Annotated in this window: 81 protein-coding genes and 2 tRNA genes (1 of these 83 cut by a window edge); 49 read left to right on the top strand and 34 right to left on the bottom strand. The window is 54.2% G+C overall.

From position 1 onward, the window contains the following. Positions 1-79 precede the first annotated feature (79 nt). Entirely contained in the window at positions 80-763 is a 684-nt protein-coding gene (locus W822_RS45105; RefSeq protein WP_216593326.1) for an SDR family NAD(P)-dependent oxidoreductase, read from the bottom strand. A gap of 589 nt (positions 764-1,352) precedes the next feature. Here W822_RS45105 and W822_RS45100 point away from each other — a divergent pair. The 8 genes from W822_RS45100 to W822_RS45065 all read left to right on the top strand — a co-directional run bounded on the left by W822_RS45100 (position 1,353) and on the right by W822_RS45065 (position 8,689). After that, positions 1,353-2,408: a cytidylyltransferase family protein gene (locus W822_RS45100; protein ID WP_024007424.1), complete on the top strand. Its 1,056-nt coding sequence runs from the start codon at positions 1,353-1,355 to the stop codon at positions 2,406-2,408. 143 nt (positions 2,409-2,551) lie between these two features. Then, a complete protein-coding gene (locus W822_RS0124225; protein WP_024007423.1) occupies positions 2,552-2,773 on the top strand; it encodes a hypothetical protein in 222 nt (73 codons plus the stop codon). 368 nt (positions 2,774-3,141) lie between these two features. Then, on the top strand, positions 3,142-3,720 hold the full coding sequence (locus W822_RS45095) for a DUF4142 domain-containing protein (protein WP_034281074.1): 579 nt from the start codon (positions 3,142-3,144) through the stop codon (positions 3,718-3,720). Positions 3,721-3,982: 262 nt separating this feature from the next. Further along, entirely contained in the window at positions 3,983-4,771 is a 789-nt protein-coding gene (locus W822_RS46035; protein ID WP_024007421.1) for a c-type cytochrome, read from the top strand. Positions 4,772-4,848: 77 nt separating this feature from the next. Further along, positions 4,849-6,639: a pyrroloquinoline quinone-dependent dehydrogenase gene (locus tag W822_RS45080; RefSeq protein ID WP_024007420.1), complete on the top strand. Its 1,791-nt coding sequence runs from the start codon at positions 4,849-4,851 to the stop codon at positions 6,637-6,639. Between the two features lie 69 nt (positions 6,640-6,708). Then, positions 6,709-7,071, top strand: a complete 363-nt coding sequence (locus W822_RS45075) for a hypothetical protein (protein WP_024007419.1) — start codon at positions 6,709-6,711, stop codon at positions 7,069-7,071. Positions 7,072-7,076: 5 nt separating this feature from the next. Continuing rightward, positions 7,077-7,778 (top strand): glutathione S-transferase, encoded by a 702-nt coding sequence (locus W822_RS45070; protein ID WP_024007418.1) that lies wholly within the window; start codon positions 7,077-7,079, stop codon positions 7,776-7,778. A 485-nt stretch (positions 7,779-8,263) separates the two neighbouring features. Continuing rightward, positions 8,264-8,689, top strand: coding sequence for a hypothetical protein (locus W822_RS45065; RefSeq protein WP_024007417.1), 426 nt, complete (start codon positions 8,264-8,266; stop codon positions 8,687-8,689). A gap of 96 nt (positions 8,690-8,785) precedes the next feature. Here W822_RS45065 and W822_RS45060 read toward each other — a convergent pair whose 3' ends face one another. Then, positions 8,786-9,772 carry a restriction endonuclease gene (locus tag W822_RS45060; protein ID WP_024007416.1) on the bottom strand — a complete coding sequence of 329 codons (987 nt, stop codon included), beginning with the start codon at positions 9,770-9,772 and terminating at the stop codon, positions 8,786-8,788. Positions 9,773-9,916: 144 nt separating this feature from the next. On the opposite strand from W822_RS45060, the gene tnpA reads away from it, so the two are divergent. The 3 genes from tnpA to tnpC all read left to right on the top strand — a co-directional run bounded on the left by tnpA (position 9,917) and on the right by tnpC (position 12,373). Beyond that, positions 9,917-10,318: an IS66-like element accessory protein TnpA gene (tnpA, locus tag W822_RS45055; RefSeq protein ID WP_024007415.1), complete on the top strand. Its 402-nt coding sequence runs from the start codon at positions 9,917-9,919 to the stop codon at positions 10,316-10,318. After that, positions 10,315-10,647: an IS66 family insertion sequence element accessory protein TnpB gene (gene tnpB / locus W822_RS45050; RefSeq protein WP_024007414.1), complete on the top strand. Its 333-nt coding sequence runs from the start codon at positions 10,315-10,317 to the stop codon at positions 10,645-10,647. Before tnpA ends, tnpB begins: the two co-directional genes overlap by 4 nt. A 223-nt stretch (positions 10,648-10,870) precedes the next feature. After that, positions 10,871-12,373 carry an IS66 family transposase gene (gene tnpC / locus W822_RS45045; protein ID WP_437177163.1) on the top strand — a complete coding sequence of 501 codons (1,503 nt, stop codon included), beginning with the start codon at positions 10,871-10,873 and terminating at the stop codon, positions 12,371-12,373. Positions 12,374-12,639: 266 nt separating this feature from the next. Here tnpC and W822_RS45040 read toward each other — a convergent pair whose 3' ends face one another. Both W822_RS45040 and rhuM read right to left on the bottom strand, forming a co-directional pair. Then, positions 12,640-13,647, bottom strand: a complete 1,008-nt coding sequence (locus tag W822_RS45040) for a PIN domain-containing protein (protein WP_024007412.1) — start codon at positions 13,645-13,647, stop codon at positions 12,640-12,642. A gap of 70 nt (positions 13,648-13,717) precedes the next feature. Next, positions 13,718-14,731 (bottom strand): virulence RhuM family protein/type II toxin-antitoxin system death-on-curing family toxin, encoded by a 1,014-nt coding sequence (gene rhuM / locus W822_RS45035; RefSeq protein WP_024007411.1) that lies wholly within the window; start codon positions 14,729-14,731, stop codon positions 13,718-13,720. A gap of 694 nt (positions 14,732-15,425) precedes the next feature. Between rhuM and W822_RS46030 the strand changes: the two genes are divergently transcribed. The 3 genes from W822_RS46030 (at position 15,426) to W822_RS45025 (ending at position 17,666) form a co-directional block, all read left to right on the top strand. Further along, the gene (locus W822_RS46030) at positions 15,426-15,761 is read left to right on the top strand and encodes a hypothetical protein (protein ID WP_051401875.1); all 336 of its coding nucleotides are present in this window, start codon (positions 15,426-15,428) and stop codon (positions 15,759-15,761) included. Positions 15,762-16,314: 553 nt separating this feature from the next. Continuing rightward, positions 16,315-16,542 carry a DUF4224 domain-containing protein gene (locus tag W822_RS45030; protein WP_024007409.1) on the top strand — a complete coding sequence of 76 codons (228 nt, stop codon included), beginning with the start codon at positions 16,315-16,317 and terminating at the stop codon, positions 16,540-16,542. Positions 16,543-16,658: 116 nt separating this feature from the next. Continuing rightward, on the top strand, positions 16,659-17,666 hold the full coding sequence (locus tag W822_RS45025) for a site-specific integrase (protein ID WP_253272356.1): 1,008 nt from the start codon (positions 16,659-16,661) through the stop codon (positions 17,664-17,666). Positions 17,667-17,771: 105 nt separating this feature from the next. Here the strand turns inward: W822_RS45025 and W822_RS45020 are convergent. After that, positions 17,772-17,849: transfer RNA gene (locus W822_RS45020), tRNA-Arg, on the bottom strand. A gap of 284 nt (positions 17,850-18,133) precedes the next feature. Between W822_RS45020 and W822_RS45015 the strand changes: the two genes are divergently transcribed. Both W822_RS45015 and W822_RS45010 read left to right on the top strand, forming a co-directional pair. Beyond that, positions 18,134-18,595 (top strand): hemerythrin domain-containing protein, encoded by a 462-nt coding sequence (locus W822_RS45015; protein WP_024007407.1) that lies wholly within the window; start codon positions 18,134-18,136, stop codon positions 18,593-18,595. Positions 18,596-18,763: 168 nt separating this feature from the next. Further along, positions 18,764-19,903 (top strand): C45 family autoproteolytic acyltransferase/hydrolase, encoded by a 1,140-nt coding sequence (locus W822_RS45010; protein WP_024007406.1) that lies wholly within the window; start codon positions 18,764-18,766, stop codon positions 19,901-19,903. A 57-nt stretch (positions 19,904-19,960) separates the two neighbouring features. On the opposite strand, the gene W822_RS45005 is transcribed toward W822_RS45010, so the two are convergent. The 9 genes from W822_RS45005 to W822_RS44965 all read right to left on the bottom strand — a co-directional run bounded on the left by W822_RS45005 (position 19,961) and on the right by W822_RS44965 (position 28,677). After that, complete coding sequence (locus tag W822_RS45005) at positions 19,961-21,505, bottom strand: ABC transporter substrate-binding protein (RefSeq protein ID WP_051401874.1); 1,545 nt, start codon at positions 21,503-21,505, stop codon at positions 19,961-19,963. 124 nt (positions 21,506-21,629) lie between these two features. Beyond that, positions 21,630-22,253, bottom strand: a complete 624-nt coding sequence (locus tag W822_RS45000) for a GntR family transcriptional regulator (protein ID WP_024007404.1) — start codon at positions 22,251-22,253, stop codon at positions 21,630-21,632. Positions 22,254-22,320: 67 nt separating this feature from the next. Further along, complete coding sequence (locus W822_RS44995; protein ID WP_024007403.1) at positions 22,321-23,964, bottom strand: ABC transporter ATP-binding protein; 1,644 nt, start codon at positions 23,962-23,964, stop codon at positions 22,321-22,323. Next, positions 23,961-24,782, bottom strand: a complete 822-nt coding sequence (locus W822_RS44990) for an ABC transporter permease (RefSeq protein WP_024007402.1) — start codon at positions 24,780-24,782, stop codon at positions 23,961-23,963. The genes W822_RS44995 and W822_RS44990 overlap by 4 nt, the downstream gene beginning before the upstream one ends. Continuing rightward, complete coding sequence (locus W822_RS44985; protein ID WP_024007401.1) at positions 24,779-25,723, bottom strand: ABC transporter permease; 945 nt, start codon at positions 25,721-25,723, stop codon at positions 24,779-24,781. The genes W822_RS44990 and W822_RS44985 overlap by 4 nt, the downstream gene beginning before the upstream one ends. Positions 25,724-25,743: 20 nt before the next feature. Beyond that, complete coding sequence (locus W822_RS44980) at positions 25,744-26,634, bottom strand: alpha/beta hydrolase family protein (protein WP_024007400.1); 891 nt, start codon at positions 26,632-26,634, stop codon at positions 25,744-25,746. Between the two features lie 299 nt (positions 26,635-26,933). After that, positions 26,934-27,068, bottom strand: a complete 135-nt coding sequence (locus tag W822_RS46250) for an entericidin A/B family lipoprotein (protein ID WP_081724486.1) — start codon at positions 27,066-27,068, stop codon at positions 26,934-26,936. A 126-nt stretch (positions 27,069-27,194) separates the two neighbouring features. Then, on the bottom strand, positions 27,195-27,767 hold the full coding sequence (locus W822_RS44970; protein WP_024007397.1) for a ferritin-like domain-containing protein: 573 nt from the start codon (positions 27,765-27,767) through the stop codon (positions 27,195-27,197). Between the two features lie 253 nt (positions 27,768-28,020). Further along, complete coding sequence (locus W822_RS44965; RefSeq protein ID WP_024007396.1) at positions 28,021-28,677, bottom strand: FMN-binding negative transcriptional regulator; 657 nt, start codon at positions 28,675-28,677, stop codon at positions 28,021-28,023. A gap of 333 nt (positions 28,678-29,010) precedes the next feature. Between W822_RS44965 and W822_RS44960 the strand changes: the two genes are divergently transcribed. Genes W822_RS44960 through bioA form a run of 3 tightly spaced genes read left to right on the top strand, consistent with a single transcriptional unit; the run spans position 29,011 to position 32,158 of the window. After that, complete coding sequence (locus W822_RS44960) at positions 29,011-30,174, top strand: aminotransferase class I/II-fold pyridoxal phosphate-dependent enzyme (protein WP_024007395.1); 1,164 nt, start codon at positions 29,011-29,013, stop codon at positions 30,172-30,174. Continuing rightward, a complete protein-coding gene (gene bioD / locus W822_RS44955; RefSeq protein ID WP_081724485.1) occupies positions 30,171-30,803 on the top strand; it encodes a dethiobiotin synthase in 633 nt (210 codons plus the stop codon). The genes W822_RS44960 and bioD overlap by 4 nt, the downstream gene beginning before the upstream one ends. Next, the gene (gene bioA, locus W822_RS44950; protein WP_024007393.1) at positions 30,800-32,158 is read left to right on the top strand and encodes an adenosylmethionine--8-amino-7-oxononanoate transaminase; all 1,359 of its coding nucleotides are present in this window, start codon (positions 30,800-30,802) and stop codon (positions 32,156-32,158) included. The genes bioD and bioA overlap by 4 nt, the downstream gene beginning before the upstream one ends. Positions 32,159-32,180: 22 nt before the next feature. Here the strand turns inward: bioA and fauA are convergent, their stop codons facing one another. Beyond that, the gene (gene fauA, locus W822_RS44945; RefSeq protein WP_024007392.1) at positions 32,181-34,379 is read right to left on the bottom strand and encodes a TonB-dependent alcaligin siderophore receptor FauA; all 2,199 of its coding nucleotides are present in this window, start codon (positions 34,377-34,379) and stop codon (positions 32,181-32,183) included. 335 nt (positions 34,380-34,714) lie between these two features. On the opposite strand from fauA, the gene W822_RS44940 reads away from it, so the two are divergent. Next, positions 34,715-35,104 carry a type II toxin-antitoxin system RelE/ParE family toxin gene (locus tag W822_RS44940; RefSeq protein WP_024007391.1) on the top strand — a complete coding sequence of 130 codons (390 nt, stop codon included), beginning with the start codon at positions 34,715-34,717 and terminating at the stop codon, positions 35,102-35,104. Beyond that, entirely contained in the window at positions 35,082-35,399 is a 318-nt protein-coding gene (locus W822_RS44935; RefSeq protein WP_024007390.1) for a helix-turn-helix domain-containing protein, read from the top strand. Before W822_RS44940 ends, W822_RS44935 begins: the two co-directional genes overlap by 23 nt. Positions 35,400-35,497: 98 nt before the next feature. Here W822_RS44935 and W822_RS44930 read toward each other — a convergent pair. Together W822_RS44930 and W822_RS44925 are read right to left on the bottom strand one after the other, a co-directional pair. Next, a tRNA-Ser gene (locus W822_RS44930) sits at positions 35,498-35,591 on the bottom strand. A 144-nt stretch (positions 35,592-35,735) separates the two neighbouring features. Next, positions 35,736-36,998: an aspartate kinase gene (locus W822_RS44925; protein WP_024007389.1), complete on the bottom strand. Its 1,263-nt coding sequence runs from the start codon at positions 36,996-36,998 to the stop codon at positions 35,736-35,738. Between the two features lie 242 nt (positions 36,999-37,240). Here W822_RS44925 and W822_RS44920 point away from each other — a divergent pair, with 242 nt between their 5' ends. The 5 genes from W822_RS44920 (at position 37,241) to W822_RS44905 (ending at position 42,926) form a co-directional block, all read left to right on the top strand. Further along, entirely contained in the window at positions 37,241-38,185 is a 945-nt protein-coding gene (locus W822_RS44920; protein ID WP_024007388.1) for a 2-hydroxyacid dehydrogenase, read from the top strand. Between the two features lie 130 nt (positions 38,186-38,315). After that, positions 38,316-39,209, top strand: a complete 894-nt coding sequence (gene mmsB / locus W822_RS44915; RefSeq protein WP_024007387.1) for a 3-hydroxyisobutyrate dehydrogenase — start codon at positions 38,316-38,318, stop codon at positions 39,207-39,209. Further along, positions 39,206-40,372: an acyl-CoA dehydrogenase family protein gene (locus W822_RS44910; RefSeq protein ID WP_024007386.1), complete on the top strand. Its 1,167-nt coding sequence runs from the start codon at positions 39,206-39,208 to the stop codon at positions 40,370-40,372. The genes mmsB and W822_RS44910 overlap by 4 nt, the downstream gene beginning before the upstream one ends. A gap of 74 nt (positions 40,373-40,446) precedes the next feature. Continuing rightward, positions 40,447-41,613 (top strand): magnesium and cobalt transport protein CorA, encoded by a 1,167-nt coding sequence (locus W822_RS0124215; RefSeq protein WP_031243787.1) that lies wholly within the window; start codon positions 40,447-40,449, stop codon positions 41,611-41,613. 164 nt (positions 41,614-41,777) lie between these two features. After that, the gene (locus W822_RS44905) at positions 41,778-42,926 is read left to right on the top strand and encodes an NAD(P)/FAD-dependent oxidoreductase (protein ID WP_024007384.1); all 1,149 of its coding nucleotides are present in this window, start codon (positions 41,778-41,780) and stop codon (positions 42,924-42,926) included. Positions 42,927-43,040: 114 nt separating this feature from the next. Here W822_RS44905 and W822_RS44900 read toward each other — a convergent pair whose 3' ends face one another. Continuing rightward, the gene (locus tag W822_RS44900; protein ID WP_024007383.1) at positions 43,041-43,739 is read right to left on the bottom strand and encodes a tellurite resistance TerB family protein; all 699 of its coding nucleotides are present in this window, start codon (positions 43,737-43,739) and stop codon (positions 43,041-43,043) included. 213 nt (positions 43,740-43,952) lie between these two features. Here W822_RS44900 and W822_RS44895 point away from each other — a divergent pair, with 213 nt between their 5' ends. Continuing rightward, the gene (locus tag W822_RS44895; protein ID WP_024007382.1) at positions 43,953-44,438 is read left to right on the top strand and encodes a YajQ family cyclic di-GMP-binding protein; all 486 of its coding nucleotides are present in this window, start codon (positions 43,953-43,955) and stop codon (positions 44,436-44,438) included. Positions 44,439-44,595: 157 nt separating this feature from the next. On the opposite strand, the gene efp is transcribed toward W822_RS44895, so the two are convergent. The 7 genes from efp to acnB form a co-directional block, all read right to left on the bottom strand. Continuing rightward, on the bottom strand, positions 44,596-45,153 hold the full coding sequence (efp, locus tag W822_RS44890; protein ID WP_024007381.1) for an elongation factor P: 558 nt from the start codon (positions 45,151-45,153) through the stop codon (positions 44,596-44,598). 96 nt (positions 45,154-45,249) lie between these two features. Then, on the bottom strand, positions 45,250-46,440 hold the full coding sequence (gene earP / locus W822_RS44885) for an elongation factor P maturation arginine rhamnosyltransferase EarP (protein WP_024007380.1): 1,191 nt from the start codon (positions 46,438-46,440) through the stop codon (positions 45,250-45,252). After that, positions 46,424-47,623, bottom strand: a complete 1,200-nt coding sequence (locus tag W822_RS44880; RefSeq protein ID WP_024007379.1) for a DUF2863 family protein — start codon at positions 47,621-47,623, stop codon at positions 46,424-46,426. The genes earP and W822_RS44880 overlap by 17 nt, the downstream gene beginning before the upstream one ends. 177 nt (positions 47,624-47,800) lie before the next feature. Beyond that, entirely contained in the window at positions 47,801-50,488 is a 2,688-nt protein-coding gene (acnA, locus tag W822_RS44875) for an aconitate hydratase AcnA (RefSeq protein ID WP_024007378.1), read from the bottom strand. A 149-nt stretch (positions 50,489-50,637) separates the two neighbouring features. Continuing rightward, a complete protein-coding gene (locus tag W822_RS44870; RefSeq protein WP_024007377.1) occupies positions 50,638-51,828 on the bottom strand; it encodes an aminotransferase-like domain-containing protein in 1,191 nt (396 codons plus the stop codon). Positions 51,829-52,231: 403 nt separating this feature from the next. Continuing rightward, positions 52,232-52,603, bottom strand: coding sequence for a glyoxalase superfamily protein (locus W822_RS44865; protein ID WP_024007376.1), 372 nt, complete (start codon positions 52,601-52,603; stop codon positions 52,232-52,234). A 234-nt stretch (positions 52,604-52,837) separates the two neighbouring features. Continuing rightward, positions 52,838-55,417 carry a bifunctional aconitate hydratase 2/2-methylisocitrate dehydratase gene (acnB, locus tag W822_RS0124210; protein ID WP_031243782.1) on the bottom strand — a complete coding sequence of 860 codons (2,580 nt, stop codon included), beginning with the start codon at positions 55,415-55,417 and terminating at the stop codon, positions 52,838-52,840. Between the two features lie 230 nt (positions 55,418-55,647). On the opposite strand from acnB, the gene W822_RS44860 reads away from it, so the two are divergent. After that, positions 55,648-56,613 (top strand): hypothetical protein, encoded by a 966-nt coding sequence (locus tag W822_RS44860; RefSeq protein WP_024007375.1) that lies wholly within the window; start codon positions 55,648-55,650, stop codon positions 56,611-56,613. 19 nt (positions 56,614-56,632) lie between these two features. On the opposite strand, the gene W822_RS44855 is transcribed toward W822_RS44860, so the two are convergent. The 5 genes from W822_RS44855 to W822_RS44835 all read right to left on the bottom strand — a co-directional run bounded on the left by W822_RS44855 (position 56,633) and on the right by W822_RS44835 (position 61,375). Continuing rightward, complete coding sequence (locus W822_RS44855; protein WP_024007374.1) at positions 56,633-56,911, bottom strand: GNAT family N-acetyltransferase; 279 nt, start codon at positions 56,909-56,911, stop codon at positions 56,633-56,635. Between the two features lie 54 nt (positions 56,912-56,965). Further along, positions 56,966-57,361, bottom strand: coding sequence for a hypothetical protein (locus W822_RS44850; protein WP_024007373.1), 396 nt, complete (start codon positions 57,359-57,361; stop codon positions 56,966-56,968). A gap of 115 nt (positions 57,362-57,476) precedes the next feature. Further along, complete coding sequence (locus W822_RS44845) at positions 57,477-58,928, bottom strand: bifunctional 2-methylcitrate dehydratase/aconitate hydratase (protein ID WP_024007372.1); 1,452 nt, start codon at positions 58,926-58,928, stop codon at positions 57,477-57,479. 38 nt (positions 58,929-58,966) lie between these two features. After that, on the bottom strand, positions 58,967-60,193 hold the full coding sequence (gene prpC / locus W822_RS44840; RefSeq protein ID WP_024007371.1) for a bifunctional 2-methylcitrate synthase/citrate synthase: 1,227 nt from the start codon (positions 60,191-60,193) through the stop codon (positions 58,967-58,969). A 192-nt stretch (positions 60,194-60,385) separates the two neighbouring features. After that, complete coding sequence (locus W822_RS44835; protein ID WP_024007370.1) at positions 60,386-61,375, bottom strand: malate dehydrogenase; 990 nt, start codon at positions 61,373-61,375, stop codon at positions 60,386-60,388. Positions 61,376-61,553: 178 nt separating this feature from the next. Between W822_RS44835 and W822_RS44830 the strand changes: the two genes are divergently transcribed. From W822_RS44830 to W822_RS44800, 7 genes are all read left to right on the top strand, one after another. After that, complete coding sequence (locus tag W822_RS44830; protein ID WP_024007369.1) at positions 61,554-62,309, top strand: GntR family transcriptional regulator; 756 nt, start codon at positions 61,554-61,556, stop codon at positions 62,307-62,309. Between the two features lie 96 nt (positions 62,310-62,405). Next, positions 62,406-62,819 (top strand): succinate dehydrogenase, cytochrome b556 subunit, encoded by a 414-nt coding sequence (gene sdhC / locus W822_RS44825; protein ID WP_024007368.1) that lies wholly within the window; start codon positions 62,406-62,408, stop codon positions 62,817-62,819. Next, on the top strand, positions 62,819-63,196 hold the full coding sequence (sdhD, locus tag W822_RS44820; RefSeq protein ID WP_031243780.1) for a succinate dehydrogenase, hydrophobic membrane anchor protein: 378 nt from the start codon (positions 62,819-62,821) through the stop codon (positions 63,194-63,196). The genes sdhC and sdhD overlap by 1 nt, the downstream gene beginning before the upstream one ends. A 3-nt stretch (positions 63,197-63,199) precedes the next feature. Then, a complete protein-coding gene (sdhA, locus tag W822_RS44815) occupies positions 63,200-64,978 on the top strand; it encodes a succinate dehydrogenase flavoprotein subunit (RefSeq protein WP_024007366.1) in 1,779 nt (592 codons plus the stop codon). 10 nt (positions 64,979-64,988) lie between these two features. Continuing rightward, the gene (locus tag W822_RS44810) at positions 64,989-65,705 is read left to right on the top strand and encodes a succinate dehydrogenase iron-sulfur subunit (protein ID WP_024007365.1); all 717 of its coding nucleotides are present in this window, start codon (positions 64,989-64,991) and stop codon (positions 65,703-65,705) included. A 6-nt stretch (positions 65,706-65,711) separates the two neighbouring features. After that, the gene (locus W822_RS44805) at positions 65,712-65,972 is read left to right on the top strand and encodes an FAD assembly factor SdhE (protein WP_024007364.1); all 261 of its coding nucleotides are present in this window, start codon (positions 65,712-65,714) and stop codon (positions 65,970-65,972) included. Positions 65,973-66,011: 39 nt separating this feature from the next. Next, positions 66,012-67,325 carry a citrate synthase gene (locus tag W822_RS44800; RefSeq protein ID WP_024007363.1) on the top strand — a complete coding sequence of 438 codons (1,314 nt, stop codon included), beginning with the start codon at positions 66,012-66,014 and terminating at the stop codon, positions 67,323-67,325. A gap of 117 nt (positions 67,326-67,442) precedes the next feature. Here the strand turns inward: W822_RS44800 and W822_RS44795 are convergent, their stop codons facing one another. Beyond that, the gene (locus W822_RS44795) at positions 67,443-67,841 is read right to left on the bottom strand and encodes a DoxX family protein (protein ID WP_024007362.1); all 399 of its coding nucleotides are present in this window, start codon (positions 67,839-67,841) and stop codon (positions 67,443-67,445) included. Then, positions 67,838-70,117, bottom strand: coding sequence for an NADP-dependent malic enzyme (locus tag W822_RS44790; protein ID WP_024007361.1), 2,280 nt, complete (start codon positions 70,115-70,117; stop codon positions 67,838-67,840). Before W822_RS44790 ends, W822_RS44795 begins: the two co-directional genes overlap by 4 nt. A gap of 591 nt (positions 70,118-70,708) precedes the next feature. Between W822_RS44790 and W822_RS44785 the strand changes: the two genes are divergently transcribed. The 12 genes from W822_RS44785 to W822_RS44730 all read left to right on the top strand — a co-directional run bounded on the left by W822_RS44785 (position 70,709) and on the right by W822_RS44730 (position 87,396). After that, on the top strand, positions 70,709-73,585 hold the full coding sequence (locus tag W822_RS44785; protein WP_024007359.1) for a 2-oxoglutarate dehydrogenase E1 component: 2,877 nt from the start codon (positions 70,709-70,711) through the stop codon (positions 73,583-73,585). A gap of 34 nt (positions 73,586-73,619) precedes the next feature. Further along, positions 73,620-74,867: a 2-oxoglutarate dehydrogenase complex dihydrolipoyllysine-residue succinyltransferase gene (gene odhB / locus W822_RS44780; protein WP_024007358.1), complete on the top strand. Its 1,248-nt coding sequence runs from the start codon at positions 73,620-73,622 to the stop codon at positions 74,865-74,867. Positions 74,868-74,959: 92 nt separating this feature from the next. Next, a complete protein-coding gene (gene lpdA, locus W822_RS44775; protein WP_024007357.1) occupies positions 74,960-76,390 on the top strand; it encodes a dihydrolipoyl dehydrogenase in 1,431 nt (476 codons plus the stop codon). Between the two features lie 201 nt (positions 76,391-76,591). Continuing rightward, positions 76,592-77,683 carry a cell division protein ZapE gene (gene zapE / locus W822_RS44770; RefSeq protein ID WP_024007356.1) on the top strand — a complete coding sequence of 364 codons (1,092 nt, stop codon included), beginning with the start codon at positions 76,592-76,594 and terminating at the stop codon, positions 77,681-77,683. A gap of 23 nt (positions 77,684-77,706) precedes the next feature. Continuing rightward, positions 77,707-79,119, top strand: coding sequence for a tryptophan--tRNA ligase (locus W822_RS44765; RefSeq protein WP_024007355.1), 1,413 nt, complete (start codon positions 77,707-77,709; stop codon positions 79,117-79,119). A 150-nt stretch (positions 79,120-79,269) separates the two neighbouring features. Next, complete coding sequence (gene ddpX / locus W822_RS44760) at positions 79,270-79,833, top strand: D-alanyl-D-alanine dipeptidase (protein WP_031243779.1); 564 nt, start codon at positions 79,270-79,272, stop codon at positions 79,831-79,833. 138 nt (positions 79,834-79,971) lie between these two features. After that, positions 79,972-81,522 carry an ABC transporter substrate-binding protein gene (locus tag W822_RS44755; RefSeq protein ID WP_031243778.1) on the top strand — a complete coding sequence of 517 codons (1,551 nt, stop codon included), beginning with the start codon at positions 79,972-79,974 and terminating at the stop codon, positions 81,520-81,522. 189 nt (positions 81,523-81,711) lie between these two features. Beyond that, a complete protein-coding gene (locus W822_RS44750) occupies positions 81,712-82,725 on the top strand; it encodes an ABC transporter permease (RefSeq protein WP_253272355.1) in 1,014 nt (337 codons plus the stop codon). Further along, entirely contained in the window at positions 82,725-83,597 is an 873-nt protein-coding gene (gene ddpC / locus W822_RS44745) for a D,D-dipeptide ABC transporter permease (RefSeq protein WP_031243776.1), read from the top strand. Before W822_RS44750 ends, ddpC begins: the two co-directional genes overlap by 1 nt. Then, entirely contained in the window at positions 83,597-84,649 is a 1,053-nt protein-coding gene (locus tag W822_RS44740; protein WP_081724482.1) for an ABC transporter ATP-binding protein, read from the top strand. Before ddpC ends, W822_RS44740 begins: the two co-directional genes overlap by 1 nt. Further along, complete coding sequence (locus W822_RS44735) at positions 84,642-85,604, top strand: oligopeptide/dipeptide ABC transporter ATP-binding protein (protein ID WP_024007349.1); 963 nt, start codon at positions 84,642-84,644, stop codon at positions 85,602-85,604. Before W822_RS44740 ends, W822_RS44735 begins: the two co-directional genes overlap by 8 nt. Then, positions 85,594-87,396 (top strand): ABCB family ABC transporter ATP-binding protein/permease, encoded by a 1,803-nt coding sequence (locus W822_RS44730; RefSeq protein WP_024007348.1) that lies wholly within the window; start codon positions 85,594-85,596, stop codon positions 87,394-87,396. The genes W822_RS44735 and W822_RS44730 overlap by 11 nt, the downstream gene beginning before the upstream one ends. An 80-nt stretch (positions 87,397-87,476) precedes the next feature. Here W822_RS44730 and W822_RS44725 read toward each other — a convergent pair whose 3' ends face one another. Further along, complete coding sequence (locus W822_RS44725; protein ID WP_031243769.1) at positions 87,477-88,439, bottom strand: Bug family tripartite tricarboxylate transporter substrate binding protein; 963 nt, start codon at positions 88,437-88,439, stop codon at positions 87,477-87,479. Between the two features lie 439 nt (positions 88,440-88,878). Between W822_RS44725 and W822_RS44720 the strand changes: the two genes are divergently transcribed. Continuing rightward, positions 88,879-89,847, top strand: a complete 969-nt coding sequence (locus tag W822_RS44720) for a Bug family tripartite tricarboxylate transporter substrate binding protein (RefSeq protein ID WP_024007346.1) — start codon at positions 88,879-88,881, stop codon at positions 89,845-89,847. A gap of 78 nt (positions 89,848-89,925) precedes the next feature. On the opposite strand, the gene W822_RS44715 is transcribed toward W822_RS44720, so the two are convergent. Further along, positions 89,926-92,304: a Tex family protein gene (locus W822_RS44715; protein ID WP_024007345.1), complete on the bottom strand. Its 2,379-nt coding sequence runs from the start codon at positions 92,302-92,304 to the stop codon at positions 89,926-89,928. 73 nt (positions 92,305-92,377) lie between these two features. On the opposite strand from W822_RS44715, the gene W822_RS44710 reads away from it, so the two are divergent. Next, positions 92,378-92,757, top strand: partial view of a DNA repair helicase YoaA gene (locus W822_RS44710; RefSeq protein ID WP_024007344.1) — the start only. The gene runs 1,768 nt beyond the window's last position; 380 of the gene's 2,148 nt are visible here — the first part of the coding sequence; it begins with the start codon at positions 92,378-92,380; the stop codon falls past the right edge of the window.

Here is a 92,757-nt window from a genome sequence, read left to right as displayed (position 1 = left end):
GTAAGGCGGTTTGGGAATCGAAGAATGTGAACCAAATCTAATCTGACAGACACTGCATTACAAGCGGGTAACTGTCAGATCATGTCTGAGCTAGTACATTTCCCGAAAGCTTAAGCTCGACGTTCAAGGATCGACTTAAGCTGAGCACCGCCGCCTTCGACGCAGCATAGGAAGCTTGATAGGCAAGAGGGACTTCGCTATCTATAGAACCCATATTAATAAGAGTCCCAAATCCTTGGATTCGAAATTGACGTAGCGCTTCGTGCGCCCCATATATGAGACCTTTCAAATTAACATCAACCACGCGCGCGTGGTCTTCAATGGGTATATCCCAGAATAATCCCAGTGCACCGATTCCGACATTGTTGATCCACACGTCGATATGATCGAAACGTTCTATTGAAGCCCTCGCCAGAGTCGCCACATCTTCAGGTCTACTGACATCAGTAGTGACCACCATCGCTTTCCCGCCGCCAGCAATGATCTCATTTTTCAGTCCTTCAAGCGCCGCCGTGCGACGGGCAGCCAGAACAACATTGGCCCCCAGCCGAGCAAGTTCAAGAGCCACTCCTCTTCCAAATCCGCTTGTAGCGCCAGTGATGACTATCGTTGCTTCCGTAACACTGATTTTAGGTTTTCGCATAGACGAGTCCTTGCATTGACTGCCGAATAGAGAGAACATTGTCATTAATGAACTAAGCACAATGCCGCGATTTTTTTCCTGGGTATAGAAACATGAATAGACACGATCGTTCCAGTCCATAGTGGGCGAGCCGTGTTATTTCCTCGTAGGCCTAGTACGCAGTGAGCCATAGAAATGAGCGCCTCTGGTACGGGAAAGCTTCTAATTTTCAATTTCCATATATATATAAAGCCCCCATCGATTGCTCCCTTCGGGCAACCCATGGGGGCTGTACACTTCCCGGAGGTGGAGCTTTGGCTGTGTACAGAATTATCTTAAAGGATATATGTGGAAATATGAAATGAATTCTTTAAAATTCGTAACGGAAATGAAACAGAAAAATTGAGTGAAGTCCCGAAAAGCATTCGTTATCGTTCGTGCATTAGTCATTGAGCTCAAGCCAGCAATCTATAAACTGCACACCATCCTTTCTTAAGCGTTGACAGAAATAAATGGGTGGGCGTCTAAATAAATGAGATGCTTATAGGAGGTAATTTGTAACATCTAGGTGAAATTTTATCGAGAGATTAGCGTAGTATGAATTAACTGATTCAAGGGGAGAGTCGATACATTTTAAATCAGTCTATAACGCTTCTGAAAATCTGTGGACGCTCGTCACGGGAGCGCGGTGTAAATTTGCTTTTTCACTTATTACGGTTAAGGAGATACCATGATAGAAACTGAAATTGACAGAACATACCATAGGGCCTCTTGGGGAAGTATATTTGGTGGCATGGTCGCTACTCTCGCTATTTCCGCTTTGCTATCCATACTTGGAGCTGGTCTAGGGCTAAGCTCCATAGACATAGCTCATACTGATATTGCTGATGGTATGGGGACGGGCGCTCTGATATTCGCAGCATTGTCCGTAATAATTAGCTTTGCCGCGGGAGGATATATATCCGGACGGTTGACCACAACTGAAGGGTGCATCCACGGTTTCCTCTCCTGGGCAATGTCTGTGCTTGTAGCCTTAGTTTTAAGTGGGATGTTAATTAGTTCGACTGTTAGCACCGTAACAAGCGCCGTAGGATCCGTAGCTTCTGCTACAGGAAGCGTTATTTCGGGAACAGTATCAACAGTAGGCAAAGGAGCGTCGGGCGCTGGATCATTAGTAAAGGACTCATTCGAAGGGCTGAATATCGACTTGGGTGCAGAAGCACAAGACACTCCCAATGACGTAAAAAATGTACTCGTCGAAAGCGGAATCCCTGAGTTACAACCTCGATACTTAGAGAACCAGATGAAGGCGGTAAGAGCTGATGTTGCCGAGGCTGGCAAAAAGGCAGTTGCTAATCCAGACGACATTGATTCGATTACGAAAGTGTTGATGGATAAGGTGAAAAGCCGTGGTGAAAAACTCAGCCAGAAAATTGACAAAGAAAAGCTTTCAATGGCATTTATGAATGTGAATGGGATGAGTAAACCGGAGGCGGACCAAGCAGCTGACGAAGCCCTTCGAACTCGCGATGAAGCAGTTAAATCGTTTCAGGAAGGGCTTAATAATCTCGATAAAAAGATCGAGGAAGCAAAATCCAAATTTGAAGAGGCCAAAAAATTGGCTCTAGAGAAGGCTGAAAAAGCGAAAGATGCGGCAGCGAAGACAACCATCTGGTCGTTCGTTTCTTTACTAATCGCTGCGATTATCTCTTCTGTATTAGGACATTTCGGTGCGATTAGTACTCGCCGTCGGTACGTGGCTGTAGTCGAACGAGATATCAATTAACAGAAACGCGAGACTAGAATGCTGTGTTAATGCAACTATATTCAACAACAGATGCATTGACGCAGTATTTTTACACGCAATTTTTTATCCATATAAATGGACAAAAGCTGGCAAACGTTACATCAAATTTGGAGGATCGGAATATGAATATCATGTATTCGAGGTTTGGCGAGTCACCAGAATTACTCAATGCTGATGGAGATCTGGAAGACGCTGAACCTCTTTCGCTGAAAAAAGAACTTATTTCAGGATTGCGGTTACCTATGATGGACAGGAAAACCGACTCTAGGACACAGGAGGAGAGATTTAATTGCATTTTAATAGAAGCTGGCATTGACCCCGCTTCTATTAAATTAGCCAATTAGCAGCTAGCGCCCTCATTGGCTCATATCGAATAGTCACAGTATTTCACTAAGGGAGGAGGTTTCGGAGGAGAAATCCGTCTGTAACAATGCGTAATGATGCGCTTTCCATTTTCCTAACGGAATGATGTACTCCCCATATTTTCAGTCAACGTGGTCGCAAAATGCGAAAATCTGCGTTTATTGGACTATTTTAGAAGACATTTCAATCGCGCAAGCTTATTAAGCAGACGTAACAACCGCTATTCATACATCTCTCCCAATTGATAGTATGGTTTGGTGATTTTGGATTTGTTGGCTAAAAAATCCCGTCTAACACCACATGGTGCTATGCCGTTGGTGGCAATCATCACTTTTTGTTGGAGATTGATATGCTGAAATTTTCGTTGAAATATCTGGTTTTACTTTCCGCTCTTTCAGTTTTTCCCGTGAGCGCATCGGCCCAGACCTCAAATACCGCGAAAGATAGCACGGCCGACACAGCGGCGCGACCTCATGAGAACGAATTGGCTAGTGCGGACGAAGCATTTTTGAAAAAAGCGGCAGAGGCCGGCCACGCCGAAGTTGAAGCAGGCAAGCTTGCCAAGCAAAAAGCTAGCTCAGCCGATGTGAAGACTTTCGCAGAGCACATGGTGACTGACCATACAAAAGTCAATGATGAATTGAATGCACTTGCCACCAATAAAGGCGTTGAATTGCCCGCCGGCCCCTCCTCAGCTCAGCAGGCTGAACTGAAGGCGCTGGGCGAGGAGTCAGAGGAGTTTGACAAGCAATACGTGGACCGGATGGCCGTCACGGCTCATGAGGAGGCGGTCAATATGTTCAAGGACGCTTCTGAAACGAGTGAAGACGTTGACGTCAAGACGTTTGCCAAAAAAACCCTGCCATCGCTGGAGTCTCATCTCGACATGGCCAAATCGTTGAAGACGAAAGTGGGCAGTGATAAGTGATTTCACAATAGTCATATGGATTCGCTCTTATAACTCAGGGGCGAGTCAATAGGAGCAAATTAGGGTATTTTTGCGTCCCAATATTCAAATGAAGGCTCTGTATACCGTAAATCCGAGCCGATATCATCTAAGAATAAACAGAAATCGCTATATATGATTTTACTAAGAACTGTAAACCAGTTTACATTTCGCTCAGTACGTTAAGGCAATACCATGATGGAAAATTTAATTAACGGAACTCACCATAGGGGTTAGAAAAGCAATGAAATTTAAACTGACACACACTGCCCGTTCAGTTGCGTGCGCGGCTACATTCGGGATCGCCGGACTTGCGCATGCCAATACCGCTACAACTGATTCGGACGCTGCGCAAAAGAGTTCGCAACCCAATTCCGCGACGTTGATTGCAAAAGGCACCAGTGGCGCCATGACTCCCTTTCTTGTTGACGCTGAAGGACGTACGCTGTACACCCTGGCCACGGATGAGAAAAAAGCGGCGTGTGACGACGCCTGTATGAAACATTGGGACCCGGTCGTCTCCGAGAGCCGTCCGCTGGGTAAAGATATTTTGCCGGGCCTGCTGAAAGCGGAAAAAAATGACAAAGGTGTTTCGCAGGTCAGTTACGGCGGGCTGCCCCTTTATCGCTTCGATGGTGACAAAAAACCGGGCGATATGAATGGGCAGGGTTTTGCCGATGTAGGCGTGATGGTTTCTGTACTGGGTACGGCCGAGCATCCGCAGGAAGCGGGAGAGAAAGTCGAAGCCACTCCTGAGTTGATGGCGGCAGGGGCAAAAGTGTTCGCCAGCACATGTGCCGCGTGTCATGGTGCAGAAGGCCAGGGCGCTTTCGGTACCAAGCTGGAAGGATTTGATCGCCTGGCCAACGGACCTGCGTTGCTGAGCACGATTATTCACGGATTGAACAGTATGCCTGCATTGGGCGGTCAGTTTAATGATGAGCAGGTTGCAGCAGTGGCCACCTATGTACGCAACAGTTGGGGCAATAAATTCGGTGGCGTTTCTGTCGAGCAGGCCAAGGCTGCGCGCTGATCCGCACAACTGACCCGATGGGGTGATCCGTCGCAGTGATCGCCCACCGCAATGAATATTGAAGAATAGGACACAAAATGAAAATCCATAGCCTTCTGGCTGTATCTGCCGCTGTGATGTTTGCCTGCGCGGCCCAGGCGCAAGTAAAGATTGAAAACTACAAACCGATATCGAATGAACAGATTCTGAAACCGGCCGATGGTGACTGGCCAAGCTGGCGCCGCACGATCGACAATCAGGGCTATAGCCCGCTGGATCAGGTCAACAAGAAAAACGTGAAGCAGCTGGATCTGGCCTGGGCATGGTCCATGCCTGTTGGCGGCTTGCAGGAAACGGCGCCGCTGGTTCACGACGGGATCATGTTTCTGGGCATGAACCGCAGTCATGTACAGGCGCTGGACGCCACGACTGGCGACCTGATCTGGGAATACACACAGCCGCTGCCAAAATTCACCGGTGGCTATCATGATGCGCAGGCCAATCGCCAGCGTAATTCACTGGCGCTGTATGAGGACAAGGTCTATCTGACGACGCCTGATTCCAAGCTGGTTGCGCTTGAAGCCAAAACAGGCAAGAAATTGTGGGAAGTGCAGGTCAATGACTGGGAGAAAGGCTACAGCTTTACCGCAGGCCCGCTGGTTGTGGACGGCAAAGTCTTCACGGGTACATCCGGTTGCAGTATTACCGGCACGGCAGGTGGTTGCTACATCACTGCTCATGATGCTGAAACCGGCAAAGAGCTGTGGCGTTTGAATACCATTGGCGATCCGGCCGTGGACGACAGCTGGGGCGGCCTGGCCAAGGAAAACCGCTGGGGCGGCTCTCCCTGGATTACCGGTTCATACGATCCAAAACGCAAAATGCTGTACTGGGGCGTCGGGATGCCGATTCCGTATCCATCCATTCTGCGCGGCAGCGGCGATGGCGATGCGCTGTACACCAGTTCCACACTGGCCATTGATGCTGAAACCGGCAAGGTCAAATGGCATTATCAGCATATGCCCAATGACGACTGGGATCTGGATAGCCCGTTCGAGCGTGTTCTGGTAGAAAGCCAGATCGCACCATCCAAAGGCGAAGTGGCTTACATGAGCAAGGATGTCGAACCCGGCAAGAAGTACGATGTGATTGCATCCGTTCCAGGTAAATACGGCACAGCCTTTGTGCTGGATCGTGATACCGGCAAGCTGTTGTGGGCTCGCGATACCGTTTACCAGAACGTGATCAAAGGCTTCACGGAAGACGGCAAAGTCATCACCAATACTGATCTGAAAGCCAAATCCATTGACGAAACCGTCAAGGTATGTGGTGGTCGTGATTTGGGTAAACTGTGGATGACTGCTGCCTATAGCCCGCTGACGAATGCGCTGTACGTGCCTGTCAGCTCGTCTTGTAAAGAGCTCACGCCCAAGCCGATCGAGCTGCGTACCGGTGAATCCGTGGGCGCCCAGGCATCAGGTGCTGTCTCATTTGCACCGGGTGAAGACAGCGTTGGCCGCGTGTATGCCGTTGACGTTAAAACCGGCAAATTCCTGTGGGTTAAAAAGCAGAAACCGATTTTCAGTTCAGGTGTGCTGACGACAGGTGGTGGCATTGTGTTCACCGGCGACAGCATGCGTGAATTCGCGGCCTATGACCAGAACAACGGCGACAAGCTGTGGTCTATTCGTCTGAATACATCGATTGGCGGTTTCCCGATGACGTATAGCGTTGACGGCAAGCAGTACATTGCCGTGGTAACCGGCCCCAATGCTCAAACGCCGCCTGCTGCGATCCTGAGTCCTGAATTGAAGAATGTGGTTGATTCCGGTCATTCAGTCTTCGTGTTTGCGCTGGATGATATCAAGGCCAATAACGGCAAGAAATAAGGCTGTGAGCGAAGTTGCGTGGCGGAGTTCTACTGTCACTCTATTTCGATAAATCAGAGGCGAAATTATATGAATGCAGCGACCTATAATCAGCCAGGTGATCTGCCGGTTTTGAATCTTTTAAAAGCAGCAGACCTGATCGGGGCTAACAACAAACTACTGATTAATATGGAAGCCCTCAACGTGGAAGAAGGAGATCTGCTCGACCGAAAAAGAACCGCTTGCAGCGCTCTGCAAGACGTTATTGGTTGCGCTGCGGCGGGTGAGATATTGAAGGTCGGGAACGGCGTCGGAGGCAACGTTATTGGCGAAAAAGCCACGACCTTCGTGTTTACAGGTTTCTACGTTTCGTTGTGTGCCGCTCCGTTATGCTGTAGGCATCGTCATCTGGCGCCCGCGGGTGAACCGCGAAGCGTATCTTGTGGAGGCTAATTTCAATGTCTGACTATTCTTTCTATTACTGGTCGGCGCCGTTTCGCGGTCAATTTGTGCGCGCCATACTGGCATATACTGGAAAGACTTGGATCGAGGCCGATGATGCGACGATAGTTAATCTCATGAGTGGCCCCGTCAAGGACATGCCAGTTCCGTTCATGGGGCCACCATTTTTGATAGACAACAAAAATGACTTTGCCATCGCGGAGATGCCAGCCATCGTGCTGTATCTTGGGGAGACGCTCGACATAATGCCAACGACGCTAGCCCTGCGCGCCATGACTATGAAAACCGTCAACGATGCCAACGACGTCATCGACGAACTTACTCTTGATGGTGGCCGAGAAATGTGGACGGAAAAGCGCTGGAAAGACTTTACCCCCCGCCTAATGAAGTGGATGGCGCTGTGGGAGGAAACTGGCCGACGCCATGGATTGAAGTGCGAGACGGGTTACCTGCTCGGCGGCGAAGTGCCGGGGATCGCCGACATTGTGACAGCGACGCTTTGGTCGACCCTGGGGGATCACTTTCCACACATCGAGAAGCTACTGGAGAAATCCGCTCCGATGACCTTCGCGCTCTCAAGACGGATATCCGATCTCCCTGCGCTCGTGGAACTGGCGGCTAGCGCGCGTAAAGAATTTGGCGATACTTATTGTGGTGGTGAAATCGGGGAGTCGATGAGAAAGATTTTGAATGCTTAGCTTTAGCTAGGGTGTACTAGTTTTAGTGATTGTCGTTGCAACATGCATTAATCTAAGTGTGGTCCCCCTCGGTTGAATGCCAAGGTTTTGGTATTGCGCCGATACTCATCTTCCTCCATTTTGTCCAGAGTTTCGCATCCATTGAGTGTACCCATCATCAGTATTTTCATGAACTGCACGTCTTAAAAGGGGAGATCATGTCAAATGTAGCTCTGAGCTAACCACGCTGTGGGAGAAGTCTTGCGTACGCAAAAACTGCGAAGCAAGTTGCATTTTACGCAAGTTCCCTATCCTGCATATAGTTATTGTATGGTGCTTACTTCGGTTGGTGGTCGAGTGTTGTTGTAAAACAAACTTAGTAGATATATAGTACAAACATATGGAGATCTATATTTTAAGTATTTCTTTATTGATTTTATAGTAGTGAGTAAATGGATATTAATAGAACTAGACTATTTTGAAACTAGAATTTTGATGGTGCTTTTATGGTGAAAACATCGGCAGCGGAATTTATGCAAAATCATCCTCCTCGAAAAAATGTGTCCATTTTGGAGCCGCTCCGGGCAGAGATTATCAAACTAAAAAATGCTGGCTATAGTGTTCCTCAGATCTTAGAGTTTTTAGCCATCAATGATATTAGCGTAAGTAAAACGGCATTGATTTCGTTTCTTAAAATACGTATGCGATCGACTTCTCTGACACCCGATGATAATGACAAACCTGGAGGGAACTTGGATGGTGAAATAATGACCGCTTTAGATCGTAAAAAAAATTTTTGCGGAAAAGTAAAAGAGAGAATGCCGTCTAAAAGCCACGAGCAAAAGTTGGTAAAAAGAAATGGTCGTGTTATTGATGTTAACTATAAGCCGAGTTGGGTGGATGACGATATTAATCTAGCAGATTTAATCTAATGGGATCAGTTGTACTGACTCATTCTGAATCTTACGTGCAATTGAGTTAAGTTAGTGCTTAGAAAACTACCCGACGCGGTCCTGTATCTGTATTCTCTAGCTTTTCTGTCGGGCTTCCAATTTATTCATGAGCAGAGAGAAGGACTGGTTTTCTGTAAGCAGCTTATCTAAATCGGCGTGTCGTGCGTACCGTCTTGCCATCTTTCCACCCCTATTGGACAGCGACACGGTCGCGTTGTAATAGTCGAAGGAAACATAGTTACCAAGCCAATCCTCCAATGGTTCACGCAAGATGATCAACTCTACGCCACTTTGATCAAGTTCTTGGAGCTGCTTTTGTTGGAGCGTAGAGTCTGATATTGGGGTGACAATGGCAGCAACATTTTTGTTACCAATTCTTTGTAAATACTGCGCGAGAGGTGCTACGGAGAGCTGACCACCAGCAGGAGAGATGCTGGTCTTGGCTGCTATCTCAAAGCGCATCAGCAGTTCTTCTATAGTACGAACGTCGTCCTCACCTTCAACCAAGATGATCCATTCCTGCTGCGGTTTTAAAATGGTGGTTATTTGGTCTTGCTTTGCTTGCTCCGCTAGGTGAGTTTCCAAATCAAAGAAGGGTTGCCCATAATTAGCCGCGTATCGCAGTTTCACGCGCATCGCCTCGCGCAAGGTGATCTTTTCGTCCTCGATGAGTAGTAGGTCATTTCGGCCGAAAAGTATTAGGTTTAATTCTTTGCCAGCGAGTAGGGCGTCAATTGCTTCAGTGCTGTAGTCTGACATGGAAAAGAAGGTGCCGATGGTGCCCACAAGCTTGCCGTCCACCTTGCCTTTGAATGCATATAACGCAGAGGCTGGAATCGGTTTGGCGTGCCACTTGGCCTCTAATAAAAATGAGCTGTCCCCGATCATAAATGATCCGTCTATTTCCTCTCCATCGGGACGCATACTGGTTCGAGGCTCCATTTTCTCTCGTGAAAGCATGTGCCGGAGCACATTCTCAAAATTTCTCCCGCGCTGTTGAAACCAGGAGCGATCAGCATTGTCAGGCGGGTCTAACAAGACCCTAAGGCGTAAATCGGTCATGAAAAATTCTACTTTTAGAGATGGTTATTTGCCAAAAAATAGGTATGCGTCCGGCAAAATCATCTTGAATTCGCTCGACCGATCATAGAGGATGATGGCTCTACCAAATACTTGGTGGAGTAATTTATCCCAGTAGGTGGAGTAATGCAAACTAATGAGCTTGTCCCGCAAGAAGGTAGACGCCATCGACGCCAGTTCAGTTCTCAGGCCAAGGCCGATATCGTTGCTGAGTGTCAGCAGCGTGGCGTTTCCGTCGCGGCGGTGGCCCGCGCCCACGATCTACATCCAAACCTGCTGCGCAAATGGGTCCAGACGCATGAGCGCTTCGGCAGCGATGAGGCTGTGCTCGAGCCTGCTGTGCACCGTGATGTCGCAGCGCAATTCATACCGCTGCAACTTACGCGACCGAAGACCCCCGAAGTGCCAGCCCAGATGACTGATGACATCCGGATCGAGTTGCAACATAATGGCATCAAGGCCTCGGTACGCTGGCCGATATCGCAAACCCAGCAGTGTGCCGCCTGGCTACGCGAAGTGATGAGATGATCCGGATCGATCAGATCTGGCTGGCGGTCGAACCGATGGACATGCGCGCCGGTACCGAAACGGCCCTGGCGCGGGTGGTTCAGGTGTTTGGGACGGTGCAACCGCACCATGCTTATGTGTTCGCCAATCGCCGCAGCACCCGTCTGAAGGTACTGGTGCATGACGGCATGGGTGTATGGCTGGCGGCCAGGCGACTGCATCAGGGCAGTTTTACCTGGCCACAATCAGGTGCCGCCGATCAGCAACTGAGCACACAGCAACTGCAGGCACTGGTCATCGGCCTGCCATGGAACCGGATAGGGCTCACTGGGGTGATTGATCTGTTGTAATTCATTGAGGTGGCTCACTTTTACTTTGCGCGCCCTCAATAACGATTCGCAATCGGTGCAAGTGCGCATGGCGCACAGCGTGCCGCTATGGCACACTATCCGAATGCCGTCACCCGTACCCGATCTCGACCAAATGGATGCTGCCGCCTTGAAACAATTGTTTCGAGAGCGTGAGGCTGAACTAAACAAGCTGCGCGCTGAACACCAACAGCTTGCGCAGGAGATGGCGGCCACCCAAGAGATTCTGGTGCGCCGCGAACAGATGCTCGCCGGCCAACAAGATGAAATTCGCTTCAAAGACACCAGGATTGCACAGCTCACCCACGAGATTGCTGCCCTGAAGCGTTACCGCTTCGGCAAGAAGGGTGAACAACTGTCTGGAGTACAAGGCACTCTGCTTGAGGAAGCCGTTGACGAGGACATCGGGGCGATCGAGACTGAGCTTGAGTTGCTGGCCGGTGTACCGCTTGCTACTCGGACCACGCGCCAGGCCAAGCGCAGACCCATGCCTGATCATCTGCCCCGCATTGAATACCGCCATGAACCAGAGTACACAACATGCCATTGCGGTTGCCAGTTGCAGCGCATTGGTGAGGAGGTCAGCGAGAAGCTGGACTTCATTCCTGGTGTCCTGCAGGTTGAGCGTCATGTTCGTGGAAAATGGGTCTGCAAACAGTGCCAGACCTTGACCCAGGCTCCTGTGGCCGCGCATGTGATTGACAAGGGCCTGCCCTCGACGGGACTGCTCGCCCATGTGCTGGTCGCCAAGTATGCCGATCACCTGCCGCTGTATCGGCAAGAGAGCATCTTCGAACGCGCCGGTATGAAACTGGCCCGCTCGACGCTGGCCGACTGGGTGGGTACTTGCGGCGTGCACTTGCAACCGCTGGCCGATGCCTTGCGCCAAGTCATCCTCGCGCACCGCGTGGTCCATGCCGATGAAACACCGGTGCAGATGCTCAAACCGGGCACTAAAAAAACGCATCGGGCCTATCTGTGGGCCTATGCACCTGGGGTCTTCGAACCGCTCAAGGCGGTGGTTTATGATTTTACCGAAGGGCGTGCTGGAGAGCATGCGCGCAGCTTCCTGGGCGACTGGCAAGGCAGTCTGATCTGTGACGATTACTCAGGATACAAGGCCTGCTTCACGCGAGGCATGACCGAGATCGGTTGCATGGCGCATGCGCGTCGCAAATTCTTCGAATTGCACGCCTCTAATAAAAGCCAGCTGGCCGAGCAGGCGCTGCACTACATCGGTCAGCTCTACGAGGTTGAGCGCCAGGTTAAAGAGCTGACAAGCGACGATCGACGGCGTCTACGCCAGGAGAAGGCCAAACCTCTGGCCCACGCATTGCACGGCTGGATGCTCGCGCAACGGCAGCGGGTGCCCGATGGTTCTGCCACAGCCAAAGCACTGGACTACAGTCTGAAACGCTGGACGGCCCTGACGCGTTACCTGGACGATGGGCAATTGCCGATTGATAACAACCATATCGAACAACAGATTCGACCGATTGCGATTGGACGCAACAATTGGTTGTTCACAGGATCCTTACGTGCCGGCAAACGCGCGGCTGCCATCATGACGCTCGTGCAATCGGCGCGTCTTAACGGCCATGATCCCTATGCGTACCTGAAAGACGTGCTGACACGCTTGCCGACGCAACCGGCCAGCCGGATCGGCGAATTGCTGCCTCATAACTGGACGCCTCAATCTATCCACTAAAAGACAACGGCCGCTAACGCGGCCGTGTCAATGTGTGTTCCCCGGACTCTTACAAAAATAGAGCGAAAGATATACGATAAATCTCGGCAATTGGTCGAAAGCGGCAGTTTTAAGGTCAACTCAATCCTAGCTTAAGGTCAGACGTGGCTTACAGAGTACCGGCCTTGCTCACTTTGGAGGCTATCTGGCTCGAGTTGCCGGGAGTTATAACAGTTGTTATGCAATCCCGATTGCGCTGTTCACTCGATTTAGCGAAGAGCTCTTCCTTAAGTGTCAAGCATATCCCACTCATCACCTAAGATCCATCTCAAGGCCGATAGTTTTCCGTTGATCATACCCCATTCAAAGTCGCTCCATGGGCCAGTGTCCTTGTACTTACTTCTGACTCGTTGCGCAGAGGCCAGTGCACCCTCGAATATGTCTCGATGGATGATGTTATTTGCATAATTCTGAGTTCCCTTTGGCACGATTTCAATATCACCTTTTTCAATGTGGTACATCATATTCATGTGGCGGTTGTACCAGACTTTGTCCACCAGCTCGTCCATTTCCGATAATATCTCTTGGAGGCCTCTGGTTTGATCTTCCCAAGCAAACCCGTGCTCATCTTGAAACTCTTCTAAGTCGAGGAGATCTGCTATAGCTTGGGCTGTTGAATTGAAGAAGATAGAGTTTTTCCCATCAAAGATATTTGAGAAATCTGGATGTGGTTCTCTATGATCTGTTCCTGAAAAGTCATTGACGTTGTGTGTCACGAACCTAAAACTTTCGTAATCTTCAAGGTTTCTTTTTCGGAACTCTTGGAAGGTTTCCACTAGAATGGCATCAGCCAAGCTGTTCTTATTCTTGTGAAATGGTGCCAACTTGGCTATCGCTCGCTCGGCAGCTTTGATTTTCACAGCATCTGAAATAGGAATTTCACTCGCCGATCTGAATAGTTCTATGACTCGGTTGGCAGAGGCAAAATTCGCTTCAGACAGTATAGGCAGTTTATGGTTTACATCATCAATGGCGTCCAGCGCGGCCTGCTTTCCCCTTCCACCAAAGGCTTCGATTACTCCTCTGACGAGTTTGCACTCACTAGTCAGTCGCTTACGGGAGGCCTCTGCAACTTTGTCTTTGTTCCGCTCATACTCTGTGCGCACTAGATCTGGTAGTAAGATTTTAATGACACCATCTGTGATGAGGTGCTCCAATGCCGTCAGCATCGGCAGCTCTGCTTTTTTTGAAGAAATGTCAAGCCACACGCAGGTGTCAAGCATTACAAGATGCATTAGCGCTCCTTTCTTTTGGTGAAATTTTTCAATGTTATATTGAGGACGAAAAAAGAGAGTGCGTGCATTGCTATTGAGCCTTGCCGTTATTTTCACTAGTTTTTTTTAATAGTATAAAGTGCTCAATCAGACGGATCATTAAGGTCTTCTGGCTCGACTGGCTCTCGGCCACCAACAGCGCCAATGCTACTAGAGTATTGTCATTGATTAATTGATCTACGGGTCGAGCTAGAAAATTTTGATTACGACGTAGATACCAAAGAAACAAAAACGAGCCGCAACGCTTGTTGCCATCAGCTAGTGCATGGTTCTTGATCAAAAAGTACAGCAGATGCGAAGCGCGGCTAGCCACGTTAGGATAAAACAACTCTTCGCCAAATCCTTGTTCAATCGTTGCCAGGGCTGATGCTAGTCCATCGCCACGTACCAGTCCGAATAGTTCAGTTGCTTCGCCTTTGTCGATCAAGGTCTGCTTTAATTCGGCAATCGCCGCCAAAGCGTCGTTTAAAGACAGCGGGCGCATGTCAGTCTGGTTCTGAGCTATTTCCTCAAGTGCTTGCTCGTCGTAGCCCTGTAGTAAACTCCAGGAACGAGCATAGTCACTGATAACTCTGGCCACAGCTTCACCTTGGGCAGAAATCATTCCCTGGCTCGCGAGCGTGCGACTGAGCAATTCTACTGCCTGCTCAAACTCAATTCCGCGCTCGATTAGCCGGTGCTGATTCAAGCTATAGCCCTGAACCAGGTGCTCCTTGAGTACGCGGGTGGCCCACTGTCGAAATTGCACGCCACGCAACGACTTTACTCGATAGCCTACAGAAATAATGACATCAAGATTGAAGTGTTCGACTTGGTAAGTTTTGCCATCGGACGCAGTTGTTGCATTTTTTGCAACAACTGACTTCCGTTCCAATTCTTCCTCTTTGAACACATTGCGGATATGACGTGAGATCACTGATTTATCGCGATCAAATAATGCGGCCATCTGATCAAGGCTAAGCCAAGCCGTCTCATGATCCACAGCCACTTCCAGTTGTGCGACGCCGTCCTGGCTGACAAAAATTTGGATTTGTTGTTCAGTCATTTGTAGTTACTAAGGGTATATTCCCTATTAAGTGGTTAGCATGCATTTGAAATGCTCACAGGAGGCAGATGGCAGCATTCCCAAAAACACCTATCCGTTGAGTTTGTGAACGTAACTAGAATATCGAAAACTAGGGTGGGTATGAACCGCCCGGCATTTTGTATTACAGAAATAAAAAAAGTACGGCATTTGCTGTTTAGAAATCCACAATTTAATGAACATTAAAATAGAAATGATATTATAAGCACGACAGAACTTATTGCAATTTACATCAAATGTATCTAAAAGCTATTTAAATGACTGCAGAATTGAGATATTCGAGGCTCGTGTATCCTCTGATATTTCTTGTTAAATTGACTTTACATAGCGGCGTGCTCGACCTGCGGTCAGGGTGTTTAAAGAGTACGAGTAGGGGATTCCCGTTCGAAGCAGGAAATGTGTTTGTTGTTCTAAGTGGGCAATGACCAGACAGAGTTTTGATAATGATGGAATTTGAACGATTTGAAAGATTTATAGCCTGATTATGTAGTTAATTAGCAAAGTATTGATGCTGGCTAGCTTGAAAGACTGATACGTAGATGACCTGAGGCTTGGTAAAACTCCAGATTTACTATATTTATGCTATCAAATGCTATTCAATTATTCAATAGCAAAAGTTAATTATTAAAACCGATTTACGACCGAGAACAACAGCATGATTGAAGACCAGAAAATACGTGTCGCAAAACTTAAAAACCTTATAGGCAAACAAAGTATCGCTGCTTTCTGTCGAAAATTCGAAAAGATAGATCCAAACTATATTTCGCAGATTTTAAATGGACACAGAAATTTTGGAGAAAAAGCCGCACGTACGATGGAGGTGAAATTGGGATTAACTCCTGGATGGTTCGACGAGCGCTCAGGCGATGTTTGGCCATTTGCTTCAATAACTTATCAGGAATATCTGCGTTTGGATGCTGCTGATCAACACGAAATTGAGACATTGCTAGGCTTAAAGGCGCTCAAAATTAGAGAATCAAAAAATAATTAATGCCATATAGCGTGCAGGCGCTATTGCCTTGGAGCGTGACGCTGTAAGCCCTACGCCATTCCAATTTACTATCACGATTAGCATTGCCAGCAACTACCATCAAGAACGGCACTGGGTCGAGCTTACGATTCAAAGCAAACCTGGATTTACTCCTGTAAGTATCTAAACTATTTTGAAAATCTATCCAAAATATATAGCAAATGCTATTGAATTATTGGTTAGCAATTGCTATTATTAAGTATCGAACGGCACACGATTGTCGGAACCCAGGCGATGCCCTAAGGGGAGCAATTGGGATGAATCAAAGGGAAACTGGAGGTTCAAGATGCCCGATGCCGAAGAGGGAACAGTCGGGTGTAGTATCTTTGAGGGCCTTTTTTGTCAAAGGGTTTTCAAAAATGCTTTCAAACAAAATACGTCTGATCAATTTGCATGACGATAAATTTTCATCAGTTTTTGAGAGTACCTCTGTTGTGAGTTGATAGACGCTCTAATTGTACTCACTGACGCCAGTCGTATAATTGAGACAACCTGAGAGAACTGGGGAACTGAAATGTCAGAAACTACATTTTTAAGGACATCAGAGCTGATCAGCTTGACTGACCGTACTCGGCATGACGCCCAAGTGCGAGCATTAAGATTCATGGGAATTGAACACAGGGTTCGTCCAGATGGGTCGGTAGCGGTGTTGCGCGCCCATATTCACTTTGCTTTTGGTGCCGGCGATAGGGTTATGAATTCTGATGAAAAGGAAATCGAACCTGATTGGGACGCCGTCTAATGGGACGCAAGCGAAATGCAGAAAATAGAGGGTTGCCGAGTAGATGGCGCTTGAATCATGGGGCGTACTATTATCAGGTTCCGCCGGGACTCGAAACGCTTTGGGACGGAAAGAAAATGTTTCGTCTCGGCACTGCCTTGTCGGAAGCCTACAAAGTCTGGGCGGCCAGATTAGAACATAATATCGAAGTGCGATCCATCGACAATCTATTAGACCGATATTTATTGGAGGTGGTCCCGACAAAAGCAGTCAGTACGCACGAACAACAACGTATCTGGGTACGACAGTTGCGTGGTGTCTTCGGTAAATTACCAATAACCGGAATGAAGCCTCGGCTTGTTTATCGCTACGTTGATGCTCGGAGCAAAAAGAAAACGACTGTTGTCAAAGATGAGATCACTGGTATGGAAAAACGCAAAGTCACCGGCGGACGGGTTGCGGCACATCGGGAAATTGAGGTGCTATCCCACGCATTTACCAAAGCGGTAGAGTGGGGGTACTTGGATCGCCATCCTTTTAAGGGTGAAGTGAGGCTACGAGGAGAGCTGTCGCGTGATCGTTATATCGAGGACTGGGAAATCATTGAAGCACTCTCGCTGCCATCGCAACGCAAAAAGGGTAGCGTGTTGGCAATACAGGCATATATGCGAATCAAATTAATGACCGGTATGGCCAGATCTGATTTGCTGCGCCTGCGGCTGAATGAGCATATTAAGGACGACGGCATACACATCCAACGGCACAAGACTGAAAACTCATCTGGCAAGCGAACCATTTATGAATGGACGCCGGAATTAAAAGCCGCTGTTGAGCAGGCCAAGTTCGTGCGGCCGGTATTGTCTCCAATGTTGTTCTGCAATAAGTACGGAAGAGGCTACATTGACGAGGAAACAGGCAACACCGACGGCTGGGACAGTATGTGGCAGCGCTTTATGGAAAGAGTACTAACGGAAACCAAGGTGATCCAACGATTCACTGAGCACGATATGCGTGCAAAATGTGCTTCCGATGCCATCACACTTGAGCATGCCAGAGCACTGTTATCGCATGCTGATGCTCGGACTACGAATAAGATTTACCGGCGCAAACCAGAGCGCGTTGGCCCTCTGAAAGGAGTGGCGTAGAGTTTGATAAGGGCTATAGTCGAGTATTTTTTCACATTTCAATAGTGCAAACCCGATTCAATAGTGCAAAAACAAAAGGCCTCCGCTTGGAGACCTTAAGTAAAATGGCGCGCCCGGCAGGATTTGAACCCACGACCCCTTGGTTCGTAGCCAAGTACTCTAATCCAACTGAGCTACGGGCGCGCTGCTAACTGCAAGAAAAGAATTATGCTCTAAATGGCTCCGTAATGCAAGCGCTTCGCATAGAAAAATATAAAAAATGTCCAAAAAGTACAACATAATCGATTTGAACGTCTTATCGGGTTGTCTCGTTGCAACGCAGCGCTGTCGCTATTTCGTCTATAGTGACAGCAGTACCCGGCCCATAGCCGGTTACTAAAACCCCTTACTCAGTTCCCTGGAAGCCACTTTGGGCAACAGCTAATGCTAATGTGGCGGACAAGCCCAAAACATAAAAGGAAAATTGAATGGAAACGATTTATGATGCTTTGCGGGAGAGCCATGACGTGCAGCGCAGCCTCTGTAAGAGGCTGCTTCGTACCAAACCGGGTACGGGCAGCAGGGACGATATTTTCAAGGACCTGTTCGTAGAACTGGAAGCCCATGCGGCGGCCGAAGAGCGCTTTCTGTATGCGCCCATTCTGATGGACGACAACGGCCTTTCTCCGTCACGACACGCGCTGGCAGAACATCACGAAATCGAGGAAATGCTGGAAGACCTGCAATCGGAACCGTCCAATTCTCCGGGCTGGCTGGCGCAGGCCAAGGCGTTGTCCAAAAAAGTGCATCATCATCTTCGCGAGGAAGAAAAGAAATTCTTCCAGGCCTCGGGCAAGATTTTGACAGATACACAAAAGACACAACTGGCCAGGAAGTACCGTCGCGATTTCAATCGAATGAAGAAAGTACTCAGTGAAAAAGTAACCTGATGCCACGCTGAAATAATGCCAGCGCCGGGGCGGGCTAGGGTAAACCCATGCTTAAATTGGCGCCAAAATATTCTACAATAATAGCGCCCATATTCTAAATTGATATATTGCTGCTTTGCGTCTGTGAATGGGTGCCGCCACGCAGCACTTTTCTCACGGATAGATACGATGCCTACCATTGAGCAGTTTCCTTTTATTTCGGTCGCTGGTCGACCATTCGAGCGCGGTGTTCAGTACGGGCAGCAGGCCAGGGAGCGCGTGCGGCTCAGTATGAAACTGTATGGTCAGACCTTGGTTGACCTGGGATTCAGCGAAAGCCAGAGGCTGGCGTTGATCAACAGCTTTGTGCCGGCCATTGAGGAATTTGCGGCGCACTATCTGGATGAAATGCGCGGGATCGCTGAAGGGGCGGACGTACCGTTCGAAGATGTTGTCATGATCAATGCCCGCACCGAAGTATTGGCACGAGCCCGCGCTGAAAAGAACCGGGCAGTAGAGCTGGAGCCCGATGATGGATGCACCGGCGCGCTGATCCTGCCGGAGCGGTCAAAAAGTGGCAATCTGTTGCATGCCCAGAATTGGGATTGGCGTGCCGAGTGCGTGGATACCGCTATCGTGCTGCGTATTCGCAGCGATGAGGGGCCTGATATTCTGACTTTTGTGGAAGCGGGTGGGCTTGCACGCAGTGGCCTCAATAGCGCCGGTGTTTCCATTACAGCCAATTATCTGGAGTCTGATCGGGATTTTGGGCAAATGGGTACGCCCTTATCGCTGATTCGGCGCAAGGTACTTGAGCAGCAACACTTCGCGCTCGCACTCAAAGCAGTGGCGACAACGCCCAAATCTTGTTCAAACAATATCATGCTTGGCATGGCACAGGGATTCGGTATTGATTTTGAATGTACAACCAATGAATCGTTTCCTATTTATCCAGGAGAGGATCATTTGATCGTGCATGCCAATCACTGGGTCAATCCGGTGGCACTCTGCAAATTGCTGGACACGGGGCGCGCCAGTACTCCGGAGAGTTCCTATCGTGATTGGCGCGTGCGCCGGCTGCTGAATGAACAGGAAAAACTGAATCTGAATGATTTAAAACGTGCACTGTTCGACGATTTTGGTACCCCGTATTCAGTGTGCCGTCCGCCGAGACCGGGCAGCCATGACAATTTGTCGGCAACGGTCGCCATGATCGCGATGGAGCCGGCGCTTGGGGTGATGGATGCAGCCCCGTTGCCGGCCTTAAACAGCGTATTTACACGCTATAGCCTCACAGAGGAACCTGTGGTTCTGGAGGCGGGGCAATAATTGCAAGTGAAAAGAACCTTGGGGGAAATGAGTCGGGCAGGGTACCTGCCCATGCCTTTACCACATAAGCGGCTTGCCTTCCCATACGCTGAAGCCTTTCAGATTCTTGCGATATCCCCAGGCGGTAGCGCCGTTAAATAGAATAATGAGTGGGGTGTCATCAAGCATTTTTTCATGAAGCTGATCAAAAATCTGCTGGCGTTTTTTATCGTCGAATTCGTCAAAGCTGGCGCTGATCAGTTTTTCTGCTTCCGGATTATCCCAAACCTTGCGCGATTGTTTATCTTTATCGCCAGAAAACTGTTCGTAGCTCAAAGACGGATCCATGCGTGCAGAATAGGTGAATGAGCTCATCTGATAGTTACCGCGATTATATCGATCCAGCTGAGTGGCCCACTCCAGTACTTCGATTTGAGCGTTGATGCCCGCCGCCTGCATCATGGCCTGGGCCATCACTGCAACCTGGTAGCTTGGCACATGGGCTCGCTTGTTGGCGTAGATTACAATTTTCTCGCCTTTGTAGCCCGATTCTGCCAGTAATTTGCGGGCTTTCTCGGGATCGTAATGATATCCTTTTTTCTGGACTTCATCGTAGAATGCCGATGTCGCAGGGATAGCAGAATTGTTTGCATCCTTGACAAGGTTTTCGCTCGCGGCCATGACAATTTGTGGGATATCCAGCGAAGCAGCAATGGCCTGGCGCAATTTTTTGTTTTTCAATACCGGATCACGTGTTTGCATCAACAGGGAGTGTTTGCTTGCTTCCTGAGGCAGAATGATGGCGACATCGGTATTGTTCTTGAGTTCCTGGTAGTCTGAGAAAGTGATCTGGGAGGCATCGATGGCGCCCGATTGCAGGCCTGCCCTGGCTGTGGATGGATCGGGTACAACAAGAAATTTCACTTCGTCATTGACAGGCACTTTTTTACCCAGATAGCCATCGGCTTTCTCGCCCGGAGGGGAGACATAGCCGGCGAATTTTTTGAGCGTGACATACTGGCTTCTTTTCCACGAGTCAAACATGTAAGGCCCCGTGCCTATCGGTTTGTCCCAAGATCCGTCCGCTTTGACAGAATCGCGGTGTATGACTGCGGCGCCGGCACAGTCGGTACGGGCCAGGGTATCCAGGAATACAGCCGAAGCCTTGTCCGTTTTCATCACAAATGTTTTCGCGTCCGGCGCGCTGACTTCGGTCACTTTCAGGCCATTGCGGCCATCGAATTCACCAAGACAGCGCCAGCCGGTTTTGGGGTCCATGTAACGGTTCCAGCTCCATAGCACGTCGGCAGATGTCATGGGTTTCCCGTTATGAAATTTGACGTTATCCCGCAATGTGAATGTGTAAGTCAGGCCGTCCTGTGAAATGTCGATTTTTTTTGCCAGAAGAGGACCTACGCTACCGTTGGCCTTGTAGCCCACCAATCCTTCCACGACATTCAAAATGACACCATCTGTTGTGTTATCGCGGTTGACTCCCGGATTGGTCGAGCGGATATCCGCCGGTTGTGCGACGACAATGGGTTTTGCCAGGGCGGTTGCAGGTAGTGCGAGAAGTAGTGCGGCCACCACAGGAGTCAAGCGCAGGGACGGGGATATGTTCACGGGATATTCCTTGAATAGTTAATTATTTTAACAATAATATTGGCGCCAATATTTGCTAGATTTTGCCGCAGTCTGTTGAGTCCGTCACCCCGTAGTTACCCTTACGGAAAGGCCGTCAGGGTGGTCAGGTTCCTTCTGATTGCTGAATGTGCTGTCTTACGACTGCTTGAGCCTGCTTCAGGTCACGTTCGCGCAATGCCGCGACCAGATCGAAGTGCTCTTTTGCCGATTGCTGGACACGGGCGTGATTCACCCATTGCGTCGTGGGCGCAGCCGGTGTGCCAGCCTTGATGTCGTGGATCAGACGCACCAGTTCTCGATTTTTGCACAGCGCATATACGGCCTGATGAAATGCCTGGTTGGCGGCATATTGTTCAAGCAACGTACCGGTTGACGTAAGCATGTCAAATTTTCGGGCGAGGTCTTCGATATGCTTGAGCTGTTTGGCAGTGATATGTTTGATAACATCTTCAAGTGCACCACACTCCAGTAATATCCGTACGTCCCGAATTTCGTCCAGCCTGACAGGGTCGGGCACATGAACGTGGTATCCCCGATTGGGAATGTGTTCTATCAGCCGCTTGATGACCAATTGGTCGAGTGCCTTGCGTACATCCAGTCGCGTCGCCCCGTACCGTTCCTGAATGTCGACTTGCTTGAGCCAGCTTCCTGGTCCAAGCTTGCCGCTATGAATGTCGGATGCAAGATCATCTGCAAGGCGGGTGGAAGACGAAGGGCGTTGCGACATGAAAGACTCCATAAAGATCTGATGCGGCATTTTATTGGTCTCGCTGGCGATTTGCCAAGACCTGTATTTACATAGTCTGCCGTGCAAAACGCCATTTTAGTTTAACGCCGCCTTGTTCTGTCACTTCCAGAGCAGGAATGGCCGATAATAGCTTTCGGGTGTATTCGTGTGCCGGAGTGTCAAAAATAGCGTCTCGTGTTCCCTGTTCAAGAATATCACCCTGGTGCATGACGATTACGCGATCGGCCACCTGTTCGACTACGCCCAGATCATGACTGATGAAGAGACATGAAAAACCATACTTGCTCTGCAATTGCGCGAATAAAGCGAGTACCTGGGCCCGTACGGTAACATCAAGAGCAGAGACGGGTTCGTCGGCAATAATGAAAGAGGGGCGCCGAACAACCGCTCTGGCAATCGCCACTCTTTGTCGCTGGCCGCCAGACAGTTCGTGAGGATAACGCTCGGCAAAGAGTCTGTCGAGGCCGACTTCATCCAGAACGGTGCTTACACGTTCCCGTGTCTCCTGCGTACTCATCTCAGGAACATGCCTCAGCCCCTCTCCGACCAGTTGCCCGACAGTCATGCGAGGATTTAGGGAAGAGTATGGATCCTGGAAGACCATTTGGCAGTTCAGGCGGTAATGGTTCCAGGCAGCATCGGATTTGTCTATGGGCTTTCCATCAAACTGAATCTGGCCCGAGGTGGGACGCAGCAGGCCTGCAATTGCCCGACCAAGCGTTGTTTTCCCAGAACCGGAACCGCCTACTACCGCGACGACTTCACCAGGATGGATTGCAAGGCTGATGCCCTTGAGCGCACGCTTTGCCTGGCCACGAGAAAAGAGGCTGCCTTTACCTGGATAATCAATGATCAGATCGTTGACCTGAACCAGCGGGCTGGCGGCAGACTGTGTGCGTGCGGGTGTGCGATGAGGAATGGCTGCCAGCAGTTTTTGCGTGTACGGATGTTCGGGTCTTGCCAGCAGGGTTTCTGTGGAGCCCGTCTCAACCACATTGCCGTGCTGCATGACGATGATTCGTTCCGTGTATCGTGCAACCATTGGCAGGTCGTGGCTGATCATCAGAACTGCCGTGTTATGTTCGCGTGTCATGGATGTCATCAATTCGAGCACATCCCGTTGTATGACGGCGTCCAGCGCGGTGGTCGGTTCGTCGGCAATCAGAAGCGCCGGTTCGAGCAGCATCACTGAGGCCAGCATGATGCGCTGGCGCATCCCGCCTGAGAATTCGTGAGGCCATGCCCGCATGGCAGCATCAGGATTTTGAATGCCTACACGTTCCAGCATAGTGAGTATCCGGCTGCGACGTTCCGCACTGCCAAGCTTGCGCCGGTGCAGTGCGAGCCCTTCATTGAGCTGCTTCCCCACCGTCATGGACGGGTTCAGGGAGGTCATCGGTTCCTGGAATACCATGCCGATTCGTGCGCCGCGCAGGGTTCGCAGCCGTGCCGCGGGTAGTGTGGTCAGATCCTGGCCTTCAAAGTAGATTGTGCCTGCCGCACGCACCAGAGGCGGCGGCGTCAATCCCAGAATGGCACGGGCTGCCTGGGTCTTGCCGCTACCGGACTCACCGACAATGCCGACCATTTCCCCTGGGGCAATATCAAATGAAATATTGTTAACGATTGATCTGCCACCGTGGCCTACGCTCAGGGACAGGTTCGATACGGAAACCAATTGAGCTGTCATCGTACACCTCGCATGCGTGGATCCAGACGATCCCTTATGGCATCGCCCAACAGGTTGATACCGAGTAAAGTCAGGGCAATGCACAGGCCGGGAAACAGAGTCAGCCACGTCGCTGAATCAATATAAGGGCGAGCCGAGGCGAGCATATTGCCCCATGTCGGCGCAGGTGGGGGCACGCCCAGTCCAAGAAATGACAGTGCGCTTTCGGCAAGAATGACCCAGCCGAACATTGCAGTTGCCATGATGGTGATGGGTGCCAGGCAATTGGGCAGGACATGACGCAGCATGGTGTAGCATTCCGAATTTCCCAAGACCCGTGACGACTCGATGAACTCGCGTTCCCTGAGGGAAAGCACGGTGCCCCGCACAATCCGGGTGACCGACGGGATATAAGCCAACCCCAATGCGAGAATAATGCCGTATTTGTTCGCACCGAATATCGCCAGCAGGCCCAGTGCCAGCAAGAGTCCCGGAAATGCGAGCAAGGCGTTGTTTAACGCCATGATGATACGATCCGTCCAGCCTCGCAAATAGCCTGTAAGCAGTCCGAGACAGGTGCCACCCGTCAGCGCAAAAGAAACTGTCAGCAGGCTGATCCACACGCTGGTTCCTGCTGCGGTGATCAATCTGGACAGCTCGTCTCGCCCGAATTCGTCAGTGCCAAGCCAGAACTGAGCGTCTGGTGCATGCAGTCTGCTGGCGAAATTGATTTTCAGAGGATCAAACGGTGTCCAGAAAAGCCCGATTATGGCTACGATGAGCAGGGTGCTGATGATAAGGCCGCCCAGTAACGCATTCAATGGAATTTTTGTCTTCATTCGGCGGTGACTCTTGGATCGAAAATCGGATAACAGAGATCTACAAACAGGTTGACCAGAACGTAGATGACGGCGACAAAGAGAAGGCATCCCTGGATAACGGGATAGTCTCGTGCGAAGATCGAGTCGACCAGCAAACGTCCGAGTCCGGGAATAGTAAATACGGTTTCGACGACTGCAATCCCGCCAAGCAGATTGCCCAGGACCAGTCCAATCAGCGTCCAGGTAGGGCCAAACGCGTTCCTGAAAACGTGATGCGTCAGAACGGCGCTTTCCGAAAGGCCCTTGGCCCGTGCATGGGTGACATAGTCGAGCCTGAGCACTTCAAGTGCACTGGCGCGGGACATGCGGATGATGACGCCGATTTCATGTATAAACAATGTCATGATCGGCATCATCAGATATAACAATCCCGCCTTCCAGTCGGTCGCGATCGATACATATCCGACCACAGGCAGCCACCCCAGTTGAAGTCCGAAGAAAAGCAGAAGAATGAGTCCGAGCCAAAACGTCGGGATCGAAACCAGCAGCGTCGACAGGCCAATTAAGAGCAGGTCTATCGGCTGGTTCTGTTTCCAGGCGGCAATAATGCCTGCCGGTACCGCGATGAGGGTTGCGATCAACACGGCGATCATTACGATTTGAGCGCTGACTGTGAATCGCTCCCAAACCAGTCCAAGAACGGGAACATTCTGATTGATTGAGATTCCCAGGTCGCCCTGCAGCACGTGGCCGAACCAGATAATGAACTGCTCCCAGACGCTGCGATCCAGACCGAGCCTGATACGCAAGTCGGCCAGGCTGGTGGGGTCAGCCATATCGCCCAGCAGCAACTGTGCAGGATCACCCGGAATCAGTCGGATCAGCACGAATACGGCAATTGCCACAATAATCAGCGTGGGTACGGCCATGGCAATACGGGACAACACAAATTTGAACATGACAGTTCCTGGTGTGCAGATCAGCGATCGACCATTTCACAATTGTGATCAAAACGAAGCTTGAACAATACGTCTGCAAAGAAATCCTGGACCTGTCGAACGCATGCCAGGCCATTGTGTGCCACATTATCCACTAGATCCAAATGCACTTTCACGCCGGCATCCTGAAAACTTTTGCGCAAGGTAGCAATTCGCTCAGGGCGTGTGGCACCGGCCTTATTGGCCCCGGGCATATAGAATTTACCACCTTCCCTGTGGGTGATTTCCCAAGTTTCGAGATCGGCTTTGCCAACAATCATATGTACAGGCAGTTTTTTCAAAGTCTCAAAATCAGGGCTGATGCCGAATTTTTCCTGCATGCCTTTCACGCCGATCCACCAGTCACTATTGGTATCCAGCAGTGTGACTGAGCCTGGCGCGCCTATGGAGACTGCCCATAACCGTTGCGGGTGAAGCAGGCAGAACCGGTTGGCAAACTGTCCGCCCCCGGAATAGCCAAAGAGCGCGAACCGACGAAAATCACAATCGAATTTATTGCCCACTTCTTCAACCATATCGAGCAGGATATGGTCGTAGCGTATGTTGTCTTCGACAAGTTGCTTGAAGCCGTCACGGTTCCCGTCCCCCAGGATGCCCGCGGGAAAGAGGGGACACAGAATGATGCAATTGTTCCAATGCGCGAAATCGGCGAACGCGTCACGGTATTCGGTAAAGGCCCGACCTGTTCCATGCATGACGACCACAAGTGCGGGTTGTTGTCCTTCAGCATGTTTTCGAGCGGGTGCATAGGTACAGTAGGAAAATCGTGGGTCTTTGCGTGACGCAAATATTGTGCTGTTTTCCATATCGTAAATTGCTCGAGCGCGTTCGGCGCCGAAATGATCGGCTGAAAGATTTTGTCCCTCGGACATGTCCTTCCTTTATTTTGTTAATAATATTGGCGCCAATATTATCTACATTTTTACGCTGCGACAACTCGGGTATCCCCTAATGCAAAGGTTCAACGCCAAGTCGGTCTATTTTGTTTTCGATTGAAATGTTAATGCACGTATAGAGGGCGAATGATTGTATTCCGCCAGAGACGGCGCTAATTTTTGGAGGGCACGCAGCAGGCAGTAAAAAAGCCTTGCGCACATTGCATGCAAGGCTTTTTCGCGAATCAATCAGATTCCTGCATACCCGCAAGGGATGCAAAAACCTGACGCTGTCATTATTTATGGCGCTCGGCAGCACCAGTGATGGCTGCTCCACCACGCTGCAGATCCTGTCCTGCTCCGGATACGGTGTTGCAAGCAGCCAGGCCGAGTAGAGATACCAACACGGCGACCAGTCCTAGTTTTTTCATGATTTATTCTCCATAAATATGTAGGTCGAATGACAAATGGGATAATCCGCGATTACGAATAAACTGTCAATGAGCAATTATCATTGAAAGTGGACTTTTTGCAAAAAATCCACTTCAACTCATGACTTATTTGGTCACGACAGATCGCATCCAGTCGCTCAGTTCGTCGGCGTGCTCTTCTTCGTCGTTCAAAATGCTTTCCAACAAACGACGTGTGGTGGGGTCCTTGTCGCCAATGAGGTCGATCATTTGCGTATAGGATTCAATCGCTACACGCTCGGCGATCAGATTCGACTTGATCATCTCGTGCAGATCGGCGTCATCGTTGTAGTCTGCATGGCTGCGCGCCAGCAGGGTATCAGGAGAAAAATCCGGCTCTCCGCCCAGTTGCACGATGCGCTTGGCAATAGAATCGGCATGCGCAGATTCTTCATTGGCGTGAACCAGGAATTCGTCTGCGATAGCGGGCGATTCCAATCCTGTTGCGGTAAAGTGATGGCGCTTGTAGCGCAATATACAGACGATTTCCGTGGCAAGAGCGTCGTTCAGAAGTCGAACAATATCTTCGCGCCATGGATTGTCTTCTGCCACGACTGCGCCATCATCCAGACTTTTCTTTGCACGTTCAATTGCGGCTTCATTCAGTTGGAGACGAGTCTTTGCGCTGTTTTTTGCGACTGTTTTGCTCTTTTCTTTCATAGTAACTCCTGTCTGTAATAAACATTTAAGAAAAAATATCGTATTCAGATTAGTGTCAGATGGAATGGCAGCCAACCCATGAACTATAGAAAGATCATAACATTTTCTATGCGGGATGAAACAATTGCCGTTTGCACGAGCAAGCTTCGTATTTCAATTGTTTTATTTACAAACGTGATTGCAGTCCTTTGATAATTGTGATTATGATCCTGGCCAATGGAGGTTGTAATTCGTCCAGTCTGAAGGTCGGCCCTTATTGTGCAAGATCCGTTTTTTTTAATATCCGGCTCATCGTGTCTGCCAGTGCCTGGCTGCCCTCCGTCGCCTGGGTATTGCGCAAGCCGTCAATCACGCCAGCCTGGTCGGCGGCGTTGCGATTCTGGCTCATTTTCCATTTGCCTTCGATGTGCGTGATGGTGATCTCCAGCCCGACGATGGCACGTTTTTGCTGTTCGATAAATTCCGGTGGCGCGTCGGACACCTGCCATGGAGACGGCATGCCGCTTTCCTGCTGACGGGTCAGGGCGCTGATCTGGCTGTGCAGCCAGGCAGGGTCGTCGGTTGTGCGAACCGTGCCGCGTATTTGTACCATGGCGTAATTCCAGGTGGGTACCACCCGATGCGTTGTCGCTTTGCCCGGATACCAGGAAGGCGAAATATAGCCTTGTTCACCCTGAAATACGAGCAGACAGGATGGGTCCTGGGCGAACAATGACCAATGCGGATTTGCTCGCGCGAGGTGGGCTCGCAGCACGCCGTGTTCGCCTTCGTCGGGGAAAAACAAAAAGGGTAGTGGACTGGCCTGTACGCCATCGGGCCCGAGTGAAATCAACAGTCCGAGTGGATAGCTGCGGATCAGATCGGCAATCAGCCGAGGGTCGGCGATGCGAAAAAAGGACGGGTTATACATGGTGGTCTGTTTTACATAGTGGTCTGTTTTTCTGACGGGCACGGCGATCTTGCAGCCGACTCTATAGCGGCAAAAAGGACAGTATATGATGCTGCACTCAAAGAGCAATGGCGAATCGTGATGAAATTTTCAAAATAAAACAGATTAAGTCGTATAGGCTGCCAGACTGTTCATTGCTTTAACATCCGTCTTCGTCGCCTATCAGGCATCTAAATTCATTTTTTATTAAATTTCAATCATGTATAGGTTTTTCTAGAATAGTACTCGGACGTCGCCTATGCCCCGGCTCCCGCCGGTGATTTCCTCTTTGCGACCTTGACTCAGGTGCCATTCATGTATCAGTTTTATGAAGAATATTGCCTTGCCCAGGCAGAGAAAAACCGGCTGCGCGCGTTGCCGCAAATTGACGCGACTGTTGTACACGATTTCTCCAGTAATGATTATCTGGGACTCAGCATGCATGCGGATGTTATCGATGCTGCGGCCGAGGCGGCCAGGCATTGGGGCGTGGGTTCGACCGGCTCACGCCTGCTCTCCGGCAACAACCGTTTGACGGAGGCGTTTGAAGCGCAGATTGCGCAGGATAAGGAAACCGAGGCGGCACTTATTTTCTGTTCCGGTTATCAGGCCAATATGACTGTTCTGGCCAGTCTGCTTCACAAGCGGGTGTTAAATGCACCACCCCTGGTTTTTTTTGACCGCCTGAATCACTCCAGTTTATATAACGCGCTGTTTTTGTCCGGTGCCGAATATGTGCTGTTCGAGCACAATGATATGGATGACTTGCAATGCCAGTTGGAGAAACACGGCGCGGCATCCCGGCCCGCATTCATTGTGGCGGAAACCGTTCATGGAATGGAGGGCGATCTTCTGCCCCTGGCTGACATGGCCGCCATCGCTGCGGACTATAACTGCTTCCTGTATCTCGATGAAGCGCATGCGACAGGTTTGTATGGTCCCCGCGGATATGGTTTGTCCACGACTGTCGATTTGTCACCGATTCCGCATTTGGTCATGGGCACCTTCAGCAAGGCGATCGGTGGGGCGGGAGCGTACATTGCCTGCACTGAAGGATTGAAAAAATTTGTCCTGAACCGCACGGCCGGTTTTATCTACTCGACTGCGCCATCGCCTATGTCGGTGGCCGCTGCGGCCCGGGCCTGGGAGATGGTCGGGACGCTGGGTGAGCAACGACAGCGCCTGTTTGCCACATCGTCGCTGTTGCGTCAGCGCTTGCGTGAGGCCGGCCTGACGGTGCTGGGCGATGGCACGAACCTCGTGCCGGTGTGCCTGGGCCCGGAAGCAGAAACGCTCGCGCTCAAGAGCGCGTTACTGGACGAGGGCATACTGGTCTCGGCGATTCGGCCGCCGACCGTGCCTACCGGTACCTCACGCCTGCGTATCGCCGTGAACGCAGGGCATGATGACGAAACGATAGTTTCGCTGTCAGACGCGATCGGTCGTCATATGTTTGGCGCATCAGGCAGGAGCGCATGATGCGTGTGTTTGTCACGGGAACCGATACCGATATAGGTAAAACATTGGTGTCTGCCTGGCTATGCCGGCATTTCGGGTGTGATTATTTCAAGCCGGTACAGGCCGGGTTGTTGCCCCGGACTGACAGCGAATGGGTCAAGACGCATGTCAATTGTCATACGCATCCCGAAAGCTATCGTTTTCGCGAACCGGCGTCACCGCATTATGCCGCTCGGCTTGAAGGACAATCCCTGTCGTTGGCGCAGATTCGACTGCCTGCAGTACCGCGCCTGGTTGTGGAAGGGGCGGGTGGTGTTCTGGTGCCGCTGGGAGAAGGGCGCACGATGCTCGATCTGATCAGGGCGCTGGCGTTGCCGGTGCTGGTGGTGGCCTCAACCCGTCTGGGTACGCTCAATCACACGTTGCTGACTTTGCAGGCACTGCGCTCGCAAGGCATCCCTGTTCCAGGTGTTATTTTGAATGGAGGTCTATCTGATATGACAGCTCAAACCATTGAAGACTATGGCGGCACATCTGTGCTGCAACAATTGCCCCTGCTGCCCGAGGTGACAGCCTCGACGCTTGAGCGACTTGAACCGAGTGCTGCGTTACGGGCTGCATTGTCGAATTTGTCCGGAGGCGGCGTATGAGTGCGAACACACAACATACGCTTGTCGACCGGGACAAGGCGCTGGTCTGGCATCCGTTTACGCAGGAACAGACGGCGCTTGCGCGCCTGCCGGTCGTGCGTGGAAGCGGACCCTGGCTTTATGATGAGGGTAATAACGCCTATCTTGATTTGGTCTCGAGCTGGTGGGTGAACCTGTTCGGCCATGCTCGTCCTGAAATCGCCGCGAGCATCGCGGCGCAGGCCAATACACTGGAGCATGTGCTGTTTGCCGGTTGTACCCATGAGCCGGCGGTACAGTTGTGTGAGGCGCTGAACCAAATGCTGCCGCTCGAGCTTGGAAAATTCTTTTTCTCTGACAACGGGTCGACGGCCGTTGAGGTGGCGCTGAAAATGGCGCACCAGTACTGGAGAAATGTTTGCTCGCAGGAGCGCAGGCTATTCATAGGTTTCCATGGTGGCTACCACGGCGACACAGTCGGCGCCATGTCCGTTGGCGCGCATTGCGGTTATCATGATCAGTTCCGTTCTTTCTTCTTTGATTCAGTGGCTGTGCCGTTTCCAGAAACCTGGCTGGCTGATCAGGATGTGGATGCTCGCGAAGCGGCAGCGCTTGATGCACTGGAAGCGTCGTTAAAGCAGCACGCAGGCCAGGTTGCCGCCATGATTGTGGAGCCGCTGGTGCAGGGCGCGGCGGGGATGCGTATGTGCCGGCCACAATTTATTGCGCAGGCCGTGGCGCTGGCGCGCGTGCATGACACGCTGGTCATCTTTGACGAAGTGATGACCGGTTTCGGGCGTACTGGCACTCGCTTTGCCTTTGAGCAGACAGGTGTTGTACCGGATTTTTTATGTGTTTCCAAGGGGATCACCGGAGGCTTTCTGCCGCTGGCCTTGACAATCACGAGTGACCCTATTTATCAGGCGTTTCTGTCCGACACCGCTGACAAAGCATTTTCCCATGGGCATTCCTACACGGCCAATCCGTTGGCTTGCGCTGCAGCACTGGCCTCTTTGACGCTGCTCAATACCGCTGAAACTACGAAGGCCTGGCAGCGTCTGACGCAGGATCACAAGAGCGGACTGCACATGTTGCTGCAGACAGTGCCTTGCATTGAACGCGTTCGCCAGTGCGGCACGATTGCGGCGTTTGATCTGCCAGAAGACTATCCACTGGCAGCTTCCCAGTTGCATCAATGCTTTTTGCAGGAAGGTCTGCTGCTGCGCCCGATCGGGCGGACGGTTTACCTGATGCCGTCTTATGTGGTCAACGCCGAACAACTGCACAATGCTTACGAACGTATTGCGCATGTGCTTGGCGCGCAGGCGGATGGTGCCCGCGCCGTCGCGCCTGCGATGCCCGAGATCAGCATATGAGACGGGCAACGAGCGAACTATTTCAGTATTTCGCCTGGAGCGAAAGCATCACGTTCCTTGGTTCGCCGTACCAGCCATGATTATGGAAAACGATCTGTGAATAATATTTTTTATCGAACAGATTGTTTACGTTCAGCGTCGCCGATAGGCGGTCGTTGAACGCATACTGGGCCATCACATTGACAAGCGCGTAGCTTCCCTGCTGGACCTGTACCGTGCGCTTGCCGGGTGCTTTGGCATTGTTATAAATGCGACTTTGCCAATCGACGCCTCCGCCCAGCGTGAGGCGATTGAGTTTGCCTGGCAGCCGATACGTCGTGTATAGCTTGAATGTACTACGTGGTTTATCGGTATTGACCGGTTGGCCCTGGGCGTCTTTGGCAATATAGCGGGTGAAACTGCCGGCCAGGTTCCAGCCCGGGAGCAGCTCGCCGCTTGCCTCCAGTTCAATACCTTGTACTTTGGCGCCCGGTACGGCGCGGTAGGCCTGGGTGTTGGGCGGGGCGCCAATGATGTTTTTGCCGGAGGCCTGTGCCAGATTGTCCTGACGGGTTTGAAATAGCGCTACGGCGCCGTTGAGACGGCCGCCGAGCCATGCGGCTTTCAGACCCAGTTCATAGCTTTTGCCGGTGATGGGCGGCAGGATTTTGCCGTTCTCGTCCCGGTTATTCTGGGGTTTGAATATCTCGGTATAGCTGGCGTATGCCGTGTAGACATCATTCAGGTCAAATAGTAATCCTGCATAGGGAACGAATTCGTTGCGATGGCGATAGTGCCGCTCCCGTCCAAAATAGTTCTGGTCGGTTTCCCAATTGCTGATCCGCCCGCCGACGATAAGCCGCAGTTTGTCTGTCAGCGAAAACCGGCCAACGGCGTAGGCGCCCGATTGTCTGTTGTAAAGCTTGTCTCCCGGAGCGGGCTTTGACGACCAATCGGGTTCCGGAGTCGCACCTGGCTCGTAGAAATTGCCAATGGCCAGATCCGGAATCAAGGGGGCATATTCGGGCATTGTCAGGCGATCCCTGGACCACATCCAGCCCAGCGAAAATTCATGTTCCCGTCCAAAGAGTTCAAATGGACCGGAGAGCGACACATTCACTATCTGACGACGCACATTTCCCTTGTACCTGGTGAAATAGTGGTCCATGCCCAGGCCGGTATGGCGATCGGGGAAGCCATAACGGTACACATATTTCAATAAGGCATCAGTATAGGATTGACTATATGCCAGGCGGAACTTCCAGGCGTTGGCAAACTGATGGCTCAGATCCAGAAAGCCGGTCGTTGTATTGTTAGTGGCGCGTCCCCATTTGGAATTATTGGAAACGGAGCGACTGAAATCGGTAGGGGTGCCGTCACTGAAGAATAGAGGGGAGGCGCTGCCAAACCCTTTGAAGTCGCTGGATTGGTAAGATACGCCGCCGGTCAGTTCCGTGCCGGGCGCCAGGTCGGCGGATATCACTCCATACAGGGTGCGGGTGGTTGTGTTTTGCAGATTGGTATAGCTGTTCGATTTTGAATATGCGCCGATAATCCGGCCACGAATGCGACCATCCTTTGTGATGGGCGTCGAAATGTCTGCAAAACCTCGTCGGAGGTCCCACCGTCCGACACCCAGTCCAGCCGATGCGGAAAATTCACGAAGCGGGCGCTTGCGCACGTAGTTGATCGCCGCCGACGGATTGCCGGCCCCGGTCATCAGGCCCGTTGCGCCCCGGACCACTTCCAGCCGGTCAAACACGGCCAGATCCAGATTGGTCTCACCGAATGTCCACGGTATCAACAGCGGATAGGTCATGCCATCCAACTGATAGTTATCGACATCGAAACCGCGGGCTGAGACGGAATGGCGGTTACTGTCCCTGCGTTCAATCGTAATGCCGGGCGCGCCTTGCAATGCGTCGACCGTCGTTTGCATGCCTCGATCATCCATCATCTGGCGCGTGACCACGCTGACCGATTGCGGTGTGTCGCGAATGGAAAGCGAAAGCCCGGTTGCTGTGCTCATGGCGCCGGTTGTATAGGAGCGTGTCGTTTCAGTCACGCCCGAATCGGCCTCTCTGGTCGCGACAATAGAGGGTAACTCAACGGGGCGCTGCGCCGCGCCTTCCTGGGCGCGGGCAGGCCCGTCTGCAAACGCAAGCAGGATGGCAGAAAGGATCAATGTTTTGGGCAGGCGCTCTGGCGGCGAAACAGCAGGGGAGGCAACAGACAGCATCATAAAATTCACACATCAAAAACAAAAAAAGCAAATGATTATCACTTTTATTTGTTTGGACGGTGTATCCGAAAACGCAAAAATGTTATGCCAAATGTCGATTTTTAAATTGTTGTGCGAATTTTATGTGCGTTCGTCGATCTGAGCAGTGCTGGATCCGTGTTGTAGGGTTCAATTCGGTTTGCCGGGGGCAATGCTGTATCGCTTGCGGAACGCTGGGAAGAGATTAGTTGCTTGACGGCATCCGACAGAATGCGCGGCCCGCTATCTGAAATCTTGCTAGCGTCTTTATTTTATGTAATACTAGGTGTTATAGGAAATATTGTTGAGACAGCTGTATGAGGGTTTTCAAGAACGCTTGGTTTGCGCGTTTTTGCCGAAAACAGGGCATTTCAGATAAGGCACTCTTGGAAGCCACCGACCGTGTAAATCGGGGGCTCATTGATGCTGATCTGGGCGGTGGCGTGATCAAGCAGCGTTTGGCCCGCGCTGGTCGGGGTAAGTCTGGCGGTTTTCGGACTATTATTCTGTACCTTGCGGCAGAACGTGCTTTTTTTGTATATGGGTTCGCTAAGAGTTGCCGCGACAATATTGATAAAGACGAAGAGGCCGCTTTCAAGGAAGCGGCGAGATACGTGCTAGGACTTTCAGACTCTCGACTGGCCGAGCTGATCGACCTGAAGCACTTTACCGAGGTGCATGATCATGACAAAGAAATACCGAAGTGAAGCCTTCGCAGCTATTCACGAAACAATGGAGGCGCTGCACGATGTGGGTGTTATCAACAAGCAGACGATGCGTGAGTTTGACGAAACCTGCCTGACACCAGCGCTACCCATGGCGCCTGAAAGTATCCGTGCCCTGCGTGAACGTGAACACTTGTCCCAGCCCATCTTTGCTCTTTATCTGAATGTGAGCAAGAATCTTATCTCTGATTGGGAGCGCGGCATTAAGAAGCCAGGAGGACCCGCTCTGCGTTTGTTGACCATAGTAGAAAAGCACGGTATTCAGGCCATCGCTTAGTGCCCGTAATGGTCGACCGTCAAGGGGCGTGATTTCTTTTTCTGAGTCAAAAAAAGAAAAAGCCTTGATGAATCATCAAGGCTTAATCAATATAGCTCTGGCGGAGACGGAGGGATTCGAACCCTCGATACAGGTTTAAGCCCGTATGCTTCCTTAGCAGGGAAGTGCCTTCAGCCTCTCGGCCACGTCTCCGAACAATCCGAGATTCTAACACGAAATTTTCAAAATTCGCTACACATTTCGTGCAAATCATCGACAACAGCTGGAAAAACCGGTATGACGGGGGGCGTCGTGCCGAGCACGGTTGCCGCAACGCGACAGGCCACCCGCAGTCAATCAGGCCTGATCGGCTTCCTGATCCAGACCGAACGCCTTGTGCAGGGCGCGTACGGCCAGTTCCATGTATTTATCTTCGATCAGGACCGAGGTTTTGATTTCGCTGGTGCTGATCATCTGAATATTGACGCCTTCCTTGGCCAGTGTGCTGAACATCTGGCTGGCGACACCTGCGTGCGAACGCATGCCGATACCCACAATAGACACTTTGCAGACTTTGTCATCCGTCAGTACTTCACGGGCGCCGACGGCTGGCAGAATGGTGTCTGTCAGCAGATCGGTCGCACGTTTGAATTCGTTGCGGTTAACTGTAAAGGAGAAATCGGTCGTGCCGTCGACTGACTGGTTCTGGATAATCATATCGACATCAATATTGGCCTTGGCCACCGGTCCCAGAATGGCATAGGCAACGCCGGGTTTGTCTGGCACACCCAGCAACGTCAGCTTGGCTTCATCGCGACTGAAGGCGATACCGGAAATGACAGCGGATTCCATTTTTGAATCTTCCTCAAAGGTGATTAATGTGCCCGATTTCTGCTCTTGCTGCAGAGGAATGGACGGGTCGGTAAGGGAGGACAGGACACGCAGGGGTACTTTGTATTTGCCCGCGAATTCGACAGAACGGATCTGCAGCACTTTGGAGCCGAGCGAGGCCATTTCCAGCATTTCCTCGAAAGAAATGACGGCCAGACGACGCGCTTCGGGCACCACGCGTGGATCGGTAGTGTACACGCCGTCAACATCGGTATAGATCAGGCATTCGTCGGCGCCGATCGCAGCAGCGATCGCAACGGCCGAGGTGTCTGAACCCCCGCGTCCCAGCGTTGTAATATGACCTTCGGGATCGATGCCCTGAAAGCCGGTTACCACGACAACGCGTCCGTCGTTCAGGTCATTCTTGATGCGTTTGTCATCGATGGATTTGATGCGCGCCTTGGTAAAAGACGAGTCTGTCTGGACAGGGACCTGCCAGCCGGTGTAGCTGCGGGCCTTGATGCCCTCGGCCTGCAGCGCAAGCGCGAGCAAGGCACTGCTGGCCTGTTCGCCGGTTGCGGCAAGCATATCCAGTTCACGACCGTCGGGCAGCTCTGAAATGTCCTTGGCCAGGCCAAGCAGGCGGTTGGTTTCACCGGACATGGCGGACGGCACTACCACGACCTGATGGCCGGCGTTGTGCCATTTGGCGACGCGTTTCGCAACATTCTTGATTCGTTCAACGGAGCCCATTGAGGTTCCGCCGTATTTGTGGACTATGAGAGACATCGAATTTGCAATAAAAGTTGCCCGAAATCGGGAGTAACCTAATATTCTACAACGAGTGATATATTTATTCTGGAAAAAGCCCGCCTGTCATGGGATTCCGTGGGCGAGCGGCCGCCAGGGCAAGATGCCTGAACGGCCAGCGCATATCGATTGCGGGTCCGGCGCGGTTCGCGTGATCACAGTCGTGGTATTCTCTTTTTCAATGACGAAATGTTCAGGCATTCAAATTGAGGAGGATGTAAATGGAAAGAACCAGAATTGTTCAGGTCGCCAGCGGCACGCAGCTGGTTAACGCTCATCTGCAGGCGCACTATGAGGTGCTCAGGCTGTGGGAGCAGCCGGATCCCCAGGGTTATCTGGCAGAAAACGGTAAACAGGTACGCGGCCTGGTCACGACTGCGGGTCATGGCCTGCGCAATGAATGGCTGGACAGCCTGCCGGACCTGGGTGTGGTGAGCAGCTTCGGCGTGGGATACGACACCATTGACGCCGGCGAACTCAAGAAACGGGGGGTCCAGTTGGGCAATACGCCCGACGTTCTGAACGATTGCGTAGCGGATCTTGCCGTGTGCCTGCTGTTGGGCAGTGCCCGGCAACTGGTGCGGGGTGACCGCTACGTGCGCGACGGACGCTGGCCGACCGAAGGCGCGTTCCCGCTGGCGCAAAGTGTGTCGGGCAAGAACGTCGGGATCGTGGGCCTCGGAGGCATTGGTTCCGCCGTGGCGCGCCGTATGGCAGGATTTGACTGCGAAATCCGTTATCACAATCGCAAGCCGCGCGACGACACGCCCTATACCTTTGAACCCTCTCTTGCGGCATTGGCGCAGTGGGCCGACTATCTGGTGCTGACCTGCGTGGGCGGCCCGTCCACTCATCACCTGATCAATCGTGAAATATTGCTTGCGCTTGGCCCCAAAGGAACGGTTGTCAATGTATCCCGGGGGACGGTCATTGATGAAGAGGCCTTGACGCAATTGTTGCTGGAAGACAAGCTGGGGTTTGCCGCACTGGATGTGTTCGAAAACGAGCCGGAGGTACCGGCCGCGCTGCGTGAGCACGAACGCGTGACCCTGATGCCGCACGCGGCCAGTGCCACCGTTGAGACGCGTTTGAAAATGAGTCAGCGAGTCATCGACAATCTGGACCGGTTTTTCGAGACGGGCGAGGTGATTTCACGGGTCGTGTGAACACCTGTGAACAGAGGCGGACCGCTGAACGACAAATCGTCTTGTAAATGACATTCAAGAGGTCCGTTTGGCGGTATCTTGCCGTATTGAAATTTGTATAATCAACCAGATAAAAACAGTGGAGACAGCAATGAAAATTGGTTTTATAGGGCTTGGCAACATGGGCGCTCCGATGGCGCAGAATCTGCTCAAGGCGGGCCATCAGTTGCAGGTGTTTGATTTGGTGGAATCGGCCGTCGCCGAACTGGTCAAGGCGGGCGCAAGTTCGGCCGCTTCTCCGAAAGAAGTGGCGGCAGCCCGGCCCGATGTGCTCATTACCATGCTGCCTGCATCGATCCATGTTCGCAAGGTGTATCTGGGTGAAGAGGGTGTGCTGGCAGCGGTGGACCCCAGTGTGCTGCTGATTGATTCATCGACAATCGACCCACAGACGTCACGCGACGTTGCAGCCATTGCCGCCAAACAGGGCAATACCATGCTGGATGCGCCTGTATCCGGCGGCACCGGCGGCGCCAAGGCAGGCACGTTGACGTTCATGGTGGGCGGAGAGCAGGCCGCATTCGATCAGGCACGCCCCGTGCTGGAACAAATGGGAAAAAACATTGTTTACTGCGGCGGCGCCGGCAATGGCCAGGTGGCCAAGGTGGCCAATAATATGCTGCTGGGTATTTCAATGATCGGCGCTGCCGAGGCCATGAGCCTGGGTGTGTCGCTGGGCATGGATCCCAAGGTGCTGGCAGGCATTATTAATACCTCTTCCGGCCGTTGCTGGAGCACTGAAGTGTACAACCCCTGGCCCGATGTGGTCGAGACGGCGCCGGCCTCCAATGGCTATACAGGCGGGTTCGGGTCGGATCTGATGCTCAAGGATCTGGGGCTGGCCACCGAAGCGGCGCGCGCAGCGAAGGTGCCGGTTGTGATGGGGGCGACGGCCCAGCAGTTGTATCAGACTTTCAGTACCCAGGGACATGGGCATCTTGATTTTTCGGCGATTATCCAGTCTATGGGCAAGGTGGAAAAATGAGTACATTCGATACTTCCCTAAGCGAAGAGCAGCGCATGATTCGCGATATGACGCGGGATTTTGCCACGCAGGAAATCGCGCCCCGGGCCGAAGCCTGGGAGGCTGCCGGCTGGATTGATGATGATGTGTTGCAGCGGATGGGCGAGCTGGGTCTGCTGGGTATGGTGGTACCCGAGGAGTGGGGCGGCTCGAAAACAGACTATGTATCCTACGCGCTGGCGCTGGAAGAGATTTCGGCGGCAGACGCGGCTACCGGAGCACTGGTTTCGGTGCATTGTTCAGTGGGCTGCGGCACCCTGCTCAATAGCGGCAACGATGCCCAGAAAAAACAATGGCTACCCGATCTGGCCAGCGGACGCGCCATCGCGTGTTTTTGCCTGACAGAGCCGCAGGCGGGTTCCGAAGCGCATAATCTGAAGACCCGGGCGCAGTTGCGCGATGGTCAGTGGGTGCTGAACGGCGCCAAGCAGTTTGTCACCAATGGCAAGCGTGCCAAGCTGGCTATTGTGTTTGCGGTGACTGATCCTGAACAGGGCAAGCGCGGCATTTCTGCTTTTCTGGTGCCGACCGACACGCCCGGATTTGTGGTCAGTCGGGTCGAAAAAAAACTGGGCATCCGTGGTTCGGATACTTGCGCCATCACGCTAGAAGACTGCACGATTCCCCAGGAAAATCTGCTGAGCGAAGCGGGGCGCGGCTTGTCCATTGCCTTGTCGAATCTGGAAAACGGTCGGATCGGCATCGGCGCCCAGGCAGTGGGCATCGGTCGGGCCGCGCTGGAAGCGGCCATTGCCTATGCCAAGGATCGCGTGCAGTTCAACGAACCGCTGATCAAACACCAAAGCATTGCCAATATGCTGGCCGACATGCACACGCAGGTCAACGCGGCGCGGTTGATGGTGCTACATGCCGCATCTCTGAAAGACCGGGGCATTCCGTGTCTGTCCGAAGCCTCCCAGGCCAAGCTGTTTGCCTCGGAAATGGCTGAAAAAGTCTGCTCGCAGGCAATCCAGGTGCATGGGGGTTATGGGTTTCTGGAGGACTATCCGGTACAGCGTTTTTATCGCGATGCCCGCATTACCCAGATTTACGAAGGGACAAGCGAAGTGCAGCGGATGATCATTACCCGTGGGCTGGCAGACTATACCGGGTTTTGTCCGTGAATCGACTTGCGGTCATTGGAAATGCGGGTGTAAGGTAAGGGATGGTATCATCGCCACGCTGTAGGGAGCCTGACATGGAAGATGACAAAAAAGAGATCGCCAAAGCGCAAATGAACGAACGCCTCGGGCCAGTCGGCACCGATGACAATGCCCCGGATCCGGATGCGTCAATGGCCGCTCACGACCAAGAGGCGGGTGGCGAAAAGGCGAACCCCACCGGGGCCGGCTCAAAAAGCGTTGCGAGCAAAACAGCGGCAGAAAACGACCCGGGCTCGGGCGTGGTGGCGTCTGTAGAATATGTGAACGGTCAGCGCAGGGCAGTGATTGCGCCGGAAAAAATTTCCGGTTATAAGCGTGATCCCGATCACCTGCTGTGGACGGGGCTCAAGGACCCGCCCGACGACGAATTGCGCATGACCTGTAAGAACCTGGCGTTCAGCAAAATGGCGACCAAGGAAATTCTGAAGCGCCACTATCGTCCCAAGATTATTGATTACGGCGACTATATCCTGATCGTGGCCGTGACCATCTCGCGTGAGAATAAGAAAATCGTCTATGGCGAAATGCAGATGATTTTCGGACAAAGCTTTATCCTCACTGTGCGGCGTGGCGAGGCCATGACCAACACGCCGGTTCGCAAGCGGCTTGAGGGCTCGCCCGATCTGATCGCGCGCGGCAGTGACTTTGTGGTGGCCGAAATACTCGATGGCCTGGCCGACAGTTATCTGGCGCTGGCAGGCAAGTTTGAAGCCGATGTCGAACAACTGGAGCAGAAAATGATTCTGCACGGCTTTCGGGAGTCTGACGTGCGCAAGCTGTATAAGATGCGCCGTGACCTGCTGCGAGTGCACACGTCGATTGCCCCGGTTATTGAGATCTGTACGCGAATGTCGGTGGTGAATCTGGCTTTTGTCGAATCGGATTCGCAAGCCTATTACCGTGTCGTTTCCGACCGGGTGGCGCGGATAGATGACCAGATGAACGCCCTGCGCGAATCACTGGCCTTTGCTTTTGAGGCCAGCCAGATGATTGCGCAGGCGCACCAGACCGACATTACCAAAAAACTGGCCTCCTGGGCCGCCATTCTGGCGGTGCCCACGGCCATCGCCGGTATCTATGGCATGAATTTCAAGGATATGCCGGAACTGGATTGGCAATACGGATACCCCCTTGTCATGCTGCTGATGTTTTTGATCTGCGGCCTGTTGTTTCGCCAGTTTCGCAAGACCGGCTGGTTGTAAAGCTGCTGCAGAGTTGGCCGGTGCGCGTGCTTTTCTCCGTGTTCTGATCCATAATGACTGTGTCGGGATCGGGTCGTCAGTCGGCTCGTTCACGATGGCACAGGCGGGCCGTTGACGCGGCGTCAGTGACTTCGCCAGGATGGATTTGGAACGGGAGGAATGCAGTGCGTGATGAATCGGTGTTTGATTATATTGTGATCGGATCCGGCATTGCCGGGGCCTCTTTTGCTTATCAGTTATCGCAGCGTCCGGGCAAAATCCTGGTGCTGGAACGCGAAGCCCATGCCGGGTACCATTCGACGGGTCGTTCGGCTGCCATGTTCATTGAAACGTATGGTCCACCTCAACTTCAGGCATTGACGCGCGCCAGTCGCACGTTTTTCGAGAATGCCTGCGCTACCGGTTTTGCCGACAGTCCGGTCTTGCATCCGCGAGGGTGCATCTATGTGGCGACGCATGGCCAGAAAGCAGTGGCAGATGCCACCTATCGCGAATTGCTGACGCGCGCACCCAATGTGGAGTGGCTGACGGCGCAGCAGGTGCTGGCCCTGGCCCCCTGCATGAAAGAAGATAATTTGTATGGAGGCATTTTTGAGCGGGATGCCGAAGACATTGATGTCAATGCGCTGCATCAGGCTTATTTGAAGGGCATGAAACGTAACGGGGTGGAACTGGCGTTTTCTGTTGACGTTCGCAAGGGCGCACGACAAGACGGGTTGTGGACATTGGAGAGTGCCGATGGGCGGCGCTTTCAGGCCCGTCATATCGTCAATGCGGCAGGCGCCTGGGCCGATGTGCTGGCGCAGGCCTGCGGTGTCAGGCCGATAGACATCCAGCCACGCCGGCGCAGCGCTTTCACTTTTCCGCCGCCGCCGGGCTTGAACCTGGAGACGCTGCCCATGGTCTGCGATATTGAAGAAACCTATTATTTCAAGCCCGATGCCGGTCAATTGATGGGGTCGCCTGCGAATGCCGACGATGTGGACCCACAGGACGTGGTGCCCGAAGAACTGGATATCGCGACGGGTATTTATTATATCGAACAGGCAACGACCCTGCAGATTCGCCGTCCGAGCCATACTTGGGCCGGCTTGCGCAGCTTTGCGCCTGATGGCAATCTGGTGACGGGCTGGGACCCTGAGGCAGAGGGTTTTTTCTGGCTGGCCGGGCAGGGTGGGTATGGCATCCAGTCTGCCGACGGTGCTTCCAGACTGGCGGCCGCGCTGGCGCGCAATGAAGCGCTGCCCGATGACCTGCTTTCGCAGGGCGTTGACCCGGGGGCACTGAGTCCCTTGCGGTTTCGGGCCAGTTGATCACGCGGCGGCGGCGTGCCAAATAAGAACGGCTTGTACGATCGTGTACAAGCCGTTTTCAATGGATGGCGCCGGGAAAGATGACAGCCGGCGCATTTACGATCAAGCGAGTGCTTAAGCTTTGGCGACCTGCGTTTCCAGTTCTGCTTTCAGTTCGGGCGTCAGGTCCAGCTGTTTGGCCAGCTCGTCCAGATAAGCCTTTTCCATGAAATTGGAGGTATCGATAATAGACACGCTGATAGCATACATTTGTGATGCCAGATGCGGATCGGTTGCCAGGCTGGCGATGGCTACGGGATCTACCGGCTTGGCCAGCTCCGCGCGCAGCCAGGCCTGCTCTTCCGGTGTACTCATTTTGCTGAAATACTGATCCAGAATGGTCTGTTCGTTTTCTTCTATATGCCCGTCCGCCTTGGCCGCGGCAATCATGGCGGTCAGAATGGCCTTGCTTTGCACTTCGGCCTGATCGGCAGGCAACTGGTTGATGGGGGTGGGGGCCTGGGTTTGTGTGGCGGCCGGTGCGGCGGCAGATGCCTGCATTTCCGGTTGACGATCCGACTGGTTTGCCTGCCAGCGCTGGTAGGCACGGTAAGCGACGGTCCCCAGCGCCGCCAGGCCTCCGTAGGTTGCCAGATTGCTGTTGGCCTTGTGACCGACGAGCATGCCCAGCACGCCTGCGCTCAGGGTGGTTTTGTCGCCGTCTGTCAGTAGCGGCTTGTCGCCGGAGGTGGCCGATTTGGCCGAGGTGCTCGCCTGGTTCATGGCGGATTTGCCGGCGTTCAACAGGGATTCAAGTATATTCAGTGCACTCATGATGGGTATCCTTGTTCAATAGTGGGGACTGATAAAATCATCCTGACCGGAAAAACGGTCATTGTCAGGCAAGTCTACCAAGTTTGCGTGTCATATTGCAGTCAACACATCTGCGGATTTACAAAAAAACCGGATTTGCGATTGTGGGGGCAACGTTGAAACAGTCCGGCAGGACGCGTAGAATACCTTTGATATCAATAGATGGAGAGAGCAATGCCCAGTTTTGACGTGGTCAGTGAAGCCGATATGACCGAAGTACGCAACGCGGTAGATCAGGCAAACAAAGAAGTGTCTACCCGATTCGATTTCAAGGGGTCCGATGCCCGAATCGAACAGAAAGAGCTTGAGTTGACCATTTATGCTGATGATGATTTCAAGGTGGCGCAGGTGCGCGAGGTCCTGCTCGGCAAATTGGCTAAACGCAATGTCGACTTGCGCTTTCTGGAAAAAGGCAAGGAAGAGCGCATTTCCGGCGACAAGCTCAAGCAGATCAATACTATCCGCAAGGGCGTCACTGGCGATCTTGCCAAGAAAATCGTGCGCTTGATCAAGGACAGTAAACTGAAGGTTCAGGCCAGTATCCAGGGCGACACCGTGCGAGTGACCGGCGCCAAGCGCGACACGCTGCAGGATGTGATTGCCTTGCTCAAAAAAGAGGTGGCTGACGCGCCATTGAGTTTCAACAACTTCAGGGACTAGCAGGCACGTTGAGTCAGGCCATTTGCTGCGGACGAACTGTCTCATCCTGGTCTGCTGTTCAAAAAAAGCCCGTTGGCGAAACTGATTGAATCAGTATTGTCAACGGGCTCTTTCATAATGGGGCTGCGCGTATTATGCAAAGCCCGATTATGTTTGATTACATGACGCGGCTGCGGTATTCGTTGGTGCGCGTGTCGATTTCGATTTTGTCGCCGATATTGCAGAACAGGGGCACCGACAGATCGTAACCGGTGCTGATTTTTGCAGGCTTGAGCACTTTGCCTGAAGTGTCGCCCTTGACGGCAGGCTCGGTGTATGTGATTTCACGAACGATGATGGTGGGCAGCTCGACAGAGATGGCGCGTCCTTCGTAGAAGACCACTTCAACAGTCATGCCTTCTTCCAGGTAGTTCAATGCGTCGCCCATACTTTCGGCTTCGACTTCATACTGGTTGTATTCTTCGTCCATGAACACATACATGGGGTCGGCGAAATACGAATAGGTGCACTCTTTTTTGTCCAGCATGACGACTTCAAATTTTTCGTCTGCCTTGGAAACCTGCTCGCTGCCGGAACCGGTCAGCAGGTTTTTGAATTTGAGTTTGACGACAGCGGCGTTGCGGCCGGACTTGTTGTATTCGGCTCTCTGAACGACCAGGGGCTCGGTGCCGACCATGACGACGTTACCTACGCGCAGTTCTTGTGCGGTTTTCATTAAATATGCTCCGGATGGAATGGGTGTGGCTGATTCCGCTGCAAACCGGACTGGCGTGTTGTCTAAGTGCGGACGCCGGCGGAAAAAAGTATGATTTTAGCCTGAGTTGACGGCGTTTTCATAAAAAAGCCGGATTGATGTCGATAATGTCTTGTTTTTAGACAAATTTTCGGCAAAGGTACGACAGCTTCGGCGCCAGCTGTCCAATTGTCCCGGCGTATTGAGCACGCTGATCAGCTGATTGGTGAAATAGGCGTGGCGCGAGGGTGAATTCCAGCTGCGCATCATGGCCTTGGTTTCCTCGTGCCCCGGGAACAGGGCCAGCCAGGCCTGCAGTTTTTTTAGATGGGTATTTTCACTTTGTTCGTAGATGTGCCACAAAAAGGGCTTGCGGGCCCAAATCGCCCGCACGAAGCTGTCTTCGCCGCGAACGAAATTCAGATCACACATCCACAGAAGCTGGTCGTATTCTTCCTGGGCCAGGAACGGGATACGCAGCAGCGTCAATCCGGGCAGGTCGGCGCCGGTCGGCTGCGTGGCGACATCGCGCAATAGCGTGGTGGCGGCGTCTCGCTCCAGCTGCGGCAGGACCGATTGCGGCACCAGCAACACGACGGGCCTGTGTGATTTACGCAGCGCGTGCAGCAGGCTTCGATAGGGGGCGGAAGGATAACAGAACAGACTGATGAACAGAGTATCCCCATCCAGATAAGCCTGTGCCTGGGTCAGGCCGATTTTTTCCAGAAAATGCTTTTGCTTGCTGGGGGAATGTGTCCAATTGCGGCGCTGCAGGCTGAGCCCTTCTTCGCAGATCAGGCCGCCGGTGTCAGCGGAGAAGCCCGGGAAAAAGAAATACTTTGACACGCCATTGCGTTGTGGAGAGGGCTGGGCATGAAACCCGGCTGTCCAGGACTCTGCCGACAGATATTCCAGATTCAGCCACAAGCGAGTGCGACCGGGCATGGCATCGACATAGGCTGCCGGCGGATCGCAGGCAAAGGCTTCAATCACCAGTTCTGCCGGTACATGGCCGGTGGTTTCATCGGTCCAGTGCACGATGTCGATATCATCGACCTTTTGTGCCGCCAGCTTCGGTTCAACAGCCGGAGCAAGGCGTGCAAAACTGTCCAGATCATCGACCCAGAGCCTGACCTGCGCCGGCCATTCCCGGCACAGGGAACGGGCCAGTCGCCAGCACACGCCGATATCTCCGAAATTGTCGACGACCCGGCAGAAAATATCGATCCGCGGTCCGGCGGGTGTCGGGGTTTTAGTGGAATCGCCCAATCGGATCCTCCGAAGTGTCAGGCATCATGACCGGCAACAGCTCGCCGGCAGGATTGGGAAAGAGCGGTTCGTCTGACACATCGCTGCTGCCATCCAGCACTTCCTTGAGCACAGTGATATGGCGGATGCCGTTGTTCTGCAGATGTTCCAGCAGTGTGTCGAGTTGGGCGAAATCGTTGATCGATTCCAGTTGCTGGTTTTCGAGTTCATCCGGGAAGACCGGCCACAGGCAGCCATAGACGATTTCATGCGATTGCAGCAGAGTGAATCCGATGCGAATTTCCCGCAGGGCGTTGTCCTGGTACAGGGCGACGGTGGCACGGAAGGCATCGGGCGCGACCGCAAATACCGTTTGCAGCCACTGCGTTGCAGCGGTGATGGCGGCAAAACGAATGCGTTTGTCGGCCTGGCGGTTGGCAATATAGAAAGCGTCGGGCAGCATGAGCTCCAGGCCACAGGCGGGCAGCAGCTTCTGGAACAGGGGCGTTGCCGCTTCCCGCCAGTTGTCCAGGCAGATCTGGCGCTGCTGACTGTGTTCGGCTTCTGCCTGCTGCCAGCGGAAGACGGCCTGGTCTTTCGGGGTGCAGAAGGCGGCCAGCACGAAGCGGCTATCGGACATCAATTGCATTTCTTCGGGCTGGTCGTCAAGCGCAACGGTGGAACGGGCCTGTTCGCCAAAGGCCCTGCCGGTGATGGCCTTCATCCACTGGAACACGCCTGTGAACGAGCGCGGCATCTGGTCGACACTGAGCACCTGGGGGTGGATCGCGATGCGTACGTCGCGGGCGGCAATATGCTGCTTTACGAGGCTGCTGAGCGTCTCCTGGGTGGTGTCATCCAGCATTGGCAGGGGAATTTCAAACCGGGTCCAGGCAATGACCGGGATGGCAACGAATACACAATCGTAGTGCATACCCTCGCTGCTCCATTCGCAAGACTCCGACAGCGTTTCGGCGTGCTCAAGCAGAATGTCGTGGGTTTCCGAGTCGCTCTCGGACAGATAATCGAGCAGGCGCTCGATGGTTTTCTTGCGGCTTTGATTGAAAATATCCAGCAACGCAGTCTGAATCTGGTTTTCCCAATAACGATCTTCAACAATGCAGCCTGATTGCTTCAGGGCAAGGCATAAATCAAGTAAGGGCTGATCGCTGGCGTGCAGGCTGGCTGGTTTTTTCCGGTTCATTACACATGCAGTTACGCTGTTGGCCTGCGTTTGAACGACAGACCGGGCAGCTTGTTGGGATCGCGCGTTCCAGCGCAGATCGGGCAAAGCGTCAATTGCTTGCCGGGGCCGGCGGTACCAGAGCACGGACGTTTGCCTGCGTTCTGGATAACCGCCACAGCGAGCCCCAGGACTTGCTTAAAGCAGCTGGCGCAGGACGAACGGTAAAATACCGCCATTCTGATAATAATCAACTTCGATCGGGGTATCAATACGCAGCAGCACGGGAACGTCTTGTGATGTACCATCTTCCCGACGAATGGTCAGCGTGACATCCTGCTGTGCCCTGATGCCATCTTCCAGTCCGCTGATATCGAATGTTTCGGTGCCGGTAATGCCCAGGGTGTCGACACTGTCGCTGCCCTTGAACTGCAGGGGCAGCACCCCCATGCCCACCAGGTTGCTGCGGTGAATACGTTCGAAACTGCGTGCAATGACGGCCTTGACCCCCAGCAATTGGGTTCCTTTGGCAGCCCAGTCGCGCGAAGAACCCGTGCCATATTCTTCACCGCCGAACACCACGGTGGGAATACCGTTGGTAACATATTTCATGGCCGCATCGTAAATGGACATCTGCTCGCCACCGGGCTGATACAGGGTCTCGCCGCCTTCCACACGGCTGCCGGTCGGCAGGGGCGGGATCATCAGGTTCTTGATGCGTACGTTGGCGAAGGTGCCGCGCATCATGATTTCATGATTACCGCGGCGCGAACCGTAGCTGTTGAAGTCGGCTTTCATGATGCCGTTTTCGTTCAGCCAGCGACCTGCGGGTGAGGTTTCCTTGATGGAACCGGCGGGTGAAATGTGGTCGGTCGTGACCGAATCACCGAAGACGCCCAGCGCGCGGGCATTCTTGACCGGCGGCATGGGGGCGGGTGCCATGTCGAAGGTGTCGAAGAACGGTGGTTTGGCGATATAGGTGGATTCAGGCCAGTTGTAGACGTCGCCCGATACACCCTTGATATTTTCCCAGAGCTTGCCGGGGTTGGTTTTGACCTGGGCATAGTTCTGGCGGAAGACTTCGGGTTGCATCGCCGTTTTGAGCAGGGCCTGAACCTCTTCTTCACTCGGCCAGATATCGCCTAGCCAAACATCGCCTTTCTTGCCTTTGCCTACTGGTTCGGTCATCAGGTTTTTATTGATGGTGCCGGCCAGGGCGTAAGCCACTACCAAAGGCGGGGAAGCGAGAAAGTTGGCCTTGATGTTCGGATGAATACGGGCCTCAAAATTGCGGTTGCCTGAGAGAACGGCAGCGCAGACCAGGTCATTTTCTATGATGGATTGGTTGATATCCGCTGCCAGGTCGCCGGCATTGCCGATACAGGTCGTGCAACCGTACGCGGCCACGTCAAAGCCGAGCTTGTCCAGATAGGGCAGCAGGCCGGTGGCGGTGAGGTATTCGGTGACTACGCGTGAGCCGGGTGCGAGCGATGTTTTGATATGGCCCGGGATTTTCATGCCCGCTTCCACAGCCTTTTTGGCCAGCAGGCCGGCCGCCAGCATCACGCTGGGGTTGGAGGTATTGGTGCACGATGTGATTGCAGCGATCAGGATATCGCCGTTTTTGAGCTTGGTTCCTTCGCTGGTTTCGAATGTCTGATCGAATTTTTCCGGAGGCTGGTTAAAGCCGTTTTCAAGCGCAGGTTTGACAAACAGGTCGGCAAACGTATTCTTGACATTGCCGATTTCGATACGGTCCTGCGGACGCTTGGGGCCGGCCAGGGAGGGTGCAACCGTGGACAGATCCAGGTGCAGCAGCTTGGTGTAGCGGATGTCCTTGCCTTTGGGAATGCCGTACATGTTCTGGGCTTTGAAGTAGCTTTCCAGCGCGGCCACTTCTTCATCGGTGCGGCCGGTGCCCTTGAAGTAGTCGATGGTGTGATCGTCGACCGGGAAGAAGCCCATGGTGGCGCCGTATTCGGGCGCCATATTGCCGATGGTGGCGCGATTGGTGACTGACAGCGTCGCCGTGCCTTCCCCACAGAATTCCACGAACTTGCCCACGACCTTTTCGCGGCGCAGCATCTCAGTCAGCGTCAGGACCAGGTCAGTGGCCGTGACGCCGCCGCGCAGCTTGCCGGTGAGTTCGACGCCAATCACATCGGGCGTGAGGAAATAGATCGGCTGGCCCAGCATGGCGGCCTCGGCTTCGATGCCGCCCACGCCCCAGGCCACTACGCCAATGCCATTGATCATGGTGGTGTGACTGTCTGTTCCCACCAGGGAATCGGGGTAATACACGTTGTCTTTTTGATAGACGCCGCGCGCCAGATATTCCAGGTTGACCTGGTGCACAATGCCAAAGCCCGGAGGCACGACGCCGAAGGTGTCAAAGGCCTGCATGCCCCACTTCATGAACTGGTAGCGTTCCTTATTGCGCTGGAACTCCACTTTCATGTTCAGGTCCAGTGCGTTTTTGGTGCCGAAATAATCAATCATGACCGAGTGGTCAACCACCAGGTCAACCGGCACCAGGGGCTCGATCTTCTTGGGGTCTTTGCCCATTTTGTCGGCAACGGCACGCATGGCCGCCAGGTCGGCCAGCAACGGCACGCCGGTGAAGTCCTGCAGCACTACGCGGGCCACGACAAACGGGATTTCATCTTCGCGCTTGGCGACCGCCTGCCAGTTGGCCAGCTGGCGCACGTGGTCTTCGGTAATTTTCTGGCCATCACAGTTGCGAAGCACCGATTCAAGCACGATCCGGATGGAAACCGGCAGCGATTCGATGTCTACGCCAAGCTGTTTGCCCAGTTCGGGAAGCGAGTAATATTGTGCAACTTTACTGCCGATATTGAATTCTTTGAGAGTACTGGATAACGACATATTTATTCTCCGGGATGATGCTTGCAGACTGGAATGGGTACGGAACATTTTACTCCTTTTACCCGTGCGCAAGACAACAAAAAAGGCGGCTACCCATAGGATAACCGCCTTTGCCTGATATTACAGTTGAATTTAAATGTCGCGTCGCATCAGGGCGTGAAAAGTTTGCCCAGGTCGGCAATGCCGGCCCGGATTTTTTCTTCTGTCACGGTGACAAAACTCAGGCGCAGCGTATTTTTCGGCGCGTTGGCACCGGGGTAGAATGGTTCGCCCGGTACATAGGCCACCTTGTACTGCTCAACGGCCTGTGCCAATGCCTGCGTGGTGTCGAATTTTTCATCGACCCGCACCCAGATAAACATGCCGCCGGTCGGGCGCGTCCATTTGGCCGATTTGGGGAAATGCTCGTCCATTGCGTCCAGCATGAACTGACACTGATGGCGATATAATTCGCGCACTTTGGGCAGATGGGTTTTCAGAAAGCCGTCCTTGATGGTTTCATAAACGGCCATCTGGGTGACGGTGGCGGTGTGCAGATCTGTGGCCTGTTTGATTTGCACCAGTTTGGCGATAATTTCTCGCGGTGCTACCAGGTATCCCAGGCGCATGCCGGGAGACAGGACTTTTGAAAATGAACCCATGCGCAGCACGGTTGCACCGGCTTCGCGTCCCAGTTGCAACAGTCCGGGCAGCGGTTCGCCGACATAGCGCAGCTCGCCATACGGGTCGTCTTCAACAATGGGCACATTCAGGCGGGCGCAACGCTCGACCAGGGCCTGGCGGCGTTCCAGATTCATGGTGCGGCCGGTCGGGTTCTGGAAATTGGGCAGGCAGTAAATGAATCGCGCACCATCGGCTTTTTCTTCGCTGATGTCTTCCGGCACGAGTCCGCCATCGTCTGTGGCTACCGGTTCGTAAGCGGGTTCAAACAGCGAGAACGACTGCAGCGCACCCAGATAGCTGGGGGATTCGACCAGCACTTTGCTGCCCGGATCGATCAGCAGTTTGCCAATCAGGTCAAGTGCCTGCTGGGAACCGGAGACAATCAGGACTTCGTCGATATCAATATGCGTGCCGCGTGCCTGAAAGTCGCTGACGACCCATTCGCGCAAGGGGCGGTAGCCCTCGGTGGGGCCATATTGCAGGGCAACGTTGGGGGAGTCTGCCAGTACGCGGTTATACGCGGCGCGGATTTGTTCAGCGGGAAAGCCTAAATGGGAGGGCAGGCCGCCGGCAAAGGAAGTGACATCCGGACGTTCGGTGATTTTGAGAATTTCACGGATCGCGGAACTGGTCAGTTGGGTAGCACGTTGGGAAAACTGATAGGGAACTCGGTTCATAGTGACGATTGGATTGTTTCGGACTGATTGATGATGCGCAGGTCGCGCATTGGCACAGCCCGGCATCACAGAAATTGCTTTAACCCATACAGAACCGCAAGCCTGGTGTGTAAGACCTGTTTTTTATAGAAATTTTGTTAATTTGTATAAAGCGTCTATTTGGTAAAGTATGCTACAGATTACACCACCACCCGCGTGGCTTTTCAAGCGATTGGAACAAAATCGCCGAATTTGTGGCGCAATGGTGGTATTTGTCGCCAAACTGTTATGGCAGCGCCACCGATACAGGCCCGCGGATCTGGTCGATCGGCCGACCTACAGCGCGACTGCGCTCTTTTTCATCATCGCTATTGCCGCTATTGTCACCGCCGCCACCGCTACGGACGCGCCGCAGCGCATGGTACTAACTATGCTCGTGACGGCGCTCGCAAAAGCGCAGATGGTTGCCGAACGGATCAGTGATATCCATTGTGAAACCCCATGAGGCTTTCTCCACGCCGGGGCGTGCAAAGGAGGCCCTCTGGGCGATCAGCGTTTGCTGGAATTCATGGATTCCTTCCATGGGTAAAAAGACGGCACTGCCGGGCGTGCCGTCGCCGTAATGTTCGCTCAGATGCAGGACCAGATTGTCGCGCGCAATTTCCGTGTACAGCGGCAGATCTGGTTCAAAGCGGTGCTCCCAGCGTTTTTCAAACCCCAGAAAATCCAGGTAAAAAGACTCGGCAAGCGGGATAGAGAAAATGCGCAAAATGGGAATGGGGTGATCCAGATGCATGTCTGTGTCCGAAAAAAAGCGCTCCGGCACCGATATTGCGTAGGCGATGCCGTGAACGGATAATGCAGAAGGGAGGTCGGCGCTGCTGGCGCACACAAAAAACCCGGTCGCAAGGACAGGGCCAGGTGACACGCAAGCATGCCGGTATTTCAATTGTAATGCAGGTTCCTGCTTCGGGCCAGATGAACCAGATCGCATCGGCCCGTCCTGCGGACAGACCGATGCAAATCAGCTTCAGACTGAGTCGGCGATTTCGCGGAAATCTTCGATCTGGTCGAAGTTCATGTAGCGATAGATATCCTTGCTGTTTTTATCAATGATACCCATGTCGGCCATATATTCTTCACGAGTCGGGATTTTACCCAGACGCGAGCAGATGGCGGCCAGTTCGGCTGATCCCAGATACACGAAGGTATTTTTACCCAGGCGGTTGGGGAAGTTGCGGGTACTGGTAGACATGACGGTCGCGCCTTCACGGACCTGCGCCTGGTTGCCCATGCACAGCGAGCAGCCGGGCATTTCCATACGGGCGCCGGCCACACCCAGCACGCCGTAATGACCTTCTTCGGTCAACTGCTTCTGGTCCATTTTGGTCGGTGGTGCAACCCACAGTTTGACCGGAATGTCGCGCTTGCCTTCAAGCAGCTTGGACGCAGCACGGAAGTGGCCGATGTTGGTCATGCAGCTGCCGATAAAGACTTCATCGATTTTTTCACCGGCCACGTCGGACAGAGTCTTGACATCGTCCGGATCGTTCGGGCAGGCAACGATAGGCTCGTGAATATCGGCCAGATCAATTTCAATGACGGCAGCGTATTCTGCGTTGGCGTCGGGTTCGAGCAATTGAGGATTGGCAAGCCAGGCTTCCATGGCCTTGATGCGGCGGGCCAGTGAGCGTTCGTCTTCATAGCCGTTTGCGATCATCCACTTGAGCAGCGTGATATTGCTGTTCAGGTATTCGATAATCGGTTCCTTGTCCAGGCGGACCGTGCAGCCGGCAGCAGAGCGCTCGGCAGAGGCGTCGGACAGCTCGAATGCCTGTTCTATTTTCAGATTGGGCAATCCTTCGATTTCCAGGATACGGCCAGAGAAGATGTTTTTCTTGCCCTGTTTGGCTACGGTCAGAAGATCGTTTTTAATGGCATACAGCGGAATGGCGTTGACCAGGTCACGCAGGGTGACGCCGGGCTGCATTTTGCCCTTGAAACGAACCAGAACGGATTCAGGCATGTCCAGCGGCATGACGCCTGTGGCTGCAGCAAAGGCTACCAGGCCTGAGCCGGCAGGGAAGCTGATACCGATCGGGAAACGGGTATGCGAATCGCCGCCGGTGCCGACTGTATCGGGCAACAGCATGCGGTTCAGCCATGAGTGGATGATACCGTCACCCGGGCGCAGGGCGATGCCGCCACGGTCGCTGATAAAGTCAGGCAACTCGTGATGGGTTTTGACGTCTACGGGTTTCGGATAGGCGGCGGTGTGGCAGAACGATTGCATGACCAGATCAGCGGAAAAGCCCAGGCAGGCCAGGTCTTTGAGCTCGTCGCGGGTCATGGGGCCGGTGGTGTCCTGGCTGCCGACAGAGGTCATTTTGGGCTCGCAGTAGGTACCGGGGCGAACGCCTTTGCCTTCAGGAAGACCACAGGCACGGCCCACCATTTTCTGTGCCAGCGTATAGCCCTTGCCGGAATCGGCCGGGTCAACAGGCAGGCGGAACAACGTGGAGGCAGGCAGACCCAGCGCTTCACGGGCTTTGGCGGTCAGGCCGCGACCAATGATCAGCGGGATACGGCCGCCGGCGCGCACTTCATCAAACAGCACTTCTGACTTGACCTTGAATTCGGCTACAACCTGGCCGTCTTTCAGGGCCTTGCCTTCGTAGGGACGCAGTTCAACCACGTCGCCCATATTCATGCCCGAAACATCCAGTTCGATGGGCAGGGCGCCGGCGTCTTCCATGGTGTTGTAGAAGATCGGGGCGATTTTGCTGCCCAGACAGACGCCACCAAAGCGTTTGTTGGGAACAAAGGGAATGTCCTGGCCGGTGAACCACAGCACTGAGTTGGTGGCTGACTTGCGTGACGAGCCGGTACCGACCACGTCGCCGACGTAGGCAACCAGATTGCCTTTGGCTTTCAGATCGTTCAATTGGCTGATGGGGCCGATTTTGCCTGGTTCCTGGGGTTCAATACCCTCGCGCGGGTTTTTGAGCATGGCCAGGGCGTGCAGCGGAATGTCCGGGCGGCTCCAGGCGTCGGGCGCAGGAGACAGGTCATCGGTATTGGTTTCGCCGGTGACTTTAAAAACGGTAATCGTCAGGCTTTCGGGTACTTCGGGACGGCTGGTGAACCATTCGGCATCGGCCCAGCTTTGCATGACGGCTTTGGCGTTGGCGTTGCCTTTTTCAGCCTTTTCCTGCACATCGTGGAAGGCATCGAATACGAGCAGGGTTTTTTTCAGCGCCTCTGCAGCGATGGTACCCAGTTTGTCGTTGTCCAGCAGTTCGATCAGCGGGCTGATGTTGTAGCCGCCCAGCATGGTGCCCAGCAGCTCGGTGGCTTTTTCAGCGGAAATAAGCGGGCATTTTTCTGTACCAAAGGCGACTGCGGCCAGGTAAGAGGCCTTGACCTTTGCTGCATCGTCGACACCGGCTGGCACACGGTGGGTAATCAGATCAAGCAGATAGGCTTCTTCGCCGGCGGGAGGCGACTTGAGCAGCTCGATGAGCTCTGCTGTCTGTTTGGCTGATAGAGGAAGGGGAGGGATGCCCAGCGCGTCGCGTTCTGCGACGTGCTGACGATAGGATTCCAGCATGTTAAGACCCTTGAAATAAAAGGAGAGGAGAATGATTTTCGCCTATCATTATAAGGGTTTAGCACTACATTAGCAAATGTCTTATATAAGACATAAGACTTATTGTCGCACGGCGTCACCGGAAAACCCGTTACAATCCGCTAGGCTGGCTGCGGGGTTGTTCAATTCTGTGTCAGACTGTGGCCATCCGACAGGAAAATGGCATGATTTAACGAAAGTAAGGAAACAAAATGGCAGGATCCAGAAAATTGGCTTATACAGTAGGGGCGCTGGTCGTGGTGGCCGCCGCTGCCTGGTTTGGGGGCAACTACTATGCCAAAACCCAGGTGGAAGAAAAACTCAATGCATACCTGGTTGAAAACGGCATGCAGGACAATGTGACATGGGGTTCGCTGGATGCAACGATTTTGGGAAACGCGTCTCTGCATGATGTGAAAATCACGCGCAAGGATGATCCCGCCCGGTTTTTCACGATTAAGAGTCTGACGGTGCATAAATTGCAGCAAGATGCCGGGCTGCAACACTATGATTTCGAATTTGCCGGACTTGCCGATGATTCAGGCAACAGTCCGTTTCTGGCGCTTCTGAAAGATAAGGCCGGCGAGCTGGGCTACGACAAGCTGCCGCTGCTTGACGGCAGAATGAAGGGCATGCAGGATGAAAAACAGGATGCCGCAGATGTAGACCTGGATCTGAAGCAGTCCGAAGTTGGCAATCTGAAAATGTTGCTGAAATTGAGCCAGATTGCCGAGCTGGTCAAGGCATCGCGCACCCAGTCTGAAGAGCTGCAGTCCAACCCGCTGGCGCTGATGGGTGCCTTGTCATCGCTGAAGATTCATGAAATGTCCATGACGTTTGATGACGCCGGCCTGATGCCCCGTGTGGTCAAAGTGCAGCAGGGTGTGGCGCCGGTAGATGGCAAACCGAGTGAGCAGCAGTTGCAGGCTTTTGAGGCCCGTCTGGCCAAATCGGAAAGCGACTGCCTGGTGCAGGCGCCGGCTCAGGGTATTGCCAACGCCGAAGAAGCGTGCAAGTCGGTCAGCCGTTTTATGAAAAACGAAGCGGACAGGCTGACGGTGTCGGTCAATCCCGATCCGCCATTGCAGCTTATGACATTTGTCATGCAAACGCAGATGGGGAATCAGGCGGCCATTGCCAAGGCAGTGCAGCAGTTGAATCTGAAAGTCAGCAATTGATATTGTCAGGCTGGGCGGGTCACGCCGCCTTCATGTCTGCATACTCGGGATGACGCTTGAAATAGGCAACCGTATAGGTGCAGACCGGATTGATCTTCCAGCCATTTTTGCGGGCCAGGTCAATGGCGTATTCAGTGAGTTCACCGGCAATGCCTCGCCCGCCCACGGCATCGGGCACGATGGTGTGCAGCACATGCATCACCTTGCCTTCCTGCCGGTAATCTATGTAGCAGAGACTGTTGTCAACGGTCGCTTCGATCCGTCCTGCTTCAGGACGGTGGGTAATCTGCAAGGTCATCAGAAATCCTTTTGCTAAGCAAATGAAAAGCTCGCGGCGCTGGCTCGCGAGTGACTACGCACGCACAGTCAGCATCAGCGCCCAGAAAATAATCATCAGCACGATGCCGAGCAGGCATGCTCCCCACAGCCCGAGCAACGGCCAGCGAATGCGCAGGGGAACGGTCTTGGGATTGACATGGGCCAGCAGAATGTTGGCATGTCCGGCCAGCCAGACCGTGCTGTTAGGCAAAAACAGGCGCAGGAAATAATCCAGCAAAATGGCGCCGCGGATGCCCATGGGATAGCGATTAAAGGGCTGTTGCGTCAGGTACGGGTGCTTGAGCAGCGCATTGGTTTCCTTGAGAGTGCCAAATAGCAGGTACAGAAGAGATGCGGTGGCGATGACAAGACAGGCAACCAGAAGACTGAGAATAAAGGGCAGCGCCGCTATGATGTAGGGATGAAACATGGTGCAGGAGTGTCGGGGCAGATGAATACGGAATTCGATAATAGTAAGCGAATTTGCCCACACGCAGGGCGCGGATGCGACGCATTGCTGATATTTACCGGCAACGCCGGGCGAGTCAGATCACATACAGATCGACATATTCATGCACCGGTATGGCCTCCAGCGTTTGCTGATCCAGCGAGGCGGCGATGATGTATTCCTGCTGTTTGCCGGGGAACACGCGCGCCAGGTTCGTGCGAAATTTGGCTTCCAGCAGTGGAATACCTTCCTTGCGGCGACGCTTGTGGCCGATGGGATATTCGCACACCACTTCATCCAGGCTGCTGCCATCATTGAACTGAACAGTCAGTGCATTGGCGATGGAGCGTTTATCGGGATCGTGATAGTCTGCGGTGAACGCGGGATCTTCGACGCATTCAATTTTGTTGCGCAGCTGGTCGATGCGCGGGTCAGCGGCGATGCCGTCTTCGTAGTCGCCGGCAGTCAGGCGTCCGAACAGGATCGGGACGGCAACCATGTACTGGATGCAATGGTCGCGGTCAGCCGGGTTATTAAGCGGTCCCTTTTTATCAATGATCCGGATGCAGGCTTCGTGCGTGCGAATCGTGATTGTCCGGATATCGTCTGCCGTTTTGCCCGCCGCCTGCAATTGATCGTGGATCTGCATGGCGCATTCGACTGCGGTTTGTGCATGAAATTCGGCCGGGAAGGAAATCTTGAACAGCACGTTTTCCATCACATAGCTGCCGTAAGGGCGCTGGAACGTGAAGGGCTGCCCCTTGAACAGGACATCATAAAAACCCCAGGTTTTGGCCGTCAGTACGGAAGGGTAGCCCATTTCACCTGTTTTGGCGATGAGCGCGAGGCGCACGGCGCGGCTGGTGGCGTCGCCTGCCGCCCACGACTTGCGGCTGCCGGCGTTGGGCGCATGACGGTAGGTGCGAAGACTTTGTCCGTCAACCCAGGCCAGCGAAACCGCGTTGATAATTTCCTCTCGGGTCAGTCCCAGCATGTGCGCCACGACGGCCGTAGAGGCGACCTTGACCAGCACGACATGATCGAGCCCCACTTTGTTGAAGGAATTCTCCAGGGCAATGCAGCCCTGGATTTCGTGCGCCTTGATCATGCCGGTGAGCACATCGCGCATGGTCAGGGGTGCCTTGCCGGCCGCCACGGCGTTACGTGACAGCCAGTCTGCTGTGGCCAGAATGCCGCCCAGATTGTCCGATGGATGTCCCCATTCCGCGGCAAGCCAGGTGTCATTGAAATCCAGCCAGCGAATCATGGCGCCGATATTGAATGCGGCCTGCACCGGATCCAGCTGAAATTGCGTGCCCGGCACCCTGGCGCCGTTGGGCACGACCGTGCCGGGCACGATAGGGCCAAGCAGCTTGCGGCAGGCCGGATATTCAAGCGCTTCCAGGCCGCAGCCCAGGGTATCGATCAGGCAGTTGCGTGCCGTCTCAAATGCAATATCGCTGTTGATTTCATAGTCCAGAACGTAGTCGACAATATCGACCAACACCTGGTCTGGATCGGGACGGATATTTGAAACAGGGCTGGACATGATTCACCTGCAAAACAAAGTGGAAAGGACGATTGTGATTACTTCCTTTTCGACAGCGGCACGAATTTTTGATCATCTGGACCAGTGTAGTTTGCAGTGGGACGGATGATCTTGTTGTCGATGCGCTGTTCAATAATGTGCGCAGACCAGCCGGCGGTGCGTGCGATCACAAACAGGGGTGTAAACATGGACGTGGGCACGCCCATCATGTGATAGGACACGGCCGAGAACCAGTCCAGATTCGGGAACATCTTCTTGATGTCCATCATCACAGTTTCCAGGCGTTCTGCAATATCGAACATCTTGGTGGTGCCGGCTTCCTGAGACAGTGTCTTGGCTACGCGCTTGATCACCACGTTGCGCGGGTCGGAAATGGTGTAGACCGGATGACCGAAGCCGATAATGACTTCCTTGTTTTCCACGCGCTTGCGGATGTCTGCTTCGGCTTCATCGGGCGTGTCATAGCGCTTCTGCACTTCAAAGGCGACCTCGTTGGCGCCGCCATGTTTGGGGCCGCGCAGTGCACCGATAGCGCCAGTGATGGCGGAAAACATATCGGAACCCGTGCCGGCCACCACGCGACCGGTAAAGGTAGAGGCATTGAATTCATGTTCTGCATACAGGATAAGCGAGGTGTGCATTGCGCGAACCCATTCTTTTGACGGCGCTTCGCCGTGCAGCAGATGCAGGAAGTGGCCGCCGATGCTGTCATCGTCGGTCTGCACATCAATAATGCGGCCGTTATGGCTGAAGTGATACCAGTACAGCAGTGCGGAACCCAGGCTGGCCATGAGGCGGTCGGCAATATCCCGGGCGTCGGCGATATTGTGATCATCCTTTTCCGGCAGCGTGCAGCCCAGTACCGAGACGGCTGTACGCATGACGTCCATCGGATGGCTGTGGGCGGGCAGCGATTCCAGCACAGTCTGCAGATTGGCAGGCAGGCCGCGATAGCGTTTGAGCTTTTGCTTGTACGCATTCAGTTCGGCCCGGGTAGGCAGTTTGCCGTGAATGAGCAGGTGCGCGATTTCTTCGAATTCGCTGGAGTCGGCCAGATCAAGAATGTCATAGCCACGGTAATTCAGGTCATTGCCGCTGCGTCCAACTGTGCAGATGGCCGTGTTGCCGGCAACCACGCCGGACAGGGCAACAGATTTCTTCGGCTTGAAGCCGGCAGGGTTCTCGGCCGGGGCCGATGCTGCGCTTTGGGTTGGGGTGGCGGCGCTTTTGCCGGTCTTGCTGGTTTTGCTTGCTTTTGTAGACATGATTTATCTCCTGGCGATTGGGAAACATGGCCGTTACTGGCGAACAGGCGCAGACAACGGATACAGTACCATACCTGAGCCGATGACGCCGAATACCTGCTGCCGTTTTTTTGTGAGCAAAGGTGCAGGCTGTCGGGCGCCGGGTCACAAAAAAATAGCCACGGTGACGTGGCTATTTAATTGAAGCGGGGATCAGCTGAGCAGATCGGCAACGCCGTCGCGCTCTTCGAGCAGTTCCTTCAGGGTGAAGTCCATGCGCTCGCGGGAAAAGTCGTTGATTTCCAGATCCTTGACGAGTGTGTACTCACCGTTTTCTGTGATAACGGGGACGCCGTAGATGATACCTTCGGGGATGCCGTAAGAACCATCGGACGGTACACCCATGGTAACCCACTTGCCATTGCTGCCCAGAACCCAGTCGCGGATGTGGTCGATTGCGGCGTTGGCGGCAGAGGCGGCAGAAGACAGGCCGCGCGCTTCAATAATGGCTGCGCCGCGTTTGCCTACGGTCGGAATGAATGTGTCTTTGTTCCATGCATCATCGTTGATGAGTTTTTCCAGTCCTTGGCCACCGACGGTTGCGAAACGGATGTCCGGATACATGGTGGGAGAGTGATTGCCCCAGACCACCAGTTTTTCAATATCCTTGACAGCCTTGCCGGATTTTTGCGCCAATTGAGTGAGCGCACGGTTATGATCCAGGCGCAACATGGCGGTGAAGTTTTTCGCAGGCAGATCCGGTGCGGACTTCATGGCAATGTAGGCGTTGGTATTGGCAGGGTTGCCCACGACCAATACTTTTACATCGCGGCTGGCCACTTCGTTGAGCGCTTTGCCCTGGGCTGTGAAAATCTGTGCATTGACTTTGAGCAGATCCTTGCGTTCCATACCGGGGCCGCGTGGGCGGGCGCCAACCAGCAGGGCGATGTCTGCATCTTTGAAAGCGGTCTTGGGGTCACTGTGTGCGGTAATTTCCTGCAGCAGCGGGAAAGCGCAATCGTCCAGTTCCATAATGACGCCTTTGAGGGCTTTTTGAGCTTTTTCATCTGGAATTTCCAGCAACTGCAAAATGACCGGCTGGTCTTTGCCAAGCATTTCGCCTGATGCAATGCGGAAAAGCAGGGCGTAGCCGATCTGACCGGCGGCGCCCGTAACGGCGACACGTACGGCGGGTTTGGACATAGGGATCTCCAATAGAAAAGAAGAAAAAAACGGGAAGCGAATGCGATAATTTTAACGCTAAAGCTTAGTAGAAATCTGATAGATCGTCAAATTGTCTTATAACTTATATCTTATATAAGAATAGACAATGCTGCTGGCAATATGAGATAATAAGCAGGTTTTATTTTGTTCTCCGAACATGTCCGATACTCCCACTTCTTCGTTGAAATCGCCAGCGGCGGCTTTCAGTCCCTTGTACAAGCAGATCAAGGATTTGCTCGTGCGCAGCTTGCATGAAGGCGAATGGAAGCCCGGTGAGAGCATTCCCAGCGAACTGGATCTGGCGGCACGTTTTCAGGTCAGCCAGGGCACGGTGCGCAAGGCGATCGATGAACTTGCCGCCGACAATATGCTGATCCGCCGCCAGGGCAAAGGAACATTTGTTGCTACGCATCATGAGGCTCAGGTTCGTTACAGGTTTTTGCGGTTAAAATCGGACAGCGAAGAAAGTGCGGCCCGCGCCCAAAGTGTCTATCTGCAGTGCAGTCGGCAACGAGCTACGCCCGATGTGGCGCGGGTTCTTATGTTGCGTGGCAGCGATTCGGTGATTTATATCCGGCGTATCATGTCTTTCGGCACCGTCCCGACGGTACTGGACGAAATCTGGCTTCCCGGAGATGCGTTCAAGGGCCTGAATATTGAAATGCTTCAGGCCATGAACGGCCCGCTCTATGGCTTTTTTGAAACTGAATTCGGCGTCAATATGGTTCGTGCCGATGAAAAGATCAAGGCCGTCGCCTGTGATGCGGATACTGCTGATCTGCTCAAAATCGCGCAGGGAATGCCACTGCTTCAGGTGAACCGCGTTTCGTATACCTACGGGGATCGTCCCATGGAGATTCGGCGCGGTTTATATGTGACAGAACATTATCATTATCGAAATGGTTTAAACTAATTCGATCAGGGAACGCGAGGGCCGGCAGGCGGTTTTTCGCGTTTTTCCGCGGGTTTATTTTTTATTTTTGTTGTAATTTGTTTCCTAGAGGCCGTTATGTCAGACACCCCGTCAAAACCGCGCCCGCAATATCGGAATATCGATGTTGCCCAGATTACAAAATACCACCTGCCGGCTGCCGGCAAAGTGTCTATTTTGCATCGAATCAGTGGCGCTCTGCTTTTTCTCAGTCTTCCCATTATCCTGATCCCGCTTTTCGCCGCCAGCGTGGCCTCGCCGGAAAGCTTTGCATCATTGGGCAGCGGGGCGGGTGGCTTTATCTTGAAACTGATTCTGCTGGTATTGCTGTGGGGCTTTATGCACCATCTGTGCGCCGGTATCCGCTATCTGGTTCTCGACCTGCATATCGGTATCGACAAGGTCAGCGCGCAAAAAAGCGCGGCTGTGGTATTGGGTGTGAGTCTGGCGCTTACGCTTGTGTTCGCCGTTAAAATGTTTGGAGCAATATAATGTCCAAGGAACTGGTAGGCACAAAACGCCTGGTCGTGGGTGCTGGTTACGGCATCAAGGATTTCATCGTGCAGCGCATTACAGCCGTTATCCTGGCTGTGTATTCAATTGTTTTTCTGATTGCTGCGCTGTTCACCCCCATTAATTACGAATCCTGGAAGGGTTTCTTTACGTTCTCCTGTTGGGGCCTGCCCGTCGGGCAGATTGCCGCAACGCTGGCGTTTTTCTCGCTTGCCTGGCACGCGTGGATCGGCGTGCGCGATATCTGGATGGATTACGTCAAACCCGTAGGTGTCCGACTGACGTTGCAGGTACTCACTATCCTGTGGCTGATCGCCGCCGTCCTGTATTTCGCTAAAATTGTCTGGAGTCTATAAGCCGTGGTTGCTATCAATTCATCATTACCGCGCCGCCAGTTTGATGTAGTGGTCGTGGGTGCCGGCGGGTCCGGTATGCGCTGCTCCCTTCAATTGGCTCAGGCCGGTTTATCCGTCGCCGTCCTTTCCAAGGTTTTTCCAACCCGTTCCCACACGGTTGCCGCGCAGGGCGGTATCGGTGCTTCACTGGGTAATATGAGTGAAGATAACTGGTACTGGCACATGTACGATACCGTCAAGGGATCCGACTGGCTGGGCGACCAGGACGCCATCGAATTCATGTGCCGTCAGGCACCCAATGCCGTTTACGAACTCGAACACTTCGGCATGCCGTTTGACCGTAACGCCAACGGCACCATTTATCAGCGTCCTTTCGGCGGGCACACTGCAAACTTCGGCGAAAAGCCCGTACAGCGCGCCTGTGCCGCAGCCGACCGTACCGGTCACGCCTTATTGCATACTCTGTATCAGCGCAACGTTGCCGCGCGAACCCAGTTCTTCGTGGAATGGATGGCGCTGGACCTGCTGCGCAACGATCAGGGCGACGTCGTTGGTGTCACTGCCCTTGAAATGGAAACCGGCGAGATCTATATCCTGGAAGCCAAGGCAGTCGTACTGGCTACAGGCGGTGCCGGCCGTATCTGGCAGGCCTCCACCAATGCCTTCATCAATACCGGTGACGGCCTGGGCATGGCGGCTCGCGCCGGTATCTGCCTGCAAGACATGGAATTCTGGCAATTTCACCCCACCGGCGTGGCCGGCGCGGGCGTGCTCATTACCGAGGGCGTGCGCGGCGAGGGTGGTATTCTGCTGAACAAAGATGGTGAGCGTTTCATGGAACGTTACGCGCCGACCCTGAAAGACCTGGCCCCACGCGATTTCGTATCGCGTTCCATGGACCAGGAAATCAAGGAAGGGCGGGGTTGTGGTCCCGACGGCAGCTACGTGGTGCTCAAGCTGGATCACCTGGGCGCAGACGTCATCAACAAGCGTTTGCCTTCCATTCGTGAAATCGCCATCAAGTTCGGCAACGTGGATCCCATCAAGGAGCCCATTCCCGTTGTACCGACCATTCACTATCAGATGGGCGGTATTCCCGCAAACTATCATGGTGAAGTGGTTACCTGGGAAAACGGCGAAGAGAAAATCGTCAACGGTCTGTATGCTATTGGTGAATGTGCTGCGGTATCGGTTCACGGCGCCAACCGCCTGGGCACGAACTCGCTACTGGACCTGGTGGTGTTTGGTCGCGCGGCAGGCAACCGGATTGTGGAGTCGCATCTGGAACGCCAGCTGGCTCATCAGGATCTGCCCAAAGAATCGCTCGATTTTTCGCTGTCACGGGTCAATGAACTCGAGTCCCGCCAGTCTGGCGAGAAGGTTCAGGACGTGGCCAACAGCATCCGCATGTCCATGCAGCGCCATTGCGGCGTGTTCCGTACGCTTGAACTGCTGAACGAAGGCGTGAGCCAGATTGATGAGCTTGCCGAACAGGCCAAGCATGTCAAGTTTGATGACAAATCGAAGGTATTCAACACCGCGCGCGTCGAGGCCCTGGAGCTGTCCAACATCACCGAAGTGGCCCGGGCGACCATCAAGTCGGCGGCCAACCGTACCGAAAGCCGTGGCGCGCATGCGCTGAACGATCACCCTGAGCGTGATGATGTGAACTGGCTCAAGCACACCTTGTGGCACTCTGCCGATGGGCGCCTGGAATACAAGCCAGTGCACATGAAGCCGCTGACCGTAGAGTCGTTCCCTCCAAAAGCTCGTACATTCTAAGCAGGGTATTATGAGTACAAAACGTATCATGAAATTCGAGATTTACCGCTATGATCCTGACAAGGACGAGCGCCCTTACATGCAGAAACTGGAAGTGGAGCTGCAACCCACCGACAAGATGCTGCTCGATGCCATTATCCGCATCAAGAACGACGTTGATGACAGTTTTGCCATCCGCCGTTCCTGCCGCGAAGGCGTGTGCGGTTCCGATGCCATGAATATCAATGGCAAGAACGGCCTGGCATGCACGACCAATCTGAACGACCTGAAAGAACCGATTGTCCTGCGTCCGCTGCCTGGCCTGCCGGTCATTCGCGACCTGATCGTCGATATGACGCACTTTTTCAATCAGTACCACTCAGTGCGCCCCTATCTGGTCAACGATACGCCGCCGCCTGAAAAAGAGCGCTTGCAGTCTCCCGAAGCCCGCGAAGAGCTCGATGGTCTGTATGAGTGTATTCTGTGTGCGTGCTGCTCGACTTCCTGTCCTTCTTTCTGGTGGAATCCCGATAAATTTGTCGGACCGGCAGGCCTGTTGCAGGCGTACCGGTTTATCGCAGACAGTCGTGACGAAGCAACAAATGCGCGTCTTGACAATCTGAATGATCCTTACCGTCTGTTCCGTTGCCATACCATTATGAATTGCGCCGATGTTTGCCCCAAAGGGCTGAACCCGACCAAGGCAATTGGCAAAATCAAGGAACTGATGGTACGTCGTGCGGTCTGATCACTGATGGCCACACTAACCGAACTGGAACGGGCGCGGCTTCGCTGGCGTGCCCGCCGGGGACTGCTCGAAAACGATCTGATTATTACGAAATTTCTGGATCGTTATGAACAGGAGTTGACCGACGAGGATGTCTCGTCGCTCACCCAGCTTTTTGAACTTGATGACAACAGTCTGCTTGATATCCTTCTTGATCGCGCCAATCCGGAAGGTATCTATGATACGCCTAATATAAAACGCCTTATCGACTTGATGCGACAGGGATAGCAGGCAGACCGGTGTCTGGTTTTTTCTTAAGGATGTTAAATGAACCTCTCTGACAAGAAAGCGATTCTGAGCTTTTCAGATGACTCTACGAAGATTGAGCTGCCTATCTATAAGGGTACGGTAGGACCGGATGTGATCGACATCCGCAAGTTGTACAGCCAGACCGATATGTTTACCTACGATCCCGGCTTCATGTCTACTGCGGCGTGTGAATCTGCGATTACCTATATTGATGGTGAAAAAGGTGAATTGCTGTACCGTGGATATCCTATAGAGCAACTGGCAGTCAATTGCAGTTTCCTGGATATCTGCTACCTGATCCTGAACGGCGAGTTGCCCAATTCAGCGCAGAAAGAAGAGTTTGACCAGACAGTAACGCACCACACAATGGTCAACGAGCAGTTGCATTTCTTCTTGCGCGGTTTTCGCCGTGATGCGCACCCGATGGCTGTGTTGACTGGTCTGGTCGGCGCATTGTCTGCGTTCTATCACGACTCTACCGATATTACCAATCCCGAGCACCGTCACATTTCAGCTATTCGCCTGATCGCCAAGATGCCGACGCTCGTGGCCATGGCATACAAGTACTCACTGGGTCAGCCGTTCATCTACCCGCAGAATGACCTGTCCTATACAGGCAACTTCCTGCGCATGATGTTTGCAACGCCTTGCGAGGAATACAAAGTCAATGACGTGGTCGAACGTGCACTGGATCGCATTTTCATTTTGCATGCCGATCACGAACAGAACGCCTCTACGTCGACCGTGCGTCTTTGCGGCTCGTCTGGTACAGATCCGTTTGCGGCCATCGCAGCGGGTGTGGCATGCCTGTGGGGCCCTGCTCACGGTGGCGCTAACGAAGCGTGCCTGAAGATGCTGGAAGATCTGCAGGCCAACGGCGGCATCGAGAAAGTCGGCGAGTTCATGGAAAAAGTGAAGGACAAAAACTCGGGCGTTCGCCTGATGGGTTTTGGCCATCGCGTCTACAAAAACTACGACCCGCGTGCCAAACTGATGCAGGAAACCTGCAAGGAAGTGCTCGAGTCCCTGGGCCTGCAAGACGATCCTCTGTTCAAGCTGGCCATGGAAGTGGAACGCATTGCGCTGGAAGATCCGTACTTTGTCGAACGCAAGCTGTATCCGAACGTCGATTTCTACTCAGGCATCGTGCAGCGCGCTATCGGTATTCCAACGTCTCTGTTTACCGCCATCTTCGCACTGGCGCGTACAGTCGGCTGGATTGCCCAATGGAACGAAATGCTGTCCGATCCGGATTACAAAATCGGTCGTCCTCGTCAGCTGTACACCGGCTATGCAGCTCGTGAAGTTGGTAAGATCGAGACACGCAAGTAGTTATCAGGCATTGCCTGCTGATATAAAAAAACCGCAGACCATGAAAAGTCTGCGGTTTTTTTGTGTCTGGCGATCAGGGCGACGCTGCCTGGACATGCGGCAGCGCCATCAGATCGCCTAGTTGTTGTAAGGGCTGTTCATGCTGAAGCGGCCCGCGCCACCCAGAAAAACAGCTACCGCGGTAAAGAGGAAAAAGTATTGCGCTTCCAGCCTGAGGCCGCCGTTGCCCGAGAGCATGAATAACTGGCCGCTGTGCGCAAGCGCAATCGCCACCAGCATATTGATGATCACCAGCACAGCGGCTACGCGGGTATACAACCCGACGATAAGCAGCACCGGGGCAATCACTTCACCGATATACACGCCATAGGCCAGAAACCCCGGCAGGCCGGATGAGGCCACCATGCCGCTGATGCCTCCGATACCGTGCTGTACCTTGAAAATGCCATGCATGAGCAGAAGAACGCCCAGTGTCAGGCGCAGAACCAATTTTGACAGATCGTCGGAACGCATTATTTGTTCTCCATGGTATCGACAACCGCCAGCGCCGTCATATTGACAATGCGTCTCGTGGTTGTGCTGGTGGTCAGGATATGGACAGGCTTGGCCGCGCCAAGCAGAATCGGTCCCATGGCGATACCGTGGCTGCCGGTCATTTTCAACATATTATAGGTAATGTTGCCGGTATCCAGATTCGGCATGATCAGCAGATTGGCGCGGCCGGACAGTGTCGAGTCGGGGTATGCGTCCAGGCGGATGCGCTCTGACAGTGCCGCGTCGGCGTGCATCTCGCCATCGACCTCCAGGTCGGGGCGGCGCTGCGCAATCAGGCGCCGGGCAGAGGCCATTTTGCGCGACGAGTCAGACGGACGGCTGCCGAAATTGGAATGCGACAGCAGGGCGATCTTGGGCTGAATGCCAAAGCGGATCATTTCGTCGGCGGCCTGAATCGTAATGTCGGCAATCTGTTCGTCGCTCGGGTCTTCGTTCACATGCGTATCACAAATGAACAGGGTCTGATCGGGCAGAATCAGCACGTTCATGGCCGCATAGGTTGTCACGCCTTCTTTCAGGCCAATCACTTCCGACACGTATTTGAGCTGATTGTCAAAGCGGCTGCCTACGCCGCAGATCATGGCGTCGGCATCGCCGCGGTCAATCAGCAGCACGCCGATCAGGGTATTGTGCTTGCGCACCATTGCCTTGGCGACATTCGGTGTGATGCCGTCGCGGCCTTTGAGCTTGTAGTAAGCCGTCCACGTTTCATTGAAGCGTTCGTCATCTTCCGGATTGACGATCTCCATATTGGTCCCGGCGGCCAGGCGCAGGCCCAGCTTTTTCACGCGCATTTCGATCACGGCCGGGCGACCAATCAGAATCGGATAGGCCAGCTGTTCGTCGATTACCGTTTGTGCAGCGCGCAGTACGCGCTCGTCTTCACCATCGGCATAGACGACGCGTTTTGGCGGAGTCGTACGCGCCTGTTTGTAGAGCGGGCGCATCAGGGGGCCGGAGCGGTAAACGAAGCTCAGCAGTTGCTGACGATAAGCGTCCATGTCTTCGATCGGACGGGTGGCAACACCGGAATCCATGGCGGCCTGAGCAATGGCCGGGGCAATTTGCACGATCAGGCGGGGGTCGAACGGTTTGGGAATAATGTATTCCGGTCCGAAATTCAGGTCCTGTCCTTCGTAGGCCAGCGCGACCTCGTCGCTCTGTTCGGCTTGTGCCAGTTCGGCGATAGCCTTGACGCAGGCCATTTTCATTTCTTCGGTAATGCGCGTGGCGCCTACGTCCAGTGCGCCGCGGAAGATAAACGGGAAGCAGAGAACGTTATTGACCTGGTTCGGGTAGTCGGAACGTCCCGTGGCGATAATGCAGTCCGGGCGCACGGCTTTGGCGTCTTCCGGCAGAATTTCCGGGTCGGGGTTGGCCAGTGCCAGAATCAGCGGCGAGGCGGCCATGGTCGCGACCATGTCTTTTTTCAGAACGTCTTTGGTTGAGCAGCCCAGGAAGACATCGGCATTGCGCATCACATCGGCCAATGTGCGATCTTCGGTTTTCTGCGCATAGCGGGCCTTGTTGGGCTCCATGTTTTCGTCGCGACCTTCCCAGATCACCCCGCGCGAGTCAACCACGAAGATATTCTGGCGCGCAACGCCCAGGTTCACCAGCAGATCCAGGCAGGCGATGGCGGCAGCACCCGCGCCCGAGCAGACCAGCTTGATCTGACCGATTTCTTTACCGACGATTTTCAGGCCATTGAGAATGGCGGCCGAGGAAATAATGGCGGTGCCGTGCTGGTCATCATGGAAAACCGGGATTTTCATGCGTTCGCGCAGTTTCTTCTCGATATAGAAGCACTCGGGTGCCTTGATGTCTTCCAGATTGACGCCGCCCAGTGTGGGCTCCAGCGCGGCGATAATGTCCACCAGTTTGTCAGGGTCATTTTCTGCCAATTCAATATCAAAGACATCCACCCCGGCGAATTTTTTGAACAGGCAGCCTTTGCCTTCCATGACCGGTTTGGAGGCGAGCGGGCCGATGTTGCCAAGGCCCAGCACGGCCGTGCCGTTGGTAATCACGCCCACCAGGTTGGAGCGCGAGGTGTATTTTGATGCGGCCAGATCGCCATCGGCAAAAATCGCCATGCAGGCAGCAGCCACGCCTGGAGAATAGGCCAGAGACAGGTCGTCCTGATTGGCCAGGGGTTTGGTCGGAGTAACGGAAATTTTGCCTGGAGTTGGATACGCATGGTAATCCAGGGCAAGTTTGTTACGGTCGTGGCTCATGGTTGGTGTCCTTAAGATTCAACAATATTGTTATGGCGCGCGGCGGTTTTTGTCGCAATTTCGATATCATAACGCCGATGATCGTTCCGGGAAGGCAAGTTGCCGGTTTTCGGCGCACGGCCCCTCGGATTTTCCGAAAGGGCAAAGTCGTCAGGCAAGGTCGGCATGATAACCCCCCAAAAGCGCAGTGTGAAATGAAGACGCTTTTTTGCCCAAAAAAGTCGGGTGATACCGTTTTGTCAAAACTGATATCGGTTCCCGGGCTGCTCAGGGTCTCGCAGGCAGGCACGGGCTTCACGGGCCGGCGGGGGTCCTGAAGGTGAGTCCCGGCGTGCCCGGACGGGCCCCGGCGTGGGTCGTTAGCAACGGAATTCCGAAATATACCAAGCACAATCAATTGAAACCGGTAATTTCCAGCATAAACCGAAAAGTTCCTTGGATTAAGCTCTGGCGATGGTTATACTTTCATGTATTGGCTATCAAGGCTAAGTTTTGTGCCTTCTGCCCGCTATCCGCAACTCGGTCTAGCCGTAACCCGGAAGGTATACCTGCATCTCAAAGGGTGAAACACCCGCAACGGTGAAGCGATTTATGACAACGGAAACTGAAAAAAAATCTACCTCTTATTTATTTGGGAGTAATGCTCCCTACGTCGAAGAACTGTACGAAGAGTACCTGGCCAATCCGGCTGCCGTGAGCGATCACTGGCGCAACTACTTCGACCAGCTTCAACACACCCCCGCCACAGACGGTTCAGAAAGCACCCGCGACCAGAACCATCATTCTGTTGTGACCTCCTTTGCCCAGCGCGCCAAGGCCAACGCCTTTGTTCAGGCCGCCCGTGGCCCTGCACCTTCCCTGGAAGTAGCAGGCAAACAGCTTCACGTCCAGTCATTAATCGCTGCCTATCGCACCCTGGGTGTCCGGTGGGCTGATCTTGATCCGTTGAAACGCCAGGAACGTCCTGAAATTCCCGAGCTTGATCCGGCCTTTTACGGCCTGACCGAAGCCGATCTGGATCAGGTATATTCCGCCACCAATACTTATTTCACGAAAGAGGGCACCATGACCCTGCGTGAAATTCTCAATTCCCTGCGCGACACCTATTGCGGTTCGGTCGGCGTCGAATTCATGCATATGTCCGACCCCAAGGCCAAACGCTGGGTTCAGGAACGTCTGGAAACCACGCACGCCAACGGCTCGTTCGATGCAGACACCAAAAAACGCATTCTGCAGCAGTTGACCGAAGCCGAAGGCCTGGAGCGTTTCCTGCATACCAAATATGTCGGACAAAAGCGCTTTTCGCTTGAGGGTGGCGAAAGTTTCATCGCCGCCATGGACGAAGTGGTCAATCACGCCGGTGACCTGGGCGTTCAGGAAATCATCGTGGGCATGGCTCACCGCGGGCGTCTGAATATGCTGGTCAACATCATGGGCAAAATGCCAGGCGATCTGTTTGCCGAATTTGAAGGCAAGCACGCCGAAGGCCTGACCGATGGTGATGTGAAATACCACAACGGTTTTTCCAGTGACCTGTCGACTCGCGGTGGTCCGGTTCACCTGTCCCTGGCCTTCAACCCCTCACATCTGGAAATTGTGAACCCGGTTGTGGAAGGCAGCGTTCGTGCCCGTCAGGAACGTCGCGCCGATCCGCTGGGCCAGCAGGTGTTGCCTGTGCTTGTGCACGGTGATGCGGCCTTTGCCGGTCAGGGTGTGGTCATGGAAACGCTGAATATGGCGCAGACGCGCGGTTACGGTACCGGCGGCACGCTGCATATTGTGATTAATAACCAGATCGGCTTTACCACGTCTGACCCGCGCGACTCACGCTCTACGCTGTATTGTACCGATGTGGTCAAAATGATCGAAGCCCCGGTCATCCACGTCAATGCCGATGACCCGGAAGCCGTGGTGTTTGCCACGCGCCTGGCGCTCGATTACCGCATGGAATTCAACCACGACGTGGTCGTCGATATCATCTGCTACCGCAAGCTGGGTCATAACGAACAGGATACGCCATCTCTGACGCAGCCGCTGATGTACAAACGCATCGGTGCGCATCCTGGCACACGCAAGATTTATGCAGACAAGCTGACCGCACAAGGCGTGCTGGCTGAAGACGAGGGCGACGAATTCGTCAAGAATTACCGTCGGCTGATGGAAGACGGCCAGAAAACCGTTGAGCCCGTACTGACCGACTACAAAAACAAATACTCGATCGACTGGACGCCGTTTCTGGGCGCCAAGTGGACCGACAGCGCCGATACAGCCGTGCCGCTGGCCGAACTCAAACGTATCGGCGAACGTATCACCACCGTGCCTGAGAGCTTTACCCCGCATAACCTGGTGAAAAAACTGCTGGCTGACCGCCGTGCAATGGCCATGGGCGAGCAGAACCTGGACTGGGGCATGGGCGAGCACCTGGCGTTTGCTACGCTGGTGTCTTCAGGCTATACGATCCGTATTACCGGCCAGGATTCAGGCCGCGGCACCTTTACGCACCGCCACGCAGTATTGCATGACCAGAAACGCGAGCGCTGGAATGACGGTACGTATATTCCACTGCAGAATGTCTCTGATTCCCAGGCCCCGTTCACCGTGATCGATTCGGTGCTGTCAGAAGAAGCGGTGCTGGGCTTTGAATATGGCTATTCCTGCTCCGAGCCCAATACTCTGGTGATCTGGGAAGCGCAGTTCGGCGACTTCGTCAATGGTGCGCAGGTCGTAATCGACCAGTTCATCAGCTCCGGTGAAGCCAAGTGGGGCCGCCAGTCCGGTCTGACACTCATGCTGCCGCACGGCTATGAAGGCCAGGGTCCCGAGCACTCTTCGGCCCGGATCGAGCGTTTCCTGCAACTGTGTGCCGACCATAACATGCAGTGCGTGCAGCCGACCAATGCAGCACAGATTTTCCATCTGCTGCGTCGTCAAATGATTCGTCCTTTCCGCAAGCCGCTGGTGATCTTCACCCCCAAATCGCTGCTGCGTAACAAAGATGCCACCTCGCCGCTGAGCGATCTGGCTGCCGGCGAGTTCCGTCCTATCCTGGGTGAAATCGACAGTAATCTTGACGGCAAGAAAGTCAAGCGCGTGCTGGTGTGCTCGGGCAAGGTTTACTACGATCTGATGAATGCACGCCGGGAACGTGAAGCCAGTCATGTTGCCATCCTGCGGGTGGAACAGCTTTACCCGTTTGCGCATAAATCATTTGCCACGGAACTGGCCAAGTACCCGAACGCGACGGAAGTCGTCTGGGTTCAGGACGAACCGCAGAACCAGGGTCCATGGTTCTACATCCAGCACCACCTGTATGAAGACATGTCTACCGGACAGCGCCTGGGTTACGCCGGACGTTCCGCTTCGTCTTCTCCTGCGGTTGGCTATATGGCCAAGCATATCGAGCAGCAGAAGGCATTGGTGGAACAGGCATTCGCGCCAAAACTCAAAGGTTTCATTCTGACCAAGTAAGCGGTCTAAATTACAATTTTACGGATTATTGAAAATGGCTATTATCGACGTTGTAGTTCCCCAGCTCTCCGAATCAATCTCAGAGGCTTCCCTGCTTGAATGGAAAAAGAAAGTAGGCGAGGCGGTGACGCAGGATGAGACTCTGATCGAAGTGGAAACTGACAAAGTAGTACTGGAAGTGCCGGCGCCTGCGAGCGGCGTGCTGACAGAAATCGCTCAGGGCGACGGCAGCACCGTGACTTCCGGCCAGTTGCTGGCCAAAATTGACACCGAAGCCAAGGCTGGCGCGGCTGCTTCTGAAGGTGCCGCACCTGCTGCCGAGCCTGCCAAGGCCGAAGCGGCACCTGCTCAGGCGCCAGCAGCGCCTGCACAGGCTGCTGAAAGCAGCAAAGGCAGTGCCGGCGTCGCTTCACCTGCCGCCAGCAAAATCCTGTCAGAAAAAGGCATCGCTGCCGGTGACGTCGAAGGCTCCGGCCGTGATGGTCGTGTCACCAAAGCCGACGCGGCTGCCGCAACGGCCAAGCCCGCCGCTGCACCCGCCAAGGCAGCACCAGCTGCCGCCGATACCGTTTCGCTTGACGGCCGTGCCGAGCAGCGCGTACCGATGACCCGCTTGCGCGCCCGTATTGCCGAGCGCCTGATCCAGTCTCAGCAGGAAAACGCCATCCTGACAACCTTCAATGAAGTCAATATGAAGGCCGTGATGGATTTGCGTGCTGCCTACAAAGATCGCTTTGAAAAAGAACATGGCGTGAAACTGGGTTTCATGTCTTTCTTTGTAAAAGCGGCTGTTGCAGCACTGAAAAAATATCCGCTGCTCAACGCCTCAGTCGATGGCAAGGACATTATTTATCACGGTTATTTTGATATCGGTATCGCTGTCAGCAGCCCACGTGGCCTGGTGGTGCCTATCGTTCGCAATGCCGATCAGCTGTCTTTCGCGCAAATCGAAAAAACCATTGCCGAATACGGCGCCAAAGCCCGCGAAGGCAAAATCAGTCTGGAAGATCTGACTGGCGGTACATTCTCCATTTCCAACGGCGGCACGTTCGGCTCCATGCTGTCTACACCGATTATCAACCCGCCGCAGTCCGCCATCCTGGGCGTGCACGCTACCAAGGACCGTCCCGTAGTTGAAAACGGCCAGATCGTGATTCGTCCAATGAACTACCTGGCCATGTCCTACGACCACCGTATTATCGACGGTCGCGAAGCTGTGCTGGGTCTGGTGGCCATGAAAGAAGCGCTGGAAGATCCACAGCGCCTGCTGCTGGAACTGTAACTTACCCGCTCTGAATGCGCCCCTTCGCGGGGCGCGCGTTTTTTCACAAGATGCGCTGATCGCATCTGCTCTACAGAAATCAAGAGAATATTATGTCTTCACAATTTGACGTTGTCGTAATTGGTGCCGGTCCCGGCGGTTATATTGCTGCGATTCGCGCCGCGCAACTGGGTAAAAAAGTGGCGTGTATCGACGCCTGGGCCGATGAAGCCGGCAATCCGAAACCAGGCGGCACGTGCACCAATGTCGGCTGCATTCCGTCCAAAGCGCTGTTGCAGTCTTCCGAACATTTTGAACAGGCCAATCATCATTTCGCCGAACACGGCATTGAGGTCGGCAGTGTCAAGCTCAAGCTCGATACCCTGATCGGTCGCAAGGATACGGTTGTCAAACAGAACAACGACGGCATTCTGTACCTGTTCAAGAAAAACAAAGTCACATTCTTTGCCGGTGTTGGCGCCTTTGATGGCAAAGCCGAGGACGGCAGCTGGAAAATCAGTGTTACGGGCAAGAAAAACGACAGCCTGACGGCGACCCACGTGATCGTGGCTACCGGTTCCGTTGCACGCGCCTTGCCGAATCTGCCTTTCGATGAAAAACAGGTGCTGTCCAATGATGGTGCGCTGCGCATTCCTGCCGTGCCCAAGAAACTGGGCGTGATCGGCGCCGGCGTGATCGGTCTGGAAATGGGCAGCGTATGGCGTCGACTGGGTGCGGAAGTGACCATTCTGGAAGCCATGCCTGATTTCCTGGCCGCTGCCGATGTACAGGTCGCCAAGGAAGCGCAGAAAGCCTTTGCCAAGCAGGGCCTGAAAATTGAAACCGGTGTGAAAATCGGTGATATCAAGGCAACGGCAAAAACCGTGACTATCGCCTATACCGATGCCAAAGGTGCCGAGCAGTCGCTGGCCGTAGACAAGCTGATCGTCTCCATTGGTCGTGTTCCTTTTACCGGCAATCTGAACGCAGACAACGTCGGCCTGAAACTGGACGAACGTGGTTTTATCACTGTTGACGAAGAATGCAAGACCAACCTGCCCAATGTCTGGGCGGTGGGTGACGTGGTGCGCGGCCCCATGCTGGCGCACAAGGCAGAAGAAGAGGGCGTTGCCGTGGCCGAGCGCATTGCCGGCCAGCACGGTCATGTCAACTTCGATACCATTCCATGGGTCATCTATACCTCTCCGGAAATTGCCTGGGTCGGTAAAACAGAACAGCAGCTCAAGGCCGAAAAACGTGAAATTCGCACGGGCAGCTTCCCGTTCCTGGCTAATGGCCGCGCGCGCGCACTGGGTGACACCACCGGTTTTGCCAAGGTGATCGCTGATGCCAAAACAGACGAAGTGCTGGGTGTGCATATTGTCGGACCCATGGCGTCCGAGCTGATTGCCGAAGCGGTCACGATCATGGAATTCAAAGGGGCTTCCGAAGATATCGCCCGTATTTGCCATGCGCATCCGACCTTGTCAGAAGCGTTGAAAGAAGCCGCTTTGGCAGTTGACAAACGCGCTCTTAACTTCTGATTTGACGCAGTCAATGACGGTGGTGACGGCATCAGCAAGAGTCGGTGCCGGTTGTCTGCCATTCGGATCGGGGTGCCATCGGCACCCCGATCTTGTTGCTGCTTTTCCTGTTTACCAGCGCATCGACCACAACGCAACTGGCGCCTGCGGCGTCTTGCGGCCTCTGCTATTATCCTCTATTGATCCCAATCGATTTGCTCCATGAACGTACTGCAATACTACGAAAAGACGCTTGCCGAGCGCGGCTACCAAGCTGACCAAGCCCAGCAGCGGGCGATCGCGCGTCTGCAGGTATTTGCCGACGAACTGATCGCCTATCAGCAGGAGCTGGCCAGGCCTTTTCGACGGTTCTTCCGCAAACCCGAGCCGCCGCGCGGTGTGTATATGTGGGGCGGCGTCGGCCGTGGCAAGAGTTTTCTGATGGACTCCTTTTATATGACGGTTGCCATCGAACGCAAAACACGGATCCACTTTCATGAATTCATGCGCAGCGTACATCATCAGTTGCAGGAGCTGCGGGGCAAAAGCGATCCCCTGGATGAAGTGGCACGCCAGATCAGCGAGAAATACAAGCTGATCTGTTTTGATGAATTTCACGTGTCGGATATTGCAGATGCCATGATTCTTTACAAGCTGCTGCTCAACCTGTTTGAAAACGGTACCAGCTTTGTCATGACGTCCAATTATGAGCCCGCTACGCTCTATCCTGACGGACTGCATCGGGATCGTATTTTGCCTGCCATCGCGCTGATCGAAAAACGCATGGATGTACTCAATGTGGATACAGGCGTGGATTATCGCCATCGGACCCTGGAGCAGGTGCGCATGTATCTGACGCCGGTGAACGAAGAGACGGATGCGCAACTGCGCGAAGCATTTGACCGGCTGGCGGAAACGGCTTTGCAGGACACCAATCTGCATATTGAAAACCGCGTGATCAGGGCGGTTGCCGTGGCCGGCTCGGTTGTCTGGTTCAGTTTCGACCAGTTGTGCGGCGGGCCGCGTTCGCAGAACGATTATCTGGAACTGGCCAACCGCTATCAAACGATTATTTTGTCGGGCGTGCCGCGCATGATGCCCCGGCACTCTTCCGAAGCCCGGCGTTTTACCTGGCTCATCGATGTGCTGTATGATCACCATGTCAAACTGATCATGTCGGCCGAATGTCCGCCCGAAGAACTGTATACCGAAGGCGTGCTGGCCAACGAATTTCACCGGACCGTTTCGCGTATTACGGAAATGCAGTCCAAAGAGTATCTCGAAACCGAGAGACGGTTGTCGGTGAAACTTTAAATTAATTGAAGCTGGAAAAGATTATGAGTGCTGAACAAACCCGTCAGGCCAAGGGCGCCAAACAGAATGTACGTGTATTGACCGGAATCACCACGTCCGGGACACCGCATTTGGGCAATTATGCGGGCGCCATCCGCCCGGCCATCCTGGCCAGCCGCGAACCCGATGTCGATGCGTTCTTTTTCCTGGCCGACTACCATGCGCTGATCAAGTGTGATGATCCTCAGCGGGTCGCGCGCTCACGACTGGAAATTGCCGCCACCTGGCTGGCTGCCGGACTGGATCCGGAAAAAGTCACTTTTTATCGCCAGTCGGATGTACCGGAAATTCCGGAGTTAAGCTGGATCCTGACATGTGTGACCCCCAAGGGGCTGATGAACCGGGCTCATGCCTATAAGGCGTCAGTCGATCAGAACGTAGCCAAAAATGAGGAGCCCGATGATGGCATAAATATGGGGCTGTTTTCCTACCCCATCCTGATGGCGGCTGATATCCTGATGTTCAATGCCAATCGGGTGCCGGTGGGCCGGGATCAGATCCAGCATCTGGAGATGGCGCGCGATATTGCGCAGCGCTTCAATCACCAATATGGCGGCGGGCGCGAGTATTTTGTATTGCCCGATGTGCAGATCGACGAGGAAGTGGCGACGCTGCCCGGACTGGATGGACGCAAGATGTCCAAGAGTTATAACAATACGATTCCTTTGTTTGAAGGCGGCGCCAAAGCGCTGCCGCAGGCGATTTCACGCATTGTGACCGATTCGCGCGCGCCGGGCGAAGCCAAGGACGCCGATGCGTCGCATCTGTTTCTGATTTACAAGGCGTTTGCCAGTCCGCAAGAGGCGGCTGAGTTCCGGGGTGAACTGGCCGACGGTATGGGTTGGGGCGACGCCAAGAAAAAATTGGCCAGCCATCTGGAAAGTATTCTGGCGCCACTGCGGGAACAGTACGTCTCGCTCATGGACAATCCCGATCGGATCGAAGACGTACTGCAGGCCGGTGCGGCAAAGGCGCGCAAACTGGCGACGCCTTTTATGCAGCAGATCCGCGAAGCAGTGGGGTTGCGCAACGGCGCGCGCGTGGCAAGTGCCGCGCCGGTCAAAAAGAAAGCGGGCAAGGCGGCGCGCTTTGTCAGTTTCCGCGATGAGGCCGGGACTTTCCGTAATCGGCTGGTTGATGCTGATGGCGAAACCCTGCTGCTTTCAGGGGCCTATGACGACCCCAAACGGGCAGGGCAGTTCGCATCACAGTTGCAATCATTGGACATCCGTTCCCTGATTCGCCGTAATCCGGACTATAGCGTCAGTGTTGTGCTCGACGAAGACGTGCTGGGCGTGAGCCCCGCCATGCAATCGGAAATGGAGCGCGAGGCATTGATTGTTCGTTTGCTGCAGACGGTCGACGCCATGCGTCCGGCCGATGAAGCCCAGGTATAAGCGGGTACACTGTCCTGGGGGCAGAAATACCAGGGGAGACCCCGACGCATGTGCAGCCGCAGAGACAGCAATACCGATGATGACCCCGACGGGCCATAGGGGGGACGCAGATGACCCCCCCGATGGGTAGCCGTAGAGAAAGGAAAACAGATGGACACACGAACGGACGATCAGGGCCTGGTTATTATCGACGAAGCGCAATACGGCGTCGTCATTGACCTGGTTTACGCGACCGTGGACAACATTGCCGGCTGCATCGTTTACCAGACGGCGCAATGCGCGCTGCATCGGGACGCCGCGCCCTGTCTGTTGCGGGCGGCGGCGCTGGCCCGTTCTGCCGGTTACCGCCTGAAAGTATTCGATTGCTATCGGCCGCCCGCAGCACAAGCGATTTTCTGGGCGGCGCTACCCGATGCGCAGTATGTTGCGGATCCGTCACAGGGCTCGCATCACTCGCGCGGAACGGCTGTTGATGTAACCCTGCTGGATGAAACGGGTGCCGAACTGGATATGGGCACGGGCTTTGACGCGATGGAAGATGCGTCGCACCACGATTACGCAGCGTTGCCCGCCACCGTGCAGAAAAACCGCCTGTTATTACTGGGAATCATGCTGCATGCCGGGTTCCGGGGCATCAAGTCAGAATGGTGGCACTATGAGCTGCCTGACTCAAAAAGCTATCCAGTTATCGACAGCGCACTGGTCACGGTGTGATTATCGCCCCGGCTGTGGGATAGGGATAGATGACTATTTCCTATTCGACATACATTTGCTAAGATCGGAGCGTGATATGCCGGGCAGCATCGAACCCCGATACTGACGGCCGTCAGGACAGTCTACGGGAGTCTTGTTATGTCAGTTCGCCGTCAGTTTATAAAAAATGCTTTTTCGCTTGCCTGTACTGCCACGCTGGGCCTGTCGCTCGGCGTCGCGGCTCACGCAGCGACCCCCAAAAACATGCTGGTCATTTCCAAAAGCGCTGATCCGCAAATGCTGGATATCGCGGTGACCATGGATAACAATGACTGGTCCATCACCTATCCCAGCTATCAACGGCTGATCAAATATAAAGCAGGCGGGTCGACCGAGGTGGAAGGCGAGCTGGCTAAAAGCTGGACCACGTCGCCTGATAAACTGACCTGGACCTTCACATTGAACGATGGTCAGAAGTTTGCCGATGGCACGCCCGTCAATGCCGAAGCTGTCAAGTATAGCTTTGACCGTTTGATGAAAATGAAGCAGGGGCCCTCGGAACCGTTTCCGGCCGGCCTGCAGATCACGGTCAAAGACCCCATGACCGTCGAATTCAAACTGGACAAGCCATTTGCCCCGTTTCTCAATATCCTGGCCAACAACGGCGCGGGCATTGTCAATCCTGCAGTTGAAAAGCAGGCGGAAGGCGCCGACAAGTACCTGGCAGGCCATACGGCCGGCTCGGGGCCTTACCAGCTGGCCAAATGGAATAAAGGCCAGAGCCTGATTCTGGAGCGCAACCCGCATTATGGCGGCAAGGAACCGGCCCTTGAGAAAGTCGCCTTCAAGATCGTGCCCGAGGCATCGGCCCGTCGCCTGCAATTGCAAAATGGCGACCTGGATATTGTCGGCAGTCTGCCGACCGATCAGGTCAAGGCTATGAAGGATGCCAAAGGCGTCGTGTTCAAGAAAGTGCCGTCGCTACTGGTCTCGTATCTGTACCTGAACAACAAGACCGGTCCGCTGTCCAACGTGGCGTTGCGCAAGGGTATCAGCGAAGCGGTCGATTACAGCGGCATCATCAACGGCATTATGAATGGCGAAGCCAAACCGCTCAACGGACCCATTCCGGACGGCATGTGGGCGCATGACAAAACAGCGCCTGCCTTCAAAACCGATGTAGCAGCAGCCAAAGCCAGCGTCGCTCAGGCCATTCCCGATAAACCGCTGACCCTGCTGTACTCGACCAAAGAATCCTACTGGGAACCCATCGTGCTGTCCGTGCAGGCCAGCCTGCAGGCAATCGGCATCAAGGTCCGGCTGGAAAAACTGGCCAACGCCACCATGCGTGACCGCCTTGGCAAGGGTGACTTCGATATCTCCATTGGCAACTGGTCGCCTGACTTCGCCGATCCGTTCATGTTCATGAACTACTGGTTCGACTCGGCCAAACAGGGATTGCCGGGCAACCGTTCTTTCTATTCCAATCCTGAAGTCGACAAACTGGTGCGCCAGGCGGCCGAAGAGACCGATCAGAACAAGCGGACTGAACTGTATCAGACAGCCCAGAAACAGGTACTGAAGGACTACGCTTATGTATATCTGTTCCAGCACAGTAACGAAATGGGCCTGCGCGACAATGTAAAAGGCTATGCTTATAATCCGATGCTGCATGACGTCTACAACGTAGCCGACATTACTAAAGAGTGATGGTCAGGCAGGCGGCCTTATCAGACCGTAGGCCGCCTGTGGGGGGTTGTAACCGGGCGGGCCCCGTCGCCTTGCTGGCGGTGCCCCACATTGCTGTCAGCAATGGCAGGGGCTGTACAAGCCCGCTGGGCCTGTGCAAAAAACGCGAAGGCGCGCCGTCGCAGCGCCGCGCAAGAATGAAGGATTATTTTGTTTTTTCAGATCATACGCAAGCGCCTGCCGTGGCTGATCGTGGTCATGCTGGGTGTGTCGATCATCACGTTCATCGTGTCCCACCTCATCCCGGGCGATCCTGCCAGGCTCATCGCGGGAGACCGGGCGACTGACGAGATTGTGGCCGGGATCAGGAGCAAGCTCGGCCTGGACCTGCCGCTGTACGAACAGTATTGGTTGTATCTGAAAGGGTTATTGCACGGGGACCTGGGTACGTCGATCCGTACCGGCCGGCCCGTCATTGACGATCTGCTGTCTTTTTTCCCGGCGACGCTGGAGCTGGCGATTGTCGCCCTGATTTTTTCCATGCTTGTCGGCATTCCGCTAGGCGTGCTGTCCGCTGTCTATAAAAATTCCTGGATCGACCAGATCGCCCGTACGCTGGCGGTCACGGGCATTTCCATGCCGGCCTTCTGGCTGGGCCTGGGTTTGCTGATTATTTTCTACGGACATTTGTCCTGGTTTCCGTCAGGCGGGCGGATCGATGGCCTGCTGGGCGATCCGTCGACCGTGACCGGATTCTTCCTGATCGATTCACTGATTGCAGGCGATTGGGATCAATTCCGGAGTGCGGTCGAGCACCTGGTGCTGCCGGCCTTTACCCTGAGTTTCGTGCACCTGGGCGTGGTGGCGCGCCAGATCCGCTCGTCCATGCTTGAGCAGCTTTCGGAGGATTACATTCGAACCGCCCAGGCCTATGGGCTGGGGCGCTGGAAGATTCTTCTGGGCCATGCCTTGCCCAATGCGCTGATCCCTTCTGTGACGGTGCTGGGCCTGGCCATGGGTGATTTGCTTTACGGCGCGGTGCTGACTGAAACGGTGTTCAGCTGGCCGGGCATGGGATTGTATGTGGTCGAATCCATTCAGGCACTCGACTTTCCCGCTGTGATGGGATTTGCCGTATTGGTGTCGTTCGTTTATGTTCTGCTCAACATGCTGGTCGATTTGCTCTACAGCGTGCTGGACCCTCGGATCAAGGATGCTGGCTGATGGCAACAACGACCGCAGTGTCTCCTCTGTTTTCTTCTCTTTCCTATTTATGGTATCAGCTACGACGCAGCCCCATGATGCTGCTGGGGCTGGTCCTGATTACATTCATGTGCCTGGCCGCTGCGCTGGCGCCGCTGCTGGCTGTGCATGACCCTGACGCCATTGACCTGGGCAGCCGTTTGCTGCCGCCGTCTGCGGCTCATCTGTTCGGTACAGACGAAGTCGGGCGTGATCTGTTCAGCCGTGTATTATATGGCGGTCGCCAATCGATCGGTGTCGGTATTTTTGTCGCCTTCATGGCCAGTGTGATCGGATCGATTATCGGTTGCTTTTCAGGCATTATCGGTCGCATGGTCGATACCCTCATTATGCGGCTGATGGATATCGTGCTGTCTGTCCCGTCGCTGGTGCTGACCATGGCGCTGGCGGCGGCGCTGGGGCCCAGCCTGTTCAACGCGATGATCGCCATCACCGTGGTGCGTATTCCTTACTATGTCCGGCTGGCGCGCGGCCAGACGCTGAGTATTCGCGAGATGGCCTACGTACGGGCTGCCGAGACCTTCGGCGCTGGCAAACCGCATATTGTGCGCTGGCATGTCTTGCGCAACGCGCTGCCGCCCGTGATTGTGCAGATGACACTGGACATCGGTAATGCCATACTCATGGCTGCGGCACTGGGCTTCATCGGGCTGGGCGCGCAGCAGCCGACGGCCGAATGGGGCGCCATGATTGCATCCGGCCGCAATTATCTGCTGGATCAGTGGTGGTATTCCACTTTCCCGGGCGTGGCGATCCTGATTACGGCGATCGGCTTCAATCTGGTGGGCGATGGCGTTCGTGATATGCTCGATCCCAAACAGAAGGTGAAATAATGATGCCTGCACACCAGTCCGACACCATGCTTAGTACAGCGATGACGCCGTCCCTGGGGCAGGCTGCTCTGCCTGTGCTGGATATTGACAATCTGTATCTTGAATTCCCGGTTTACAAGGGGGCGATCCGCGTTCTCAACGGCGTCACCATTCAGGTTATGCCAGGTGAAATTGTGGGGATTGTGGGAGAGTCCGGTTCGGGCAAATCCGTTACGGCCATGATGAGCATGCGGTTGATTCCGCAAAACAGCTATCGTGTTCGTACCGGCAGTGTTCGCAAGTCAGGCAGGAATATTCTGCAAGCCACTGAAAAGGAGATGCGCCATATACGTGGCAAGGATATGGCCATGATTTTCCAGGAGCCCATGACAGCCCTGAATCCGACCATGCGGGTGGGTCGTCAGATCACAAATGTGATCCGCCGGCATACATCGCTGTCGGCAGGGCAGGCGCGCGAGCGCGCCATTGCGTTGTTGCGTGACATGCATATCGCCGACCCCGTACAGATTTTTGATGCGTATCCGTTCGAGCTGTCGGGCGGCATGCGGCAACGGGTTATGATTGCTCTGGCGTTTTCCTGTGAACCGTCATTGTTGATTGCTGACGAACCCACCACGGCACTGGATGTCACTGTTCAAAAACAGGTTTTGATGCTACTGCGCGAACGGGCCCGAAAAACCGGCACGGCTATCCTTCTTATTACACATGACATGGCCGTGGTATCCCAATTCTGTGAGCGCGTTTACGTCATGTATGCGGGCAGTGTGGTCGAGCAGGGCATCACGGCACAGGTAATTGATCGGCCTGCGCATCCCTACACGCGCGGCCTGCTTGGGGGGCTGCCGGAAAACGCCGAACCAGGATCGCCCTTGCAGGCCATTGCGGGGCAGGTTCCCAATCTGGCCGACCTGCCTGGCGGCTGCGCGTTTCGCAATCGCTGTCCGTTGCAGGGCGAGCCCTGTAGCCAGATCCCGCCACTGATGCCGCTTGCGGATCAGCCTGGCCATACTGCTGCCTGCTGGATGACGGCCGGGGAGGCAGCGCATGTCTGACACTGTGTTAACCCTTGATAATATTCATGTCCGTTTCCCCCTGAATCGTAACTGGCGCGGACACCCGCGCGCCTGGGCGCATGCGCTCAACGGTGTGGACCTGACGGTGCGGCGTGGTGAAACGCTGGGGGTAGTGGGCGAATCCGGTTGTGGTAAAACGACGCTGGCTCAGGTGTTGTTAAGCCTGCAGCAGCCGACGCAGGGCCAGTTACGATGGAGCCAAAAGAACGGTCGTCCCAATGTGCAGATTGTGTTCCAGGATCCCCAGTCCTCGCTTGACCCGCGCCTGCCGGTCTGGAAAATCATCACTGAACCATCCTATGTGAAAGGCCAGAGCGCCGAGGCCGCCATGCGGGCCCACGCTGCGCGCCTGGCCGAACAGGTCGGCCTGGCGCCGCAGTCCCTGAAACGATATCCGCATGAATTTTCGGGAGGACAACGCCAGCGTATTGCCATTGCCCGCGCACTGGCATCCAGTCCGGATGTGATCGTGCTTGATGAACCGACCTCGGCCCTGGATATTTCGGTGCAGGCGCAAATTATCAACCTGCTGTTCAGTTTGCAACGGGACCACCAGCTCACCTACATCCTGATCTCCCATAATGTGTCGGTGATTCGTCATATGAGCAACCGTATCGCGGTCATGTATCTGGGGCAGATCGTCGAGTTGGGAGAGACCGCCACCGTGCTGGCGCAGCGACGACATCCTTACACCCGGATGTTGCTGGATGCCGTGCCTGTACTGGGCACGCCGTTGCCCGATACCGATGTGGCGGCCATCCCGGAGTTGCCGGGCAACCGTGTTTTACCCCAAGGCTGTTTTTTCCTGGATCGTTGCGCCTATCGCAAGCAGGGGTGCGAGCAACGCCAATCGCTGACCAGCGTCCCCTCCGGGACATCGGCGCACTATGTTCGATGCCACCGTTTTGATCATGATGAGTTCGATGGAAAATAAAAAGATGCAGACAGATCAGGCACGGTCAGCTAGAAAAAAGGGATTTGGCGTCATTATTTCCCTGCTGCCTTACGTGTGGCTGTTCAAGTGGCGGGTCATGGCCGCGCTGGCCTGTCTGGTGATCGCCAAGGTGGCCAGCGTCATGTTGCCGGTATATCTGAAGCAGATCGTCGATCAGCTCAGCCTGCCCGCGACCGCCATGATGCTGCCCGTGGCCGCGCTGCTGGCCTATGGTTTTGCACGGATCTCCAGCAGCGTCTTTGCCGAGCTGCGCGATGCCCTTTTTTCAAAAGTGACGCAAGGGTCAATACAGCGGATCGCGACCACTATTTTCACGCATCTGTTTGGCCTGTCCATTCGCTATCATCTGGAGCGCCAGACAGGCGGCTTAAGCCGCGACATGGATCGTGGCACCAAGGGCATCGGCTTTTTGATGAACTTCACGCTGTTCAACATATTGCCTACACTACTTGAACTGGCGATGGTCATGACCATTCTGCTGGTTCGCTACGATGTCTGGTTTGCTGTTGTCATTGTGGCCACCATCGCGGCCTATATCGTGTTCACTCTGGTGGTGACGGAACGGCGCATGGTGATGCGAAGACGCATGAACAGCCTGGACAGTATGGCAAACACCCAGGCAATCGACGCCCTGATCAACTACGAAACCGTTAAATACTTCAACAATGAAGCATATGAGATCAACCGTTATGACACGAATTTGGGCAGCTGGGTGGATTCGGCAGTCAAGAACCAGATCTCGCTGAATCTGCTCAATGCAGGCCAGGGCGTGATTATTACACTTGGCATGATTATCCTGCTGTGGATGGCCGCGGACCGTGTGACTACCGGCGCAATGACCGTGGGCGATATTGTCCTGATTTCAGCTTATCTGACCCAACTGTATGCGCCCCTGAATTTTCTGGGATTCATTTATCGCGAGATCAAAAATTCCCTGTCCGATATGGAGCGCATGTTCGGGATTCTGGACCAGAATCAGGAGATTGAAGATGTGCCGCAAGCCACGCCACTGGATACCCGGTCTGCGGAAATTCGCTTTGAACATGTCGGCTTCGCGTATGAGCCCGACAGACAAATTCTGCATGATGTCAGTTTCACCATTGGCGCCGGTGAAACGGTTGCCGTGGTCGGTACCTCGGGCGCCGGCAAGTCTACCCTGTCGCGTCTGCTATTCCGTTTTTACGATGTGACAGAGGGGCGCATTACCATCAATGGCCACGATATCCGCCAGTACACGCAATTGAGTTTGCGTCAGCATATAGGCATCGTGCCGCAGGACACTGTGCTATTTAATGCCAGTATCTATTACAACATTGCCTATGGTCGCCCCGACGCCAGCCACGAAGAAGTGCTTGAGGCTGCCCGGGCTGCCAGTATTCATGATTTTGTGATGTCCCTGCCCGAAGGGTATGACACCCAGGTGGGCGAGCGCGGCCTGAAATTGTCCGGTGGCGAAAAACAGCGGGTGGCGATTGCCCGCACCGTTTTGAAAAACCCGCCGATCCTGGTGCTGGACGAAGCCACCAGCGCCCTTGATACCCGCACCGAAAGAGCAATTCAGGACGAACTGTACAAAATTACCAAAGACCGGACGACCCTGATTATTGCGCATCGCTTGTCTACGATTGTGGATGCGGATCGTGTATTGGTCATGGATCAGGGCAGGGTGGTGGAGCACGGGTCACACACAGCATTGCTGCAGGCCAATGGTGTGTATGCCCGCATGTGGGCCATGCAGTTTGCCGCCACCGAAGAAGGCACCGACGTCTGAGACGCAGCGGCTTTACTGAGTCCTTCGGCGGACGCGGGTCTTCGCCGAATCTTCATTGTGGCGGTGTGTCCGTTACGAAGTTACTGGCTCAGTCCTGCCGCCTTGATGACCCCTTTCCATTTGCTTACTTCCTCTTTCTGAAACTGGGTGAACGCCTGCGGGTCATTGCCCACGATTGTGAAGCCCAGTTTTTTCATGGTTTCCTGGGTTCGGGGCTGCTTCAGGCTTTCAGCGATGGCCTGGTGCAGTTTATCGATTACTTCCTTCGGGGTTCCCTTGGGGGCTGCCACGCCCTGCCAGGAATAGACAACCATATCTTTCATACCGGACTCGGCCATGGTCGGTACATCGGGCAGCTCTGGCGCCCGTTCTGAACCTGTGGTGGCCAGTGCCCGCAGTTTGCCGCTTTGCACATGCGTGAGCACCGCACCAAGATTCTGGAAGGATACATCCACCTGGGCCCCCAGCAGATCGGCAATGGCCGCGCCGCCGCCCTTATACGGGACGTCGATGCCCGTCGTGCCGCTGCGCTGACGGAACATGACTGCAGACAGATGATCTGATGAACCAGTGCCGGAAGAGGCATAGGAGACCTGATCGGGATGCTGTTTGGCATATTCGACCAGTTCGGCTACTGTCTTGACGGGAATTTTTGATGATACGACCAGGACATTGGGATTACGGACGATCTGACTGACATAGTCAAAATCCTGGCTCGGGTTATAGGAGAGCTTTTTGTAGAGGCCTTCGTTAATCGAAAACGTCCCGATGGAGCCGACCATCAGGGTGTAGCCATCGGGCTTGGCGTTTTTCAGTTCCTGTGCTGCAATGGCACCATTGGCACCGGGCTTGTTTTCTACGATCACTGTCTGGCCCAGCACTTTTTCCATTCCCGGCGCGATGGTGCGTGCGGTGATATCCGACGAGCCGCCCGGCACAAAGGGTACGATGACCCGTACCGGTTTATCGGGATAGGCGGCCATTGCCGGTCCCCATGCAGTCAATCCCGTGAGCAATACACCTGCAATCATTCGTTGAATCATACGTTTTGTCTCCACAAACATTATTCTGGTAAGATAAGATGTCTGACTTTATTTCAGCTTGTATGACAACTATATAAAGGCGGCGTTATCTTGTCAATTCAATTATCGAATTACTGTCGGCAGGCACCGATGTCAGGTGTAAATAGCAGGGTGCGGATAATCGAGTGCAGATATCAGGATGTACAGATAGCAGGGTACAGATACAAGTCGGCAGCTCTGGAACTCGGCATTACTGCGGGTATCGGGGTAAGGAAACGCAGCTGTGACCGATGCGGGATAGCCCGCAGTCGGGATCGCGCCGGACTATTAGCGCCTCAATTGCGCTAAGCTTGCGTGAGTCGGGTTGTAAAGACAACTGCGGCATCAATGAACATGCAGTCGCAATAATTTTGTTCCACACAACAAGTGGGCTACGGGCCCGCCAACAACGGAGATGAGTATGATGAATGTGAGCAAAACGGTCGGCGCCATGGTGCTGGCTTTGGGGATGGCGGGCAATGCCCTGGCAGCTTATCCGGAAGCCCAGCCAGTCAAGGTGCTGGTTGGATATACGCCGGGCGGCACAACCGATCTGGTGGCCCGGATTGTCGCCAAGGGGCTGAGCGATGAACTCAAGCAAAGCTTTGTGGTGGAAAATAAACCGGGGGCCAGCAACAATATTGCCATGACCGAAGTAGCCCGCGCCAAGCCCGACGGCTACACCTTGATCGTGACCACTATTGCCAGTTCGGTGAACGCGACCATGTTCAAGAAACTGAACTACGATCTGAAGAAAGATTTTGCGCCGGTTGCCCTTATTGCCAAAGTGCCCAATGTGCTCGTCGTCAATCCCAAACTGCCGGTCAATAATGTCAAGGAATTGGTTGAATATGTGAAGAAGAACAAGGACAAGGCCACATATGCCTCATCCGGTATCGGCTCTTCGCAATTTCTTTGTGGCGAACAGCTTAACCAGGACGCCGGCACGCAAATTCTGCATGTGCCGTTCAAGGGCAGTGCACCCGGGCTGACGGCAGTCATGGCCGGCGACGTGCTGATGGAGTTCGATAACATGCCCTCGGCGTGGCCGTTCATCAGCTCTGGCAAGCTCAAGGCCCTGGCGGTGACCAGCAAGGAAAAATCGGCAGTCGCTCCAAAACTGCCGACCATGATCGAAGAAGGGTTCGAGGACTTCGATATTTCATCCTGGTTCGGCGTGCTTGCACCGGCCGCGATGCCCAAGGAAGACGTGGCCTTGCTGAACAAAGCCATTTTGAAAGTCGTGGCCAAGCCGGAGGTGCAAAAGCAGCTGGCGGATCAGGGCGCGGTGCCGCAAAATATGACACCTGAACAGTTCTCCGCTTTTATCAACGAAGAGGTTGATCGCTGGGGAGCACTGATTACCAAGCTGGGTGTCAGCGCAGACTGATTGAAATGTACCGATGGAAGCGAACCGATTGAAGAGTGCCGGCGGCCCCTCAAAACGTGGGCCGCCGGCGTGGTGCGTTTACTTCCTGAGTTTGGCAAAGGCCGCTGCCATGGCATTCATGGACGATGCTTCTTCACGAGACTGATTGCGGGCAGGTCCCCGTCCGGCACCACCCGCGCGCGGTGCGGCCGCGCCTGGCCGTGAATCGCGACGAGGTGCCGGACCCGTGTCGTCTTTCAGGCGCATGGTCAGGCCGATGCGTTTGCGCGCGACGTCCACTTCCTGCACTTTGACTTTCACAGTCTGGCCGACGCGCACCACGTCGCGCGGGTCTTTCACGAACGTCTCTGACAGGGCGGAAATATGCACCAGACCATCCTGGTGGACGCCGATGTCGATGAACGCGCCGAAATTGGCCACGTTGGTAACCACGCCATCCAGAATCATGCCTTCGCTCAGATCCTTGATGGTATCGACGCCTTCCTGGAAAGTCACGGTTTTGAATTCCGGGCGCGGGTCGCGGCCGGGTTTCTCCAGTTCCTGGAAAATATCCTTCACGGTCGGCAGGCCAAAACGCTCATCGGTAAACTCTGCCGGAGACACGCCACTGAGTGCTTCCTTATTGCCGATGACGGTTTTGACATCCTTGCGGATTTTATCCAGAATGCGCTCCACGAGCGGGTAGGCTTCAGGGTGCACAGCGGAGGCATCCAGCGGATTGTCGCCGTTCTGAATGCGCAGAAAACCGGCGGCCTGTTCAAAGGCCTTGGCGCCGAAACGCGAGACATCCATCAGGGTTTTGCGGGTGGGGAATGCGCCGTTTTGATCGCGCCAGTCTACAATGTTGCGTGCCAGTGTGGCATTCAGGCCTGATACGCGCGAGAGCAGGGCGGCCGAGGCCGTGTTGACATCGACGCCGACCGCATTCACGCAGTCTTCAATGACCGTATCCAGGGAGCGGGCCAGTTCGCGCTGGTTCACGTCGTGCTGATACTGGCCGACGCCAATGGCCTTGGGTTCGATTTTCACCAGTTCGGCCAGCGGATCCTGCAGGCGGCGGGCGATGGATACGGCGCCACGCAGGCTCACGTCCATCTCCGGAAATTCTTTGGCGGCCAACTCCGACGCCGAGTAGACTGACGCACCGGCTTCGGAAACCACGACTTTGCGCAACCCGGCGTTGGGCAGTGCTTCGATCAGTTCGGCGGCCAGTTTCTCGGTCTCGCGAGAGGCCGTGCCGTTACCGATGGCGATCAGCTCAATTTTATGTTTGTTGACCAGTGCGGCCAGGGTTGCCAGTGACCCATTGCGATCACGTCGCGGCTCGAACGGGTAAATCGTGGCGGTATCGAGCACTTTGCCGGTTTTATCGATGGCTGCGACCTTGACGCCCGTGCGGATGCCCGGGTCCAGGCCCAGCACCGATTTGGGTCCGGCGGGTGCCGCCAGCAGCAGGTCTTTCAGATTGGCGGCAAACACGCGAATGGCTTCGGCTTCGGCTTCTTCGCGCAGTTTAGTAATGAATTCGGATTCGAAGGCCGTCAGCATTTTGACGCGCCATGTCCAGCGGGACACATCGGCCAGCCATTTGCCGCGGGCATTGGCCGAGGGCGAGTAATCGGCGTCCAGTTCAAGGAAACGGCTGATGCGTTCGACACACGGATGTGGCACCAGCGCATCCTGCTCATCACTCAGACCGATGCGCAGATCAAGCGCGCCCTGCTGGCGTCCGCGCAACAGCGCCAGTACGCGATGCGAGGGCAGACTGCGGATGGATTCACGAAAATCAAACCAGTCGCGGAAATTGGCGCCTTCTTCTTCCTTGCCTTCGATAACTTTGGAATACAGAAAGCCGTGTTGACCCAGGTAGTCACGCATATCGGCCACCAGGTCGGCATTTTCCGAGAAGCGCTCGGCCAGGATATCGCGCGCGCCATCAAGGGCGGCACGCTCGTCCTTCACGCCCAGTTCTTCATTGATATAGGCCTGGGCGGCCGCTTGCGGGTCGGCCGCGCGATCGGTCAGCAGCAGATCGGCCAGCGGCTCCAGCCCCGCCTCACGCGCGATTTGCGCACGTGTGCGGCGTTTAGGCTTGAAGGGAGCATAAAGATCTTCCAGGCGCTGCTTGGTATCGGCGGCGGCAATGGCTTCGTTCAGCTCGGGCGTCAGCTTGCCCTGGCCGCTGATGGACTCCAGCACGGCTGCCCGGCGCGACTCCAGTTCGCGGACATAGGTCAGGCGCAATTCGAGATTGCGCAGGACGGTGTCATCCAGACCGCCGGTCACTTCCTTGCGGTAGCGGGCGATAAACGGGACGGTTGCGCCATCATCCAGCAGCGAGACGGTCGCTGCGATCTGGCTGGCGCGAATATTGAGTTCAGCGGCCAGCAATGCGATGATGCGTGCCGGATCAACCAGCGGCGATGTAGCGGTAACGGTAGGGGTAGATGCGTTCATGCTTCACGATAGGAAATAAACCAAACGCGACATTGTGCCATAAGCATCCGGGTCGGCACAGCAGAACTGGAGTATGATGCCACATGTAATTGCCGCAAGGCGAGGTGTGGGAAGGGTTGTGCGAGTACTTGACTTTGATATTTCTGACTGGTTTCTTCAGGACGGGCCGCTGGCTGCGGCCGTGCCTGGCTATACCCTGCGCGACGCGCAGGTTCAACTGGCGCAGGCGGTCGATGAGACCATTAATGAACATGCTGTGCTGGTCGCCGAAGCCGGCACGGGGACCGGTAAAACCTGGGCTTATTTGATTCCGGCCTTTCTGTCGGGCCGCAAGGTGCTCATTTCCACCGGGACCCGCACCCTGCAGGACCAGCTGTTCAACAAAGACGTACCGCGCGTGCGCAAAGCCCTGGCGCTGCCGGTCCAGGTGGCGCTTCTCAAAGGGCGTAGCAA

Origin of the sequence: Advenella kashmirensis W13003, from assembly GCF_000506985.1 — a bacterium.
Classification (GTDB): domain Bacteria; phylum Pseudomonadota; class Gammaproteobacteria; order Burkholderiales; family Burkholderiaceae_B; genus Advenella; species Advenella kashmirensis_A.
This window is presented reverse-complemented; position numbering and strand designations above follow the sequence as displayed.

Bases quoted from the DNA above. Each gene is read 5' to 3' on its own strand.
- W822_RS45105 (WP_216593326.1), bottom strand. From the start codon at position 763: ATGGACTGGAACGATCGTGTCTATTCATGTTTCTATACCCAGGAAAAA.
- W822_RS45100 (WP_024007424.1), top strand. From the start codon at position 1,353: ATGATAGAAACTGAAATTGACAGAACATACCATAGGGCCTCTTGGGGA.
- W822_RS0124225 (WP_024007423.1), top strand. From the start codon at position 2,552: ATGAATATCATGTATTCGAGGTTTGGCGAGTCACCAGAATTACTCAAT.
- W822_RS45095 (WP_034281074.1), top strand. From the start codon at position 3,142: ATGCTGAAATTTTCGTTGAAATATCTGGTTTTACTTTCCGCTCTTTCA.
- W822_RS46035 (WP_024007421.1), top strand. From the start codon at position 3,983: ATGAAATTTAAACTGACACACACTGCCCGTTCAGTTGCGTGCGCGGCT.
- W822_RS45080 (WP_024007420.1), top strand. From the start codon at position 4,849: ATGAAAATCCATAGCCTTCTGGCTGTATCTGCCGCTGTGATGTTTGCC.
- W822_RS45075 (WP_024007419.1), top strand. From the start codon at position 6,709: ATGAATGCAGCGACCTATAATCAGCCAGGTGATCTGCCGGTTTTGAAT.
- W822_RS45070 (WP_024007418.1), top strand. From the start codon at position 7,077: ATGTCTGACTATTCTTTCTATTACTGGTCGGCGCCGTTTCGCGGTCAA.
- W822_RS45065 (WP_024007417.1), top strand. From the start codon at position 8,264: ATGGTGAAAACATCGGCAGCGGAATTTATGCAAAATCATCCTCCTCGA.
- W822_RS45060 (WP_024007416.1), bottom strand. From the start codon at position 9,772: ATGACCGATTTACGCCTTAGGGTCTTGTTAGACCCGCCTGACAATGCT.
- tnpA (WP_024007415.1), top strand. From the start codon at position 9,917: ATGCAAACTAATGAGCTTGTCCCGCAAGAAGGTAGACGCCATCGACGC.
- tnpB (WP_024007414.1), top strand. From the start codon at position 10,315: ATGATCCGGATCGATCAGATCTGGCTGGCGGTCGAACCGATGGACATG.
- tnpC (WP_437177163.1), top strand. From the start codon at position 10,871: ATGGCGGCCACCCAAGAGATTCTGGTGCGCCGCGAACAGATGCTCGCC.
- W822_RS45040 (WP_024007412.1), bottom strand. From the start codon at position 13,647: ATGCATCTTGTAATGCTTGACACCTGCGTGTGGCTTGACATTTCTTCA.
- rhuM (WP_024007411.1), bottom strand. From the start codon at position 14,731: ATGACTGAACAACAAATCCAAATTTTTGTCAGCCAGGACGGCGTCGCA.
- W822_RS46030 (WP_051401875.1), top strand. From the start codon at position 15,426: ATGATTGAAGACCAGAAAATACGTGTCGCAAAACTTAAAAACCTTATA.
- W822_RS45030 (WP_024007409.1), top strand. From the start codon at position 16,315: ATGTCAGAAACTACATTTTTAAGGACATCAGAGCTGATCAGCTTGACT.
- W822_RS45025 (WP_253272356.1), top strand. From the start codon at position 16,659: ATGTTTCGTCTCGGCACTGCCTTGTCGGAAGCCTACAAAGTCTGGGCG.
- W822_RS45015 (WP_024007407.1), top strand. From the start codon at position 18,134: ATGGAAACGATTTATGATGCTTTGCGGGAGAGCCATGACGTGCAGCGC.
- W822_RS45010 (WP_024007406.1), top strand. From the start codon at position 18,764: ATGCCTACCATTGAGCAGTTTCCTTTTATTTCGGTCGCTGGTCGACCA.
- W822_RS45000 (WP_024007404.1), bottom strand. From the start codon at position 22,253: ATGTCGCAACGCCCTTCGTCTTCCACCCGCCTTGCAGATGATCTTGCA.
- W822_RS44995 (WP_024007403.1), bottom strand. From the start codon at position 23,964: ATGACAGCTCAATTGGTTTCCGTATCGAACCTGTCCCTGAGCGTAGGC.
- W822_RS44990 (WP_024007402.1), bottom strand. From the start codon at position 24,782: ATGAAGACAAAAATTCCATTGAATGCGTTACTGGGCGGCCTTATCATC.
- W822_RS44985 (WP_024007401.1), bottom strand. From the start codon at position 25,723: ATGTTCAAATTTGTGTTGTCCCGTATTGCCATGGCCGTACCCACGCTG.
- W822_RS44980 (WP_024007400.1), bottom strand. From the start codon at position 26,634: ATGTCCGAGGGACAAAATCTTTCAGCCGATCATTTCGGCGCCGAACGC.
- W822_RS46250 (WP_081724486.1), bottom strand. From the start codon at position 27,068: ATGAAAAAACTAGGACTGGTCGCCGTGTTGGTATCTCTACTCGGCCTG.
- W822_RS44970 (WP_024007397.1), bottom strand. From the start codon at position 27,767: ATGAAAGAAAAGAGCAAAACAGTCGCAAAAAACAGCGCAAAGACTCGT.
- W822_RS44965 (WP_024007396.1), bottom strand. From the start codon at position 28,677: ATGTATAACCCGTCCTTTTTTCGCATCGCCGACCCTCGGCTGATTGCC.
- W822_RS44960 (WP_024007395.1), top strand. From the start codon at position 29,011: ATGTATCAGTTTTATGAAGAATATTGCCTTGCCCAGGCAGAGAAAAAC.
- bioD (WP_081724485.1), top strand. From the start codon at position 30,171: ATGATGCGTGTGTTTGTCACGGGAACCGATACCGATATAGGTAAAACA.
- bioA (WP_024007393.1), top strand. From the start codon at position 30,800: ATGAGTGCGAACACACAACATACGCTTGTCGACCGGGACAAGGCGCTG.
- fauA (WP_024007392.1), bottom strand. From the start codon at position 34,379: ATGATGCTGTCTGTTGCCTCCCCTGCTGTTTCGCCGCCAGAGCGCCTG.
- W822_RS44940 (WP_024007391.1), top strand. From the start codon at position 34,715: ATGAGGGTTTTCAAGAACGCTTGGTTTGCGCGTTTTTGCCGAAAACAG.
- W822_RS44935 (WP_024007390.1), top strand. From the start codon at position 35,082: ATGACAAAGAAATACCGAAGTGAAGCCTTCGCAGCTATTCACGAAACA.
- W822_RS44925 (WP_024007389.1), bottom strand. From the start codon at position 36,998: ATGTCTCTCATAGTCCACAAATACGGCGGAACCTCAATGGGCTCCGTT.
- W822_RS44920 (WP_024007388.1), top strand. From the start codon at position 37,241: ATGGAAAGAACCAGAATTGTTCAGGTCGCCAGCGGCACGCAGCTGGTT.
- mmsB (WP_024007387.1), top strand. From the start codon at position 38,316: ATGAAAATTGGTTTTATAGGGCTTGGCAACATGGGCGCTCCGATGGCG.
- W822_RS44910 (WP_024007386.1), top strand. From the start codon at position 39,206: ATGAGTACATTCGATACTTCCCTAAGCGAAGAGCAGCGCATGATTCGC.
- W822_RS0124215 (WP_031243787.1), top strand. From the start codon at position 40,447: ATGGAAGATGACAAAAAAGAGATCGCCAAAGCGCAAATGAACGAACGC.
- W822_RS44900 (WP_024007383.1), bottom strand. From the start codon at position 43,739: ATGAGTGCACTGAATATACTTGAATCCCTGTTGAACGCCGGCAAATCC.
- W822_RS44895 (WP_024007382.1), top strand. From the start codon at position 43,953: ATGCCCAGTTTTGACGTGGTCAGTGAAGCCGATATGACCGAAGTACGC.
- efp (WP_024007381.1), bottom strand. From the start codon at position 45,153: ATGAAAACCGCACAAGAACTGCGCGTAGGTAACGTCGTCATGGTCGGC.
- W822_RS44880 (WP_024007379.1), bottom strand. From the start codon at position 47,623: ATGAACCGGAAAAAACCAGCCAGCCTGCACGCCAGCGATCAGCCCTTA.
- acnA (WP_024007378.1), bottom strand. From the start codon at position 50,488: ATGTCGTTATCCAGTACTCTCAAAGAATTCAATATCGGCAGTAAAGTT.
- W822_RS44870 (WP_024007377.1), bottom strand. From the start codon at position 51,828: ATGAACCGAGTTCCCTATCAGTTTTCCCAACGTGCTACCCAACTGACC.
- W822_RS44865 (WP_024007376.1), bottom strand. From the start codon at position 52,603: ATGCATCTGGATCACCCCATTCCCATTTTGCGCATTTTCTCTATCCCG.
- acnB (WP_031243782.1), bottom strand. From the start codon at position 55,417: ATGCTGGAATCCTATCGTCAGCACGTCGCAGAACGCGACGCGCTGGGC.
- W822_RS44860 (WP_024007375.1), top strand. From the start codon at position 55,648: ATGGCAGGATCCAGAAAATTGGCTTATACAGTAGGGGCGCTGGTCGTG.
- W822_RS44855 (WP_024007374.1), bottom strand. From the start codon at position 56,911: ATGACCTTGCAGATTACCCACCGTCCTGAAGCAGGACGGATCGAAGCG.
- W822_RS44850 (WP_024007373.1), bottom strand. From the start codon at position 57,361: ATGTTTCATCCCTACATCATAGCGGCGCTGCCCTTTATTCTCAGTCTT.
- W822_RS44845 (WP_024007372.1), bottom strand. From the start codon at position 58,928: ATGTCCAGCCCTGTTTCAAATATCCGTCCCGATCCAGACCAGGTGTTG.
- prpC (WP_024007371.1), bottom strand. From the start codon at position 60,193: ATGTCTACAAAAGCAAGCAAAACCAGCAAGACCGGCAAAAGCGCCGCC.
- W822_RS44835 (WP_024007370.1), bottom strand. From the start codon at position 61,375: ATGTCCAAACCCGCCGTACGTGTCGCCGTTACGGGCGCCGCCGGTCAG.
- W822_RS44830 (WP_024007369.1), top strand. From the start codon at position 61,554: ATGTCCGATACTCCCACTTCTTCGTTGAAATCGCCAGCGGCGGCTTTC.
- sdhC (WP_024007368.1), top strand. From the start codon at position 62,406: ATGTCAGACACCCCGTCAAAACCGCGCCCGCAATATCGGAATATCGAT.
- sdhD (WP_031243780.1), top strand. From the start codon at position 62,819: ATGTCCAAGGAACTGGTAGGCACAAAACGCCTGGTCGTGGGTGCTGGT.
- W822_RS44810 (WP_024007365.1), top strand. From the start codon at position 64,989: ATGAGTACAAAACGTATCATGAAATTCGAGATTTACCGCTATGATCCT.
- W822_RS44805 (WP_024007364.1), top strand. From the start codon at position 65,712: ATGGCCACACTAACCGAACTGGAACGGGCGCGGCTTCGCTGGCGTGCC.
- W822_RS44800 (WP_024007363.1), top strand. From the start codon at position 66,012: ATGAACCTCTCTGACAAGAAAGCGATTCTGAGCTTTTCAGATGACTCT.
- W822_RS44790 (WP_024007361.1), bottom strand. From the start codon at position 70,117: ATGAGCCACGACCGTAACAAACTTGCCCTGGATTACCATGCGTATCCA.
- W822_RS44785 (WP_024007359.1), top strand. From the start codon at position 70,709: ATGACAACGGAAACTGAAAAAAAATCTACCTCTTATTTATTTGGGAGT.
- odhB (WP_024007358.1), top strand. From the start codon at position 73,620: ATGGCTATTATCGACGTTGTAGTTCCCCAGCTCTCCGAATCAATCTCA.
- lpdA (WP_024007357.1), top strand. From the start codon at position 74,960: ATGTCTTCACAATTTGACGTTGTCGTAATTGGTGCCGGTCCCGGCGGT.
- zapE (WP_024007356.1), top strand. From the start codon at position 76,592: ATGAACGTACTGCAATACTACGAAAAGACGCTTGCCGAGCGCGGCTAC.
- W822_RS44765 (WP_024007355.1), top strand. From the start codon at position 77,707: ATGAGTGCTGAACAAACCCGTCAGGCCAAGGGCGCCAAACAGAATGTA.
- ddpX (WP_031243779.1), top strand. From the start codon at position 79,270: ATGGACACACGAACGGACGATCAGGGCCTGGTTATTATCGACGAAGCG.
- W822_RS44755 (WP_031243778.1), top strand. From the start codon at position 79,972: ATGTCAGTTCGCCGTCAGTTTATAAAAAATGCTTTTTCGCTTGCCTGT.
- ddpC (WP_031243776.1), top strand. From the start codon at position 82,725: ATGGCAACAACGACCGCAGTGTCTCCTCTGTTTTCTTCTCTTTCCTAT.
- W822_RS44740 (WP_081724482.1), top strand. From the start codon at position 83,597: ATGATGCCTGCACACCAGTCCGACACCATGCTTAGTACAGCGATGACG.
- W822_RS44735 (WP_024007349.1), top strand. From the start codon at position 84,642: ATGTCTGACACTGTGTTAACCCTTGATAATATTCATGTCCGTTTCCCC.
- W822_RS44730 (WP_024007348.1), top strand. From the start codon at position 85,594: ATGGAAAATAAAAAGATGCAGACAGATCAGGCACGGTCAGCTAGAAAA.
- W822_RS44725 (WP_031243769.1), bottom strand. From the start codon at position 88,439: ATGATTCAACGAATGATTGCAGGTGTATTGCTCACGGGATTGACTGCA.
- W822_RS44720 (WP_024007346.1), top strand. From the start codon at position 88,879: ATGATGAATGTGAGCAAAACGGTCGGCGCCATGGTGCTGGCTTTGGGG.
- W822_RS44715 (WP_024007345.1), bottom strand. From the start codon at position 92,304: ATGAACGCATCTACCCCTACCGTTACCGCTACATCGCCGCTGGTTGAT.